Genomic DNA, 115,343 nt, shown 5'->3' with positions numbered 1-115,343 from the left:
CGCCTTCACATATGTTCTGGGCGCACATGACTACGGTGTTGACTTGTTGGAGCGCGCTCTTGTGCTCAATCCCAATTGGGCCTCGGCGTGGCTGTTCAGCGGTTGGGCCAGGATTTGGCTTGGCGAACCGGAGGTGGCAATGGATCATCTCGCGCGTGCCATGCGCCTGAACCCACAGGACCCCCAGATGTCCAATGCGCATGCGGCAATGGCCGCCGCATACTTCTTTGCTGGCCGATACGAGGATGCATCCTCATGGGCCCATGCGGCCATTCGCGAGCAGCCGGTCCACTTCATCGCAACCTGTGTCGCTGCCGCAAGCCATGGGCTAGCCGGACAAGCTCCGGAGGCTACGGAGGCGATGGCGCGTTTGCGCCAGCTTTACCCCGACCTCCGCCTGTCGGGTCTCAACGATTGCTTCCCGATCCGGCGGCCGGAAGATGCCGCGCGATGGGCCAGTGGTCTGGAAAAGGCGGGGCTGCCACAGTGATGGTGCTTTTCGGTATGCCGCAGGGATTTTTGCGTTATATCCCCGCATACCATTCATAGCCGCGGTCTTCCCAGAAGCCGCCCTTGCCGCCAGCAAGGTTCTTGAAGCTGTCGACCAGCTCGATGCGCATGACATATTTGGCATGCTTGTAACCAAGCTGGCGTTCGACACGCAGGCGCAGCGGCGCACCGTGCGCAACTTCCAGATCCTTGCCGTTCATGCTGTAGGAAAGGATCGTTTGCGGATGCCATGCATCGACAAGATCAATGCTCTCATAATACCGGCCGCTGCCGTCGAGCGATGGCTCGTAATCGTCGGCACAATGGAAAACCGCATAACGAGCGCCAGGCGCAAGACCGGCTTTCTGCAGCACGAGACCGAGGGGCACGCCGGTCCACTTGCCGATGGCGCTCCAGCCTTCGACGCAATCATGCCGGGTGATCTGGGTGCGTGACAGCATGGCCTTCAGATCGGCCAGCGAAAGCTCCAGCGGCGTTTGCACCATGCCATTCACCACCAGCTTCCAGTCGGCGAAATTGCTTTCCATCAGCCGGGCATAGTCTTCGCTATCTGGCTGGGAGGTGCCATTCGCCTTGAAAACCGGCGACAGATCCGCCTCGGTATATTCGCGTGCCAGCGGCTGGTGCGACATGAGCAGGCGCTGGGCGCCCATGCTCAGGGATTCCGCTTTTTGCAGGACATCGTTGATGCTGGCGTTTTCCACCAGCGCATCGCAGCCGGTCAGCAGCCCGGTTGCCGCGACACCGGAGCCGATAAGGAATCGGCGGCGGGTGAGATCGAAGCTCATTTTGACGTCTCCTTTTCCGGTTGGATCTTCAGCGCGTAATAGCCAGTGATCATCGAGCGCAGATTGTTCCAGACGCCGGAAACCAGCACCATCACGATGTGGATGATAACGAAGGCAACGAGCAGCGACGCGGCGATGAAGTGGATCGTGCGTGCCGACTGCCGCCCGCCGAAGACATCCAGCAGCCACGGAAAGATCGAATTGAAGCCCGGCGACATGGTGAGCCCGGTCAGCACCATCAGCGGCAGGATGATGAAAATGACGCCCACATAGGCAAGCTTTTGCAGGGAATTGTAGTGCCTTGCCTCTTCGCCCTTGGGAAAGCGCAGCCGCGCATGTTCGGAAATCTCATGCGCCAGATGGGTGGGCGTCAGCTGGTCCTTGCTCGGAACGAGATCGCGCCGGAAATGGCCGGCGATCAAGCCGTAGAGCAAATAGACAAATCCATTGATGACGAAGAACCAGGCGAAGAAGAAGTGCCAGCGCCGACCGGTAGCAAGGTCCTGATAGCTCGGGATGGTGATCCATGAAGGAAAAGCGCGCGGGCTGAGTTGCCCGTCCTCTTTCGACGCGCCCAGGACGCCGGTGGTGTTGAGGGACAGGGAGCCGATGCGGGTGACGCCCTTGATCGTGTCGCCATCCTTGAAGGCGCCGATGGAAATGAAGGAGGGATCAGGAAGGGCATCCGCGCCATACTGGCCCCAGTAGAGATGGGGATGCGCATTGAAGATTTGCAAGCCGCTCATCAGGAGGAAGCTCAGGCACAGCACGTTCAGCCAATGGGTAATGCGCACCGCAGCCGAATGCCGGTAGAACAGCACCTTCTTGGGTTTTGTCGTCCCTGATCGAACAACGCTTGTCATTTGAGCCTCCATAACGCTGCCGCCTCTTGCCCTCCCCCTTGTGGGGAGGGACGGACCGCAGGTCCGGGAGGGGTCTATTTGAGACGGAAAACCAGCTCCGCCGGCGCGAAATTGATCATTGCAAGCCCCACCCCGTCGCTTCGCTCCGCCCTCCCCACAAGGGGGAGGGTAAAAAGGGGTAGCTCTTCTATTACTTCTTCTTGGGAGCCATTGCGTCAGGCGCCATGGCGTCCTTCTTCATCGGCTGCATTGTATCCTTTTTCATTGCCATCGTGTCGCATTCCTTCATCATGGAATCCTTCTTCATGGCGTCTTTTTCCATCCCGGCCTTCTTCACGCAGTCGGCCTTGCTCATCGGATCGGCCTTCATGGCATCTTCGGCGAGGGCGATGCTTGCACCGGCAAGCCCGGTAGCGAGAACGAAGGCCGACAGGGCGATGCGGCGTGTGAAAATGTTCATGGTTGTCTCCTCGGTTTGAACAAGACACGATGAAACGTGCCAATAAGTTTCAGATGCTTCTGATCAGGTCGCATCAGGCAATTCGCGAGGCAGCGCGATCCGGTTACACGCATCACGCATTGGTGATCATTCTTCGGTGGATTCATGTTTGAAGCATTGACCTGCCGCTGACTTCCATCTCATCTGTAACCTTTCGCCGCTCCGCACGAATAAGGAATGAATCGGCGTGCATTCGATCGAAACACGATTGAAGGAACTGATGCTCGCAAGCCTGGCGGGTGATGCGCGGAGCTATGGCGTTCTCTTGAGCGATGTGGCCAAACACCTGCGATATTATTTCCTGCGCCGGCTGGCCGATGCGCATAAGGGCGACGCCGACGATCTCGTGCAGGAGACGCTGATGGCATTGCACACAAGGCGCGCAACCTATGAGGTCGACAGGCCTTTCACCGCCTGGCTGCATGCGATTGCGCGCTACAAGCTGATCGACCATTTCAGGCGCAACCGCATCCGGGCGACGGTTCCGCTGGACGACGTGGAGGACCTGTTCGCGCAGGATCAATCCGATGCGGCGGCGGACCGCATGGATGTGCAGCGGCTCCTGCAATCGGCGCCGGAAAAAACCCGCGACCTGATCTACCGCACCAGGATCGAGGGCCAGTCCATCGCCGAAGTCGCGCAAAGTACCGGCCTTTCGGAGACGTCCGTAAAGGTCAGCATACACAGGGGAATAAGGGCAATAACCGCGAGGTTAAAGGGTGCAGCCAATGATGACAAATGACCTGATTGCACGTCTCACCGGCGAATTGAAGCCCGTGCCAAGAACTGCTGTCATCATGCGGGTCGCAACAGGGCTCGGCATCAGCCTCGCCGCATCGGCGATCCTGATGTTGCTGTGGCTCGGAATGCGGCCAGACCTTGCTGAAGCCAGCACAACGATGATGTTCTGGACCAAGTTCACCTATACGCTGATCCTCGCCGTCGCCGGTGTCTGGGCGGTCAAGCGCATCGCCCATCCGCTCGGTTCGATCCGCGTCAATCTCGGTCTGATGGCCGCGACCATCGTGGTGATGAGCGTTCTCGCCTTTGCCCAATTGGCGATGACACCGCCTGATGAATATATGGCCATGCTCAAGGGCCGGACGATTGCCGTCTGCACCTTCAACATCGTCATGCTGTCACTGCCGCTGCTGATCGGCGCCTTCTGGGTGCTGCGCGGGCTGGCTCCGACGCGTCTGACCGTCGCGGGCGCAGCGGCGGGCCTTGCCGCCGGCGCCATCGCCGCTTTTGTCTATTCGTTCCATTGCAATGAAAGCGCCATGCCATTCATCGCGGTCTGGTACACGCTCGGCGTGCTCGTTGCCGGCCTCATTGGCGCAATCACGGGACGGTTTATCCTGCGGTGGTAGCTCTATCTCCCCCTAGCGGGGGAGAAAGCAATTTCAGCATCTTAGCACTTGCTAAGTGCTAGAAATTGCCAGAGAGGGGATTTTGAACCCGCGACGATACCCCCTCTCTTGGATTTTCTAAGGATTTAGCAATGAGGCTAAATCCAAGAAAATACTTCTCTCCCACAAGGGGAGAGATAATCGGCATTCGGACTCGCACTCATCGACCCATCAGCCACTCATGCTCGAGGGTCCATGAGCACCGGAAGCGCAGAAAACCGCATCAGATGGCCATCAGGGTGGATCGATTAAAAGGTCTCAACCCATCAGCCACTCGTGCTCCACGGCATTGTGGAATTTCCAGGTGCGCTTCGGCCCGGCCATGACATTGAGATAATAGAGATCGTAGCCGTGGCAGGCGGCGCAGGGGTGGTAGCCCTTGGGCACCATGACCACATCGCCATCCTCGATCGCCATGGCCTCGTCCAGCGACCGGTCATCCGTATAGACCCGCTGGAAACCGAAGCCCTGCGGCGGGTTGAAACGGTGGTAATAGGTTTCTTCCAGATAGGATTCGGCAGGCAGGTTGTCCTGGTCATGCTTGTGCGGCGGATAACTCGATGTGTGACCACCGGGTGTGATCACTTCCACCACAAGCAATGAATTCGCGGGCTCGTTCTCCGGCAGGATATTGGTGACGTAGCGGGTATTGGTGCCCTTGCCGCGCGTCTCCTGGCCGAGATCGTCGGGCGAAATCACGCGCACCGGCAGGCCGCCGCCAAGTCCGGGCGCCGAGCACACGGCAAGCTCCAGCGGCGTATCCGCCGTCACCGACCAATCACAACCTTCGGGCACATAGACCGACCAAGGCTTGCCCTCGAACGGCGACATGCGTTCGCCGAGCAGTCCGAGATCGCGTCCATTGACTGTCGCCACGCCCTTGCCGGTGACAAAAACCAGGCAGACTTCGTTGTCTTCGCTTCGGCCCGCGACTGTCTGTCCCGCCACCGCACGGTGCAGGTCGAAACCGACATAGGTCCATCCAGCACTTTCCGGAGTGACATGCGCCACATGCCCGGGCCCCGGCTTGGCTTTCAGCAACAGTTTCGACATGGTTTCACTCCTTTTCGACTTCGGTATCCGCCGGTTTGGCTGGCTCCGAGGCGTCATAGGCAATGAAGAATTGCCAGATGCCATACCCGGCAAAGCCCAGAGCTATCACGCCCCAGAAGGGCGTCCCGGTTGCAAACTCTACGATGGCCCATGCAAAGCATACGGCCACCACCGCAACACGGCGCCACAGCGGACGAAAAAATGGATGATTCGAGTCTTTTATCAAGCGAGTCCTGCTTCCCTGATGAAGCGGCTGAGATTGGCGTGCCCGAGCTTCGAATATGTGGCCGGATCGGCCTTCTTCGGATCCTGCTCGGCTTCGACCACGACCCAGCCGCTATAGCCCTGAAGTTCCTTCAGCACGCGAACATAGTCGATCATGCCGTCACCGGGAACAGTATAGACGCCAGCCAGCACGGAATCGAGGAAAGACCAGTCTTCGCGGTTCGACTGCCACATGACGTCCTCGCGGATATCCTTGCAATGCACGTGGCTGATGCGCGCCCTGTAGTGCCGCGCCAGCCGTGCCGGGTCGGCGCCGCCCCATGTCGCATGGCCGGTGTCGAGCAAAAGGTGAACCGCGCTGCCGGTCACTTCCATGAAGCGGTCGATCTCGGACTCGCTCTGCACGACCGTCCCCATGTGGTGGTGATAGACCAGCTGCAGGCCATAGGTTTGCTTCACGGCTTCCGCAAAGCGCGTGTAACGCTCGCCGAACACCGTCCACGCCGCCTTCTGCAGGACCGGCCGTGCCGAAAGCGGCAGCTCCTTGTTGGAATGAATGGCGTTGGAGGTTTCAGCGGCGATCAGCACAGAGCAGCCCATATCCCTGAGCAGCGTCGCATGGCCTTTCGCTGATTCGAGCTCGGCATCGACATCGCGCGTAAGAAGCTCGGTCGAATACCAGCCGCTGACCAGGCTATGGCCATGGGATTCGAGGATCGGGCGCAGCTTGTCGGCGGTGCGCGGAAACTTGTTGCCAAGCTCCATGCCGGTGAACCCGGCAGCCTGAGCTTGGCTCAGGCAGGTTTCCAGCGGAATATCGCCGCCGATTTCCAGCATGTCATCATTGGACCAGCCGATTGGGTTCGCCCCGATACGGATCATTCTTGTCTTCCTTCAGTTATTGTGATGCCGGTTATCTCCCCCCTCGTGGGGGAGAAAGCGATTTCAGCATCTTGAGCCTTCGCTCAAGTGCTAGAAATCGCAAGAGAGGGGATTTGCCTAGCTGAGCTACCCCTCACTTGGATTTCTCTCCCGCAAGGGGAGATAATCGGCATCAACGCTATTCACCAATATTCCTCGTCGTGATCCTGTTGAACCACGCAGCACCTACGTACAAATCAGCTCAATCACCAACCCGCTGCAGCTTCTGTTGCTCTTCATAGTTCTTGCGCGCCTCATTCACTTGGCGCCGCTGGCTTACTTCCGGAACGGCGACGTCCCACCAGGTACCGCCCTCCTCCGTGGAAATCAGCGGGTCGGTATCGATGACGATCACCGTCGTGCGGTCATTCCGCTTGGCGCGTTCAAGCGCGCTTTCCATTTCGGCAATCGACGCCACCTTCTCGGCAATCGCCCCGAGGCTCCGTGCATGCGCCGCGAAATCGATGTCCGGCAGAACTTCGTGTTTCGAGTCCTTCAGGAGGTTGTTGAAGTTCGCGCCGCCGGTGCCCGTCTGCAGCCGGTTGATACAGCCATAGCCGCGATTGTCGAGCAGCACGATATTGATCTTGTGGCCGAGCATCACCGATGTGGCGATTTCCGAATTCAGCATCAGATAGGACCCATCGCCGATCATGACGACAACTTCCGTGTCAGGCTTTGCCATTTTCGCACCAAGCCCGCCGGCGATCTCATAGCCCATGCAGGAGAAGCCATATTCGGCATGATAGGAGCCGGGCGCCCCCGCCTGCCAGAGCTTGTGCATTTCGCCCGGCAGACCGCCAGCCGCATGCAGGACGGTCGCTTCACTGCCCATCACACGCTGCACGGCGCCGATGACCTGCGCATCGGAAGGCAGTGCCACATTCGTGGGGCCGGTAACCTTGGCGGCAGCACGCTGCCATTCGGCCTTGCCGCTCGCCGCATTGTCCGTCCAGCTTGCCGGCGCCTTGTAGCCTTTGAGCCCGGCTGTGAGTTCAATCAGGCCTTCCTTCGCATCGGCCACGAGCGGCAGGGCACGGTGCTTCACCGCATCGAAAGGCTGGACGTTGAGTCCGATGAAGGTCTTGGCCGAATTCTGGAACAGCGCCCAGGACCCGGTGGTGAAATCCTGCAGCCGGGTTCCGACGGCGACAATAACGTCGGCTTCCTGCGCCAGCCGGTTGGCCGCGGAGGTGCCGGTGACGCCGACGGCCGCCATGTTGAGCGGATGCGTGTCGGGTAGCGATGACTTGCCGCCCTGCGTTTCGCAGACAGGAATGCCCGCCGCCTCGACGAACTCCGCCAGGACCGATGATGCCTGCGAATAGATGACGCCGCCGCCGGCGATGACCAGCGGCTTCTTCGCCGATTTCAATGCCTCGATTGCTGCAGCCAGTTCGTTGCGGTCTGGCCTTGGCCGCCGCTGCGTCCAGACGCGTTCCTCGAAGAAGCTTTCCGGATAATCATAGGCTTCGGCCTGCACATCCTGGCACAGTGCCAGTGTCACCGGTCCGCATTCAGCCGGATCGGTCAGCACCGTCATTGCCCGCGCCAGCGCCGGAATAATCTGTTCCGGCCGGGTGATGCGGTCAAAATAGCGCGATACCGGACGGAAACAATCATTGGCTGAGACCGTGCCGTCGCTGAAGGATTCCACCTGCTGCAAGACGGGATCGGGAACGCGATTGGCAAAGACATCGCCGGGTAACAGCAAGAGCGGCAGCCGGTTGACATGGGCCAGCGCCGCGGCGGTCACCATATTGGTCGCACCGGGACCGACAGAGCTCGTTACCGCCATCATGCGGCGGCGGAAGCTTGCCTTGGCAAAAGCGATGGCGGCATGGGCCATCGCCTGCTCATTGTGGGCGCGATAGGTCGGCAGCTCTTCGCGGATCTGATAGAGCGCCTCACCAATACCGGCGACGTTGCCATGGCCGAAAATGGCCCAGACACCGGCGAAGACCGGCACCTTGTCACCGTCGATCACAGTCATCTGGTTGGCTAGGAAGCGCGTCAGTGCCTGCGCCATGGTCAGGCGTATCGTCTTGGTCATGTCAGTCTCCTCCCGGCCCGTATGCTATGCCGCTTGTTTGTTGCGGCTGGCAAGCCAGGCCTTGGTCAATTTTTCGAAACGATCCGCCATGTCGTCAATCGCCGCCTCATCCGAGATGCGGCCCGACAGCCAGTTTTCCGCCGCATCCATGAACAATGTTCGGCCGACGGCAAAGCCTTTGACCACCGGCGCATTCGCGGTCGCGGCAAAGGCGGCTTCCAGTTCATCCTGCGGCGCTTCCAGCCCCAGCAGCACGACGCCGCGGCACCAGGGATCGTTCTTCTCGATCACCGCCTCGATTTGTCTCCAGGCAGCGGCCGAGGCCTGCGGCTCAAGTTTCCACCAATCCGGCTTGATGCCAAGCGCATAGAGCTCTTCGAGCGCGGTGGGGATCGTATTGTCGTCGAGCTTGCCATGCTTGCCGGCGATGATCTCGATCAGCAATTCACGTCCCACCTTGCGCGCCGCCTCGAACAGCGTGCGCAGCTTTGCCTGCTGCTCTTCCTTCAGTTCTGCCGGATCGTCCGGGCGATAGAAGCACAGGCACTTGATGCAATGGTCGACTGGCCATTCCGCCAGTTGCGATCCGATATCCTGCGAAAACTCAAAGCGCAGCGGACGCGAACCCGGCAATTCCACCGGGCGACCCAGCCAATCGAAATTATGGCGGGCGAATTCGAACATGGCCTCGCGGCCGAATTTTTCATCCAGCAGCATGCCATAGCCACTGCGGCCATCCGCAACCTTTGCCGCGGCCTTTACCGCCAGTTCCTTGAAGGCGTGTACCCTGTCGACATCGGCGCCAAGCTTCGCGGCGAGGTCTTCCAGCTGGACGCGATGGTCGATGGCAAAGGCCATCATCGAAGGGATCTCGTGCCGGCGTGTCGTTGCCCAGTGCACGTGATTGATCGCCTCGTCCTTGCGCAGGGCATGGTACGGGCTGCCGTGCTTGAGGAAATATTGCAGCTCCTCAAAGGTCGGGATTTCCGGCGCACAGAGCAAACGCGAAACCGCGAAGGCGCCGCAGGCATTGGCCCAGGTCGCGGCAGTCGCCAGCGACTCGCCGCCAAGCCAGCCGCGCAGCAGCCCGGACATGAAGGCATCACCGGCGCCGAGAACATTGAACACCTCGATCGGGAAGCCCTTGCCGACAATGCCGTCTTCGAGATTGTCGGAAATAGCCCCTTCATAGACGATGCAGCCCATCGGACCGCGCTTGAGAACGATCGTGCCGCCCGACAGGGCGCGGATGGTCTTCAGGGCGCTCAAAAGATCGGCTTCACCGGAGGCGATCAGCACTTCCTCTTCCGTGCCGACAATCAGGTCGCAATCGGCAAGGACCGTCTTCAAATGGTTCGACACCGCATCGGAGGCGATATAGCGGCTGTCGCCGGCCGCGTGTCCGGCAAGTCCCCAGAGATTGGGCCGGTAATCGATGTCGAACACCACCTTGCCGCCCGCCTCTTTCATCAGGCGGATCGCCTTGCGCTGCGCCGCATCGGTGTTCGGCTTGGAGAAATGCGTCCCGGTCACCACCACTGCGCGCGCCGACTGGATGAAAGCTGGATCGATATCGCCTTCGTCCAGCGCCATATCGGCACAGTTCTCGCGATAGAAGATCAGTGGAAAGCTCTTGTCATTCTCGACCGACAGGATGACCAGCGCCGAAAGACGTTCCGGGTCGGTGATCACACCATCGGTGGCAACGCCTTCGCGCACCATCTGCTCGCGGATGAACCGGCCCATCTGCTCGTCGCCGACGCGTGACAACAGCGCCGAGCGCAAACCGAGCCGCGCTGTTCCGACGGCGATATTGGCCGGACACCCGCCGACCGACTTGGCAAACGAGGTGATATCCTCCAGGCGCGAGCCGATCTGCTGGCCATAGAGATCCACGGACGACCGGCCGATGGTGATGACATCAAGCGGCGTGCTTCCAGCTTTGTCCATGATAGTCCTCCCGATAGGCTGATAAGCCCGGCGTCAACGGCCGGGGAATTTTCCTATATGAAATAATAATTCTACCAAATCGTCAATATGGAATGTCTGTTCTTTTTCATATTCTACTATTTGATAAGATCGGACGGCATTGTAGATGCTAACGTGGATGTGTATATTTTGGTATAATCATACACATTGGAGGTTGGAATGCGCACAAATATCGAATTGGACGATAAACTGATGGCTGAGGCCATGAGGGTAACTGGCCTTGCCACCAAGAAAGCAACAGTCGAAGAAGCGCTCAAAAGGCTCGTGCGCCACTATGATCTAAAGAAAGTGCTGGACGAAATGGCCGGGGTTGGTTGGGATGGCGACCTTGATGCCATGCGGGAAGGTCGCTTTTGGGATGAACCGGAATGATCGTTGTCGACAGTTCAGTTCTTATTGCTCACCAACGTAACATCCCCATTCAGTCTGTTCAAAAGCTTAGATCTCTTAAAGATCTTAACTCGGTCATCGTTGGCGACCTCGTCATGCTTGAGATTTTGCAGGGCGCGCGAAGTGAAGCCGAGGCGAAGGCGACGGAGCAGCGCTTACGCAAGTTCGAGATACGCAACATGCTTTCGACGCACATTGCGGTGAGCGCTGCCCGAAACTACCGGTATTTACGTCTACAAGGGATCACAATTCGCAAATCCATCGACATGATCATTGGCACCTTTTGCATAGAAGGTGGACACCAGCTGCTCCACCATGATCGTGACTTTGGTCCAATGGTTAAACATCTCGGACTTCAAGTCCTTTAGTGATTACAGGCTCCGCCGCTTCTCCGCCACGCTGACCGTCAGCGCCATGGCAAGCGCCATCGTCCCGGACAATGAACGGAACCCGGAAAAGTCGCCTTCCGCCGCCTCGAACCACACCTTGGCCGATTGGGCGAGTGGTGAGAAGGCGCTGTCGGTGATGGCGACGACGGGCACATCCCGCGCCGCGAGTGCAGCCGCATGCTCGATCGTCGCCGATGCATAGGGCGAGAAGCTGATGGCGATGGCGGCATCGCTCGGGTTCGCAAAGGACAGGATTTCCGGATCGATGCCGGCGGTCGATTCGATCAATTGGTTGCGGATTTTCAACTTGCCGAAGGCATAGGCCATATAGGCCGTAATCGGATAGGAGCGGCGGCGCGCCAGCAGGTAGATCGTCTCGGCCCCCGCCAGGATATCAACCGCACGCTCAAGCACATCCTCTTCGACATTGTGTGAGATCGTCTCGATAGAGTGGCTGGCTGCGGTCAGGAATCCATTGAGAATGACGCGATTCTTGGAAAGACCGTGCGTGTCGCCGCGCAGCGCCGACAGCCGCTCCTCATAGGAGATTTGCCGCTCGCGCAGCCGCTCGCGGAAGACCGACTGCAGGCTGGTAAAACCGTCGAAACCCAGATGTTGGGCAAAACGGATCAGCGTCGAGGGCTGCACCCCCGCCGTCTGGGCGATGCTTGCCGCCGTACCGAAAGCGATTTCATCGGGATTGCTCAGCGCATAGGCGGCAATTTGCGCCAGGCGCTTCGGCAATACCTCGCGGCGATCGAGAATAAGGGTGCGAAGGGCCTCAAAGTCCCGCGGTAACGACGCTCCATCATCCATGCTTCCCACCCGAATCGTTCCCTGTGATATTCCGATGATACAAACAAAATAATTATATCAAAGCGGATCAGTTATTCCATTTTCCCCTGTTATAGATTATTTCAATCGACAACTGCAAGCGATGGGAGAAAGCAATGCTGGGTGTTGGACTGATCGGAACGGGCTTCATGGGCAAATGCCACGCGCTGGCATGGAATTCGGTTCGCGCTGTCTTCGGTGACGTGCCGCCGGTGCGCCTTGTCCATCTTGGTGAAGCCAATGCCGAGCTTGCCGTGCGCCGCGCCAATGAGTTCGGTTTTCAGAAAGGTTCCGGCGACTGGCGGGCCGTGATCGATGACCCCGAGGTCAATGTCGTCTCGGTGACGACGCCGAACCAGTTCCACCCGGAAATGGCAATTGCGGCGCTCAAAGCCGGCAAGCATGTCTGGTGCGAGAAGCCGATGGCGCCCGCCTTCAACGATGCCGAAGCCATGCTTGCGGCAGCGAAACAGTCCGGCAAGGTCGCAGCCCTCGGCTACAACTACATCCAGGGTCCCGCCATCCGCCATATCCGCAAGCTCCTCGCCGAGAAGATCATCGGCGACGTCAATCATCTGCGCATCGAGATGGACGAGGACTTCATGGCCGATCCCGATGCGCTGTTCTACTGGAAGCACGAAGCCACATCCGGCTATGGCGCACTCGACGATTTCGCCGTGCACCCGCTGTCGCTGCTGTTCACGCTGTTCGGTCGCGTTTCCCGTGTCATGTGCGACATGTCGAAACCCTACCCGACCCGCAAAACGCACGATGGCAGTGATCGTCCGGTCGAAACCTATGACAGCGCCAGCGTTCTGATGCATATGGAAAACGGCGTGGCGGGAACGCTGCAGGTCAACCGTTCCGCCTGGGGCCGCAAGGGCCGCATCGCATTGCAGATCTTCGGCTCAAAGGGCTCGATCCTGTTCGATCAGGAACGCGCCAACGAGTTCCAGCTCTATGTCACCGCCGACCGCCCCACAGAACAGGGCTACCGCACCATCCTGACGGCGCCGCAGCATGAGCCCTACGGCCAGTTTATCCCGGCTCCTGGCCATGGCCTCGGCTTCAATGATCTCAAGATCATCGAATGCCATGAGCTGGTCAAGCGCATCAACGGTCAGCCCGCCCACCTGATCGAATTTGCCGACGGGCTCGAGATCGAGCGGACCGTGCACGCCATGGCGCGCTCGTTCAACGAACAACGCTGGGTTGATGTGCGGTAGCGTCTTTGGGCATGGGAGCGCCGACAGACGATGCCGATTATCTCCCCCCTTGTGGGGGGCCGAAGGCGGGCGAGACCCGTGGCTCGCCCCGGTAGCGATTTCAGCATCTTAGCTCTTGCTAAGTGCTAGAAATCGCAAGAGAGGGGGTGTTTCTGGCGCTAACAAATCCCCTCTCTTGGATTTTCTAAGGGCTTAGCTGCGCTAGACTCAAGAAAATCCTTTCTCTCCCACAAGGGGAGAGATAACGGAGAACTCAAACCGTGATCGTCTTGCCTTCCTTGACCGAGCGCAGCGCCGCGTCGGCAAGCGCCAGCGCGATCAGGCCATCCTCGCCGCTTGGGCTTGCCTTCACGCCCGTCGCGATCGAATTGATGAAAGCGGCGATTTCGTTGGCATAGGCTTCCGTATAGCGCGTCATGAAGAAATCATGTAGCGGCGGGCGGGTATAACCGCTGCCATTGGCAATCTCGATCGAGACCGGCCGCTGGTTCTCCGCGGCCGCCAGGCCCTTTGAGCCATGCACTTCGATACGCTGGTCATAGCCGTAGGTCGCGCGGCGGGAATTGGAGATCACACACTGTTTGCCCGAAGCGGTCGAGAGGATGACGCTGACGCTGTCGTAATCGCCAAGCTCACCGATCTTCTTGTCGACCAGCACCGAGGCATGGGCGGTCACGGCAACAGGCTCCTCGCCCAGCAGGAAGCGGGCCATGTCGAAATCATGGATCGTCATGTCACGGAAGATACCACCGGAACGGCTGATATATTCAGCCGGTGGCGCGCCGGGATCGCGCGAGGTGATCGTGACCATTTCGACATCGCCGATGGCGCCATCGTCGATTGCCTTGCGTACGGCGGCAAAGTGCGGATCGAAGCGGCGATTGAAGCCGACCATCAGCGTGGCACCGGTTTCCTTGACCACCGCGAGGCATTGCCGGACGCGCTCCACGTCGAGATCGATCGGCTTCTCGCAGAAGATCGCCTTGCCGGCCCGGGAAAAGCGCTCGATCAGATCAGCATGCGTATCCGTCGGCGTGCAGATGATGACTGCGTCGATATCCGAAGCCTTCTCGATCTCGTCGATGGTGCGGATTTCACAGCCATGGGCGGCGGAGAGATCCTTGGCGGCCTGTTCGAAAGCATCGGCGACGGCGACGAGTTTCGCTCCCGCATTGGATGTCACTGCTTTCGCATGCACCTTGCCGATACGGCCTGCGCCGAGCAGGCCAAAACGTACAGTCATTTCATACCCTCTTAAAAGAAGCCCGGAAGGACCCGGGCGTTACAGATTGATTCTTGCCGTCAGTGCCGCGTTTATCTCCCCCCTTCAAGGGGAGAGATAGCCGGCGTCTCACTAGACTTTGCGCTTCTTCTGGCGATACACGTCCACGATCACGGCTGCAACGATGATCACGCCCTTGATGATCTCCTGGTAGTAGGCGTCCACCCGCAGGAAGGTGAAGCCGGAGATCATGACGCCGAGAATGATGGCGCCGATGACCGTGCCGGTGATGCGGCCGATACCGCCCGTCAGCGATGTTCCGCCAATGACGGCAGCGGCAATGGCATCAAGTTCGTAGGTGACGCCCATGCCGGCCTGTGCCGTTTGCGCACGGGCAGCCGTGACGATACCGGCAAGCCCTGCCAGCAGGCCGGCAATGGCATAGACCTTGATCAGGTGCTTCTCGATATTGATGCCGGAGACGCGAGCCGCCTGTACATTGGCACCGATGGCATAGGTGAACTTGCCGTAGCGCGTGTAGCGCAGTGCAATATGGAAGATCAGCGCCACGACCAGGAACACCACGACCGGCCAGATGCTGGTGCCGATGAAATTGAACTGATCGGTCAGACCCGAAACCGGCGAGCCCTTGGTGTACCATTTTGCCACGCCGCGCGCGGAGACCATCATGCCGAGCGTGGCAATGAAGGGCGGTATCTTGGTGTAAGCGATCAGCCAGCCATTGACGATACCGGCCAAAAGGCCAATGCCGAGACCGATACCGATAGGGATGAAAAACGGTAGGTCCGTCAATGCGGGATAGACCGGCCGGGCCCAGGTGGAGGACTGGGCGAAACTTGCGGCGATCATCGCCGTCATGCCGACGACGGAGCCGGAGGAAAGATCGATGCCGCCGGTAATGATCACCTGCGTCACGCCGACAGCGATGATGCCGATGACGGAGACCTGCAGGATGATGATCCGCAGGCGCTGCACATTCATCAGGAAGCTCTGTCCGGCAAAAATCCAGCCCAGTATCTCGAAGACCACTGCAATACCGATCAGCACCAGCAGGATGTTGACCTCTGGCGGCATGCGCCGGCGGTGCTTGCGCCCGAGTGCCGGTGTTGTTGCCTTGGCGGTTATCTGTTCACTCGTCATTGTTGTTTCCTCCCCGGGGCGCTCATTTTGAAGCGAGCTCCATTACCTTTACCTGGGTTGCTTCTTCTCGATCGAGAAAACCGGTCACGCGGCCCTCATGCATCACCATGATACGGTCGCTCATACCGAGCACTTCCGGCATCTCCGACGAGATCATGATCACCGCGACGCCCTGCTTGGCGAGCTGGGACACGAGGCGGTGAATCTCCGCCTTGGCGCCGACATCGATGCCGCGCGTCGGCTCGTCGAGAATGAGAATCTTCGGGTTGGTCAAGAGCCAGCGACCGATCAGCACCTTCTGCTGGTTACCGCCGGAAAGGTTTTCGACCGTTTCCTGCATGTTCGGCGTCTTCACGCGCAGCGCGTCGCTCATGGTCTTGCAGGCGGCGGTTACGCCCTTTTCCTGGACAAAGCCATATTTGACGAAACGGTCCTGCAGCACGGCGATCTGCATGTTTTCGAGCACATCTAGAATGAGCAGGCAGCCGGTTTCCTTGCGATCCTCAGTGATGAAAGCCATTCCATGGCTGATCGCCTGGTTTGGTGAATTCATCTTTATCGGCTTGCCGTTGATTTCGATGGTCCCTGCCGTTGCCGGCGTCACACCAAAAATCGTCTCGGCCACATTCGACCGGCCGGAACCGACCAGGCCGGCAACACCGAGAATCTCTCCTGCCCGCACTTCGAACGAAACGTCGTGGAACACGTTCTTCAGCGAAAGGTCCTTCACCGAAAGCACCACATCGCCGATCGGCACGGTCTCCTTCGGGAACATCTGGGTGATCTCGCGCCCGACCATCATCTTGATGATGTCGTCGCGTGTTACATCGGTCGAAAGATGCGTGCCGATATAGCGGCCGTCGCGGAATACCGAAAACTCGTCGGCAATCTCGAACAGCTCGCTCATCTTATGGGTAATGTAGACGATGCCGATGCCTTGTGCGCGCAGGTCGCGGATAATTGCGAAAAGATGTTCCACTTCGCGCTCGGTCAGGGCCGAGGTCGGCTCATCCATGATCAGCACATCGGATTCGTAGGAAACCGCCTTGGCGATCTCCACCATCTGCCGGTTGGCAACGCTCAGGTCGCGCACCTGGCTTTCCGGATCGAGCGCAATGTTGAGCCGCTGGAACAGTTCGGCCGTCATGTCGTACATCTTGCCATGATCGACAAAGCCGAAACTGTTCTTCGGCTCGCGGCGGATCCAGATATTTTCCGCCACCGTCATGAACGGCATCAGGTTCAGCTCCTGATGGATCATGGCGATGCCATTCTCCAGAGCATCCAAGGGTGACTTGAGGCGGATCGGCAGGCCCTTGAGATAAACCTCGCCCTGATCTGGAATATATATTCCAGCGAGAATCTTCATCAGAGTGGATTTACCGGCGCCGTTCTCGCCCATCAACGCGTGCACTGTGCCGCGCTTCAGCCGGAATTGCACGTTGTCCAGCGCCAGCACGCCGGGGAATTCCTTGCGGATGTTCTCAACGTTCAGAAGATATTCCGCCTGCGGTATGGCGCCACTGGCGCGCACCGCGGCCATGGTCGAGGGACTGACTGACATGATCATCTCCTCCCAGAGAGGCTTTATTATATACCGGAACGCACCGGATTGGTGCGTCCCGGATTACCGGCCCGGGAGACCGTTTGAGAATTCAGCCTGACGAGGCAGGTGGTGCGCTTTTCGAGAACCGGAGCGCAGTGGACTTTTTGGTCCATGAGCACCGGAAGCGCAGAAAATCGCATCAGATGCCCGTCAGGGTGGATTGGCAAAGGTCTCCTAATTGGACTTCTGGTACTTCGACAGGTTCTCCGGCGTCACCAGCTCGAAAGGCACATAGACCTTGGTCTCGACCTTCTCGCCCTTGGCAAGCTTGAGCGCTGCATCGACTGCACCCTGGCCCTGACCGGCGGCGTTCTGGAACACCGTCACGTCGAGGTCGCCGGCAGCCATGGCCGCAAGCGCGTCCTGCGTGGCATCGACACCGCCGATGACAACCGTGTCCATCGCGCGCCCGGCAGCCTTGAGTGCCTGGATCGCGCCAATGGCCATTTCGTCATTGTTGGAAACCACTGCATCGAACTTCAGACCGGCGGAGAGCCAGTTCGTCATCAGGTCGGCGCCCTGCGTACGGGACCAGTTGGCGGTCTGTTCTTCAACGATCTTGAGACCTTTGCACTCATCCGTGGCGATCACGTCATGAATGTCCTTGGTGCGCTGGCGCGCTGCCTGGTTGGACAATTCGCCCATCATGACAACGATATCGCCCTTGCCCTTGAGCAGGCGGCAGACTTCCTTGGTCTCGAGCGTACCGGATTCGACTTCGTTCGAAGCCACGAACGCCTGCTTCTCGGGAAGTTCGTTGACGTTCACCGGCTCCCGGTTGACGTAGACCAGCGGAATACCCGCTTCGGACGCAATCTTCGACATGGCAGCGGTAGCGTCCGTATCGACCGGGTTGACGATGATGGCGTCGACCTTGGATGCAATGAAGTTCTGGATCTGGCTCTGCTGCTTGGCGACATCGTTCTGCGCGTCCTCGACCTGCAAGGTCACGCCGTCGAGCGTCTTGGCATAGTCCTGCATACCGTTGCGCAGGACCGTGAGGAAGTTGTCATCGAACAGCGCCATGGAGACACCGATATTGGCGGCAAAGGCCGAACTGCTCATCAACGCAGAGACGGCCACAGTCATCAAAAATTTCTTCATTTCTTCTCCTCCACAAATGGTGCCCGGCCACACCGGCTTTAATCCGGAAGCTCCCCGCGCCTTCATAGTTCGCAGCCAACCTACCCTTGGCTTGCGAATATCCGGACGTGAAGAGTGCGCGAAGTTTCGCGCAAACTTGATTCTGAGCATCAATTACGGAACATACAGACCGTTGTACTCAGTTTCTGAAATATTTATTCCATTTTCTGTTCGCAGCGTCAAGCGGGATTCAGGAAAACCGGGCAATAATTGAGGGGTAATTTTTTGCACAGCTGCGCAATAAGACTTCTCGACCTCCAGGTGGAAGCCCTCATTAATTCAGTATCGAACAGCAAGACCGCCTATGGGGATAGAGGAGAAAAACACGGCAGGCGCCCCTGCACTTTCCTCGTTCCCGTTCAATTTGAAGTTTTGGCGTCCGACCGATAAAGTTTCGGCGACCAGGCTATCGAGGTTGTAGCGATGAGGCGTCGTTTCGTTTTCGGTTTGGTTGCCTGTACCGCCCTGCTTGCGGGTGCGGCATTTCTTGTCGTGGGGCAGACCAGGGTTTCGCCGGAGGCAATTCAAACCTCGGTCATCCGCACACCCGAATTGATAAATCGCGCATGGCAACTGCCAGTGGCTGCGACCTTCAAGCCAGAACTGGACTGGCAATCCAACGGCTCCCGATGCGGCCCGGCAAGCGTTGCAAATGCCTTCCGTTCCATCGGCGAGGAGGAGACGACCGAAGCAGCGGTTCTCGAAGGGACCGGAAAGTGCTGGACCGGCTTCTGCATCATGGGGCTCACACTTGATGAGCTTGCCGAGGTCGCACTAAAGCACACCGAACGGAAAGTCACCGTCCTGCGCAATCTCACGGCCGAAGAGTTTCGCGACCATCTGAGACGCGCCAACGACCCCAATCGCCGTTACATCGTCAATTTCACCAGAGAGCTGGTGTTTGGCGCGGGCAGTGGTCATCATTCGCCGATCGGCGGATACCTTGAAGCCGAAGATATGGTCTTTGTCCTCGATGTGAATGAGAATTACAGGCCGTGGCTCGTCGAGCGTGAACGATTGTTCCAGGCCATGGACACGTTCGACGGAGACAAGAAGCGCGGCTTGCTTCTGATCGAGTAGACCTGTTTGATTGCTGCAGATCGAACCGGAGGGATGGAACATGAAAGTTGATGGCGCATGCCATTGCGGCAGGATAACATTCACTGGCGATGTCGATCCCGGCGAAGTGAGCATTTGCCATTGTACCGACTGCCAGACTCTGACAGGGACGGCCTTTCGCGTATCGGTTCCCGTCGCAGCAAGTGACTTTCACATTCTGTCAGGCAACCCGAAAGTCTACATCAAGACCGCGGCAAGCGGCGCGCGCCGGGCGCAAGCCTTTTGCGCCGAATGCGGTACACCGCTCTATGCGACGTCAGATAGCCACAATCCCTCGGTCTACGGTGTTCGGGTTGGCACGCTCGCGCAACGTGCGGAACTGCGGCCGACCCATGCAGTCTGGCAGCGCTCAGCGCTTCCCTGGATACCCGCCATTGCAGATATCGTTGTTTATGACGAGGAAGATGATTAGCTGATCGAGTTCCCGGGGCTTCGCCGCGTTTTTAAACTATCGGCGTTTGAAAAAACTCGTTCTCTAGACGTTCGCAACGCCTAAAGACAAAGCGGCCCGACGGGAAAAACCTATCGGGCCGTTTCGTTCTGAAAAGTAAAAAAGTCTTGCTTTGAGCAAGAACGTCATACCACGCAAAGCGTCCACTCGCCTATCGTCGCATCGTTCGCAGCAGACTTGGCTCGATCTTCTGCTCGTAAAGATGCTCGATTCGCCGCACCGTCGTATAGAGCGGCTCGCGCGCCTCGCCAACGGCCAGCCGCCACACGGTCTCCCGCGGTCAACCGGCAGCTCTGGGGGATTTGCGATTGCGTCATTCCTGGGCCTGAAGGCCCGTTATCAATGCGGCAAATTGTTCGGCGCCGCTCGGCATGTTTTTTGAAATACACCCGAAGGCGTAGGCGGCAAGTTTGAGCGACGAGGGCTGTTTGATAAAGCTTACTTAGCTCGCAAGCTGAAAGAGTTTTCGGGTGCAGTAGAGCATCCATCCAATCCAGTGACCCAAGAGGTATATGGTCACGATAACGTAGCCGCAAATCAGCAACATGATCGTGCGGGTGGGTTCAAATCCCTGGATTGGCACAATCTGATGAAGAAGGTTCGCCAACCAGCCGAATTGCACGCTCCATTGGCAGCCGATCTCAGAGCAGTTTGACTGAAAGCCTGACAACGTAATTGCGAGCCACGCGAAGGAGAGCAAGCCAAAGTTTCTCCACGAATAGTCGCGGGCGACGATTTCCTTTTGGACTTTAATACCCGTGCGCATCATCAAGAACACGCCGACCAGAAGTATTAGGAGCCAAATGAACATAAACACCTCGTTCTGAGAACCAAGGGCCATGTTCTATCACTTGAGCTATTGAGCTAGCGTTCATTCGGTTGGTAAACTTTTATCGGTTGATGGCGTCACTGTTGCTCGGATCATGCGGCTTGAGCATGGTGAACTGAAAGGGCTGTGGGAGTATAATTTTCAGTTGGGCCACAGCGGCTTCCGATGCGGCGCTGACCAAGGACACGCCGATACACGCAATGCCGCTATATCAACTATCAGGACACGTTTTTTGCGTTTATTGCGACGCCATCTGCGGATGGTGGCGGGCTTGATTTGCCACCGCCGGATTGTCTGCCGGGCAGTTATGCGCGGCGGTAAAGTTTTAACATCGATATGATCAAATACGCATATGGATGAAGACAAAGACAAAGATAGTAAAGACAAGGAGTTTGAGGCGGTGTGGAGTGACTCCCACTCGACCAACATCAACACTCACCCCTTACGCCCTGTCGTGGGTGTGCTGTTTATAATTCTGCTGTTCGCTTGGTTCAGCATTGCAACGCGCTGCGATCCGATTTTGTCAAAGCCTTCGCCATTTGAGAAATCGAAGTCAAATATCTGAGCACAGCTGAAGCCATCAGGATATCTTCGAGCGCTATCAGCAGCTTCGTCGTCATCGAACGGCCCTCAACATCGTGATCGCGTCGGCAACCTTGACCATGTGTTCCGGCGACAACACTTCCCGCAGAAGATTGTTTTCCTGCTGCATGGCGGCGAGCGGGTTCGACAAATCGCTCGGTATATCCGAAGCACTCGATGAACTTCGCAAAAATCCACCTTAATTCGTGCGGTCTGGCCGGAGTGGTAGACCGCCTACCTATCTCTACAAACCTTCGGCCGGAATGAAGCGGCCGGGAACTGCCGTCCACTATTCAAACCAGTCCGGCTTTGATCGTGTCCATGCTGGCCGAAAGCGCCGCGGATGGATTTTCCAGCTCCTGTACCTCGCGCGCAAAAGGTTCGAACGAGAACAGGCCATCATAACCCTGATCGAGCAGGGCGCGCATCTGTCCGATATTACCGAGGCGGTCATCCGCATCGACAAGCACGCGGTGCGGGTCGCGCATGTCGCTGACAGTGACGTCGGGATCGGTCACGCCGGAAATATGGACGAGGCCCGTCATCGCCGGGAAGAGTTCGGGTTCACCGGCGAGGTGATGGTGGAACGTGTCATGCACGAGTTTGAAGCGGTCCTGGCCGCCAATCGCCTCGATGGCCTCGGCGGCCTCGCGCTTGGAGCGCAGCGAACAGATCTCGAATCCCAGCGGCTCGACGAAGCCGATGAGACCGCGGTCCTCGAGGATCGGCTTCAGCGCCTTCAGCGCGGTGCGCAGGTTGGCCTGCCGCTCGCCGTCCTGTTGGCCGGAACCGTCATTGACCGGGACGAGGACCAGCGCCCTCGCGCCGACATCCCGGGCATAATCGGCAAGCTCGATTGCTTCCTTCTCGCGCTCTGGCGTCCACTCGTTGAAGCGCTGCAGCGCATTGATCGTGGCGATGCGCACGCCGGCCTCCTCGGCCAATGCCCGGACTTCCGCCGCGGGGGTGCCGTTGACGATGGCGTTGCCGTCGAGGTCGTTGCGGATCTCGACATCGCTGAGGCCGAGAGACTTCGCCAGCTGGAAGAAGTCGCGCGGCGACAGGCCCGGGGCGACCATATGGTTGATTGCAAAAACAGGGTGAGAAATTGTGTCGGTCATCCGAATGCCTCCCGGTGGTGCTTGAAAAGGTCTGCTGCCGGTGGTTGCAACGGCCCGCAAATGTCGGGCGCAACCATCTGTCGGGACCGCCATTGCGTCAATCCGCATCCGGTCGGAAAAACTATCATTTCTGATAGATTCTGCTCTGGCCGAAAAGCCGGATGCGATTTCCGGTATCCTGAACGTTCTTTGAGAGAAGTTGATCATTCTCACACGAAACCTGTCGATTCTCGCACATGAATCCGCGATTCTGGTACAAGAAATTCTACTGGCGCGAGCAATTTGGTTGTGGCCGCGTGCAAATGCGATTTCAGATATTTTCCGGCAGGTAGATGTCGAAGGGCAGGAACGTCTGGCCGGGGGCATTAGCAGCGCCGCGCTCGATGGCATGGCCCATCAGTTCGGTGAGTTCCCGGCAGAGGCGTGGCAGCGGCGTCGCGATGGCCATGGTGACGATATTATCAGCCAGCGCCGCCCGCGATTCCGGCGTGATTTCATTGACGATCATCACTGGTGGCTGTTCCATTTGCGCCTCGCGCGTTGCGGCGATCGCGCCCTCCATGCCGCCGCCCGCCACATAGCAGCCGGCAAGATCCGGGTGGCGGCGAAGCAGCTCTGACATGGCTTCGTTTGTAATCTGGCGCGTTTCCAGATTGACCATCGTGTCGAGCACGGTGAATTCCGGCGCTTCTTCGCGGAAGAAGGCGCGAAACCCGATTTCGCGCAGTTCATGGCCATGAAAGCGGTGGCTTCCGACAAAAATCGCGACTTTTCCGGGTTTTCGTGCGGCTTTTGCGATCATCCAGGCGGCTGTGCGCCCGGCCTTGCGATTATTCACGCCGACATAACCTTCGCGAACGCCCGCCGCAAAATCCGAAAGCAGCGAGAAAACCGGGATGTCTTTCCCTTTGAGTTCATCCACCGCCGCCGTGATCGACGGGTGGTCGGGAGCAACAAGACCGATGGAACGGCAGCGTCCGGCCAGCGATTTCAGCTTGGTCACGATCTCGTCCGGCGACTGCGACGCGCAGAATTCTATCGCAGGAACGCCACGAAAATGCGGTGCCTGGGCAACGGCGTTTTCGATCTCCCGCGCAAATTCCTGATAGAAATGATGGCCGGGCTTCTGCAGCAGAAAGCCCAGCCTGTACTCCGGCAGCTCCTGCCGCATGCGCTGGCGGATCAGCCCGGCCGCATGATAGCCAATGCTGTTGGCGGCTTCGTAAACCCGTCGCGCCGTCTCCTCGCGCACCGGCAACCGGTTGTTCAAAACCCGGTCCACCGTCGCGACACTCACCCCTGACTCGCGCGCCAGATCGGCAATTGTCGGCCTGTTCGCCACCTTATGCACTCCATGATAGAATCTATCATTCAATTCTACCAATCCTTGATTGAAAATGATAGAATTTTGTCATCCTAGATTGAGGAGGGTTGTGCGCAAGCGTAGTATCCCCGCCATTCAGCCGGAAGGAAAGAACCCCTCTCCGCTGCATGACTGGGAGGTCTCGCATGAATACAGCCGCACTCACCGCACCAACCAAGCGCGATTACAGCCTTATCGGCCGTGACTCCCGGTTGGCCGTTGAGTCAGGCCTTGCCGCCGCGGAATGGTATCACACCGATATTCCGCGCAAGCAGATGAAAGAGCTGATGAAGCGTTCCGATGGCCCGGCAATCCGCGACACGGCGATCTGGCTCGGCAGCATGGTCGTCTTCGCTGGCCTCGGCGTTTATTTCTGGGGCACATGGCTCTGCGTGCCGTTCTTCCTTGCCTATGGCGTCCTTTATGGCTCTGCATCCGACAGCCGCTGGCACGAATGCGGCCACGGCACGGCATTCAAGACCCGCTGGATGAATGATGCGGTCTACGAGATCGCCTGCTTCATGATCATGCGCAATCCCGTCACCTGGCGCTGGAGCCATACGCGCCATCACACGGATACGGTCATCGTTGGCCGTGATCCGGAAATCGCGGTGATGCGTCCGCCTGACCTTTTGCGTGTCCTGTTGAATTTCTTCGGTATTCTCGACGTCTGGCATGCCGTGAGCGACCTCGTCCGCAATACGCTGGGCATCGTCAGCGCGGAAGAAAAGACCTTCATTCCCGAGCAGGAACAGCCCCGCGTGGTGCAAATTGCCCGTATCTGGGCCGCTATCTATGCGGTTACCATTGCCCTGTCGATCTATATGGGATCGATCCTGCCACTGGTGCTGGTCGGGCTGCCGCGGCTCTATGGAGCCTGGCATCATGTGCTTACCGGCCTGCTGCAGCATGGCGGGCTGGCCGACAACGTCACCGATCACCGGCTCAACAGCCGTACTGTTCTCATGAACCCCGTCAGCCGGTTCATCTACTGGAACATGAATTACCATGTGGAGCATCATATGTTTCCGATGGTGCCTTACCACGCGCTCCCACAGCTGCATGCGATGATCAAGCACGACCTGCCTGCGGCAAACCCATCCATCCTGCACGGTTACCGCGAAATGCTGCCCGCATTCCTGCGCCAGCTGCGCAACGAGGATTATTTCCTCAAGCGTAAACTGCCGCCAACGGCAAAGCCCTATCGCGAGGAATTCCACAGCGAACCGGTGTCAGCAGCGGCCGAATAATAACCACACCAGGGAGGAATGAGTATGAGCAACTGGATAGAGGCATGCACCTCCGAAGACATCGATGAAGAAGACGTCATGCGCTTTGACCATGCCGGGCGCACCTTTGCGATCTATCGCAGTCCCGACGACGAGTTCTTTGCCACGGACGGCCTATGCACCCACGAGCATATCCACCTGGCCGATGGCCTGGTGATGGACGAGATCATCGAATGCCCCAAGCACAACGGCCGGTTCAATTACAAGACTGGCGAAGCCAAGGGCGCGCCGGTCTGCGTTAACCTCAAGACTTATCCGGTCAAGGTCGAGGCCGGTAAAGTCCTCATCCAGCTCGGTTGACCGCCATGACAAGCGCAAGTCTGGGCGGAATGGTCATCGTCGGCGCCGGCGAATGCGGAGCACGCGCTGCCTTCGCCTTGAGGGAGAGTGGCTATGAGGGACCGGTTACACTGGTAGGGACCGAAAAGCACCTGCCCTATGAGCGCCCGCCGCTTTCAAAGGAAGCCATGGTTTCCGACGACCACCCGCTGCCGAGAACGATCGCTGGCGGAGACCAGTTTAAAGATAAGCGCATCGACTTCGTCGGCAAATCCACAGTGTCGGCGATAAGCCGTTCAGAAAAAAAGGTCGTTCTCGATGACAGCCGCCAGATCCCTTACGACCGGCTGTTGCTCGCGACCGGAGCGGTTCCCCGTGCCCTGCCCCTTGCCAAAGACAGCAAACATTGCGTCACGCTGCGCAGTTTCGACGACGCACTTGCCATCCGTACGCGGTTTCAGCCGGGCGCGCGGATCGTCATTGTCGGTGGTGGCTTCATCGGGCTCGAACTTGCGGCAAGCGCCCGCAAGCGCGGCGCCAACGTGACGGTGATTGAGGCGCAAGCCCGTATCATGATGCGCGGCGTTCCGGAGGAAATCGCTCGCGTTATCGATACACGTCACCGGGATGAAGGTGTCACCATCCGCTGCAATACCGGAATTGTCTCCATTGCTGACACCGCGAATTATGCCTCCATCACACTTTCAAACGGCGATGTCATCGCGGCTGACCTGGCCGTGATAGGCATTGGTGCCACGCCGGTCACGGCGCTGGCGGAAGCATCCGGTCTCGAAACCGGCAACGGCATTGTCGTCAATGAATGGCTGCAGACCAGCGACCCCGATATTTTCGCGGCTGGCGATTGCTGCGCCTTCCCGCTTGCCATCTATGGCGGACGCCGTGTGCGGCTCGAAGCCTGGCGCAATGCCCAGGAACAGGGTGCATTGGCGGCCCGCAACATGCTCGGCGCGCTTGAACCGCACCAGGCCGTTCCCTGGTTCTGGTCGGATCAATATGAGCTTGGCCTTCAGGTCGCGGGCCTTTCCGACGAGGGCACGCAGACCATCCGCCGTGACCTCGGTGACGGCGCCTTCATTCTGTTTCATCTCGCCAGCGACGGCCGGCTCGTGGCAGCCAGCGGCATCGGCCCCGGCAACACGGTCGCAAAGGACATAAGGCTTGCCGAGATGCTCATTGCTCGCAGCGCCAAGCCCGACCCCATCCAGCTTGCGGCATCGGACGTAAAGCTCAAAACATTGCTCGCAGCATAGACAGGACAGGAAATGGCCAGCAAACGACCTACGGTGGCGGACATCCTCGCGTTGAAGGGCCGCCGTCAATTGACGATGCTGCGCGTGGAAACGCTGGAAGAAGCGGAAGCGGCCGAACGCGCCCGTGTCGACATGCTGTCGGTGCCGCCGGCACTGCTCACGCCGGAGTTTCGCGACGCCGCACCCTCGGCTTTTACATTCCCTGGCCTCGAATATGGGGATTTCATCACAGCCGAAGACTATCTGCGCGCCGCATTCAATTCGCTGCGCGCGGGTGGCGACGCGGTCTATTGCGCTGCGAGCCTCGCAACCGTGCGCCGGATGCGCGATGAGGGCATTCCGGTTTGCGGCCATGTTGGGCTGATCCCGTCAAAGGCAACCTGGACCGGTGGCTTCAAGGCTGTCGGCAAGACGGCGCAAAGCGCGCTGGAAATCTGGCGACAGACAAAGGCACTGGAAGAGGCCGGCGCCTTTGCCGCAGAAATCGAGGTCGTTCCCGTCGACGTCGCGAGTGCCATTTCCGAACGGACGTCGATGTTCATGATCTCGATGGGTGCGGGTACAGGCTGCGATGCGCAATATCTGTTTGCGCAGGATGTCCTCGGCTCAAATCGCGGCCATTATCCGCGTCATGCCAAGGTCTATCGCAACTTTACCTCCGAATATGACCGCCTGCAGCAGGAGAGAGTCGCAGCCTTCTCCGAGTTTGTCGCAGATGTGCACGCGCAAAACTATCCGGGGCCCGAACATGTGGTTGGAATTCCCCGTGACGAACTGGACCGTTTTCTGAAAGAGCTTCCTGGAGTTTAGCCTATGGATCACCAGCCCCTGAACCATTCAACCGCAGCCAAGGCAGCAGAACATGCACATCGCTTCGTGCTCACCCTGTCCTGCGAAGACAGGCCCGGCATTGTCGCCTCGGTGACGACCGAGCTCGCCGGTACTGGCGCCAATATTGCCGAGAGCAACCAGTTCTGGGACCGGCAGACAAACCGTTTCTTCATGCGCATTGCTTTCACCACGCCGGAAGCGATCGTCAAAGACGATATCGAACGCAGCCTGAAACCGTCGATTGATCGCTTCGACATGAAGACCACCCTGGTCGACCAGTCGAAGAAGCCGAAGATCATCATCATGGTGTCGAAGTTCGACCATGCCCTGTTGCACCTGATCTACCAGATCAAGGTGGGCTGGCTCGATGCCGATGTCGCGGCCATCGTCTCCAACCACGAGGACAGCCGCCGCTTTGCCGAGCACGAGGGCATCCCCTACCATGTGCTCCCCGTTTCCAGGGACACCAAGAAGGAGCAGGAAGAGGCGCTGCTGCAGATCGTCAAGGACACCGGCGCCGACCTCGTCATCCTCGCCCGCTACATGCAGGTGCTGTCCGACAACCTGTCGAAACGGCTGTTCGGCAAGGTGATCAACATCCACCACTCCTTCCTGCCCAGCTTCAAGGGGGCCAAGCCCTATCACCAGGCCTTCGAGCGCGGGGTCAAGCTGATCGGCGCGACGGCGCACTACGTCACCCCGGATCTCGATGAAGGTCCGATCATCGAGCAGGAGACCGAACGGGTCAGCCATGCGATGAGCGCCGAGGATTTCGTTGCCACCGGCCGCGACATCGAAAGCCGGGTGCTGGCACGGGCGGTGAAGAAGCACCTCGAATCCCGTGTCATGCTCAACGGTCATAAGACCGTGGTGTTCTGACGTTATCGGGGCGTTTTGAGCAGCCGCTGAATGATGCCGGCAACGTGCTGCACTGCGGGATCCTGATCCCGCCGCACGTGCCAGGCCAGATGCAATGCGAAGCCGTCGACGGGAATCGGCGGCTCGAACAATGCGAAGTTCTTTGCTCCATCCTTTGGCACGCAGAGGCTCGGGATCATCGCGATCAGGTCGGATTGGGCGAGAAGCAGCGGCACCATCAGGAAGCTCGGCACCACAATACCGACGCGGCGTTCTTTGCCGTAGACAGTAAGCGCCTCGTCCAGAGCACCACTCGTGTGACCGCGGCCCGAGACCAGCACATGCGGAAACGCCAGCCACTTTTCAAGATTGAATCCGGCGGCGGCAGGATGCTCCTTGCGCATCATCACCACATAATGCTCCTGCAGCAGTTCATGCCGCCGGAATGAAACATCAATCTTGGGAAAGACCGAAGCGGCGAGGTCGATCGTTCCCTTGGCCAGACCATCAAGAGCATCGGAAGGGCCACCATGCCAGGGCCGGATCACCAGATCGATGCCGGGAGCCGACTTCGCCAGCTCCTGATGCAACGGACCGACGATGACCACCGCCGGATAATCAGCCATGACGACGCGCACCGTTTGACGCAAGGTCGCCAGATCAATGGCTGGTGGATCGAGCACGGCCTCCACCTCGGCCAGCAAATTCTTGATCGGCACGCGCAACGATTCGGCCTTTGGCGTCAGCCGCATCATGCCCTTGCCGCGTTCCAGCAGCGGATCGTTGAAGAGATGGCGGCAGCGCTCGAGTGCGCTTGATGCTGCCGGTTGTGACAGGCCAAGTCGGTCCGCAGCGCGCGAGACGTGCGCCTCGTCGAGCAGCGCGTCCAGCACGACGAGGAGATTCAGATCGACGGAACGCAAATTCATGTGCTGGATATTAGCACAGACGTACGATCGGATTAAATGATATCTGGCTCAGGCCTCGATTTCGACATTGCCGAGCGGCTTGGAGCAGCAGGCGAGGACATAGCCCTCGTCGATCTCCTCGTCGAGAATGCCGCCATTGTGATCCATGTCGACTTCACCGGAAATCTTCATCACCTTGCACGTGCCGCAAAGGCCGGATTCGCAGGCTGCGGCAATGCGGATCCCTGCGCCGCGCGCAGCCTTCAAAATCGTATCTCCTGCAACGCACGGCACATCCATGCCAGACATGGAGAATGTGACGGTCGACGCCGCCTCGACAACCTCTGTCGAGATGTCGTCCATCATCGGCAAGACCGGCTCGGCGGCGGGACCGAAGCTTTCCTGATGATAATGCGCCATATCGAAGCCCGATGCTTCCAGCATGGTGCGGACATCGCGCATGAAGCCTTCCGGACCGCAGCAGAAAATCGTCCGGTCCTTGAAGTCCGGCGAGAGCAGCGGCAGCTTTGGCGCTTCGAGCCGGCCGCGAATGCCGGTCCAGACCTGCCCCATCTCGTGCTCCTTGATGAGGAAGGCGAGCTTCAGGTTGGGCATGCAGCTCATGAGATATTCGAGTTCCTTGCGGAAGATGATATCGCTGGGGCGGCGCGCGCAGGTGACGAAACTGATGTCGCTTTGCGGTGCGCAATCATGCATCCAGCGGGTCATCGACATCATCGGCGTGATACCGGACCCCGCCGAGATGAACAAATACTTCCCGCCGGGATGCTTGCGCATGGAGAAATCGCCAAGCGGGCCGAATGCCTTGAGCCGCACGCCGGGTGTCAGATGATCCAGCATCCAGCGTGTGCCGATGCTTTCCTCCTGCGCCTTGACTGTCACGGCGATGGTGAAGGGCCGCGACGGGCTGGAGGAGAGCGTATAGGTGCGTAGCACCGCTTCCGGCTGCACCGGCAGTTCGAAAGTCATGAACTGGCCCGGCTCATAGCGGAACCAGTTCTGATTGTCCGACCTGAAGGTGAAGGTCTTCACATTGGGCGCTTCCTCGACAATCGACAGGCACTCGAGCAGGTGCAGCCGGTCATTCCACGGCTGCATCTGGTCGAGGTGCGGGTAATTCTGAGAAAGCGACATGTTCATTTACGCTACCTTGCTGAGTTTCTTGTCGCCGGAGAGACGCGTCTCCATCGCATTGCCATACCATTCGAGGAACTGCAGTACGCCGCCTTCATGCTCGACCGAATACGGGCCGGGCTCATAGGCGGGGGAGCGGATGCCGAAGGCGTTTTCTTCGACGATGCGGCGATCCTGATCATTGGTCTCGAGCCAGACATGCGTCAGCTCTTCGATATTATAGTCGACGCCTTCCACCGCATCCTTGTGCACCAGCCACTTGGTGGTGACCTGCGTTTCATTGGGGCCGAGCGGTAGCACGCGGAACGAGATGGCGTGATCGCCGAGGATGTGATTCCATGTGGTCGGGTAATGGTAGAGCAGCAGCGAACCGATGTGCTTGGCGTTGACGTCATCGCTGAGCTGCCTGCCGACCGCACGCTTGCCACTCAACGTGTAGCTCTCGGCATCGCGCAACAGCGGCACGCGCGTCGCACGGTACTGTCCGTCCTCGGCGATGCGGAAGACGCTCGGCAGGCCGGCCGCCTCGCACTTGTCCCAATGCGCGACGATCTCCGGATCGTCCTTTGATCCCTGGATGCCCGTGACACTCGGCGCCTCCGGGAAGGTCTTGCACAGTTCCGGGTGGTTGGCGACACAGTGATAGCACTCGCGATTGTTTTCCCAGACGAGCTTCCAGTTGCCCTTTTCAACGATCGAGCTCTGGAACGCGACCTTCGTCTCGGTCAGGCGATGCGGCGCGAGGTATGGTTCGAGCAGGGCGCGCGTCGGGCCGAAATCCGGTGCGACTGGTGCGAGGCAGATGAAGATATAACCGCCGACGCTTTCGCAGTGCACGGTCTTCAGGCTGTGCTGGCTGGCGTCGAAATCATCGCCCATCTGGCGGGCGAACAGCAGGCGGCCGTCAAGCTCATAGGTCCACTGGTGATAGGGGCAGACGAGTTTCGCCGACGTACCCTTTTCGGCCGAGCAGATGCGCGACCCGCGATGGCGGCAGGAATTGTGGAAAGCCCTGATCTGTCCCTGGCGGTCGCGGACGATGACGACCGGATAGTCGCCAACCTGTAGGGTGAAATAATTGCCCGGCTTCGCCACTTCGCAGTCATGGCCGATGAACAGCCAGTCGCGATAAAAGATGTTCTCCATATCGAGGCGGTAATAGTCCGGATCGGAATAGAAGGCCTGTTCAAGTCCGTAGCCCGGTTTCCGGTTTTTGAGATTCCGGATCAGTTCGTTACGAATATCCATGTCGTGTCCTCGCCCTAACAGCTGCAAAGAACTGACTGGTGGTGACGGAGAAGAACGCCCGCACAGTCAACAAGTGTTGCCTGCACAAAATCATGCTCCTTGATCGCCCACCGCGATCAGTCGGTGTTGTTACTCGGGGCTGGTTTCCGGGCTCTGGAGTTGCCTTGCCGGGCTTCACGGCGCCTTCCCGGGGTGCACTCCCAGTGGCTATTTTGCCGCGTTTTACTCCACTACCGTTGCGGGGGCAGCGCCGGGTTGAAGAGCGAACTCTCGACCGGCTTCCCAATTCTCCGCTTCCCCTAGAAAGCGGCACCTCAAGTGTCCTGATAAAAGCATCCGGCACGAAAAAAGAATAGGTGCGGAAACGACATCGCATTTACGCAAGGCGACAAAAATCTTGAAACGAAAACGGCGGCATCTCTGCCGCCGTTTCTTCATGGATCCATGATGACTCAGGCCGTGGTACGATGCAGATACTGCTTGATCGATTCCGGCTTCATTTCGATCGAGAAGCCCGGCAGCGATGGCGGCATATAGGCGGCATCCTGGATATTGCAGGGATCGACAAAATGCTCATGCAGATGATCGACATATTCGATGACCCTGCCCTCCTTAGTGCCGGAGACGGCGATGTAGTCGATCATCGACAAATGCTGCACATATTCGCACAGGCCGACGCCGCCCGCATGCGGCCAGACCGGCAGGTTGTACTTCGCCGCCATCAGCAGCACGGCCAGCACTTCGTTCAGCCCGCCCATGCGGCAGGAATCGATCTGCACCACGTCGATGGCGCCTTCGGCGATGAACTGCTTGAACATGATACGGTTCTGGCACATCTCGCCGGTCGCCACCTTCACAGGGCTGATCGCCTGGCGAATCTTGCGGTGGCCCGCGACATCGTCCGGACTTGTCGGCTCCTCGATGAAGAACGGCTTGACGAAGGCAAGCTTTTTCACCCAGTCGATCGCCTCGTTGACCTCCCAGACCTGGTTGGCATCGATCATGAGGATGCGGTCCGGGCCGATCACCTCGCGGGCGATCGTCAGACGGCGGATATCATCATCAAGATCGCGGCCGACCTTCATCTTGATGTGGTTGAAGCCCGAATCCACCGCCTCCTGGCAAAGGCGGCGCAGCTTTTCATCCGAATAGCCGAGCCAGCCGGCAGATGTCGTATAGCAGGGATAGCCTTCCGCCTTCAGCGTCGCTATCCGCTCCTGCTTGCCGCTTTCAGCCTTCCGCAAGATCGCCAGCGCTTCGTCGCGCGTCAAAACGTCGGTCAGGTAGCGGAAATCGACGATATTGACGATCTCCTCCGGCGTCATCTCACCCACCAGTTGCCAGACCGGTTTCTTCGCTTCCTTGGCGAGCAGGTCCCATACGGCATTGACCACGGCGCCCGTCGCCAGATGCATCGCGCCCTTGTCCGGACCGATCCAGCGCAACTGGCTGTCGCCGGTAACGAAGTGCCAGAAACGGCCTGGATTTTCCTTCACCCAGTCGAGTTCGAGGCCAATGACGAGATGCTTCATCGCCTCGATGGCAAGGCAGCAGATTTCATTGCCTCGGCCGATGGTGAAGGTGAGACCGTGACCGGAAAGGCCGTCCGTATTCGTGTCAAGCACGACATAGGCAGCCGAATAATCCGGATCCGGATTCATCGCATCCGACCCGTCGAGGCTTTGCGAGGTGGGAAAGCGGATATCAAAAACGCGAAGATCGGTGATGCGGGTCACAATATGCCTCATGTATCTGTTGCTAGGACGCAGGCGCCTAAATGTCGGCGCGCGCCACCTGTTTCTGGGTACCCAGGCCTTCGATGCCGAGTTCCACGACATCGCCGGCCTTGAGATAACGCGGCGGTTTCATGCCCATGCCGACGCCGGGAGGCGTGCCGGTCGAGATGATGTCGCCAGGCTGCAGGCTCATGAACTGGCTGAGATAGGAGACGAGGAAGGCAACGCCATAGACCATCGTCTTGGTCGAGCCATTCTGCATGGTCTCGCCATTCACCTTCAGCCACATGGGAAGGCTCTGCGGGTCTGCGACCTCATCCTTGGTCACGAGCCACGGACCGGTCGGCCCGAACGTGTCGCAGCTCTTGCCCTTGGTCCATTGACCGGAACGCTCCGTCTGGAAAGCTCGCTCGCTGACGTCATGCACCGTGCAATAGCCGGCGACATAGTCCAGCGCTTCGGCCTCGGTCACATATTTTGCGGTACGGCCAATCACGACGCCGAGTTCGACTTCCCAGTCGGTCTTTTCCGAACCGCGTGGAATGACCAGATCGTCATTTGGACCGACGATTGCCGATGTCGCCTTCATGAAGATCACCGGTTCGGGCGGCACGGCCATGCCAGATTCCGCGGCATGATCAGCATAGTTGAGACCTATGCAGATGAACTTGCCGGTCCCGGCGACGCAGGGTCCGAGACGCGGATTGCCGCCAACTGCCGGAAGGCTCTCGACGTCCAGCGCTCCAAGCTTGGCCAGCGCATCCGGGTCAAGCACCGCCCCGGAAATATCGCTCACCTTGCCAGACAGATCGCGGATTTGCCCTTTGGCATCGAGAACGCCAGGCTTTTCCTGCCCCGGCTCGCCATAACGTAGAAATTTCATTGTCTGTTCCTTTTTCTTATTGGAGACGCTTGAGAATTCATCCTGATGAGGCAGCTGGTGTGGTTTTTGAGAACCGGAGCGCAGTGGACTTCCAAGAGCACCGGAAACGCAGAAAATCGCATCAGATGGCCATCAGGGTGGATTCCCAAAGTCTCCTAGACGGTCCAGCCGCCATCAATGTTGTATGCCTGACCGGTCGTATAGGTCGCACCGGCGAGATAGACGGCGAGGTCGGCGATTTCTTCCGGCAGCCCGAGACGGCCCATAGGCTGGCGCGCAATGAATGCCGCGCGCGTTGCCTCATAGTCACCGCCCGCACGCATGCGCTGTTCCAGCGACGGGCTCTCCACGGTGCCCGGGCAGATCGCATTGCAGCGGATACCCTGCGTGATGTAGTCGGCGGCTACAGCCTTGGTGAGACCCAGAACGGCTGCCTTGGTCACGCCATAGGCAAAACGGTTCGGCACGCCCTTCACGCTGCTGGCAACGGACGACATGTTGATGATCGCTCCATCCTTGCGCTCGATCATTCCCGGCAGCACTGCCCTGATGGTGCGGATCATGGCGCGGACATTGAGGTCGAGCGCGAACTCCAGATCCGCATCGGGCATGTCCAGAATCGAGCCGCCATGGACAAAGCCGGCGCAATTGAACAGCACATCGACTGCGCCGATCTCGCTGATCACCTGATTGACTTCATCCGTCTTCAGGACATCGAGTTTGCAGTATTTGATACCCGCTTCCTTCGGCAATGCCTCGAGCAGCTCCTGATTGATATCGGTCGCATGCACAATCGCACCTTCGCGCGCAAAAGCCAGCACCGAGGCCCGGCCGATGCCCTGTCCTGCTGCTGTGATGAGAACGTGTTTGCCTTCAAGCTTACCTGTCATTTCAAATCTCCATTCGGCACTTCATCGCGCCTGTCATGCACCCTTGGACTTGCGCTCGGCAATCAAAATATGGTCGGCAGCCAATACCACTTCGTCGCGTTGATTGATCACCTCACAGCGCTCGACCACCCGGCCGCTCTCGGGACGTTTTGGATCGTCTTCCTTGGTGCTGATCGTAACCCGCGTGCGGATCGTATCGCCGATGAAAACCGGGCGCACGAAACGCAACCGGTCATAGCCATAGGAGAACGCCACAGGATTGATCAGGCTTGCCGTCAGTCCGACACCGATCGAAAAAATCATCGTGCCATGAGCGACGCGCTGACCAAACGGAGTCGTCTTGGCAAATTCCGCATCCATGTGGTGCGGAAAGAAATCGCCAGTATGGCCAGCGTGGACCACGAAATCCGTTTCGGTGATCGTTCGTCCGGTCGTGACGCGCACATGGCCGAGTTCATAGTCCTCGAAATAGATCGCTTTCTCAGACATTCAGGCCTCCGGCTTCTGCGCGAGTGGCGTTGCCGGCGCCGCGCTGGATTGATAGGCCGCCTCGACCAGCGCCATGGTGTGCCAGCCATCCTCGACCGAACTCACCAGGTCCTTGTCTTCGCCGCTGGCGAAGCGCTGCAGATTGGCCATGCGCCCGACAAAGGCATCGGGGAACCACGCGCCCTTCAGCGGGACATTGACCCAGTTGGAGCCACCCTTCGGATAGATCATCAATTCGTCCGGCTCGCCGCGCGGATAGTCCAGATTGACGCCGAGCTTCACATAGGCCGCGCCTTCCGTGCCGCTGACGCGGAACTCACAGGCCTGGAACCTGCGGCCGAACTTGTGATCGTGATTGATCGACAGCGAACAGCGTACCCTATTCCCATAATCGAGGATCGCGCTGGTCCTCGTCTGCGCCACCTCATGATTGGGATGACCCAGTGTCTTGGCGTGCACGCCCAGCGGGTTGCCGAGCATCTGCCGTATCAGGTCAATATAATGGATCGAGTGCATGGCAATCTCGACACGCGGCAGGCCGTTCAAGAACGGCCAGAGCGACCATGGCGTATCCAGCGCCAGCCAGGTATCGAAATCGACAACCTCGCCGAGCCAGCCTTGCGCTATCGCATCCTTCAGCGCCAGCATCAGCGGTGCGAAGCGCAACTGGAAATTGACCGCCGCAGTGATATTGCGCTCCCGGCAAATGCGCAGGATTTCCGACGCTTGTCCAAGATCGCTGCCCATCGGCTTCTGGATCAGTGCAAACGAACCTTCGGGCAGGACCTTCAGGATATCGGCATGACGTGCAGGCGGCGTGGCAAGATCAAAAATCGCATTCTCTACCGCCGCGGCCTCGGCAACTGAAGCATAGGCTGTAACGCCCCACGCTTCAGTCAGTTTCCGCGCCTTGGCCTCATCCGGATCGAACAGTCCGGCAATCGGAAAGCCGCCCTTCTTGTAGGCTGGATAATGTGCATCGCCGACAATGCTGCCCGCGCCGAAGGTCACGATCGGTCGTGGTTTCGCCGGCAAGGGCCAGCTCTGTTGCAGGGATGCGGGATCAAAACTCATCGAATGTTCCTCATCAGTCGAGATGGAAGACTTCTTCCATCATCGCCCACCACTCACCTGCCGCGCGCGTTTCCAGCGGCACCTGGCAGGGCATGCAAACGGCCCACCATTCCTTGTTCTTCGGATTGGCGGCCATCTTCGCCATATCGGCCTCGAAGTCCGTCCCGTGATATTCCCATGTACCGAACAGGATGTTTTCCGGCTCACGCAGGAAGATCGTGTAGTTGCGGATATTGCAGCTCGATATCAGTTCGAGAATTTCCGGCCAGACGGCGGCATGCAGGCGCTTGTATTCCGCAACCTTCTCGCCGTTCAGCCCGATCATCATGCCCATGCGTTGCATCGCGTCAGCTCCTGATCTCGGTCGTAAATTCGCCCACACTTCGCGCCTTCACGGCATCCCAGTCCCAGTCAATACCGATACCCGGCTCACTCGGAGCAATCGCATAGCCATTCTCGATGCGCATCTGCGTGTGGGTCAGGTCATCGAGCTGCGGAATATATTCGACATATTTGCCGTTCTGCACCGCGCAGGCGAGACTCACATGCAGTTCCATCAGGAAATGCGGGCAGACGGGAATGTCGAAGGTCTCGGCCGTGTGCGCAACCTTCAGCCATGGCGTGATGCCGCCGATGCGGCCGACATCCACCTGCACGATAGAACAGGCACGCTTTTGCATATATTCGCGGAAATGCCGGATCGAATAGAGCGACTCGCCAATGGCCACCGGTGTTTGCGTTGCCGCCGACAGACGCACATGCCCATCGATATCGTCTGCAGGCAGCGGCTCTTCCAGCCAGGCGAGATCGACATCGCGAAGCACCTGCGAGCGGCGGATGGCCTCGTCCAGCGTAAAGCCCTGATTGGCATCGGTCATGATCTCGAATCCCGAGCCGACCGCCGCGCGCACCGCCGACAAGCGGTCCAGATCCTCGGAACCGTGCGGCCGACCGATCTTGACCTTGGCACCTTTGAAGCCCTTGGCCTGCGCTTGCAGGGCATCATCGACCAGCGCCTGCTTTTCAATGTGCAGCCAACCGCCTTCGGTCGTGTAGAGAGGGCAGCGATCCTTCGCCCCACCCGCCAGTTTCCATAGTGGCAGGCTCTGCTTCCTGGCACGCAAATCCCACAGCGCCGTATCGACTGCGGCGAGCGCAATCGCGGTGATCGCGCCAATCGTCGTCGCGTGGGTGGCAAATTCAAGGTCGCGCCAGATCGCCTCGATCTGGTCAGCATCCTTGCCGAGCAGGCGGGGAGCGAGGTGGTCGGAGAGCAGGCGCATCACCGAGGAACCGCCGGTACCGATCGTATAGCTGTACCCGGTTCCGACCGCACCATCGCTGTCAGTGATGGTAACGATCGGCGTCTCCTGGCTGACAAAGCTCTGGATCGCATCGGTCCGCAGCACTTTCGGTGGCAGATCCACCATGCGCAACTCAACTCGTTCGATTTTGGCCATGATCAGCTCCGCAAGGTTTTGCCGGTTTCCGGCGAGAACAGATGCGCCTGGGACAGGTCGAAACTGAATTTTACCATCTCTCCGGCACTCAAGGGACGCGGATTGAGCATGCGTGACACCCATTCGCGCTGCGCCATGGTTATAAAGAGCAAAGTCTCGTTGCCCAGTGGCTCGGTGATCGAGACCGGCAATTCCATCTCATGCACGTCGGTGGCTTCGCCGGAATTCAGGCCGTGACCCGTCGGGTAGATATCGTCGGGACGCAGACCAAAGATCACCTTGTCACCCGCTGCAACCTTGCTGCGGAATTCAATCGGCAGCGGCAGGCCCTGGCCACCAGCGAAGACCAGCCTGCCATCGGCAACCGTCGCCTCGTTGAGGTTCATCGGCGGCGAGCCGATGAACCCGGCGACGAAGCGCGTGGCCGGACGCTTGAACACTTCCTCCGGCGTACCGACCTGCTCGATATAACCATCGCGCATGATGACGATGCGGTCGGACAGCGTCATCGCCTCCACCTGATCGTGCGTCACATAGATCATCGTCGACTGCACCTTGGCGTGCAGGCGCTTGATCTCCGTGCGGACCTGCGTGCGCAATTTGGCGTCGAGGTTGGAGAGCGGTTCGTCGAACAAGAACACGTCCGGCTTGCGCACGATCGCACGGCCCATTGCTACGCGCTGGCGCTGGCCGCCGGAGAGCTGGGAGGGGCGCCGGTCCATATATTTGTCCAGATCGAGGATTGCTGCGGCTTCGTTCACCCGCGTGTCGATTTCGCTCTGAGCGACTTTGCCGATCTTCAGCGAAAAGCCCATGTTCTCACGCACGGTCATGTGCGGGTAGAGCGCGTAGGACTGGAACACCATCGAGATATTGCGGGCGCGTGGCGGCAGGTCATTGACTGGTTTGCCACCTATTTCCACCACACCGCCACTGATGTCCTCAAGGCCGGCAATCATGCGCAGCGTCGTCGATTTTCCGCAGCCGGACGGGCCGACCAGCGCGATAAATTCGCGATCCTTGACCTCCAGGTCGATGCCGTGGACGACATCGACATTGCCATAACTCTTGACCAGCTTTTTCAATGTAACAGGGGCCATGACGAGCTTAACCTTTCACCGCGCCGAACGTCAGTCCGGACACGAGATGCTTCTGGATGATGAAAGTGAGTGTGAGCGCCGGAATGATCATGACCACTGCGAGCGCACACATGCCGCGCCAGTCGATGGTGAATTCCGACGTGTAGTCGAGAAGGCCAACCGGCAGCGTCTTCGAATTCACCGAACGCGTGATCTGCGATGCCAGCGCATATTCGTTCCACGAGGTGAGGAACGCGAAGATGCCCGCCGACGCGATGCCCGGTCCGGCCAGCGGAAACTCCACCTGCCAGAACGCCTGCCAGCGCGTGCAGCCATCGATCTGCGCCGCTTCCGCCAGATCCTTCGGCACTTGGCGGAAGAAGCCGTCGATCAGCCAGATCGTGAATGGCACGTTCAGCGCTACATAAATCAGGATCATCGCGAAATGCGTGTCTATGATGCCGACGCGGGCGAAGATCATGAACAGCGGCAGCGACAATGCGATGCCGGGAACAGCGCGTGTCAGCATGAAGCCGAGGAAGATGCCCGACTTGCCCTTGAACTTGTAGCGCGCGAACGCATAGCCTCCGGCCATGCCGATGATGAGGGCGATGGCCGTCGAGGTGACAGAGATGATCAGGGAATTGCGGAAATATTCCCAGACCGGGATGCCGCCCTGCCCGGCGCCGCCAAACATGGCACGGTAGGCATCGAGCGAGACGTCTTGCGGTATCCATACCGGTGGCTTCGCCATGATCTCGACTGTCGGCCGGAGTGAGCTCAGGACAATCCACAAGCCCGGCAGGCAGATGATCAGCATCGCCAGGAATAGGCCGACAAGATGCAGGACTTTCAGGCCGCGGCGTTTGAGGCGGTGAGAGCTGTTCTGGTCCATCTACCACTCCGCTCCGATTTGCTGGCGGGCGGCCGCAAGCTTTCTGAAGAAATATACGGTGAACAGGATCGACAGCAGGATCGAGATATAGGCCATCGCGTTGGCAAGACCCATTCGCGCGTCGCTATAGGCCGTGCGTCCGACCAGCGTCCACAGCAGTTCGGTACGCTTGGCCGGCCCGCCATCGGTCATGATCTTCACAATGTCATAGGCGCGCGCCACGTCGAGCGAGCGGATCGTCATGGCGATGAAGGCGAATGGCATCAGATAGGGCCATGTGACGTAGCGGAATGTCTGCCACGGTGTGCAGCCATCGACGCGCGCTGCTTCCACCGGCTCCTGCGGCATGGCAAGCAGCCCGGCAAGGATGAGAATGGCGAAGACCGCGGTCGACGACCAGACCTCGGCGACGATGATCGAGAACAGCGCCAGATTCCCGTCAATCAGCCAGGGTATGGCATTCGTCGTCAGCCCCAGCGACTGCAGCGCATTGTTGACGAAGCCGATATTGTCGTTGAACAGGAACTTGAACTGGAAGCCGACGAGCACCGGCGAGAACATCATCGGGAACATCATCAGCGTGCGCAGAATGCGCTGGCCGCGCGTCGCCTTGTTGACCAGCATGGCGAGCCCGAGACCGAGGAACATTTCGGCATTGAGTGCGATGGTCAAGAGCAATAGGGTCCGGCCGAAGGCGGTCCAGAATTCCAGATTGGTCAGCACGCTTACATAGTTGCGAAAACCGATGAAGATCCAGATCGACTCAGGCTTGGTCAACCGGAACGGCGTGAAGCTCGAATAGAGCGAGAACAGCAGCGGTAGCACGATGACCGCGGCAAGAACGATAATGGCAGGCAGCAGCAGGAGCGTCGGCGCTGATAGTTTGGGAAATTTCATCTGAAATATTGGCCTTCTGGTTGGCGGTGAATGGTTTCCAGCCACCCCCCCTGTCCTGCCGGACATCTCCCCAAGGGGGTGATCAAATTGACAATTCACACGCTGCAACCATTCGAACAATTGCGATTGGTACTAACAGCCCTGCAGACTGATCTCCCCCTTGTGGGGGAGATGTGCGGCAGGACAGAGGGGGGGTGAAGTCGATCACCTCCCCAAGCGCAATCAGAGCTTGCCTGCATCCTGAAGGATCTCGGTCGCCTTTTTGGCGGCGGTGTCGAGCGCTTCCTTCGACGTCTTGTCGCCAAGGATAGCAGCCTGAAGTTCCGGATAGACCGCGTTGGAAATTTCGATCCACTCGGCAAGCGGCGGAACCGGGAATGCGTTCTTGGCTTCTTCCTGGAAGGCATTCAGGACTTCGGTCTTGTACGGATCACCCTTCGCCTGCTCGATGTCCCAGGCCCATACTGCGGTGCGAGTCGGCAATGGCCCTGCCTTGGCTTCAAGCTTCTGGCTGTCTTCATTGGTCAGCCACCAGACGAGCGAGGCCGCCGCTTCCTTGTTGGCGCAGGATTCGGTCACCGAGAACCCATGATGGCCGGACCAGCCCGTACGCTTGCCGGAGGAACCGGCGGGCGCAACCTTGACGCCGACATTGCCGGCAACCTTGGACGACTTCGGATCATTGAAGAAGCTCGCCCAGCCCGGCCAGTCGAGATTGATGGCGATGGAGCCTGACGCAAAGCCCTGGCCAAGATCATCCCAGAGGTAATTGGTCGTGCCAGCCGGAACGGCTTTCGCCTTGTAGAGGTTGACGAACCAGTCGAGCGCCTTGATACCGGCTTCCGAATTGAACGCAGGCTTGCCCTCGGCGTCGATATACTCGCCGCCTTCTGCAATCACCATTTCATAGAATCGGCCGTTGATCGCCTCTTCCTTGCCAGCAAACTGCGTGCCGTAGAAATCAGGAGCCTTGGTGAAGAACAGCGCCTGGTCGGCGACCTGCTGCCAGGTGTCCGGCGGGGTCAGGTCGTAGCCGTACTTCTCCTTGAAAGCTTTCTTGTTGCCTTCATCCTCATAAAGGCTCTTCTGGTAATAAAGCGCCGAAACGTCGAACTGCGCGCGCGGCAGCATCACCAGCTTGCCGTCCAGCGTCGATGACTTGATGTTCGAAGGCACGAACGCAGCAATTTCTTCGGCCGGTATAAGTTTGTTCAGGTCGGTGTAGATGCCCGGATATTGCGGCGCGAACGACGAGTGATTCGAACCGACACACCAGTTCAGGCTGCCCGAGGCGATGTCCGACTTGATCTCCTTGTCGAGCTCAAAGTGATTCTTCTTCGACAGGATGTTGACCTTGGCGCCGGTCAGCTTTTCCCATTCGCCGATACGCTCATACAGCGGCTCGTACTGCTGGCCGCCGATGAGCTTGGCGTCAATCGTCACGCCCTCGAATTTTCCCGGCAGATCTGCAGCAAAGACAGCTTGCGCGCTGAAAATTGCAATAACGCCAGCTGAAACACTGGCCAACAGGTTGTTCATCGGTTCCCTCCCAAAAAACGAGCGGCCGCTCCCCGGCTCTCGCAACTTTCTAACACCCACATATGAGCGCTTCATTCATATACAAACATTAATGCGCTTGACCGTCAAGCAAGGAAACTGCTTTCCTACGAATATGGTCTTCGTATATGCATACGACGTAAGGGGAGACTTCATATGTCAGAAGAAGACGATAGCGACCGGTATCGCGCGCCGGCGCTCGACAAAGGGCTTGATATTCTGGAACTTCTTTCAGGTATCGATGGCGGTCTGACCCAGGCTGAAATCGCCAAGTTTCTCGGACGCAGTCCCAATGAATTCTACCGCATGCTCGACCGTCTGGTACGCCGCGGTTATGTCACACGGCTTGAAGGCGACCGCTATTCGTTGACACTGAAACTGTTCGGGCTCGCCCAACTGCATGCGCCGGTCCGGCGCCTCGCCTCCTATGCCACGCCGCTGATGCGCGAACTCGCGGTTACATCCAAACAGGCCAATCAGCTCACCGTCTTTGATCGCGGCGCGGCAGTTGTCATCGCGCAGCAGGAAGCGCCCGATTACTGGGGCATTTCAATCCGGGTGGGATCTCATATCAGCCTTTTCAACACCGGTTCCGGCCATGTCCTGCTGGCTTTCCGTTCCGATGAGGAGCGGGCCCTGATGATTGCAGAATCCGAAAAACGTGCCGAAGACATGGCGGAGCCACCGGATTTCAGCGAACGGCTCAACCAGATTAGGGCGCGCGGCTACGAGATCATGCCCAGCGCGCAAACGGCAGGCGTGTTCAACGTTTCCGCGCCGGTGCTTGGTCCTGATGGACGCGCGATCGCCGCACTGACCTGTCCCTATATCCAGTTGCTCAACTTTCCCGATGCACCGGGCGTCGACGATGCACGAAAAATGCTGGTCGCAACGGCGCAGAAGCTTTCGGAACTCGCCGGCGCCGACGTGATCCATTCTTCCGTGCAACGCCAGGCCTGAGAGGATCGAACCATGCCCGCTTTCGAGTTGATCGACACGCATCTTCACCTGATCGACCAGTCGGCCCTGTCCTATCCCTGGCTGTCAGGTGTCGAGGCATTGAACCGCGATTTTCGCTACGAGGAATATGCGCTTCAGGCCCATCGCGTCGGGATCACCCAGGCCCTTCATATGGAAGTTGATGTCGCGCCTTCCGATATCGAATCGGAATCGGCCTACATTGGCAGCCTTGCCAAACGCGAAGGCAGCCTGATTGCCGGTGCGATCTCTTCCAGCAGGCCGGAAGAGGACGGCTTTGCGGCATTCCTCGAGCGACAGAAAACCAATCCGCTGGTGAAGGGATTTCGACGCGTGCTCCATGTCATGCCCGACGATCTGTCGGAAGGCACCCTGTTCCGCCAGAACATCAAGCGGCTTGCCGGTACAGGCCTCACCTTCGATCTTTGCGTGCTGCCACGGCAGATCGACAAGGCCACCGCGCTTGTCGATCTTGCGCCCGGTGTCCAGTTCATCCTTGATCATTGCGGCGTTCCGGACATCAAGGGCGACGGCCTGAACGAGTGGCGCGGCAAGATCACCGATATTGCCAAACGCCCCAACGTCACCGCCAAGATCTCCGGCGTCGTCGCCTACGCGGATGCGGACACGTGGCGGATCGAAACACTTAAACCTTATGTCCATCATGTCATCGACAGTTTCGGCTGGGACCGCCTCGTCTGGGGCAGCGACTGGCCGGTTTGCACGCTCGGTGGCGGCCTCGCCACCTGGGTTGCCGCAACCCATGCGTTGTTGTCCGGCTGCAGCGACAGCGAGAAGTCCAGGCTATTTTCAGGCAATGCCCGACGGATCTGGCATCTGGCGTAATCGCAGCAAACGCCTGCCGCAGGTCTGAATAGGCTTGCCTGCTGCACCCTCTCGCTTTACCTCTGACATTCAACGTCGAGCGAATGCAGAGGAGTGACAATGGCAGCGGAAATGCACGGACCTGATCTTTTAAGCGTTGTCGTGCTTCTTGGTGCCGGTGTTGTCGCCGTGCCTCTCTTCAAACGACTGGGGCTGGGATCCGTTCTTGGCTATCTTGCCGCCGGTCTCGTCATCGGCCCGTTCGGCCTCAAATTCTTCTCTGACCCCCAGACCATCCTGCATGTGGCGGAGCTTGGTGTGGTCATGTTCCTGTTCCTCATAGGCCTAGAGATGCAGCCGTCCCGGCTCTGGAGCCTGCGTAAGGACATTTTCGGCCTTGGTGCCCTCCAGGTCGGTCTGTGTGCGGTGCTTCTGACCGGCGTCGGCATCGCAACTGGTTTTCCCATTTCCCAGTCCTTCGTCGCCGGAGCCGGCTTCGTGCTCACCTCGACCGCGATCGTCATGCAATTGCTGGAGGAGCGAGGCGAAATCGCCACGCCGCAAGGCCAGCGCATGGTGTCGATCCTGCTGTTCGAAGATCTCGCCATCGTGCCACTGCTGGCGCTCGTTGCCTTCCTCGCACCAATGAGCACGACTGCAACCGGCGGCCTGCTCTGGTTGGATATGGGAATCGGCATCGGCGCCATTGTCGGTCTCGTCCTGGCAGGAAAGTACCTCCTCAATCCGCTGTTCGGATTTCTCGCCCAGTCCCGCGCCCGCGAAGTCATGACTGCCGCCGCCCTCCTCGTCGTGCTGGGTGCTGCGCTTATCATGCAGGTCAGCGGCCTCTCCATGGCCATGGGCGCATTCCTCGCCGGCGTACTGCTGTCGGAATCGACCTTTCGCCACCAGCTCGAAGCGGACGTCGAACCATTCCGCGGCATCCTGCTTGGCCTGTTCTTTCTTGCCGTCGGCATGTCGCTGGACCTCAGCGTTGTCGCCGCTAACTGGCAGACCGTGCTCTTCTATGTCCTGGCCTTCAAACTCGTCAAAGGCGCCGGGATCTATATCGTTGCGCGGCTGCTCAAATCGTCCAATCGCGAAGCCCTGGAGCGCGCGGTCATCATGGCGCAAGGCGGTGAATTTGCCTTCGTGCTCTATTCGACCGCTACGGCGGTCGGCATTCTCGACGGTCAGGCCAATGCGATCCTGACCGCTATCATCATCTTCTCCATGGTGCTGACGCCACTTTTCATCGTCGCCCTGCGCATTCTTCTGCCGAAGGAGAAACAGGTACTGGACGATGTCGATGTAGCCGAGGGACTGTCCGGAAATGTCCTGATCATCGGTTTCGGCCGCTTTGGTCAGATCTCCAGCCAGCCACTGCTGCTGCGCGGCGTGGATATCTCCATCATCGACAATGATATCGAGATGATTCAGGCGGCGGCGCAATTCGGCTTCAAGGTCTATTATGGCGACGGCACCCGGCTCGACATTCTCCATGCGGCGGGCGCGGGCCGCGCGCAGGCTGTGCTCATCTGCGTCGACAAGTCCGAAACCATTCTTGCCATTGCCAATCTGGTCAAGGCCGAATTTCCGCTCGTGCAGATCTATGCGCGCGCCTACGATCGCGGCACGACCATCGAACTGATCAAGATCGGTGTCGAATACCAGATGCGCGAGACATTCGAATCGGCAGTGATCTTCGGCCAAAACACCTTGATCGGCCTCGGCGTAGACCCGCAGGAAGCGGCCGATATTGCCGCAGATGTGCGCCGTCGCGACGCCGAACGCCTTGACCTGCAACTTGCCAGTGATATTTACGCAGGCGGCGACCTGATGAAGGGCAATGCGCCGGTTCCAGGCCCGTTGATCAAACCGCGCCAGACTGGCCGCGCCCTCAACGAGGAAACCGCCAGCGTTTTGCCTTCGGCGCAAGGTGCAGATGCAAACTGACCGAACGGGGAGCGCAGCATATGGCTGACAACGACACATCGACCATTGCCGGGATTGTCGATTTCTGGCGCGAAGCCGGTGAAGACAAATGGTTCGTGAAAGATGAAACGTTCGACGAGATATGCCGCCAGCGCTTTCTCGACGATCATTTTGCTGCCGCGCGCCGCGAATATGAACACTGGCTGGAAACGCCTGAAGGTACGCTGGCGCTGATGATCCTGCTCGACCAGTTTCCGCGCAATTTCTTTCGCGGCACCGGTCACATGTACGCAACGGACTCACTTGCACGGCTTTACGCCAGCCGGGCACTGGAAAAGGGCCATGATCTGTCGTTCGAGCCGCAACTGCGCGCTTTCTTCTATATGCCGTTCATGCATTCGGAAGATGTGGATGACCAGCGGCGCTCCGTCGAACTTTGCCGCGAGGGGGCACCGGCCAACCTCGAATACGCCGACGATCACTATGACATCGTCCGCCGTTTTGGCCGTTTTCCCCATCGCAACACCATTCTCGGACGCTCGACAACCGAGGAAGAACAAGCCTTTCTCGATGCCGGTGGTTTTGCCGGATAAGGCAGCATTGATTGTCGCGCCGCCTTTCTTGCGCGTGCCTCTTGAACAGCATCCCTCAGACTGCCATTATAAGCCCATCTGGCAGCACGAAATTTCACAATGACAGCCAGTCAAACAGGGACTGACCGCGCATCGATGCCGGACGATCAATCTGAAGAGCCTCCAAGTCCGGACTTGCGAAGCATGCTGACCCTGCATACGCAGCGTCAGCAACCAATCCCCCTATTTCCCGTTTCACCATTTGCCTGCGCCACGGGCGGATTTGCGCTGCATATTGCAAGCGCTGCCGACTGCGAAGCCGTACGCTGATCATTTTCATTATAAGGACCTGACTTCCCAATGGACTGGACACTGGACTGGATTGCCGACCCCAATGCCTGGATTGGTCTCGCCACGCTTGTCGTGCTTGAGATCGTGCTTGGCATCGACAATCTCGTTTTCATCGCGATCCTCGCCGACAAGCTGCCGCCGCACCAGCGTAACCGCGCGCGTCTCGTCGGCCTCTCGCTGGCGTTGGTCATGCGCCTCCTGCTGCTTGCCTCGATTTCGTGGGTGGTGAGGCTCACGACGCCGCTCTTCAACGTCGCCGGTCTCGATTTCGCCGGGCGCGACATTATCCTCATTCTCGGCGGCGTCTTTCTCCTGTTCAAGGGCACGATGGAACTGCACGAGCGGCTCGAAGGCCATCTTTCCGCCAAGGAAAGCAATGTCGCACATGCCGTGTTCTGGCAGGTCATCGCCCAGATCGTCGTGCTTGACGCCGTCTTCTCGCTCGACAGCGTCATCACCGCCGTCGGCATGGTGAAATATCTCGAGGTCATGATGATCGCCGTGGTGATTGCCGTCGGTGTCATGATGCTGGCGTCTAAACCCTTGATGACCTTCGTCAACAAGCACCCGACGGTTGTCATTCTCTGCCTTGGCTTCCTGATGATGATCGGTTTCAGCCTGATCGTCGAAGGTTTCGGTTTCCACATTCCGAAGGGCTACCTCTACGCAGCCATCGGTTTCTCGGTGCTCGTCGAAGCGGCCAATCAGGTCGGGCGGCATAATCGCGAGAAGCGCATCACCACGATGGACCTGCGCGATCGCACGGCAGGTGCGGTTCTGCGGCTTCTCGGTGGCGGGCGCGGCGATCCACCCCATTCCGACACGTTCGATGTGATCGCCGAACAGAGTGCGGCGGGGGAGGTTTTCCATCCGGAGGAAAAGGAAATGATTCGCGGTGTACTCGATCTGGTGGAACGCCCCGTGCGCTCGATCATGTCACCGCGCAACGAGGTGGAATGGCTCGATCTGGACGAGACCAATGAGGAGCTGCTCGCCGAGATTCGCACGCTCAACCACAGTCGCGTCGTGCTGGCGCGCGGACGCGTCGATGAATTCGTCGGTGTCGCGCTCACCAAGGACCTGCTGTTCGCTATCCTCGATGGCGGCAAGATCGACTGGGACAAGGTCACCCGCCAGCCGCTGATCCTGCATGAGAACGCCAATGTCCTGCGTGTGATGGAGCAGCTGCGTGGCTCCTCGGTGCAGATGGGCGTTGTCCTCGACGAGCACGGCTCGTTCGAAGGCGTCGTCACGCCGACGGACGTTCTTGAAGCAATTGCCGGCGACTTCCCCGAGGAGGGCGAGGAAAGCCCCATTCTCGAACGCTCGGAAGACGGGAGCATGGTGGTCGACGCCTATATCGACATCCGCCGCCTTGGCGGCCTGATCGAACGCGATCTTGTCGATGAGGGCGACCGCTATACGACGCTCGCCGGCTATATCCTGTGGAACCTCGGCCATATCCCGGCCGAAGGTGAAAAGCTGACCGTCGACGATCTCGAATACGAGATTGTCGAGATGGATGGCCGCAATATCGGCAAGGTGCGCATCTCGCCGACACAAACGGCTGCGTTTATTTGAGCGGCAGCTTATCTCCCCCCTTGTGGGGGAGAAAGCGATTTCAGCATCTTAGCGTCAGCTAAGTGCTAGAAATCGCAAGAGAGGGGATATGCAACTCGTTCCAAATCCCCTCTCTTGGATTTTCTAAGGATTTGGCAAGGAGGCCAAATCCAAGAAAATCTGTTCTCTCCCACAAGGGGAGAGAACGTCGACTTCTGCGTCAGCCCATTATGGAATTGCCCCCTCAAGCCGCCTGCCGCGCCCAGCTCGGGAATGGATCCAGCAGTGCCTCCCATTTGTGCGGCGTGAATTCCTTGGCATCCACCAGACACGCATCAAGTTCAGCCCTGAGTTCAGCTTCGTTCATCGGATCGACACCAATGAAGACAAGCTCCTGTCGCCGGTCGCCCCAGACCGGATCGAGATAGGGCTGCATCGCTTCGCGCCATTCCGCATGGTCGGGCCAGCGGCTTTTCGAAATTGACGCCCACCAGAGGCCGCGCTTTTCGGTCCTGACCAAAGCTCCGGCCTGGCTGAGCTCGCCCACATGGTCCGGCCGCGTCGCCAGCCAGAAAAACCCCTTGGCGCGCACTACACCAGTCCAGTTGCTATTGATAAAGTCCTGGAACTTCCGCGGGTCGAATGGCCGCCGCTCGCGATAGACGAAGGAACGCACCCCGTATTCTTCGGTCTCCGGCACATGATCGGCAAAGCCGTTCAGCTCCTTGTACCAAAGGGGATGTTCCTGCGCCTTGTCGAAATCGAACAGGCCGGTATCCAGAACCTCCTCCAGTGCAACCTTGGCGAAGTCTGTTTCGATCACCTTCGCATCGGGATTGAGCGCGCGGATGATCTTGCGCGCCAGATCCCGATCATAAAGCGATGCTGCGGATATCTTGTTGAGGACGATCACATTCGCGAACTCAATCTGATCGACCAGAAGATCGACGAGCGTGCGATCATCCGCATCACCCAGCGACTCGCCTCGATCCTTGAGGAAATCGCTCGACGCGTAATCGTTCAGGAGGTTGGCCGCATCGACGACTGTCACCATCGTGTCGAGCCGCGATACATCGGATAGGCTGCGGCCATTCTCGTCACGAAAATCGAAGGTGGAAGCGACCGGCAAGGGCTCGGAAATGCCTGTCGATTCAATCAGCAGATGATCGAACCTTCCCTGCTCCGCCAGCGAACGAACCTCTTTCAGGAGATCGTCGCGCAATGTGCAGCAAATACAGCCATTGGTCATTTCCACGAGCTGTTCGTCGGTGCGCGAGAGATTGGCGCCGCCGTCCCGGATGAGCGCCGCGTCGATATTGACCTCGCTCATGTCGTTGACGATGACAGCAACGCGGCGGCCTTCGCGATTATTGAGAATATGATTGAGAAGCGTGGTCTTGCCCGCTCCCAGAAAGCCAGAAAGAACGGTGACCGGCAGGCGACTGGCTATGGCTTTGTTTTGCATGATGAGTAGCTTTCATATGTAATAACATTACACTTTGGCGGGTGAAAAAAGCGGAGTCATCGCTCCGCTTTTCTGAAATCCTATGCGATCAGCCGCCGAGAATGGCTTTTTTGAACGTATCGATATTGTGATGCATCATGTCGATATAGGTGCTGGCGCCCTCTTCCGGCGTTGAAAGAGCATCGGAGAACAGCGTGCCGCCAACATTCAGCTTCGTCTCGCTGGCAATCTGTTCGATCAGGCGCGGGTTGGTGATGTTTTCGACAAAGATCGCCGAAGCCTTGTCTTCCTTGATCTGCTTGATCAGAGCAACGATATCGGCGGCCGACGCTTCGGAATCGGTCGAGATACCTTCGGGGGCAAGAAACTTCAGGCCGTATTCATGCTGGAAATAGCCGAAGGCATCATGCGACGTAATGATCAGGCGCTTTGATTCGGGGATCGAAGCGATAGCTGCCTTCACCTCGGCCTCCGTCGCATCAAGCTTCGCTGTGTAGGCAGCTCCGTTCGTCTTGTAGGTATCGCAATTTGCCACATCCGCCGTGCAGAACGCATCGACGATATTCCTGACGTAGATTTTCGCATTGTGGATCGACTGGAAGGCGTGCGGATCATAGGCGCCATGTTCTTCCTTTTCCGCCCCTGCGGCTCCATGGTCATGATCCTCTTCGGCACTCTTGATCGGCTCGACACCCTTGGACAGCTCGACGATGGGAGCCTTGGTGGCGCTAGCCTCGACAAGCCTTGGCAGGAAGCCCTCGAAGTGCAGCCCATTGACCAGGACCACATCGGCTACAGCAACCGCCGCGGCATCGGCAGGTTTCGGCTCATAAACGTGCGCATCTCCATTCGGACCAACCAGCGTTGTCAGCGAAATCTTGTCGCCGCCGACGTTTTTGGCAAAGTCCGAAATGACGGTGAAGCTCGATACGACTTTCAGACCTTCCGCCGAGGCCGCAGAAAATCCGGCACCAAGTAATAGTATAACATTCAATGCCGTGGCGAGTTTAAGAGCCTTGATCATGGTCTTTTCCTTTAGTTTAGAGGATATGTCCGGATTTAAATCAGGACGAGCCGAAAATGGTGCTTTTCGAGACCCGGAGCGCCGTGGACTTTTGGGTCCATGAGCACCGGAAGCGGAGAAAAGTGCCATTTGCAGGCCGTCATGGTTTAAATCCTAAGCTGTTCTGTGGCGATGCGGGCGCAAGCGGGTATTGAGAATACCGCGTGAGCCGACGAGGATTGAACCGAGGTAAATTGCGCCCGCGGAGAGGATGATCGCAGGCCCGGATGGTACGGCGAAATGATAGGAGACCAGCAAGCCCACCGTGCAGGAGACGCAACCGATGATAATGGCCAGCGCGCACATGGGGCCCACCCGCGATGTCCAGAAACGCGCGGCAGCTGCCGGCAGCATCATCAACCCGACCGCAAGCAGGGTGCCCAGCGCCTGAAAACCGCCAACGAGATTGATGACCACCAGCGCCAGAAAGATGAAATGGACGGGCGTCCCGATCCGGCTCACCGAGCGCAGGAACAGCGGGTCAAGACATTCCGCAACGAGCCCGCGCCAGAAGATCGCCAGCGTCACGACACTGATTGCGGAGATCATGCCGATCAGGCTCAGCGCTTCATTGTTAAGCGCAAGAACCGTCCCGAAAAGCACATGCATCAGATCGACATTCGACCCGCGCAGCGACACGATAAGGACGCCGAGCGCCAGTGATATCAGATAGAACGCCGCCATTGAGGCGTCTTCCTTCTGGATGGTGAAGCGCGATACCGCACCCGCGCCGAGCGCCACGATGACACCCGCGACCAGACCGCCAATGGTCATCGGCACGATCTGCAGACCATAGAGCAGGAACCCAACGGCAGCACCTGGCAGGATCGCATGGGCCATGGCGTCCCCGGCCAGGCTCATGCGCCGCAGCATCAGGAAAACGCCAACCGGGCAGGAGCCAAGCGCAAGCGCCAGCGAACCGATAAGCGCGCGCTGCATGAAACTATAGTCGACAAAAGGCGCGATCAGATAATCATACATGGATCAGGCCGCCCCCTGCTTCAAGCCGTTTTGGGGACCGGTGTGATCATGATCGTCGCCGTGATGGTGATCATGATCGTGATGCTGGTGGCCATGGGAATGCGCATGATCGTGGCCGTGATCGTGCAGTGCCGCATGCGCCGCATCGTCCTCGCACCACGGCGCACCTTCTTCCCACGCTTCATGGAATTGCCGGGCATGCAGCAGATTTTCCGGCGCCAGGGTTTCGCGCGAAGCACCCCAGGCAATCGGCTTGCGCGCCAGGAGCAGCGTTTCGGGAAAATGTTCGCGTACAAGATCAAGATCGTGCACGACCACCATGATCGTGCGCTTTTCGCCGTGCCAGCGCTTGATCAACTCGATCAGGTCGCTGACCGTCTTGGCATCGATCGCGTTGAATGGTTCGTCGAGCAGAATGAGATCGGCATCTTGCACCAGCACCCTCGCAAACAGGGCGCGCTGCAATTGCCCGCCGGACAAAGTGTCGATCGGGCGCTTTTCGAAGCCGGCGAGACCGACGCTCATCAGCGCTTTCGATACTTTTTCCCGGTCATCGGATGTGAAGCGGCCAAGCAATCCGCGCTTCGGCCAAAGGCCAAGCGAGACGAGATCGACGACGCGCGCCGGAAACGACCGGTCAAGCTCCGACTGCTGCGGCAGATAGGCGATGCGCACGTCTTTCTCGACGATGCAGGAGCCCGACATCGGCTTCAGAACGCCAACGATACCCTTCATCAAGGTCGACTTGCCCGAACCGTTGGAGCCAACGACGGCTGTCAGCGATCCGCGCCGGATGCTCCCGCTCAAATGATGAACGGCCGGGTGGCGATGATAGCCCAGCGTCAGATCGCGAAAAGTCAGGCATGGTTCGGTCATTCAAATATCCGCATTCTGCGATACTTCAGGGCAGGCGACACGCCGTTGGCCTGTGGCGCAGCTTGCCATTTCGATATGTGATGTTATTACATTAGTCAACAATGGCAAATTTGAGAACGGCGAAAATTAATCTATCCACTGGCGGGAAAGACAAATCTTTCCTATCTCTTGTCCATCACCAAGGAGCGCATACGGCAATGACATCGACGCAGGAGCTGACAAAAAACCAATCGCTGGTTTTCAACGCATTGGCCCGCGCCGATGGGCCGCTCAGCGCCTATACGATCCTCGACCAGCTACGCGGCGATGGCTTTCGTGCCCCGCTGCAGGTGTACCGCGCCCTCGACAAATTGCTCGACTACGGCATGATTCACCGGCTCGAAAGCATCAATGCTTTCGTCGCCTGCTCTCATCCGCACAGCCATAGCCACAGCCATGGCATGATTGCCTTTGCCATTTGTGAAAAATGCGGTCAGGTCTCGGAATTCTCGGACGATGTCATCACCGGGCGTGTCCGCGAATGGACCACCAGCAACGGGTTCAAGCAATCGAAGACAACCATCGAGATTCGCGGCGTTTGCGCCAACTGCGGAACAGCCTGAGTCGCTCGTAGACAGCTCGGGCGACCATCAAGGTGAATCAAGGTCGTCGATATGCCTTCAGGAAAAGATCAACACCGGACGTCACCGTCTTACGGATCAGTTCTTGCGAGGGGGCACGGTCCATGCATCCGAACAAGCGCTTCTTGAACATGCCGGACATGAAAAGGTCGGCCAACTGATAGGTGGCAAGCTCCGTGTCAGCGATATCCAGCCTGCCTGCAGCGACATGCTTCTCCAGAAGCGCCCGCATCAAGGCCTGCCCGCGCTTTGGGCCTCTTTCATAGAAATCGCGGCTCATCGACGGCATGCGCTCCGCAACGCCGATCACCACGCGCTGCGCGCGAATGACAACGTCGGATGTAACCACAGTCGCCAGGGCGGTGCCAAACTCGATCAGCGCGTCGCGGATATCGCCATCGCTTTCGAGTGAGTGGTAGATATCGGCGAACAATATCTCGCGGTAATGGTTGCAGAGCTCCATGAAGAGCTCTTCCTTGCTATCGAAGTAAACGTAGATCGTGCCTTTGGATACGCCCGCTTCACGCGTTATGTCGTTCATGCTCGCAGCATCGAATCCCATCTGCGAAAAAACGCGATTGGCACCCTCGAGTATCTGCTGACGCTTGGCCGGATCCTGACCCGCTCCCAGGCGGCTCGGGCGTTCAGCCTCCATGAAATCCGCATCTGATGCTGTCGTCGATGACACAACGGATGACTTAGTAGATGACATTTTAACGCAGTTTCCTCATTTTTCGATTCTTTTTCGAACCAATCGGTTCGATCCCCTTGATATGCGCCCCCGATTGCGCTAAGTCAACGATCGAACCGATTGGTTCAATCACTTTTCCCTTACTGCGCCGTGCGTCGTTTGGGACGCACGAGGACGTGTAACAAGTTGAGTGGCGCATAATCCTTGCCAAAAATCGAAGGGATTTTTGGGGTTATGCGCTGAATGTCACTAGAAAGAGCCATCAAATGTCCGTGTCGAAAGCAACGAATGAAGCTGAGATTCGTCAGTTTCCAGCCCCGGCTCCTGCTTCAAAAGCTGAAGCACCAACAAAGATCGAAGCTCCGCAACCCGATGTTACAATCAAGACACCCGCTCCGCCCAAGCGCTCGGCAAAGCGCTTCGTGCTGCCTGTTTTGATTATAGCAGCGGTTGGCGCAGGCGCCTGGTACGGCCACGAATGGTGGACAACCGGCCGCTTCATGGTTTCGACCGACGACGCCTATATCCAGGGCGATATCACGGCGATTGCACCGAAAGTCACCGGTTATATTGACAAGATCAATGTCGTCGCCAATCAGCAAGTGAAAGCCGGTGATCCCCTGATCACGCTCGACAATGGCGACTACACGATCGCAGAAGAACAGGCCGAGGCGCAGATCGCCACCCAGAAGCTGTCGCTCGACCGCATCAATGCCCAGACCGAAGCTGCCAAGGCTTCGCTGCAGCAGGCGCAGGCCGGCAAGCTCGCCGCGCAGGCCGTTCTGACCAATGCACAGGCTGCATCCGTGCGCGCCAACCAGCTGCATGCCACGCGTTTTGCCTCGCAATCACAGCTTGACGATGCGACTTCGGCCCTAGACCAGGCAAAGGCCAATATCGCATCCGCAGATGCACAGATTGCCACTGCGGTTGCCAATGTCGGCGTGCTCGAAGCGCAGTACAAGGAAGCCGAAGGCACCGTCAGGTCGCTGCAGCTTGCCAAGGACAAGGCCGCCCGAGATCTCGGTTTCACTGTGATCCGCGCTCCAGTCGATGGCGTAATCGGCAATCTTGCGGCGAAGACGGGCGATCTCGTCAGCCCAGGCCAGCGCCTCGCCGCCCTTGTTCCTGTCAACGCGCTCTATATCGACGCGAATTACAAGGAAACCCAGCTGCGTGACATCGTTGTCGGCCAGAAGGTTGGGGTTCGCGTTGATGCGCTGTCCGGCGATACGTTTGAAGGCACGGTTGCATCGGTAGCCCCCGCTTCCGGTGCGGTCTTCTCGCTCCTTCCGCCGGAAAACGCCACGGGCAACTTCACCAAGGTCGTTCAGCGCGTGCCGGTTCGTATTGCCCTGCCTGCCGACGTTCTGGCAAGCGGCAAACTGCAGGCTGGCCTGAGCGTTGTTGTCGACGTCGACACACGCACGACACCGGCCAAGTAGCACCAACCTCCAGACAGGCCGAAGATCATGTCGAACGCCACCACTATTGGAAATCCGGCAGCACCCGCTGTTCCGGACGACCGGATCGATCCGAAGAAAGCCATCGCCTTCCTGGCGATGGTGTTCGGCATGTTCATGGCCATTCTCGATATCCAGATCGTCTCGGCGTCGCTCGCCGAGATCCAGGCGGGCCTGAGCGCAAGTTCCGATGAGATTTCCTGGGTTCAGACCTCCTATCTGATCGCCGAAGTTATTATGATCCCGCTGTCGGGGTTCCTCGGCCGGCTCGTATCGACACGCATTCTCTTCTCGGTCTCCGCCGCGGGCTTCACTGCCGCCAGTGTCCTTTGTGCCACGGCAACGAACATCGACCAGATGATCGTTTACCGCGCCATCCAGGGTTTTATCGGCGGCGGCATGATCCCGAGCGTCTTCGCGGCAGCCTTCACGATCTTTCCGCCGTCAAAGCGCTCCATCGTCTCGCCGATGATTGGCCTGGTCGCAACGCTTGCGCCGACGATCGGACCAACCGTCGGCGGATACCTCAGTCATGCGTTCTCATGGCATTGGCTCTTCCTCGTCAATGTCATTCCCGGCATTGCCGTAGCGATCGCCGCCTGGAACCTGATCGATTTCGACAAGGGCGACCGCTCGCTGCTCAACAAGTTCGACTGGTGGGGCCTTGCCGCCATGGCAGCCTTTCTCGGCTCGCTTGAATATGTTCTGGAAGAAGGCCCGCGCAATGACTGGTTGCAGGACCATGCCGTTTATTATTGCAGCATCGTCATGGTCATCGGCGCCGTCACATTCTTCTACCGTGCCTTCACGGCGGAACAGCCTATTGTCGATCTGTTTGCATTCAAGAACCTGAACTTTGCCTTCGGCTCGGCCTTTTCCTTTGTTCTCGGCATCGGCCTCTATGGCCTGACCTATATCTATCCGGTCTATCTCGGGCAGATCAGAGGCTACGACGCGCTGATGATCGGCGAAGCGCTCTTCGTTAGCGGCCTTGCCATGTTCATGACAGCACCGGTAGCCGGCTTCCTCTCCGGCCGCATGGACCCGCGCATCATGATCATGCTCGGTTTCCTCGGCTTTGCCGCCGGCACCTGGACCATGACGCATCTGACCGCCGACTGGGATTTCCATGAATTGCTGATCCCGCAGATACTGCGCGGCTGCTCGCTGATGCTGTGCATGGTGCCGATCAACAATCTGGCTCTTGGCACGCTTCCACCCTCGCGGCTCAAGAACGCCTCCGGCCTGTTCAACCTGATGCGCAACCTCGGCGGCGCGGTTGGGCTGGCAGTGATCAACCAGATCCTGACCGATCGCGGCGCCATCCACTATGCCCAGCTTTCCGAGAACGTCCACTGGGGCAATCCGGAAGCGGAGGACATGATGGCCACCATGGCGCAGAATTTCGCGTCGAAGGGCCTTGACGGACCGGCGACCGCGCTCAGCAAGATCTCGGGCATGGTCCACCAGCAGGCGCTCCTGTTGTCGTTCATGGATGTTTTCTACATCCTGACCATGCTGTTTGCCTCGCTTGCAATCTTTGCCATCATGATGCGCAAGCCCGGTGCGCCAGCTCCCGGTGGCGGTGGCGGACACTGAGAATTCAAAGCGTCCAGCAACAGAATCTTAAGCGAAATTCCAGGGAAAACCCTTAGCCCCCTAATTTAAATTCTCGGGGCTAAGGGCCATCCTGTTGAAGACATTGTCGCAATCAGATAAATGCGACATTCATTATTCGGCTAACTGCCGCACCCACCAATATTTTTGTCGCTATTAAAGCAATACAAAGAGGGGTTAACTCCCCAGAAGATTTACCCTTTGGCTGAATTGCTAAGCCGCGAAAAAAGTGGTTCACTCCCCTCCACTGCTCAGGAAAACGACGTTCACGGCCTCGTCATCGGTCTGTCATCCAACTGACACGAGACACCTATATCGGGATGCTGACGTCGAAACAGAGCCAATGACGTATCGCTTAAAAAGGGGTGTTAAAATGGTTGGATACACAAAACGCGCGCTCGCACTGTCGACAGCTCTGCTGTTCGCGGGCACAACAATTTCATTCGCTGACGCACCGGCAGAACTGGTCGAAGCCGCGAAGAAGGAAGGCTCACTCACAACGATCGCCTTGCCACATGACTGGTGCGGTTACGGCGACGTCATCGCCGGCTTCAAGGCCAAGTACGGCCTGGAAGTCAATGAGCTGAACCCGGACGCCGGTTCGAAGGACGAAGTCGAAGCGATTAAGGCGAACAAGGATAACAAAGGTCCGCAGGCACCTGATGTTATCGATGTCGGCCTTTCTTTCGGCCCTGACGCCAAGAAAGACGGTCTGACACTGCCTTACAAGGTTTCCACCTGGGATTCGATTCCGGAGAATATCAAGGACGCAGAAGGCCATTGGTATGGTGACTATTATGGCGTCATGGCACTTGAGGTGAACACCGATATCGTCAAGAACGTCCCGAAGGACTGGGCTGACCTGCTCAAGCCGGAATATGCCAACACTGTTGCGCTTGCCGGTGATCCGCGCGCGTCGAACCAGGCGATCCTTGCCGTACAGGCTGCTGGCGCTTCGACCGGTGCAAAGCCTGGTGCCGAAGCTGCCGAAGCTGGTCTGAAGTACTTCGCCGATCTGAACAAGGCTGGCAATTTCGTTCCGGTTATCGGCAAGTCCGGCACGCTCGCCCAGGGTGCAACGCCCATCATCATCACTTGGGACTACAATGCCTTGTCCGGTCGCGACACACTCAAGGGCAATCCGCCCGTTGAAGTTGTTGTACCCGCTTCCGGCGTTCTCGCCGGCGTCTACGTTCAGGCCATCAGCGCCTATGCACCGCATCCGAACGCCGCCAAGCTCTGGATGGAGTACCTCTATTCCGATGAGGGCCAGATTGGTTATCTGAAGGGCTATTGCCACCCGGCACGTTTCCAGGACCTGGTGAAGAGCAACAAGGTACCGAAAGAAGTTCTCGACAAGCTTCCGCCGGCGGCAGCCTACGAGAAGGCATTCTTCCCGACGCTTGATGAACAGGCAGCCGCTAAGGACGTCATCACCAAGGGCTGGGACAAGGTCGTTGGCGCCAACGTCAAATAAAGTCTGACTGTTGTATCCCCGCGGAGCTATCCGCGGGGATTCCTGTTTTGCCGGGGTGCACCGTGCTAATTTGTGCACGAAACGGCGGTCTGGACGAATTGATGGTCGGGTTGGCTTGCCGCGCAACTGCGCAGGAAGCAACCTTGTGAAACCTCGAAAGCGGTCTCTAATACACCCATGAGTGTGATTTCAGAAACTACTCCCGCAAGTCCGGCTGTCTCGCCTGCACCGGAGCGCAAACGTCTGTCGCTCGACTGGTTGGGCGTAATGCCGTTCATGATTTTTGCCATGATGTTCCTGGTACTGCCAACGATTTATCTCGTGGCAGGCGCCTTCCAGGATGCGGCAGGCAACCTTACCCTTGCCAATCTCATCAACCTTTTCCAGCCATCAATCCGGGATGCCTATTGGATTTCGATCAAGATATCACTGGCTTCGGCATTGTTGGGCGCATTCATCGGCTTTTGTATCGCTGCTGCGGTCGTTCTGGGCGGCCTGCCAAGCTGGATCCGCTCGCCGCTGATGACCTTTTCGGGTGTGGCATCGAATTTCGCGGGTGTTCCCCTCGCCTACGCCTTCCTGTTCACACTTGGACGCACTGGCCTCGTCACCTACCTGCTGGTCAATATTTTCGGCTTCAACCTTTATGCTCACGGCTTCAATCTGCTGAGCTTCTGGGGCCTGACGATCACCTATCTCTACTTCCAGATTCCATTGATGGTTCTCATCATAACCCCTGCCCTTGATGGCTTGAAGCGGGAGTGGAAGGAAGCGGCGCTCATTCTTGGCGCGACCGGCCCGCAATACTGGCGCATGGTTGCATTTCCTATTCTGTGGCCTGCCCTGCTTGGTACCATTCTATTGCTGTTCGCCAATTCCTTCGGCGCCATCGCCACGGCATATGCTCTCACAGGATCATCCCTCAGCATCGTGCCGATCGTTCTTTACGCGCAGATCCGGGGCGACGTCTTGCAGGATCCGCAACTTGGTTATGCCCTGGCCTTCGGCATGATCGTCATCACCGGCGTTTCCAACGGCATCTACATCTGGATGCGCGCCCGCAGCGAGCGGTGGCTCAAATGAAGACAAATCGCTTCTGGTCCTGGATCGCGCTCGCCTTCGGCATTCTCTATTTTGTGCTGCCGCTTCTTGGCCTGCTGGAATTCTCGTTGCGCATGCGGCGCGGCACCTATTCGCTCGACGCCTATTGGGTGGTCCTGACCGACCCGGGATTTCAGGCGACATTCGCCTATTCCGTCGTGATGGCAATCGCGACCATCATTGTTGGCGTCGTTCTCGTTGTCCCGACTGCCTATTGGGTGCGTCTGCGGCTGCCAGGTTGGCGGCCCTTCATCGAGTTCATCACGCTTCTGCCACTGGTTATTCCGGCAATCGTCATCGTGTTTGGCTACATCCGGCTCTACAACACCTCTTCGATCCTGCCTCTGACCGGGTCGGCGATGGGCACGAACATCCTGCTGTGCCTCGGATATACGACGCTGGCCTTGCCCTATATGTACCGTGCCGTGGATACGGGACTTGGTGCCATCGACATCCGCACGATGACCGAAGCCGCTGAAAGCCTCGGAGCAAGCCGGATTACCATCATGTCGCGCATCATTCTTCCCAATGTGCTTGTCGCGGTTCTGTCCGGCGCCTTCCTGACCTTTGCAATCGTCATTGGCGAATTCACCATGGCGGCGCTGCTGAATCGGCCGGCATTTGGCCCATTCCTGCAGTTGCTGGGCGCAAATAGGGCCTACGAACCTGCAGCGCTCTCCGTCATCGCCTTTGCCATCACCTGGGTCTGCATGGGCCTGATTCAGATCGTCACCCGCTTCAACAAATCCCTCGCTGCGACCAAGCGTTAAGCCGGAATCCCACTCATGTCATTTCTCAGCATCAGCCATTTGAAAAAGAGTTTCGGAGCCACCACCGTCGTTCACGATTTCAATCTGGACATCGAGAAGGGTGAATTCATTTCCTTCCTCGGACCGAGCGGCTGCGGCAAGACAACTGTCTTGCGGATGGTGGCTGGATTTGAAACACCGACTTCCGGCCAGATCAGCATTGGCGGCAAGGATGTCGTCAACCTGAAGCCGAACCAGCGCAATATTGGCATGGTGTTCCAGGCCTATGCGCTCTTCCCCAATATGACGGTGGCACAGAATGTTGCCTTCGGCCTGAAGGTTGCCAAGAAGCCGCAAGCGGAGATCAATGCGACCGTGCACGAAATGCTGTCGCTGATCAAGCTGGACCATCTCGCCGAACGCTTCCCCTACCAGTTGTCAGGCGGCCAGCAGCAGCGCGTGGCGCTTGCCCGCGCACTTGCCACCAAGCCGCAGGTGTTGCTCCTCGACGAACCACTCTCAGCTCTCGACGCAAAGATCCGCGTTTCGCTGCGTGAGGAAATCCGGGCGATCCAGCGCAAGCTTGGCATCACCACCATTTTCGTGACCCACGACCAGGAAGAAGCGCTGTCGATCTCCGACCGCATCGTCGTGATGTATGAAGGCAATGCCGAGCAGGTCGGTGCCCCATTCGAGATCTACAACCAGCCGTCCTCGCGTTTCGTCGCTTCCTTTGTAGGAACGCTCAATACGCTGGATGCCACCGTACGCGATGCCGCAGCTGGGCTCATCAGCATCGATGGCAAGGATATCGCCATCGACCGGACGCGCCTCAATGGCCACAAGACCGGCGACAAGATTTCACTCGCCGTCCGTCCGGAAGCCGTCAGCCTCGGCGAAGCCACCGACAAACGCGAGACGACGCTCGACGGCAAGATCAACAGCGTGCATTTCCTGGGGTCGGTCATCCGGATCCGCGCATCGCTCGGTGAGAATACCGTCTCCTTCGACACCTTCAACAACCCGAGCGCCCCGCCGCCGGAACCCGGTGAGAACGTCAAGGTCAGCCTTTGCGCAAAGGACCTGCTGGTCTTGGGGCATTAGCAGATCAAACTTGTACTGTTCTCATAAAGCATGCTATTAGCTAGACTATATTAGCTAATGGGAAAATGAGCATGCTCACCATCAATATGCACGATGCAAAAACCAGATTGTCGAGCTTGGTCGAGGGTCTGGAGGCTGGCCGTGAGAATGAGATTGTCCTGGCGCGCAATGGAAAGCCCGTTGCTAAACTTGTTCCATATACCGCCCCCAAGCGCTTTGGGGCGGCAAGGCATATTCTTGCCGGCCTGAACCTGCCGATGACTGTGGAGGAATTCAACGCAGGCGATGCGGAAATCGCCGCAGATTTTGAAGCAAGCGCGAAGCAAGACATCTTTCCATGAAGGTCTTGCTCGACACACACATTGCGATCTGGATTGCGGGAGGCGCCTCAAATGCTTCCGAAAAAATCAGGAATATCGCTGACGATGCGGAAAACACCCTATATATTAGTGCTGCAGTCCTCTGGGAAATTGCCATCAAACATGGCAAGGGGCAGCTGGCTCTTCATCCACTTGAAGCAAGATCGTCATTTCATCAAACAGGAATGATTGAACTTCCAATAACTGCCGACCATACATTAGCACTCACATCCTTGCCCCAATATCCTGATCACGCAGATCCATTTGACCGGATAATGATCGCCCAGGCGCTCTACGAAGCCATGCCGTTACTGACCGCTGACGAGAAACTCTGGCGCTATCATGCAACACTCGTCATACCCGCATAACAGCCTATCCAGAGCATTTCCAGGAAAAGTGTGAAGCGGTTTTCCGTCCGGAAATGCGTAAAAACAAAGAGATAGAGCGCCTCCGCGACTCTTTTTTAAGCGGAAGCGCTCTGGGGCATCAAAAAAGGCGCTGTTTCCAGCGCCTCATTCGATAGGCAAGCCTCGCAGCTACCCCGCAATCGCCTCATCCAGCAGCTTCAGTGCTGCCTTCTTCGTCAACTTGACCGGATTGCCACCGGCCGTCGGATCGACAATGGCCATGTCGGCAATCAGCTCTTTCTGCTTCTTCGTCATGTTGAGGTCCTTGATCAGACCCGGCAGCGTGTGCGGCACCTTTAGCTCCTTGCGCAGCTTGATCACCGACTTGGCAAAGCCGTCGAACCCGCCCTTGATGCCAATATAGCTGGCAAGGCGCGCAATGCGCTCTTCCACTGCATCGCGGTTGAACGCCAGCACATAGGGCATGAACACCGCATTGGTCATGCCGTGATGCGTGTCGTAGAGCGCACCGATCGGATGCGACAGTGAATGTATGGCGCCTAGCCCCTTCTGGAAGGCCGCGGCGCCCATCGCAGCGGCGCTCATCATATGCGCCCGGGCCGTCAGATCCTTGCCATTCGCGTATGCCTTCGGCAGGTTTTCGAACACCAGCCGGATACCTTCAACAGCAATACCATCGGCCATTGGATGATAGCCCGGCGCACAATAAGCTTCGAGGCAATGCGCCAGCGCATCCATGCCGGTACCGGCGGTGATGAATGCCGGCATGCCAACCGAAAGCTCCGGATCGGCGATAACCACCGCCGGCAGGAGTTTCGGATGGAAGATCACCTTCTTCGTATGGGTCTCCTCATTGGTGATCACACCGGCGCGCCCAACTTCCGAACCCGTCCCGGCCGTCGTCGGTACGGCAATGATCGGCGCGATCGCGTCGCTGTTGGCGCGTGTCCACCAGTCGCCGACATCCTCGAAGTCCCACACTGGCCGCGTCTGTCCCGCCTGGAAGGCGATCAGCTTGCCAAGATCGAGCGCCGAGCCGCCGCCGAAGGCGATGACCCCGTCATGCTTACCCTTCTTGAACACCGCGATACCGGCCGTCAGGTTGGATTCGACCGGATTGGGCTTCACATCCGAAAACACGCCGTAGGGCACCTTGGCGTCGTCGAGGATTTTCAGCGTGCTTGCCACGACAGGCAGCTTGGCAAGACCCGGATCGGTTACGAACAGCGGCTTCTTGATCCCCGTCGCTTCCAGAACCTCCGGCAGTTCCTTGATGCGCCCTGCGCCAAAGCGGACGGTGGTCGGATAGTTCCATTTGGAAATGAGTTTGCTCATGTCATGTCTCTTTCAGGAAATTAGATCTGTTCGCGCAGGTGATAAGACTTGGGTCTCGTCAGATTGCCGTAGCCGATGGCCGACATGGCGGCACCTTTGCCCGTCTCCTTGACGCCGGTCCACACCAGCGCCGGGTCGATATAGTCGCAGCGGTTCATGAACACCGTGCCAGTCTCTATCCGGTCGCCGATATCCGCCGCATGGTCAGTATCGGTGGTCCATAGCGACGCCGTCAGGCCATACTGGCTGTCATTCATCAGCGCCACGGCTTCCTCGTCGTTGCGCACCTTCATGATGCCGACAATCGGGCCGAAACTCTCCTCGCGCATGACGCTCATCTGGTGATCGACGCCCGTCAGCACTTCCGGCGCGAGATAGGGAGAACCAGCCTTGTCATTGGCAACGCTCATATTGACATGCGCCTTGGCGCCCTTGCGCAGGGCTTCCGCCTTCTGTTCACGCACGAGATCGGCAAAACGTGTTTGCGCCATCGGCCCCATCGTCGTTGACGCATCGAGCGGGTTGCCGACGACATATTGCTTGGTGAGGTCAATGAAGCCATCGACGAAGCGGTCATAGACCTTTTCGTGCACATAGATACGCTCGATGCCGCAGCAGCACTGGCCGGAATTGAAGAAGGCGCCATCGACGAGATTGGCCACGGCATGGTCGAGATTGACGTCCGGCAGCACATAGGCCGGGTCCTTGCCGCCAAGCTCGAGCCCAAGCGTCATGAAGGTTCCGGCAGCGGCCTTCTCGATGGCGCGGCCACCGCCTACTGAGCCGGTGAAATTGACGTGGTCGATACGCCCCGAACCCAGCAGCTTTTCTGTCTGGCCGTGGCTCAGCACGATGTTCTGGAAGACGCCCTTTGGCAGTCCGGCCTTCTCGAAGGCCTGGGCAAAGCGCTCGCCAACGATAAGCGTCTGCGCCGCATGTTTCAGGATCACGCTGTTTCCGGCCATCAGCGCCGGGATGATCGTGTTGACCGCGGTCAGGTATGGATAATTCCACGGCGCGATGACCATGACGACGCCGAGCGGCGCATGCTTGATATAACGGCGGAAGCCTGGCCTGTCATTCTCGGCCACGGGAGCCAGCGCCTGTTCGGCGATCCTGACCATATAGCGTGTACGCTCTTCAACACCGCCTTTTTCGCCGCCATAACGCACCGGCCGCCCCATCTGCCAGGCGATCTCGGGAACGATCTCGTCATTCATGGCGAGCAGCGCGTCGAGCGCCGCAAGGCAAAACCGGCCTCGCTCCGCAATGGTCGTCTGTGCCCAGTCCGCTTGCGCCTGTTTCGCCGATTCAACAGCGGCGTCAATGGCCTTGTCGGTTGCGATGGGACGTTCCGCATAGACGGAACCGTCGATCGGGGTAATCAGTTTGACCGTCTCGGTCATGGCAAAACCTCTAGGCTATTTATGTGAGTTTCGTTCTTCAATACCGTTCGAAGCCGCGATGCAACTCCCAGTCGGTCACCCGGCGGTCATATTCGAACTGTTCCCATTTGGCCGTATGCACATAGTGCTCGACCACGTCTTCGCCCAGCGCCTCTTTGAGCATCCTCGAGCGAGCGAGCGTATCCGTCGCATCCCGCAAGGTCTTGGGGATTTCCTTCAAACGTGTCCCGCCATAGGCATCGCCCTGGAATGGCGCACCAAGTTCCAGCTTCTCGTCGATCCCGGCAAGGCCGGAGGCGATAAGTCCGGCGAAGGCGAGATAGGGGTTGAGGTCGGCACCGCCGATGCGGCACTCGATGCGTATACCCTTGGTTCCCTCGCCGCACAGGCGGAAGCCTGCGGTGCGGTTATCGAGGCTCCAGACGTTCTTTGTCGGCGCAAAGGTGCCTGCTTGAAAGCGCTTGTAGGAGTTGATGTAGGGCGCGAGGAAGTAAGTGAAATCATCGGCATATTTCAGCTGCCCCGCCACCCACTGCCGCATCAGCGGCGACATGGTGTGTTCGGCCTTCTTGTCGAAGAACAGCGGCGTCTTGCCGTCCGCGCTCCACAGGGAGTTGTGGACATGGCTGGAACTTCCGGCGAGCGAATAGTCGTACTTCGCCATGAAGGTGATCGCCTTGCCCATCTGGGTGGCGATTTCCTTGCAGCCATTCTTCATGACCACATGCCGGTCCGCCATTTCCAGAGCTTCAGCATAGCGCACATTGATCTCCTCCTGGCCGGGGCCCCACTCGCCCTTGGAATTCTCGACGGGGATACCCGCATCGAACAGGCCATTGCGGATGGCGCGCATGACCGCGTCTTCCTTGGTCGTCATCTGGATCACATAGTCCTGGATATAGGGCGATGCGGTCGCCATGCCTTTCCAGTGCTTGGCACGGGCGGTCTCGTAGGTTTCGTCGAAGAGATAGAATTCCAGCTCCGAGGCGAAATAGGCGAGATAGCCGCGCTCCTTCAGCCGGGCGAGCTGCCGCTTCAGGATAGCACGGGGAGAGTGAGCAAGATCTTCATGGTGGTGGTGGTCAAGAATGTCGCAAAGAACCAGCGCGCATTTCTCAAGCCATGGAATATGGCGGATGGTGGACAGGTCGGGCTTGATGACGAAATCGCCATAGCCCTGTTTCCAGCTCGCCGCCTTGTAGCCCGGTACAGGCTCCATATCGATATCGTTGGCCAGCAGATAATTGCAGCCATGCGTTTCGTCATGCGCGGATTCAACGAAGAAATTCGCGTGGAACCGTTTGCCGATCAGGCGGCCTTGCATGTCGACGAAACAGGCCAGAACCGTATCAATCTCGCCATTGGTCACGTGGCGCTTTAGTTCGTCGAAACTCCAATGTCCGGGCATATTTTTTCCTCAGGTAAAATGTCGATCCAGGGCAAAATAAAAGGGGCGACCCGCCGAAGCCGGTCGCCCCTGTTTCTGAAATCAGGATGTTTCGCCGACTGCCTTTTCCGCAGCCGCAATGACGGCCTGTCGCTTGGCAATGATGTCACCGAGCGGCGGGCCCTGGAAGCGGCGCTTCTCGAAGCCAAACCAGACGATCGCTGTCAGGATGAAGAATCCGACGGTGATGTAGAGCGCCCAGTCATTTGGCGGCTGGATACCGATGATGAAGATCAGGATCATCGACAGGATCGACAGGATGGCAAAGAGCGTAAAGACACCGCGCCCCATGTTCCACGGGCCCATCTTGTCCCATTTCGGCGTTCCCCATGCCAGAAGACCAAGTACGATCGGCACGGTGAAGGAGAGGAACAGGAAGATGACCGTGCAGGACACGACGATCGTATAGGCCGAAGTGCCTGCAACGGAAACCAAAGACGAACCCCAGACGAAGAGCACCGACAGGACAGCCGATGTCCAGATGGCCGCCACTGGCGTGCGGTAGGTCGGGCTGACTTTCGAAAGTACACCGGACGCGGGCAGGCCGCCATCACGCGAGAAGGCGAAGATCATGCGCGATGCCGATGTCACGGTGGCAAGGCCGCAAAGCAACTGTGCCAGGAAGACGACGAGATAGACGAATTCCTTGAGGCCAGTGCCGACCCGCTGGTCAAAGGCCCAGAAGAACACGTTCCAGCCCTGCTTGGCGGCCTCGTCCATGTTCGGGATCATGAGCACGAATGAGGCCAGGAACAGGTAGCCGAAGATCGCCGACCAAACTACCGACATGACCATGGCGCGCGGCACGGAGGTCGCTGCTTTCAGGGTTTCCTCCGAAGTATGAGCCGAGGCATCGTAGCCGGTGATCGTATAGATCGGCAGCAACAGCCCGAGCGCGAACACCCACCAGTTCGAAACCGCTGGCCAGACATTGCCGCCCGCCTCGCCGGAATAGTTCTGGAAAGTGAAGAGCCTGCCAAAATCCCATGTTTCGGCGGAGAGCAGACAGACGACCGCAATGAGGATCGATCCGAAGAAGATCAGGTAACCGGAAAAATCGGTAAGCTTCGCCGTCAGCTTGATCCCGAGATGGTTGATCAACGCCTGTGCACCGGTGATGATGATCAAGAAGATCGTCTGCGTCGTAATGTTGTTCTCGATGCCGAGCGTTGCGCCGAATGCACCGACGAAGAACGTCCACGTGCCGACATTGATGGCACCAAGCACGGTGATAAGGCCGAGCAGGTTGAGCCAGGCCGTCACCCAGCCGGTACCGCGATTGCCGAGGATCGAACCCCAGTGATAGAGGCCGCCCGCGGTCGGATAGGCCGAACTGATCTGTGACATGGCAACCGCGAAGGTCAGCGAGACGAAGCAGCCAACCAGCCAGCCAATGCCGATGCCGATGCCGCCAGCGCCCGATGTCGCCTGCGCCAACGAATTGATACCGCCGGACAGGATGCAGATGATCGAGAATGAAACTGCAAAGTTCGAAAAGCGGCTGAGGCGCCGCTCCAGTTCCTGGGCATAGCCCATGCCGTGGAGGACCTTCATGTCCTCCGATTTGTCCGTTTCCGAATAATCCTGGTGTGTCATCACGTTCCCCTGTTATTCTTGATAGAGTTACAACGTCGATAGCAGCCGCCCGTCAGAGCAAAAGAAATGCTCTAGTTCCTGTTTGCCGTTTCCCTTTTTGATATCCCCGCTTTTCCCGCAAGCGGCTTTGGTATGATGTTTTTGAGAAGGCTTGAGAGTGTATCAGCCCACGTCTTCTCCTCTTGTGGCGTGATGATGAGATCATTGCGGATCTCGATCATCACAGCCGGCAATCCAAAGGCAGAAGCGTGCCGCTCCAGCGTATAGTAAACACGGTCTGCCGGTGAATAGGGTTCGTTGATGCCGACGTTGAATTGATTCAACGCCTGCAGCCCCGCGATCAAGGGGGCTGCAATCCGGTCATCCTCGTCATGAATGATACCGATATGCCACGGGCGTTCCATGCCGCGATAGATTGGCGTGTAGGAATGCACCGCCACATAAATCGGCTCCGGCAGGCCCTTGCTTGCCCGTTCCCGTGCCAGTTTTTCGATGGCCGCGTGATACGGCCTGTGCGAAAGCGCAATCCGCTGCTGCTTCGCAGCCTCGTCGAGATTGACATTGGCGGGAATGATCGTGACTTCGCTCAGCGACGGAACGAGGTCCGGCGCATTGAGCGGGCGGTTGCAATCGACGATGAGACGGGACACGCGGGATTCGACCAGTGGCGCATCAAGCCGCTGGCTCATGACTTCGCTGACGCCAAGCGCTCCTGGATCCCACGCGATGTGTTTCTTGAGGTCGTCCGGCTGAAGCCCCAGCGTGTCAAAGCCTTCGGGAATGTAATTGGAGGCATGATCACACAGAATGACGAATGGTCCGCGCCCGTCGGGGTTCGACACCCGGACAGGACTCCAGTCATGCTCCACTGCCTGCGACAATCCCATATTGCCCTCTTTGGCAATTGTACTTTACGTTACATTTTGTATTTTTATTTCCACTCTCGTATGATTTGATACACAACAAATAAAATTGTCAAATCCGAAAATGCGTTTTGCCGGATTCGGTCATGGCTTGGATGGGGAAACACCGATGAACACCAGCATTTCCGAGCTGATCGCCGAGAAAATCGACGCCATGTCGGCATCGGAGCGCAAGGCCGCTCAGACGCTCATTGCCAATTACCCATTGATCGGTTTGCGAACCGTTGCTGAATTTTCGACTCAGGCCGGTGTGAGTTCACCCACCATATTGCGCTTTGTCTCCCGGCTCGGCTTTCAGAGCTATCCGGAATTCCAGAGTGCCTTGCAGGAAGAGCTCGCCGCGCAGGTACAATCGCCATGGAACCGGGCTGCAACGATCCAGCCATCCAGGAATGGGCCCACATTCCCGCTCATGGAAGCTGCGATCGAAAACATCCGCGAAACCTTCCAGCACCTCTCGGTGCAGCAAATTGACGACGTTACAGATGCAATCAGCCGCAACCGCGCGCGTATCTATCTCCTTGGCGGGCGATTTACCGATCCGATCGCCCGATACATGGCTGCCCACCTCAAGATCACCCGCCCCGGCGTGACGCATCTGGTCGGACAGGAAAGTCACTGGCGTGACCAGTTGATCGACATGGGAAAGAAGGACGTGCTGATCATATTCGATATCCGCCGCTACCAGGACAGTCTTATCCGCTTCGCCGAAAAGGCGCAGGCACGCGGCGTCGAGATCATCCTTTTCACCGATCAATGGCTTTCACCCATCGCCCGTTTCGCCCGCCATGTCATTGCGGGACGCACCGCCGTTCCCTCGCCATGGGACTCCTCCGCAACGCTTTTCCTTGTGGCCGAAACCCTGATCGCCGAGGTGACACGAAAGCTGGAGAAGAGCAGCGCCAACCGCATCCGCGATATGGAACAGCTGCGTGATAATTAGACTATATGCGCATCTAACCATTGCCGCTGGTGCCCATTGATATACAAATGCTCTTCCGGACTCAGAGGTCGCTCACGACCGAGGCCCGTATCGAAATTATCAAGGACCCAAATCATGCAGCAAGCTGACATCGGATTGATCGGCCTTGGCGTCATGGGCGCCAATCTGGCGCTCAATATCGCTGAAAACGGTTATCGCATCGCGGTTTTCAACAGGACAGTGGTAAAGACCCACGAGTTCTACGAAGAAGCAGGTTCCCTGCAAGACAAGATCATTCCGTGCGAAACGCTGGAAGAGTTGGCCAAGAACATCCGCGCGCCACGCCCGATCATCCTGATGGTCAAGGCTGGTGAAGCGGTCGACGAACAGATCGCCGCATTGAAGCCGTTCCTCGCCAAGGACGACATCATCATCGACGCGGGCAATGCCAATTTCCATGACACGATTCGCCGGCTCGCCGAACTCGGACCCAATGATCCGACATTTGTCGGCATGGGCGTTTCCGGCGGTGAGGAAGGCGCACGTCATGGCCCGTCGATCATGGTCGGCGGTACGCCCGAATCCTATGCCCGCATCGAGCCGGTCCTGACGGCAATTTCGGCGAAGTATGAAGGCGAATCCTGTGCCGCCCTGCTCGGTCCCGATGGCGCCGGCCATTTCGTCAAGACCATCCACAACGGTATCGAATATGCCGACATGCAGATGATCGCCGAAGTTTATGGTGTGCTGCGGGATGGGCTTGGTCTTTCTCCCCAGGCCATCGGCAAGATTTTCGAGGAGTGGAACGCAGGGCCGCTAAATTCCTATCTGATCGAGATCACCGCCAAGGTGCTGCTGGCGACCGACAAGAAGGCCGGCAAGCCTGCCGTCGACATCATCCTCGATAGCGCTGGCCAGAAGGGCACAGGGCGCTGGGCCGCCATCGAGGCGCAGATGCTCGGCGTTCCGGCGACCGCCATTGAGGCTGCCGTCGCCGCCCGCTCGATCTCATCGCTCGTCAAGGAGCGCAGCGAGGCTTCGAAAGCCTATGGCGATCTCGATGCCGCCAGGCTTGCGAATAGCGATGCCGCATTCATCGACACGCTGGAACAGGGTCTTCTCGCTGGCAAGATTGCCGCCTATGCGCAGGGTTTCGACGTCATGGCTGGCGCGTCTAAGGAACATGGCTGGAATATTCCGCTCGCCACAACGGCGCGCATCTGGCGTGCGGGTTGCATCATCCGCTCGCAGTTCCTTGACCAGATCGCTGCGGCTTTCGAGGGTAGCGAAGGCAAGAACCTCCTGCTGGTCCCCGCCTTTGTCGAACGTATGAAGGCCGGTTCGAAGTCACTGCGCCAGGTCGTTGCCCAGGCATCCCATGCGGGTCTGCCGACCCCGGCACTCTCAGCGGCGCTGAATTATTTCGACGGTTACCGCCAGGCACGCGGCACGGCCAATCTGATCCAGGCACAGCGCGATTTCTTCGGTGCGCATGGTTTCAAGCGTCTCGACGCGGAAGGCGACTTCCACGGTCCTTGGTCGGACGTTGGTTGAACTCGTCAATAATTCGTCTATCTTCTGCCGCGATTGTCTACGGGGCAGCGACAATGCATCAAGCGGGAGGCGGGTTTAACAACGCCATCTCCCGCCGCATATGTGGGGCATGCAAAACGAAACCAATGAGAGTACGGACGCACGAGGCGCTCCGTACCGGAGAGGTTAGACATGTCGGACAATAATTATCAGTATCGCGTTCATAGGGCGGAACAGCCGGGCAGCCCGCTCCTGTTCGTTTTTCATGGCACGGGCGGCGACGAAAACCAGTTCTTCGATTTCGGCCGGCAGCTGTTGCCGCACGCCGGAATCGTGTCGCCGCGCGGCGATGTCTCGGAGCATGGCGCGTCGCGCTTTTTCCGCCGCACAGGTGAAGGCGTCTACGATATGGACGACCTCGCAACCCGCACCAGAGCCATGGCGGACTTCATTCGAGCCCACAAGGAGAGCGCGAAAGCCTCCAATGTGCTCGGTCTCGGCTATTCCAATGGCGCGAACATCCTGGCATCCGTGTTGTTGTCGCAGCCGGATCTGTTTGACGAAGCGGTCTTGATGCACCCGCTGGTTCCATGGACACCGGCACCGCAACTCGGCCTTGCCGGCAAGCGTGTCCTGATCACAGCGGGCCGGCTCGACACCATCTGCCCGCCCGCGCTAACACAATCCTTTGCGGATTATCTGATCTCGCAAGGGGTCGAGACCGATCTTTTCTGGCATTCCGGCGGTCACGAAATCCAGCAGGGCGAAGTGAAAGCGATCGAAAATTTCGTTCGCGAAAATGTCCGTTAAACAAAAACCGGCCCGAATGGGCCGGTCCTTACTCTAGAGATCAAAGGTCTCTTACATTGAGAAACGCAGCGACACAGGCAGTACCCTCATCGCCCGCGATGAGCGCCGGCCCCGTGGCGTGAGCAATCCGTGCGCACCATCAAGATGGCCTTGCTTCAACTCCAGCGCCAGGAAACGGCGGCGCTCGACCGGACCAGGCATGGCAAGGCCGGACGTGTTCGCACCGCTGAAACCGAAACGCTCGTAATATTCCGGATCGCCCACCAGGATGATCGCGCCGTGGCCGAGGCGTGCAGCCTCGGCTGTCGCATGATGCATCAGTGCCGCGCCGATGCCCTGCCCCTTGACCGAAGGATCGACAGCCAAAGGCCCAAGCAGGAGCGCACGTACCGGCTTGCCTGCCGCGTCGTGTCCGGTCTGGATGTCCCAAAGGCGCACCGTGCCCAGCAATGTGCCGTCTTCGCCGCGCGCGACAAAGGCAAGGCCAGCGGAAGGCAGCCGGCCGCGCCGCAGCTTTTCCGAAGACTTGCGGCGGCGGCTTGTCCCCATGGCGCGGTCCAGCAAAGCTTCGCGCGCCCGTTCGTCCTGCGCGGTTTCGTTGAGGATGATGCAAGCCTGCGATCCATCCGGATGCAGGTTCTGTTCGATGAAGTCTACTGCGCTCATTGTCTTGACCAATCAATCATAAGGTGCGTCAACGCCGCCCGACACGAGAGGCCGGGACAGCTTTTGCGACAGGGCAAAAGTCCCTTAAATTACGTATGATCGGAGTGGTTCAAACCCGTTGAAGGCAACTGCCGAATAGGTTGTGGTGTAGGCGCCAGTTCCCTCGATCAGCACCTCATCGCCAATGGTCAGCGATATGGGGAGCGGATAGGGGTTCTTTTCGTACATCACGTCGGCCGAGTCACAGGTCGGGCCCGCAAGGACGCAAGGCTCGCTGCGGTCGCCATCGCGCGGCGTGGTGATCTGATAGCGAATCGCCTCGTCCATCGTTTCGGCGAGGCCGCCGAACTTGCCGATGTCGAGATAGACCCAGCGCACATTGTCGTTGTCGGCCTTCTTCGACACGAGAACGACTTCTGCCTTGATCACACCGGCATTGCCGACCATACCGCGGCCCGGCTCGATGATGGTCTCAGGCAGGCGATTGCCGAAATGCTTGCTCAGCGCCTGGAAGATCGCCTGGCCATAGGCCTGGGCGGTCGGCACGTCCTTGAGGTAACGGGTCGGGAAACCGCCGCCCATATTGACCATCTTCAGCGTGATGCCTTCCTTGGCGAGCGTATCGAAGACCTGCTTCGCATCGCCGAGTGCACGGTCCCAGGCGGCCAGATCCGTCTGCTGCGAACCGACATGGAACGAAACGCCATAGCTGTCGAGGCCGAGCGTCTGCGCGGCACGCAACACGTCGACGGCCATTGCAGGAACGCAGCCGAACTTGCGTGACAGCGGCCATTCGGCACCGGCACCGTCGGTCAGGACGCGGCAGAACACGCGCGAGCCGGGAGCTGCGCGGGCGACCTTCTCGACTTCCTCGACGCAATCCACGGCAAAAAGACGAATGCCGAGCTCGAAGGCGCGGGCAATGTCGCGCTCTTTCTTGATCGTGTTGCCGAAGGAAATGCGGTCAGCCGTCGCGCCGGCATCGAGTGCCATTTCGACTTCGGCAACCGATGCCGTGTCGAAGCTCGAACCGAGAGAAGCGAGCAGACGCAGGATTTCCGGCGCAGGATTGGCCTTCACCGCATAGAAGATCTTCGATTCCGGCAGGGCCATCTCGAAATTATGAAAATTCTCCCGGACCACCTCGAGATCCAGCACCATGCAGGGGCCGTTCGGGCGTCGGGTATTGATGAAGTCGAGGATGCGCTGTGTAGCCATCTTGGGTCTCCAATCCGTAGCGGCACTTCCGGCCGCCTTAAGCAAGTCGCGGTTTCACGGGGTGCGCCCGATGGACCGCAGGGACAAAGTGCGTGAGTCGGTCCAGCGCGAGGCCAGCCTTTGGAGATGCTGGAACCACGGGAAAGATTCATGCGGCGGTGGATCGACGCTAAAGCCAGCGTAAATCCGCTTTGTCTGCCTTGGTTTGGATGAACCCATCCGCACTACCGGCAATGAAGGTGTGCCTCTTCAGTAATCCCGGCTTATGGACAGCCGGAAGACACCAGAAAGGCCCGCACCGTCGTTGCTTCAGATGTCCTCAGCTTGGCAGTAGGCCGACAAACTGACTGGAGGGGTTAGTTCCAGGTACCATACCGTTTCCTCACCATAATGAAGATCGGCGGACACCCATGGGCACGTGCGACTTTGGGCAAGGGCCATATAAGAGGAAAGATGTGTCCAATCAATGAAAATAATGGGGCAACGCGAATTTTTTTATTCATTGAACAACGAGGGGGAAATGGCCTAGAATCATTGAACGATGAGCACAATTCCGCCCCTGAATGCCCTTTTGGATTTACCGACGGTTAACCTTCCTTCGGGCAAGGGCCCGCTGACCGGCGAGACTTTGGCGGTAAAGGACATATTTGACATCGCCGGCCTCGTCACAGGTGGCGGCAATCCGCAAAAAAGTAGCGAATCACCTGCAGCGACAAGGACCGCGCCCGCGGTGCAAGGCCTGCTCGATGCCGGGGCGCGCTTCATCGGCAAGAGCCAAACGGACGAGCTCGCCTTCTCCATGATGGGCCAGAACGCGCATTTTCCGCACCCGGTCAATCCAGCGGCGCCGGACCGCGTCAGCGGCGGCTCGTCCTCGGGTTCTGCGTCGGCCGTCGCGGGTGGTCTTGCCACCATCGCGACAGGCTCGGACACGGGAGGCTCGATCCGCGCACCTGCGAGCTTCTGCGGCCTCGTCGGGCTCCGCACAACCCACGGGCGCATCTCGCTCGAAGGGACATTGCCGCTCGCCCCTTCCCTCGACACTTTCGGCTGGTTCGCCAAGGACATTGCGCTCTATGAACAGGTTGGAGCGATTCTGCTTGGCGCGGACGCTTACGATTTCAAGCTCGATCGTCCGCTGTTCATTCCCCTGCTCGAACATCTGCTCATCGGCGAAGCGGAAGATGCGGCCTACAGAAAAATGTACGCGACCGTCTGCGCTCATCTCGGGCAGGCGCGTTCGGCCCGCCAGCCTACGGCATCCATGGACGATCTTCATCTCTGTTTGCGGCAGATCCAGGGTTTCGAAGCCTGGGCGGCCCATGGCGCATGGATTTCGGCAAAAGAGCGAAACCTCGGCCGCGCCGTCAAGGAGCGGTTCGAATATGGTTCGACCATTGATCTCGCAACCTATAAGGCACAAAAGAAGCGGCGCGATCTGTTCCGCAACGAGCTGGCGGACCTTCTGAAGGATGACGGCGTCATGGTCATGCCAACAGTCCCGAGCGCCGCTCCGCTCGTCTCCACCTCCTTTGACGATTCGCAGGCCTATCGCGAACGCTGCGTCCGCCTGTTCTGCCTTTCCGGCCTCTCCGGCTTCCCCCAGATCACGTTGCCGCTCGGACAGGTGCATGGCGCGCCGTTCGGCATTTCCCTGCTTGGACCAAAAGGCAGTGACCGTGCTCTGATCCGGCTTGGGCGCGATATATTGAAAAGGGCGACTTGAGATGGACACGCTCACCCGCATGCGCGCCTTTATCGACGTGGTCGAGGCGGAAGGGTTCTCGGCCGCGGCGCGCAAGATCGGCCGGTCAAAGGCGCTTCTGTCCAAATATGTGCGCGAGCTTGAAGACGAGCTCGGCGCGCTGCTCCTCAATCGCACCACACGGCAATTTTCGCTGACGGAAGCGGGTCATACCTACTACCAGCGCGCCAGCGAGATCCTGCGCGAGGTGGAGAGCCTGCAGGAAGCCGTGCGGGAATCGAGCACCGACATCAAGGGCCGCATCAAGATATCTGCACCCCGCACCTTCGCCGACGCGGATATTGGCCAGTGCCTCGTCGATTTCTGTGCCGAACAGCCGGATATCATTCTCGATGTGCGGCTGGATGATCGCTTTGTCGACCTTGTCGAGGAAGGATTCGATCTCGCCATCCGCATCACCCGCATGCAGGATTCGTCCCTCATCGCCAAGCGCATTGCGCCCTTTCACGTCATCGTCTGCGCTTCACCGGAACTGATCGAGCGCGTGGGCAAGCCGGCGCGGCCGGAACAGCTTGCTGCCTTGCCCTGTATCGTCGACACCAATAACCGTTCGCGCAATGCATGGCAGTTTCACAATGATGATGGAGCGCCGCTTTCGGTGCAGGTGTCAGGACCCATCGAAATCAACAGCCCGCTTTCAACGCGGCGGGCGGCGCTTGCCGGTCTCGGCTTTGCCATACTTCCCGATTTCATCGCGGAACGGGACATTGAAAGCGGCGAGCTGGTCGGCGTTCTTGAGGGATTCACGCCGCGCAATGCGGGGATCTATGCCGTCTATCCACACCGCCGCTACCTGCCGGCCAAAGTGCGGGTTCTGGTCGATTATCTGGCCAAATGGTTCAAGGACAATCGCAAGGTCTGAATATGTTATATCGTCCCAATTTCGCCAAGTTCGGGATGTCCTGTGCGACAACTCACTAAAGGGTCGTTCATGCACCAAAGATTCGTGGTTTTCATCGGCGCACTTGCGGCGGGATTGACCTTCGCCACACCGGCTTATGTGCATCCGCACGTCTTTGCCGAAGCCCGCCTTGACATCACCATCAAGCCCGATGGAACCGTCGAGAAACTCGGCCATGTCTGGCGCTTTGACGATCTTTTCTCCTCAACGGTGCTGGTCGAGTTCGACAAGAACGCCGACATGAAGCTCGATGAAAAAGAACTGGCGGATCTTGCCAGCACCATCAACGAGTCCATCTCCGAGTACGATTATTTCCAGACAGTCATGCTCGATGGCAAGAACATCGTCATGGCGGCGCCGGCGCATCTGATGGCCGATTTCCAGAACAACCAATTGCTGATCATCTTCGAGAGCACGCCAAAACAGCCGCTCAAACTCGGCAAGAAAACCAGTTTCGGCGTATACGACCCGACCTTCTATACGGCCATCGACTATGTGAACGACACCGACATCCACGTAGCCGGTTTGCCGGGCGGCTGCACGCAGACGGTTGTGCGCCCCGACCCCGATCAAGCCATCGCCGCCAATCAGGCGACCCTGACCGAAAGCTTCTTCAACGATCCGACCGGCACCAACATGTCGAAGATATTCGCGACGCGGCTGGAAATCGAATGCGCCAAGAAAGGGTGATCTGATGCGGAAACGGACCTTGTTTGGCGCCCTCGCGGTCCTCGCGCTTTTCAGTGCCCATGCGCTGGCGCAGACCTCGTCGCTCGGCGTCGGCTCGAACGAGGTTGCCATGCAGCCCACGGGCCCCTTCGCCGAAATCATTCTCTGGATCAACCTCCAGCAACGCGAATTCTATCTCGCGATGACGCATGCGCTCAAGGGCATGCGCGAGGACCCGTGGCAGGCCTCGATCCTCGTCGGCCTTTCATTCCTGTATGGCATTCTGCATGCGGTTGGGCCCGGCCATGGCAAGGCGGTGATTTCCTCCTACATGCTCGCCAACGAGACGACGCTGAAGCGCGGCGTTCTCCTCTCCTTCGCATCGTCGATGCTGCAGGCACTCACTGCGCTTTTCATCATCGGGCTCACCTTTCTGGTGCTGCGCGGAACGACGGTCTCGATGGACGACGCTGCGCATTACATGGAAATGGCAAGCTTCGTGCTGATCATCGCCTTCGGCCTGTCATTGCTATGGCGCAAGGTGCCGCTGCTGTTCCGCCCGCGCGTCGCGCATCTCATGCCTGAAAAGCACGGTTCGGTGCTGACGAATCACGATCACCACCACCATTCCCATGGCACCCATAGCCACGACCACCATCACCATGACCACGTCCACCACGATCATGATCATGCCGAGGGGGAAGTCTGTGCCACCTGCGGCCATTCGCATGCGCCGGACCCGGCGATGCTTGCCGGTGAATTCAACTGGAAGACCGCTTGGGCGGCGATCATCGCGGTGGGCCTGCGTCCGTGTTCAGGCGCACTGATCGTCCTGACCTTCTCGCTGCTCAACGGCCTCATCCTTGGCGGCGTGCTCTCCGTCTTCGCCATGGCGCTCGGCACCTTCATCACCGTTGCGACATTGGCAATGCTGGCAGTCACCGCAAAGAACGTCGCGCTGAAGGTTTCCGGCGCCTCGGCGCTTTCAGGCCGTGTTCAAAATATCATCGAGATTGGCGGCGCACTATTCATCGTCCTGTTCGGCGCATTGCTGCTGGCCGCTTCGATGCGATTCTAGAGCAAGTTTTGTCTAGGACCGATCATCCTCATGCTGTTTTTTGGCGCGCAGCCAGAAGACGAAGAAAAAGCCGATAACAAACACAATCGCAAATATGCCTGCCGCAAGCGTCGAGCGTTCGCCGAGCGCCAGCATCAGGGTCGGCATCCAATAGGCCACGAAGCCGAAGCCGAACATGATGCAGGCAGCCGCAATGGCCGCATTACGGGTTTTCGGATCCATCGCGCTTGTTGCCTTTTGTTCAAATCTAGAAATGCTTGTAACGGCGTTGCGGTTGAATGCAAGTTTGCCTTGACGAGAGAAACGCAAACGGTGCGGCTTCTTACCCTCCCCCTTGTGGGGAGGGAGGCTGCGTAGCAGCAGGGAGGGGTCTTTTGAAAGACACATCTTGCATTGTTATCGCACGCTCAGATGTCCCTTTAACAAGACACCCCTCCCCGTCGCTTCGCTCCGACCCTCCCCACGAGGGGGAGGGCAATCGGCGCTATTACTTGCAAGCCAATCAAACGGCAGCCCGAAACTCCTCCAGCCTTTTGATCTGCATCCCATTCGCATCGAAATTGTCCGGTGACAGCCATGCCTGGTAGGCAGCCTTCAGCGCCGGCCACTCGCCGTCGATGACCGAATACCAGGCCGTGTCGCGGTTCTTGCCCTTCTGCACCATGTGCTGGCGAAAGATGCCTTCGAACTTGAAACCAAATCGCTCTGCCGCCCGCTTTGACGGCTCGTTGGCGTTGTTGCATTTCCATTCATAACGCCGGTAGCCGAGGCCATCGAAGGCGTACTGCATGAACAGGAATTGCGCTTCCGTCGCCGCAGGCTTGCGCGAAATCAGCGGACCCCAGTAGATATTGCCGATCTCGATGACGCCGAAGGTTGGATCGATGCGCATCAGCGTCTGGCGTCCGGCGACCTTTCCGCTGGCCTTGTCGATGACCGCGAAGAACAATGGGTCCTTGCTGGACTCGACCTTTTCCAGCCACGCCTCAAAGGCTTCGCGGTCCTCGGCCGGATTTTCGAAGAGGAAGCGGAAACGGTCACCAGCGTCGGCAACCGATGAGGCTTCATAGAGCCCGTCGCCGTGCTTTGCGGCATCGAGCGGTTCCAGACGGGCATAGCGGCCCTCGAGCGGTTCACGGGCAGGTAGCGGGCGCGGTGTCCAGTCTTTCAGATCGGTCATGATATTAAGGCCCTATCTCGCACAAGAATGTTTGACTCCTTACGACGCTACAAGCACAAAGCAGAAGTTGAAAATTGTATGTGAGACAAGAAAATGCTGCGTACTATTTCCGGGTTCGACCGTATCGGCGAAGAAAATGCCTTTGCCGTCCTCGCCCGCGCTACCGCCCTCGCCGCCGAGGGCAAGGACATCATAAATCTCGGCATCGGCCAGCCCGACTTCAAGACACCCGTCCATATCGTAGAGGCTGCCATCAAGGCGCTGAAGGATGGCCATCACGGCTATACGCCGGCGACAGGCCTGCTCGCCGCTCGCGAGGCGGTAGCGCGCCGCACGCTCACCACGACGGGTGTCGAGGTCTCGCCGGAAAACGTCATGATCGTCCCGGGCGGCAAGGTGACGATGTTCGCCGCAATCCTCATCTTCGGCGAGCCGGGCGCCGAAATCCTCTATCCGGACCCTGGGTTCCCCATCTATCGCTCGATGATCGAATTTACCGGCGCCAAGCCAATCCCGGTACCCATCCGCGAAGAGAACGGTTTTGCCTTCTCCGCCGAGGAGACGCTGGGCCTGATCACGCCGAAGACGCGGCTCCTGATCCTCAACTCACCCGCCAACCCGACCGGCGGCGTGACACCGAAATCTGAGATTGAGAAGCTGGTGAAGGGCCTCGAAGCCCACCCGCACGTGGCCATCATGTCCGACGAGATCTACGACGTCATGAACTATGACGGCGAGGAGCATTGTTCGCTCCTGACCTTTCCCGAGATCCGTGACCGGCTGATCGTGCTCAATGGCTGGTCGAAGACCTGGGCGATGACCGGCTGGCGCATGGGCTGGTCGATCTGGCCAAATTCGCACGAGAGTGGTCAACTTTACGACAAGGTGCGCAAGCTCGCGGTCAATTGCTGGTCCTGCGTCAACGCGCCGAGCCAGTTTGCTGGTATCGCCGCCATTGACGGTCCGCAGGACGATGTTGTGAAAATGTGCAAGGCATTCGACAACCGCCGCAAGATCGTCGTCGACGGCCTCAACAGCCTGCCCGGCATCAGCTGTACCACGCCGAAGGGCGCCTTTTATGCCTTCCCCAATGTCAAGGAAACCGGCTGGCCGGCGAAGCAGCTGGCGACGGCGCTGCTCGATGAAGCCGGCGTCGCGCTGATCGGCGGACCGGATTTCGGCATTCTCGGCGAGGGCTATATCCGCCTCTCCTATGCCAATTCGGAAGAAAATATCCTGCGCGCCATAGAGCGTATCGAGAAGTTCCTGGCGAAGTAGCGCCATCGCTACCCTCCCCTTTGTGGGGAGGGTTAAGGCCACCACCAGCCGTCAAGACGGGGAACTGATCTTTGCGTCGGCCACCGTTGCTTCGATATGATCGATCAGATTGTCCGGAAGTTTCAACCGTCCCGCCAGCAGGTCGAGATAGCCGCGTTCGGCGCGCGTCTTGGGATCGATGGCGAGGCGCGAGGCGGTGTAAAGCTCGACCTTCTGTGCATCGGTAACAGCCGCGGCAACCAGCGCGTCGATATCGACCGGCGCATTCAGCTCGTTGGCCAGGAACGCCTGCGTATCGCTGTTGATGCCGGACAGCGAGAGTTTTTCGATGATGCGCGCCTTTTCGGCATCGTCCACCATGCCATCAGCGCGGGCCGCGGCGATCATCGCACGCACGAGCACCAGCGCAAACTCATGCTCGCCCTGCGGTGCGGTTGCCGGATGAAAGCTTGAATCGTCCGGTGGCGAAAGCAGCTCAGGCTCACTTGCCTGGGGCGTTTCTGCCGGGGTCTTGCCCGACTGGTAGTTCTGATAAGCCTTGTAAGCCAGGCCCGCTACGGCGGCGAGCCCGCCAAGTTTCAGCGCGCCACCTGCCACTTCGCGCCCGGTACCGGTGCCAAGCAGGATTGCAGCCAGCGCGCCGGCGGCGAGCGGATTGTCCTTGGCCATTTGCGTTGCCTTGCCCGCCGTATCGCGAACCGAGGTTCCGACCCCGGGGATGTTGCTTCCCAGGAAATCATCGAGAATCTTCTTCGGATCAAGCATGCAAATCTCCTCTTGGCTGCATGAATTCGCTCCGCATAACTAAGAACGGGTTCATGGCATTGCAATGACAGGAGAGGAATTTGTAGGTCGGCAAAAACGTTGTGCGTGGTTCGACGGGGCTCACCATGAGGGGAATTGTTGATTGCCGGGGGCAGGGATTGCAGCGTCTGCGATTATCGCTGCACGACACCAGCCTCCCTCATGGTGAGCCCCGTCGAACCACGCAAAACGAGTCTGCAACTGCGCCCATTCAACGACGAGCGGAGTATTTTAGGTTGCCTAAGACCCGATGTGCTGCTTCTCGCCGCGTTCTCTGGCTAACCGCACCTGCTTCTGCCGCTCGGCAAAACGGGCACGGTCTTCATCCGTCCGCTCGTGGTAGCAGTTCGGACAGGAGACACCATCCTCGAACAGGGGCGAAAGCTTGTCTTCCGGAGCTATCGGATTGCGGCAGGCGTGGCATAGTTCGGCCTCACCCTCGATCAGCCCATGGCCGACTGAAACCCGCTCGTCGAAGACGAAGCATTCGCCTTCCCAGCGGCTCTCCTCGGCAGGCACATCCTCGAGATATTTGAGGATGCCGCCCTTCAGATGAAACACATCGTCGAAGCCAAGACCCTTGACGAAGGCGGTCGCCTTCTCGCAGCGAATACCGCCGGTGCAGAACATGGCAATCTTCTTGCCTTCCAGTTCGTCACGGTGATTTTCGACCCACTGCGGAAACTCACGGAAGGTTTTCGTCTGCGGATCGACCGCACCGGCAAAAGTACCGATCGCCGTTTCGTAGTCATTGCGCGTATCGATCAGGATCGTATCAGGATCGGAGATCAGCGCATTCCAGTCCTTGGCCGGCACATAGGTGCCGACGCTCTGCAGCGGATCGATATCCTCGACACCCATGGTGACGATTTCCTTCTTCAGCCGCACCTTCATGCGCTTGAAGGGCATCTCGCTCGCAAAGGAATATTTGAGCTCCATTCCGGCAATGGCAGGCTCCGCTTCAAGAAAATCGACAAGTTTCTTGATCGCCGCCGCCGACCCTGCGACAGTGCCGTTGATACCTTCGGCGGCAAGAAGCAGCGTGCCCTTGATCCCCTGTCCGCAGCACAGCTTCGCCAGCGGCTCCTGCAGCGACTGGTAGTGATCCAGCCGGGCAAAGCGGTAGAGCGCGGCCACTGTAAAGGGCAGGTTTGAAGAATGATCCGTCATGATCGCATCCAACTACTGTGCCGGAGCTTCAATTTCAAGGGTTTTGCAGGGAACGGCAGAGAGGCTCGCGCTCTTGCCTTACTTCCCACCCAGTATTTTCGTGTTTCAGTAGACAAATCTACCAAGCCCTACTAAATCGATTGAAGTTCAAGACAGCGGAGAAATGAGATGACCCAGAAGACCGATTTGCTCCTACCCGTCCTCAAGGGCCAGCCGGTTATTCCGGTGCTTCTCATTCAAAATGTGGCCGATGCCGTGCCTCTGGCGCGTGCACTCGCCGCCGGCGGCCTGCCCGCCATCGAGATCACACTGCGCACGGCCGCAGCTCTCGGCGCCATTCGCGCCGTCGCCAATGAAGTGCCGGAAGCCATTGTCGGCGCCGGAACCATTCTCAATGCCCGCCAGTATGAGGAAGCGAGCGAAGCCGGTTCGCGCTTTATCGTCAGTCCCGGTGCAACCCCGCAGCTCATCGAAGCAGCCCGCCACAGCAAGGTGCCGCTGCTCCCCGGCGCCATCACGCCCGGCGAGATCATGGCGCTGCGCGAAGAAGGCTATACGATGCTGAAGTTCTTCCCTGCCGAACAGGCAGGCGGTGCGACATTCCTGAAATCGCTGGCCTCGCCGCTGGCCGGCACGCTGTTCTGTCCAACCGGCGGTATCGGCGTCGCCAATGCCAAGACCTATCTGAACTTGCCGAATGTCGTCTGCGTCGGCGGCTCATGGGTTGCACCAGAGGAACTGGTCAAGGCTGGCAAGTGGGATGAGATCACCAGACTCGCCGCTGAAGCGGTCAAACTGGCAAGTTGAATTATGCAGTTGACGCTGGAAAAAGGTACTCTTTCAGCGCCACCTCAATCTCGCGGTACACAGCTTCCCCGGAAAAAATCACGTCATTATTGTCGAACCTAAGAACACGAAAACCCTGGCGTAGCAAAAAGGCATCGCGGTTGTGGTCATGCTGCACCCCCATTGCTGTGGCATGTGTATCACCATCCACCTCGATGATGATGTGTGCGGATAACCAGGCAAAGTCCGCGATATAGGGCCCGATCGGTGTCTCGCGACGAAACCGGGCACCACGACTGCGAAAACCACGCAGCATGTCCCACATTCGCCATTCAGCCTTGGTCAATTCGCGGCGAAGTATTTTGGCCCGAATTCTGGTTCGTGGCTGAATGTTACTATGCGGCATGAAGAAATACCCCTCCCCTTCGCTTCGCTCCGTCCCTCCCCACAAGGGGGAGGGTAAGGCACTTAATACTGCAACGTCTTCAAACGCCGGCATATAAGTACTAAGAGTGACGACAAATACGACAGTTCATACCCTCCCCCTTGTGGGGAGGGACGGAGCGAAGCGACGGGGAGGGGTTACTTTTAAGATCCGTTGGTCGGATTGAACTTGGCGATCTGCAGGAACGTGACGGCCTTGCCGGTAAACTTGTTGGCATCCGCCACCGGCAGGCTCTGCTGGAAGCCCGCCGTATAGACTGTTGTCGGAGCCATGCGCAGTGTTTCATTGCGCAGAACTGCTGGCTCCACGTCCGGCGAGATCTCGGCTACCTGCTGGTTCGAGAGTGCGCGGTCCGGCAGGTCGGAAGAAACCTGGATGGCTTTTGCGCTGTGGTTCTGCGCTGTCTGGCGGCGCGGTTTCGAGCCCTTCGCCGTTGTGACGACACCGCTGTCGAGCATGGCAACCGGGTCGCCCTTGGCCTCAAGCATGGTCCGGCGCAGCGATGGCTGCGGTTCAGCCGATGCCATTTGCGTATTTGCACCTGGCTGTGCATGCAGGACACGTCCGCCCGTCGTTCCAGGCAATGTCGGCATTTCCGCCGCTGGCTGCGAAGCCGCAACATCGCTTCCCTGCACCGTGTCAGACTGCTTGATGATTGCTTCCGGTGTCAGATCATCTTCATCCGCCACCTGAATGATATCCTGCACGGCGGCAGCTGCGGTCTCGGCGGCTGGGGCCACAGGACGCTGGTTGGGCACAACCGACGCAACCATCATATCATTCGACTTTTGTGCATTGCGCGGCTTGTCGAAGGGAACGGGCACAAGCGCATTGGCCATTTCGGGCTGTGCCTGAGCCGTATCGGAACTATCGACGTTGGCTGCGATCATGTCGCGGATGGCACTGGCGCTGTCTTGTGGCCGGGGCGTCGGCAAGGCCGCAATAACAGTCGACTTATCCTCTGCAAGCGCATTGAGCGTTGAAGGTTCCGGCGCCGGCGTCGGCGTGTAATCCGGGCGGCGAAGAGGGATGGGCACCGCGAAGGCCAAAGCCTGATTATCTTCGGGCGCGCCAGCAAGCGGAGCATCAGGCCGAGGCGCAGTCAAAGGCGCAGGCGCATCCCGCGTCGGCAGGCCCGGAGCGATGGCCGCCGGTTGCGCGGTGGCCTGGGCTGGCGCTGGAGCCTGTGCCGCACCTTCCTCTGAATCGTCCGCTGCCGGTGGCGCCTTAACAACACTGCGGCTCGGGGCAGAAGCTACAGCAACTGAACTTTCGCCGGTATCTTCTTCTTCGTCGGCGCCGCCACCGAAAAGAACGCCAAAGAGGGTCTTGCCACGACGGCCCGTGCTCGATGAAGCGCTGGCAATCTGGATCGAACTGCCGCTACGCTTGCGCGATTCATAGGCAGCGAGCGCTTGCTCATAACCGGGCAACGGCTTGCCATCGGAAGGAACATGGAGTGTCTTGCCGTCCGGGAATACTGCTAGCAGTTCCCTGCGGCTCATGCGCGGCCAATGACGGACGCTACCGACGTCGGTATGCACGAAGGGTGAGCCGGAGGTCGGATAATAGCCAACGCCGCCGGCCTGGAACTTCAATGCTGCCACGCGAAGCGTCGAGAGCTTCACGCCGGGCAGATACCAGTCCATTGCTCTGCCGAGCATGTGCTGGCTCTTTTGCGCGACGCCGCGCGAACGGGAACGCAGCATGGAATTTGTTGCAGGGGAACGGTATGCGGAAACGACGTTGATGTAGTCACGGCCGCCGACGTTCTGGTAAATCTGCCAGACGAGATCGAACAAGCGGGGGTCCATCTTCGTCGGTTCATTACGGCGCCAGTCGCGCAGGAATTTATTGAGCTTGTTCAAGCCGTCCTGCTGGTATCGGCCGTTCTTTTTGAACGTAATTTCGGCACGTTCTTTTGTATGGATAAAGTAAAGTCTGAGAGTCCTCGTCTCGGCAGAAGCCTGTGCGGATGCAAACAGCATCGGCGCAAAGACCATGAGGAAGGCAAACCAGCTGGCGCGCATGAAAGAACCCGCCTTAGACCCGCCATCCTGTGCATGAATCATGTTTGACAATTTCGTCCCAACCTTGACCGTTTTTCCAACCCCCGAATAGCTGGATTATCCGATTTAATGGTTAATGGTCACTTATTGAAGAATAAATGCGTTGAGAGCATGGCAAAAAATCGAATGAAATCCACCGCTTTGTGACATGGTCAACGGGTTGTTAACAGCACAATTAAGGCGTTTTCACGAATGAATCCACCCCTCTAAAGTCTAAAAATTGCACGTTTTGTAAATCAGAGAGATGAAGCTGGATGAATCGCCAATCGACTCTTAAGGTTTAGTGCTCCCGGCAGAGGCCTTTTGATTCGGTCTTTGAACGTCGTGCCCGATACAGATACATGGTGCCAAAATGAGTTTTCAAATGACTGGATACACATACGATCATGCAGTTTCGGCTGCTTCAAAATCTGGTGGCGCCGCCGCGGCAAAGGATGATCAGACCGCCCTTGGTAGCCTCCCCGAATGGAACCTCGCTGATCTTTATCCGTCAGCGGAAAGCAGCGAACTGAAGGCCGATCTGGAACGGGCCAATGAACTGGCCATTGCATTCGAGCAGCGCTGGAAGGCCAATCTCGCCGACGAAGCGGGCAAACCGGCCGGCGGCGATTTCGCCACCTCCATCCGGGAATTCGAAGCACTGGAGGAACTGATCGGCAAGATCGTCTCCTTTGCCGGCCTTGTCTATGCCGGCGACACATCCGATCCGAAGCGCGCCAAACTCTATGGCGACATCCAGCAGAAGATGACCGATGCCAGCACGCATCTGATCTTTTACAGTCTCGAACTCAACCGTATCGACGATGCCGTGATCGAAAAGGCGATGGAGGACAATCCTGCAATCGCCCACTACCGGCCGTGGCTGGTCGATCTGCGCAAGGATCGGCCTTATCAGCTCGAAGACAAGCTCGAGCAATTGTTCCACGAGAAGTCGATCACCGGGCGCGGCGCCTGGAACCGCCTGTTCGACGAGACCATGACCGCCTTGCGTTTCAAGGTGAACGGCGAGGAGCTGCCGCTCGAGCCGACGCTGAACCTGCTTCAGGATGCGGACGGCGATCTGCGCAAGGCGGCTTCCGAAGCACTGGCAAAGACCTTCAAGGAAAACCTGCGCACCTTTACCCTAATCACCAATACGTTGGCAAAGGACAAGGAAATCTCCGACCGCTGGCGCGGCTTCGAGGATATCGCCGATAGCCGCCATCTCGCCAACCGCGTCGAGCGCGAGGTGGTCGACGCGCTCGCCGAGGCGGTGCAGGCCGCCTATCCGAGACTGTCGCATCGCTATTATGCGCTGAAGGCGAAATGGCTCGGTCTCGAATATCTCAACAACTGGGACCGCAACGCGCCGCTTCCCGAAACGCCGCAGGCAGTCATCTCCTGGACCGATGCGCGCGAGACCGTGCTGTCCGCCTATAATGGCTTCGCTCCGGAAATGGCCGATATTGCGCGTGCTTTCTTCGACAGGAACTGGATCGATGCACCGACCCGCCCGGGCAAATCGCCCGGTGCCTTCGCCCATCCCACCGTTCCCTCGGTGCACCCCTATGTGCTTCTCAACTATATGGGCAAGCCGCGCGATGTGATGACCCTGGCGCACGAGCTTGGTCACGGGGTGCATCAAGTCCTCGCCGCCGCCCAGGGCGCGCTGATGGCTTCAACGCCGCTGACGCTCGCCGAAACGGCGTCGGTATTCGGCGAAATGCTGACCTTCCGGTCGCTTCTGGAGAAAACCAGGGACAAGCGCGAGCGCAAGGCGATGCTGGCGCAGAAGGCCGAGGACATGATCAACACGGTCGTGCGCCAGATCGCCTTCTACCAGTTCGAGCGCCGCGTCCACACGGAACGGGCGGCCGGGGAATTGACGTCCGATCGCATCGGCGAAATCTGGCTGGATGTGCAGAAGGAGAGCCTCGGACCGGCGGTCCGCTTCGGCTCAGGCTACGAAACCTTCTGGACCTATATTCCGCATTTCATTCACTCACCGTTCTATGTCTACGCCTATGCTTTCGGCGACTGCCTGGTGAACTCGCTTTACGCGGTCTACCAGAATGCCGATGCGGGCTTTCAGCAGAAATATTTCGACATGCTGAAGGCCGGCGGTACCAAGCACCACTCCGAATTGCTGGCGCCCTTCGGGCTTGACGCAACCGACCCTGCCTTCTGGCAAAAGGGCCTTTCAGTCATCGAGGGCATTATCGACGAGCTGGAGGCCATGGGCGTCGCATAATGACCACCACTGCCCCCGCGCACACGCCTTATGATGGTTCGGCGCAACCCTTCACCATAGGGTTGCAACAACTCGACCCGAAGGACTGGATCGAGATCGACGACAATCTCCTCGCCTATCTTGCCGAAAAACAGCGCCTCTTCGCGCTGCATGGCGAAAGGATATTCGTCGAGGAGCCGGGTACGGCGGTGGCCCAGAAGGAAGTCCTGGACCTGCTAAGCACCCATCTGGCCGAGCATTACCCATCAATCTACAGCCGTGAGGGCGACACCATTGCCATTGCCGGGCGGGATGAACCGGTGCCGCTTGGCGAAACGGAGACTCCTTTCCTGCACCGCGCCGCCAGTCTCGTTCAGGAAGACCTAGTCCTGATGCGCAAGGACGAGCAGCGCGGCTGGCATCTCGCCGCCGCCTCGCTGTCCTTTCCTTCATCCTGGACGCTGCTGGAGAAATTCGGCCGCTCGATGGACGATATCCACGCCCCGGTCCCCGATTTTGGTGCCGGCACCCGCAATGCCGGGCTGATCACCCGCATGTTCGACAATCTGCGCCTCGATCGTCCGGTCTGGCGCATGAACTGGTCGCTGCAGCCAGATGGCAATCTCTATCACCCGCTCGCCAGCCACCAGAAGGGAGCGCTCTACACCGACGGTGACATCGCCGAACAGAGTTTCGTTCGGGTCGAGCGCCAGACATTGCGCAAACTGCCTCAATCCGGCGATATTCTTTTCACCATCCGCATTCATCTTGATCCTATAAAGGCGCTGAAGAAACATCCTGAATGTCGCGCCGTTGCCGAAGCTTTTGCCCGCCAGCTCGAAGCGCTTAATCCTGCGCAGACGCACTACAAAGGTATTATGACAATCCGCGAACGGCTGATCGACGCTCTCAAACGCCTATAAACGCCGTTTAGTTAACAGTAGATTCATTTTTCACCATAAACGAGCGAAGGGTTGTTTGCTCTTTGTCATGTCTATGCTCTATGGTTTCTTTGAAGCGGAGCTTTGGCCGCTGTCCTCATTGATGGAGATCAAAATTAGGAGCAACAAAAAAATGGCGAAGGCTGATTGGCCTGTACATGGAGAAATTACCGGTCCGATCGTGATGATCGGTTTCGGGTCCATCGGACGGGGTACCCTGCCCCTCATCGAACGCCACTTCAAATACGATAAATCCCGCCTGGTCGTTATCGATCCTAGCGATGCCAACAAGAAACTGCTCGACGAGCGCGGCATCCGCTTCATTCAGCAAGCCGTTACCAGGGAAAATTACAAGGAATTGCTCAAGCCGCTTTTGACCGAAGGCGGCGGACAGGGTTTCTGCGTCAATCTTTCCGTCGATACCTCGTCCGTCGATATCATGCGCCTTTGCCGCAAGCTCGGCGCGCTTTATATCGATACGGTGATCGAGCCCTGGTCCGGCTTCTACTATGCCAGTAACATCGACAACGCCGATCGCACCAATTACGCCCTGCGCCAGACCCTGCTTGCTGAAAAGAAGAAGCATCCCGGCGGCCCGACCGCGGTTTCCTGTTGCGGGGCAAATCCCGGCATGGTCTCGTGGTTCGTCAAGCAGGCCGTGCTCGAGCTCGCGCGGGACCTCCGCGTTGACCACACCGAACCGGCGCGAAGCGATCGTGATGGCTGGGCGCGCCTGATGAACAAGATCGGCGTGAAGGGTATCCATATTGCCGAGCGCGACACGCAGCGCGCCGCCGAGCCCAAGCCTTTCGGTGCCTTCTGGAACACCTGGTCGGTCGACGGTTTCATTTCCGAAGGTCTGCAACCGGCCGAACTCGGCTGGGGAACCCACGAAAAGTGGATGCCGAAGAATGCCCGCAAGCAGAAGAAGGGCAACAAGGCAGCGATCTTCCTTGAGCAGCCTGGCGCTGATACCCGTATCCGTACCTGGTGCCCGACCGAAGGCGCCCAATTCGGGCTCTTGGTCACGCACAACGAGGCGATCTCGATCGCCGATTTCTTCACCGTGTACGACAAGAAGGGCAAGGCCGCCTATCGGCCGACATGCCACTATGCCTATCATCCGTCCAACGTCGCGACGCTGTCGCTCGACGAGATGTTCGGCGCAGCCGGCCAGCCGCAGGCAATCCAGCATGTGCTCGACGAGTCGGAAATCGTCGACGGTGCCGATGAACTCGGCGTCCTGCTCTATGGCCACGACAAGAATGCCTACTGGTACGGTTCGCAGCTGACGATCGAGGAAGCCCGCAAGCTTGCTCCCTATCAGAATGCGACCGGTCTGCAGGTCACATCGGCCGTCATGGCCGGCATGGTCTGGGCGCTTGAAAACCCGGATGCCGGCATCGTCGAGACTGACGAGATCGACTTCCGCCGCTGCCTTGAAGTGCAAAAGCCCTATCTCGGACCACTCAAGGGCCACTACACCGATTGGACCCCGCTGGAGAACCGTCCTGGCTTGTTCAAGGAAAATCTCGATCTTGACGATCCCTGGCAGTTCCGCAACATCCTGGTGCGCTGATAACGGCGGTCAAATCAAAACGGCAGCCCTCTGGCTGCCGTTTTCGCTTCTGCCATTCTTTGCCGGCTACTCCTCCACCGCAGGCTTGGCATCGTAACAAACGAAAGCCAGCTTGTTGCCGTCAAGATCGCGAACATAGGCAGCGTAAAAGCCCTCGCCATACTGGGGCCGAAATCCCGGCTCGCCCTCGTCGCCTCCGCCATTCTTGATTGCAAGTGCATAGAGCCGGTCAACCAGCGCTGCGTTGTCGTCGAAGCGGAACGCCGTCATGACGCCATTGCCGACGGTCGCAGGCCCGCCGTCGAATGGGTGACCGACAAAAAACAGCGGGAAAGTATCATCGCCCTTCCGGCCCCAGGAGCTCGAAAGGTGATCCCTGTAGCATTGGTCGAGGCCCATTTCCGCCATGAGCGGATCATAGAATTTAACCGCCCGCTGCAGATCGTTGGTTCCCACCATCGTATAGCCGATCATTCCAACCCTCGCTTGCTAGAGCCATTTGACCATTGGCTGGGCGCTCATCCCGGCCCATAGTTCTGGTTGCCCCGCATCCTCATAACCAACGGCCTTGTAGAATCGATGAGCGGTCCGGGTGCTCGAAAGAAAGCTTTTCTTGTTTCCCTGCGCAAGCATGTAGGTTTCAAGGTCTTGCAGTATTGCCTTGCTGACACCGCTAAACCGCGCACCGGGCGAAACATAATTCAGCAGGATTTCGCCTGCAGCCGATGCGGCTCCGACCCCAAGAATCTCGCCAGCCCTCTCAACGATCACCACTCTTTGGCTGGTGGCCTCGATCCATGTCTTGACGTTTTCAGGAGTCTTGTTGGCGAGCCATCGTTCTAGCGCTGATCGATCATTGCCGTGGTCGGCAACACATAGTTCGGCAATCGATTGGCGCAACACGGCACAGGCCTTTGCGGCATCTGCGCCTTTTGCAGTTCGAGTAAGCGGGCCGAGGCTCATCGACGGTTTTTGGTTACTCTGCTGGCATGGCTCGACGCTTGCGAGCAATTTCTATGATTTCTATAAATTTGGCATGCCGCCGCTGAGCCTTCCTGGTGTCCCGTTCGATATAAATCCAGGCGCTGACACCGAGTACGGAGCAGAAAACAAAAGAGAAAATCGCATATGCAAACACTACACGAGCTCCTTTCGCAAAATATATCTGCCCCTATTGTGCAAGGCGAACGATAGCACAAACCAGTTTAATGTCGCAATTGACACCAACAAGGCTCGCCCCGAATTCAGGTCCATCATCTGGCCCGGATTGAGGACGATCGCTGAGGCAGGCGCGAAAAACCCGATGGTAATCGCGGCCGTGGACATGCGATCAGCGGCCGCCGCTTTGTATTTCGCCAACTCGTTGGCATGTGTTTTTTCTCGTGCGATCACATCGTTGAACTCATTCTCGGATATTTTCTCCAGCTTCTTGACCAATTCGTCGTCATCAAAACCGTCAGCCATGTTGGTCCTCGGCAAGCATTCAATGGCATAAAATAACCACTCCTTCGAATTTGCAATTAAACTTAGGTCTTGTTTTTGCTTGATTTTCACGGCATCTAAGAAGCCATATCCATTGGGAGACAGTCTGGATGAAACGTTTTTGGTTTGCGGTTTCCGCAGCTACGCTCGCCCTTTCCCTTGCCGGCTGCATGAGTGGTGGTGTCCAGGAGGGCGGTCCAGGCCAGGTTGCCCGCCCGGGTGATGCGGTACAGGGCCAATGGTTCGACACCTCCGGCGTCGCCTTCTCGAATTTCAACAACGGGGTATTCGAGACCAGGGCCAACGACACCAAGGAAAAACTGGCCGAGGGCAATTATCGCTTCGCTTCAGCCAACCTCATCGAAATCGATCTGCGCTCGCTCGCCCGTGGCACCCAGTCCAAGGTCAATTGCGCCCTGGTCAGCGCCGGCCAGCTGAATTGCACCTCGTCGTCCGGCCAGCAGTTCTCACTGACACGCCGCTCACCGCAGGTAGGCTAGGTCGTTCTCTTTCATGTCGATGACTGGGCTTTGGTGTAATTGAACACCGGGCTGTGCGACGCTATCTTTCGGGCATCTTCGCCAAATTGCTCATGTCGTGAAATCTGGCAAATTCAGGATCCTTGCAAAACCCTCGTCTCCGATGCAGTCCTGTCATATTTCTCTCCTACAGTTTCTTGACGCGAGCGACATAGGGTGAAGATACTGGATGCCCGCCCCTTCTGACCGAATGCATATGTGGAGCAAATCATGTCCAAAATCCTTGCCAGACTTATTCTGACAACTTCGGCTCTCGGCATGACCGCCGGCGCAGCAATGGCCGACTACACGCTCAATATTCTGCATATCAACGACGAGCATTCGCGCATCGAAGCGATCAACAAGTTTGATTCGACCTGCTCCGCCGAGGAAGAGAGCAAGAATGAGTGTTTCGGCGGCATCGCCCGCGTCAAAACCAAGATCGATGAGCGCCGGGCCGCGCTTTCGAAAGACGGCGGCAACGTTATTGTTCTCGATGCCGGTGACGAGTTTCAGGGATCCCTGTTCTATACAACCTACAAGGGCGACGACACCGCCGAGTTCATGAACCAGATGGGCTTCGACGCGATGGCCCTCGGCAACCACGAATTCGACGACACGCCCGTCACGCTGGGCAAATTCCTCGACAAGGTGAAGTTCCCGGTCATCTCCAGCAACATTGAAGTCGCGCCGAATTCGCCCATCGCAGGCAAATTCAAACCCTATCTCATCAAGGAAATAGGCGGCCAGGGGATCGGCATCATTTCCGCCCTGACCACGGACACGGTGGAAATTTCGAGCCCCGGCCCCGATGTCAAATTCGCCGATGAAGTCGAGACGCTGAAGAAGCTGGTCGACACACTGAAGGCCGAAGGCGTCAACAAGATCATCGCGGTCAACCATTACGGCTATCTCAGGGACAAGGAGCTTGCGGCAAAGGTTGACGGCATCGATGTGATTGTCGGCGGCCACAGCCACACGCTCCTGTCGAACACCGATCCGGAAGCGCTTGGCCCCTATCCGACATTGGTCAAGAACCCTTCCGGCCGGGATGTGCCGGTCGTTCAGGCCAAATCCTATTCGAAATATCTCGGTGAACTCAAAGTCACCTTTGACGATGACGGCAATGTCACGAAGAGCGAGGGCGCGCCGATCCTGCTCGATTCCTCTGTCACCCCGGATCCAGCCTTTGTTGCCCGCATCAAGGAATTGGGCAAGCCGATCGAAGAGCTGAAGTCGAAGAAGGTCGGTGAATCGAGCGGCGTGATCGAAGCTGCCCGCGAAGTCTGCCGCGTCAAGGAATGCAGCATGGGCGATCTCGTAGCCGATGCCATGCTGGACCGCGTCAAGGGCCAGGGCGTAACATTGGCGATCATCAATGGTGGCGGTTTGCGCGCATCGATCGATGCGGGCGACGTCACCATGGGGGAAGTCCTGACGGTCCTGCCCTTCCAGAACACGCTGGCCACTTTCCAGCTGCGCGGCTCGGATGTTGTCACAGCACTTGAGAATGGCGTCAGCCAGATCGATCAGGGCGCCGGCCGCTTCCCGCAGGTTGCGGGCCTCAAATATGCATTCGACGTGTCGAAGCCGGCTGGCGGCCGCATATCTGACGTTCAGGTGATGCAGGGCGACAGCTGGAAGCCGATCGATACCGGCGCGACCTATGGCGTCGTCTCGAACAACTACATGCGTGCCGGCGGCGACGGCTACAAGATCTTCTCGACCAATGCGGTGAACGCCTATGACTACGGTCCGGGGCTTGAACTGGTCCTTGCCGACTACTTGGGCAAGAACACGCCGTACAAGCCGTACACCGACGGCCGTATCACCGTGCTCGCCGCCGGAGCTTCTGCAGAAACCAAACCGGCAGAACCGGCGGCAGCCGAAGCGCCAAAGGCTCCAGACGCCGCCGCAAAGCCCGCAACCGAATCGGCAGCAGCAGCGCCAGCGGCGAACCATCATCCTGACACCTACACGATCAAGCGCGGCGACAATTTCTGGGATATTGCCGAGCAGGTCTACGGCAAGGGCATCGAGTGGAAGAAACTCGCCGAAGCCAATCCCGACATGAAGGTGATGAAGCTGCCCATCGGCGCCGCGATGAAGGTTCCGGCGCTGTAGATTTTATCGCCTTTTGGAAAGTTGTATAACCACCCCACCCGGGACCTCCGGTCCGACCCTCCCCATCGAGGGGAGAGTAATGAAGCGCCTGGCTCCCCACCTCCCCCTCGATGGGGGAGGTCGCAGCAAAGCTGTGGATGGGGTGACACCCTTTCCCGCCCTGCTTGCTGGTTCGCACCTTGCCCCTGCCACCAGGCGGAGGTGCCCCACCCCCAAAACATGCGGCCATTCGCACTCTTGCAATAATACCCGCCCCCACTAGGTTCCACGCGCAGAAGTGGAGTAATGGACATGGCAATTTCTGGCGGGGGTCTGGCAGCGGTAAGAAAGCCGGAAGACCACCCACGCATCGAAACCTCAAAGATCGGCGTGCTTCTCGTCAATCTCGGGACACCGGACGGCACCGACAAGACGTCGATGCGGCGTTATCTCAAGGAATTCCTGTCCGACAAGCGCGTGATCGAATGGCCCCGCGCCATCTGGCTGCCGGTGCTCTATGGCATCGTGCTCAATACCCGGCCGAAGAAATCCGGCGCGCTCTATGACAAGATCTGGAACCGCGAGCGCAACGAATCGCCCTTGCGCACCTACACCCGCTCGCAGGGAGAGAAGCTCGGCGCGGCGTTGGCCTCCTATCCGGAAATCATCGTCGATTGGGGTATGCGCTACGGCCAGCCATCGATCGAACAGGCGCTGGAGCGCCTGGACAGCGCCGGCTGCAAGCGCGTCCTCATGTTCCCGCTCTACCCGCAATATTCGGCAACCACCACGGCGACGGTGAACGACAAGTTCTTCGAGGCGCTGATCAAGATGCGCTACATGCCGGCAACCCGCACGGTTCCGTCCTATCAGGACGAAGCCGTCTATATCGACGCGCTCGCCACCTCCATCGAGAAGCACTATGCGGCGCTCGATTTCGAGCCTGAAGTCCTCATCGCCTCCTATCACGGCATTCCGCAGAGCTATTTCAACCGCGGCGATCCCTATCCCTGCCATTGCTGGAAAACCACGCGTCTCCTGCGTGAACGGCTTGGCTGGAGCGAAGACAAGCTGATCACCTGTTTCCAATCCCGTTTCGGCCCGGAAGAATGGATGCAGCCCTATACGGACAAGACGCTGGAGAAACTTGCGAAAGATGGCGTGAAGTCGGTCGCCGTCTTCAATCCGGGTTTCGTTTCCGATTGTCTTGAAACGCTGGAGGAAATCGCCGGCGAGGGCGCGGAAATCTTCCGGCACAATGGCGGCGTCAACTTCACCCACGTCCCCTGCCTCAACGATTCCGGCGAGGGCATGAAGGTCATCGAGGAGTTGGTCCGGCGTGAATTGCAGGGCTGGATTTGAGCTCTCCCCGGGCTCGCTAGAGCAAGTTTTGTCGATACGGAGCCAGTTCTGTTTCTCGGATGGCGAGACAGTCTACGCGGAAGGTGGCGAGGCCGATGTTTACCCATCGGACGACGCCGCCTGACAAAGTGGGTGGCCGCCAGCCGGAAACCCGAAGGGCCGGGTGAATTCGAGCCAAATCCAGCGGGTTTCGTCTGCGGCCGATGCACCACATCGACCTTGTCGAACCCCTTGACCTTGTGCACGAATTCCCTCCGGCAGAACGGCTCCATATCGACAAAATTTGCTCTCGAATCATAACTATGGTCTATCTTGGCCTCGCCCATCCAAGGGGCGATGATCGTATTTGACACCGCCCAAGCGGTTGTCGGCCAAGGGAGACCACAATGCCGTTCAGCGGTTTCGACTTCACCATTCCAGTTCTCGTCATCCTGGTGCTGGTGGTTCTGTTTGCGGGTGTCAAGACCGTGCCGCAGGGCTACAATTACACGATCGAACGCTTCGGCAAATACACGCGCACCCTGGCGCCGGGCCTTAACCTCATCGTGCCGTTCTTCGACCGGATCGGCGCCAAGCTGAACATGATGGAACAGGTGCTGAACGTTCCGACCCAGGAAGTCATCACCAAGGATAATGCCAATATTGCCGTCGACGGCATCGCCTTCTACCAGATCCTCAATGCGCCGCAGGCTGCCTATCAGGTCAGCGGATTACAAAACGCCATCCTCAACCTGACCATGACCAATATCCGTACCGTCATGGGCTCCATGGTCCTCGACGAACTCCTGTCGAACCGCGATACGATCAATGACCGCCTGCTGCGGGTCGTTGACGAGGCCGCGCATTCCTGGGGCATCAAGATGACCCGCGTCGAGATCAAGGACATCAACCCGCCACAGGACCTGCTCGATAGCATGGGCCGCCAGATGAAGGCGGAGCGCGATAAACGCGCCGTCGTCCTTGAGGCCGAGGGCACCAGGGCGGCACAGATCCTGCGCGCCGAAGGTTTGAAACAGGCACAGATCCTCGAAGCCGAAGGCAAGCGCGAGGCGTCGTACCGCGAGGCCGAGGGCCGCGAACGTCTTGCGCAAGCCGAGGCCAAGGCCACGGAACTGGTCTCTGCCGCCATCACAGCCGGTAACGTGCAGGCGCTCAACTATTTCGTGGCGCAGAAATACACGGAAGCCTTCGGCAAGTTCGCAACGAGCCCCAACCAGAAGGTCATCCTGATGCCGATGGAAGCCTCCTCGCTCATCGGCTCGCTCGGCGGCATCGGCGCGATTGCCCGCGAAGTGTTCGGCGACAGCGCGCAGACCAGCGCACCTGCTCCGGCAAGCCCACCCGCTCGCGGCCGCACTGTTCCTGGCACCAGCGGCTCGAATTCATAATCCGCAAGCGGAGGAGTGGCACCTATGCTGGAACGTCTCTTCGCTGAACTCGGCCCCTGGAACTGGATAGTCCTCGGCCTGGTGCTGATGATTTTCGAGGTTGCCGCACCCGGCATTTTCCTCCTCTGGTTCGGCATCGCCGCACTGATCGTCGGCGCGGTGGCGATCCTTTTTGGCGAAGCGCTCGGCCTTGGCTGGCAGTTGCAGGTCATCCTGTTCCTGATCCTGTCTGTCATTTCCGTCCTTATCGGCCGCCGGTTGATCGGCGCGACGGATGTCGTGTCGGACGAGCCGCTGCTCAACATGCGCGGCGAGCAGCTGATCGGTCAGGTGGTGACGCTGGAAGAGGCGACGGTCAATGGCCGCGGCCGCGCCCGTATCGGCGACAGCCTGTGGCGCGTGACAGGGCCGGACCTCGATGCCGGCACGCCCGTGCGCATCACCGGCATCGATCATGGAACGCTGGTGGTGGAGCCGGTTTAGGGCGCTAAGCCGCACCAATCCGTAGCAGATCGTGGAAATGCACGATGCCGATCGGGAAATTCTCCTCGGTGACGATCAGCGCGCCGATATTGTGCTCGTTGAGCAGCGCCAGCGCCGCACTTGCCAGCATTGTCGGCGGCACCGTCTTCGGGCTGCGCGTCATGATCTCCTCGACCTTCATCGTCACCAGATTGCGGTGAAGGTTGCGCGAAAGATCGCCGTCCGTGATGATTCCAGCCAGCGTCTCGTCGTCATTCTGCACGGCAATGCAGCCGAAGCGTTTCTCCGACAGCACTTTCATCGCATCGGGAATGGGCGTGCCGAGTGGAACCAGCGGAATCCTTTCGCCCCGATGCATGATCTCGCGCACATGCGTCAGGCTGGCACCCAGCGATCCGCCGGGGTGGAATGTCTTGAAATCGCCCGCCGTGAACCCGCGTGCCTCGAGCAGCGCCACGGCGATCGCATCGCCCATCGCCAGCTGCATCAGCGTCGAGGTTGTTGGCGCCAGGCCATGCGGACAGGCCTCCGTCACGCGCGGCATCAGCAGCACCACATCGGCGGCCGTTGCCAGCGCCGAGTTCTCGCCTGCCGTCACCGCGATCAACGGAATGCGGAAGCGGCGCGAATAGCTGACGATCCCCTTGAGCTCCGCCGTATCGCCGGACCAGGAGATGGCGAGGATCGCGTCGTCTGCCGCGATCATGCCAAGATCGCCATGATTGGCTTCGGAGGGGTGCACGAAAAAGGCCGGCGTGCCGGTCGAGGCAAATGTCGCGGCGATTTTCGAACCGATATGGCCGCTCTTGCCGACGCCCGTGACGATGATGCGTCCACGTACAGCGGCGATACTTTCAATCGCCTTGCAGAAGGCTTGGGCCAATGGTCCCTCGAGCGCGCTGCTCAGCGCAGCCAGCCCGTCTTTCTCGGTTGAAATCGTCCGCTTGGCGGAATCAACCGCCGCGGTTTTGTCCAGTTCGGTGTCATTTATAGCCTGCATGGCCGCAACCGTTAGCGCTTTGCTCGTCCTCTGTCCAATTTTTGTTCAACGCATCGCGGGCAGAGACGTCGCAGCAGCTTGCAATTAGCCAGTCATTAACCATGGCCGTTTACGCTCCATAAACGATAAAGGCCGTTTGAGAACATATCGAACGGCCTCTCGGAGACCGGCGGCAAACCTGTTGATGCATCTTTGGCAACCACGTTTCGAAGCACCGCCTGGCGGCAGCTTCAGGACTGCGATCAATGTCTGTCTGGCGACAGCATTGCTCAGCAGCACTGTGTTTGCATTCCAGGCTTTCGGCCAGGAAACGCCACCCCTGCGTGGTGCTGTGCAGGAAAATGTGCTGCAGGCGCAAAACAACCCTTCTGCCCAGGCCGACAATCCCACAAATCCGCCTGTCGCGCAGACCGGCAATGGCATTCCTTCGCGGCCCTATGAGCCCGTCAGTCCGGGCGCGCTGCCGCCGGACGATGACAGCGGCAATCTCGGATTGTTCGGGGTGCCCAGCGATAATGGCTCCGCGCCATCCGGACCCGCCGACAATAGCGGCGGCCTCAATCCGGACTCGGCCGCTACTCCCGGTGAAACAGTGCCGGTCCCCGCCGAACGGCCGGCTGCCGGCACTCGTCCGGGTGAGCGCCCTGCCCGTGGCACGGAAGAGGCAACCGGCGAAGAGCAGACTGATTCGCTCGCCACCGGCGCAATCGAACAGGACAGGGAAGCCAACCCGCCTGCCGCACGAACCGATCGGGACAATCTTCCGGAGCCAGCCATCGAGCGGCGCACCCTGCGTCCCGACCCCGAACCGTTTGCGCCGCTCGGCATCAGAGCCGGCACTGTGACCTTGCGTCCGTCGATCAGCACGGGCCTGCGCGCCACGACCAACGCCGACAACAGTTCGGATGGCAAGGGCGCGCTGCTTTCGGAAACACGCCTGCGTGCCCGCGCCACCACTGACTGGGCGCGCCATTCTGCGTTTCTCGATTTCGACGGCCTCTACGACAAGACGATTTCCGGCGAGGAATATTCCGCGCCCAATGTCGGGCTGCGCGGCGGATTTCAGCTCGATCTGGGCGAACGCACCACAATGACCGGCGAAGCGGGCTATCGTTACCGGCAGGAGGACCCGAGCGATCCGACCACAATCGTCGGAACCTCAAACCGGCCTGCCGTCCAGGAGCTCGATGGCAGCCTCGGTGTGCGGCACGAGTTCGGCAAGTTCTTTGCCGATGTGAAGGGCAATGTCGACCGGACCATCTATGGCGACGCGGAATTTTCCGATGGCTCCGTTGTCAGCCAGAAGGACCGCAACAATACTTTTGCCAGCGTCGCTCTTCGTGGCGGCTTCGAAATGTCTCCGGCCATCAAGCCCTTTGTCGAAGTGGAGATCGGCAAGTTGATGTATGACGAAGCGGTCGATTCCAACGGCTTCCGCCGTTCGGGCCCACGCACGGGACTCCGGGGCGGTGTCGAGATGGATTTCGGCGAAAAACTCTCCGGTGAATTCGCCCTCGGCTATCTGCGCCAGGATATCGACGACGAACGGCTTGCCGCCGTCGATGGCCTCAGTGTCGATGGCTTGATCAAATGGTCGCCGCAGCGCGGGACCGATGTCAATCTCGGTCTTTTGACGCGCATCGAAGGTGCTACGGCACCCGGCGATAGCGGCTCGGTCTTCTATGAGGGCACGCTCGGCATCAAGCGGCAGGTCCGTTCGAATCTCGATGTCAACGCGCGGCTGATCGCATCGCTGCGCGACAACAAGGATGGTTCAGGCTGGGATAAGGGATTTGGCGCGGAAGTCGGCGCAACCTACTGGTTCAACCGTTTCGTCGGACTTGATGTCAGCGCCCGCCATCAATTCACCCACAGCGAAGTCGACACGCGCCAGACGGAAGAAACCAGTGTCTATATGGGCGTGACGCTGCAGAGGTAGGTTCCCTCCCCACGAGGGGGAGGGTTCGGTGTCGGTTCACCCCTTCTTGGGCTGGATCGTCTTCAGCATATTACCGATATTGTCGATAACACCATTGCGGATGTCATTGCGCCACAGGGCAAAGGCCACATTGGCTTCGACAAAGCCTTCCTTGGAGCCGGTATCATAGGTCCGGCCCTTGAAGTGGTAGCCAAAGAAATCCTGCTCTTTCGTCAGCTTCAGCATCGCATCGGTCAGCTGGATTTCATTGCCGGCGCCGCGTTCCTGATGCTCGAGAATGTCGAAAATCTCCGGCTGCAGAATATAGCGGCCATTAATGTAGAGGTTGGAAGGCGCCGTGCCCTTGGCGGGCTTTTCGACCATTTCCGTCAGCTCGAAACCCTTGCCGACAGGTTTGCCCTGGCCGACAATGCCGTATTTGTGCGTCTCGGCCGGATCGCATTCCTGCACGGCGATCACATTGCCGCCCGACTGATTGTAGAGCTCGACCATGTCGGCAAGGCAGCCGTTCCCTTCCGGCTGCATGATCATGTCCGGCAACAGCAGCGCAAAGGGCTCGTCACCGACGATATCCCGGGCGCACCAGACCGCATGCCCCAGACCCATCGGCACCTGCTGACGGGTAAAACTGGTCGTTCCCGGGCCGGGCTGGATGCCCTGCAATTCTTCCAGAATCCCGGTTTTGCCACGCTCGGCAAGGGTGGCGTAAAGCTCGTACTGGGCGTCGAAATAATCCTCGATGACCGCCTTGTTGCGGCCCGTTACGAAAATGAAATGCTCGATACCGGCTTCACGCGCCTCGTCCACCACATATTGGATGACCGGTTTATCGACGACGGTCAGCATTTCCTTCGGAATGGACTTGGTGGCGGGAAGAACGCGGGTGCCAAAACCCGCAACTGGAAAGACGGCCTTACGGATTTTCTTGCTCGTGGTCATTATTACCTCATGGTGTTGCATGCAATTATTATTACTTATTACTGTGGCATAAGCTCTATTGGATGCACAAGCGCACAATAACACTTCAAATTTGCGTACAATCCTCTACAAAATTGGTTCGAAACTTTGGGTCAGAGCCCATGGCTGCGCGCTAGACAATTTCGTTTCAAAAACCCAAAATGCATGCGACTGTAAAATAAATATTCATTGCCACTGTTAATGTAGCCAAATGACTCTCGTTTGACCGTGCATGGTAAACCAATTCCTAACTTTGAGGTGTGTAATTTAGCGTTTGACCCAAAAATGTGGCAACACAGTTCGAGGAGAAAACAGAATGATGAGTTCATCGGCTTTCGCCAGGCGCATTTTGATGCTTGCGGCAGCAGCGGGCCTTAGCCTTGCCGGCACCATCAGCAATGCCGCTGCCGATGCGAAGTTCCAGGCCTGGATAGCAGATTTCCGCGGGACGGCTATGAACAGCGGTATCTCGGCCTCCACCTATAACCGGGCCTTTGCCGGCGTGACCGAGATCGATCCGGAAGTTCTGCAGAAAGCCCGGTTCCAGCCGGAATTCACGGAGCCTGTCTGGGGTTATCTTGACAACCGCGTCAACGAGCAATCGATTACCACGGGCCGGGAGATGGCGCGCAAATATAGCCGCTGGCTCGGTGCGATCGAAAAATCCTACGGCGTCGACCGCAATATCCTTCTGGCTATCTGGTCGATGGAAACCAATTTCGGCGAGATCATGAAGCGCGACGATGTCATGCGTGATGCGGTGCGCTCGCTCGCAACCCTCGCCTATGCCGATCAGCGCCGGGCGAAATATGCCCGCACCCAGCTGATTGCTGCCATGAAGATCCTGCAGACCGGCGATATCGACCGCAGCCACCTGACCGGGTCCTGGGCGGGTGCGCTTGGCCACACCCAGTTCATTCCTACCAGCTATCTGGCCTATGCCGTCGATATGGACGGCAATGGCAAGCGCGATATCTGGAACTCGGTACCCGATGCACTGGCAACCGCCGCCAATCTCCTGCGCAAGAACGGCTGGCAGTCTGGCCGAACCTGGGGTTATGAGGTGGTTCTGCCCGCCGGACGCAAGTTCCCTGGCGGTTCGCGGACAATTGCAGAGTGGCAAAGTCTTGGGGTCGTTCGTGCCAATGGCAAGGCCTTTCCGCATGGCAGCGAGAAGGCCACGTTGAAAGTTCCGGATGGCCGCAACGGCCCGACTTTCCTGATGACGCGGAATTTCTTCGTGCTGAAGAACTACAACAATGCCGACAAATACGCGCTTGGCGTTGGTCTTCTGGCCGATCAGATTGCAGGCTCCACAGGCCTGCGGCAGGACTGGAATCGCCCCTTCACGCCGATTACAATGAAAGAACGCGAAGAATTGCAGTCGCATTTGCGCGAACTCGGCTATTATGATGGGAAGGTAGACGGAAAAATCGGTACCAGCTCCAGGGATGCCATCCAGGCATTCCAGAAGCAGATGGGCCTCGATCCGGACGGTCATCCAAGCAAGGAAGTGCTGACCGTCATCCGGAAGAAGTAGTCAACGGCTGATGCCGATTATCTCTCCCCTTGCGGGAGAGAAAGCGATTTCAGCATCCTTGCTAAGTGCTAGAAATCGCAAGAGAGGGGATATTGATGATTTGTAAATCCCCTCTCTTGGATTTTCTAAGGATTTAGCAAAGAGGCTAAATCCAAGTAAATCCTTTCTCCCCCACAAGGGGGGAGATATGCTTCCGTTGTCGGCGCAAATCGGGGTCACAGGACAAACGCATGGATTGCAATCGATTCTATCGCGCGGAATATATGGGCAGACACTCCTCGCCTTTCTCGCCCCTACTCCTATCCTTGGCTCTTGGCCTTGCAGGCAGCATTGTCTTTGTCGAAACCGCCTCGGCACGAACGATCCTCGATATGCTGTTCGGGCCGCGCGAGGTCTATCGCGAACCGACGGACAGGCTCATTGACGATGGCAGACGACGAGTCCGCCCGCCCGCCAAGAACCGGTCCATAAAGCGGGCAAGCCGTCCCCGTCCTGCTGTTCCGAGCAGGACTTCGCCGGAATCCGCGGCAATTGCTCAACAACCCGCCATTCCGGTCAAATTGCCCGATGCAAAGACCGTCCTCGTTGTCGGCGACTTCATGGCTGGCAATCTGGCGGAAGGCCTCGATGCCGCGTTCATCGATTCGCCAGGTGTGCGTATCGTCGACAAGGCTGATGGTTCCTCTGGCTTTGTGCGCAATGATCACCACGACTGGCCGGCATCGATCGGCAGTATGATCGAGACGGAAAAACCGGAAATCGTCGTGATCATGATCGGCGCCAATGACCGCCAGCAGTTTTCCGGCGGCCAGACATTGCTGAGCGACGAATGGACCAAGGAATATCAGACGCGCATCAATGCCTTTCTGGAGGCGGTCAAAAAGACCGGCCATCCGGTGGTTTGGGTGGGTCAACCGGCCTTCAAGCCGAAAAGCATCACCAACGACGTGCTGGCCTTCAACGAGTTCTATCGCAACGCGGCGGAAAAGGCGGACGGCAAGTTTGTCGATGTCTGGGACGGCTTTGTCGACCAGAGCGGCAATTTCACCTTGTCGGGATTTGACATTTCCGGCCAGACGGCGCGACTGCGCAACAATGATGGCATAGGCCTGACCCTCGCCGGCAAGCGCAAGCTCGCCTTCTATGTCGAAAAGCCGCTGCGCCAGATGCTCGGCAATGCAACTTCGCCGGACATTGCTGCAATCAAGCCCGGTGCGCCCGTGCAGGCCCTGCCCGACACACCGCAGGCCCCGGTGAAGGTCGACCGGCTGGCGCCGATCAGCCTCAACGATCCTGAGCTGGACGGTGGTACCGACCTTCTCGGCGCCGCGCCCCGGCCTTCGCCCGTCGCGGACAAATCTGCACGGGACCGGCTCGTCATCGACGGGATTGCGCCGGACAGCCAGCCCGGCCGTGTCAACGATTACTCCTGGCCAAAGCAATCGCGGCCCTGAAAAGCCGCGTTTCACTCAACGATTTGAACCGGCTTCCCGCCGCTTTTTGCTGTGGCCTTCTGCAAGGGCGAACGTGCATCCATAAAAACCGATACTTCTTCAAATCGCAGATAGCCATCGCGATCCCTATCGATTTCGGCAAAATGATCGGCGAGGAAGCCCCAGCCGGCATCGACTGCCCCTTTTTCTGTGAGCATCTGGTTTGAATGTTTGGTGGCCTCATCAAACTTGGCTTTGAGTTCGGCATCCATTTCCGCCTGCACGGATTCACGCGTCAGAGGCGTGCTCACCGTTCCGGCAGGATCCGGTGGGGGAAAGCCCATACGATCTTTGGCTTTCACGATAATCTGCTGATGTAGAGTGGGAGAACGCGGCATGGCGTCTGCAAGGTCAAATGCCGCACCTGTCAAGGCGACCACGAAAGCGAACATGACCAGCAATTGGTGAGAATGTTTCATGGTTTATCCTAGTTCACAACCATAGGGGACGTCGCAGGCGGCGAATAGGGCGGCGCATCATAGAACTTTGACCAACTCGTCCCGCAGGGGAGCTCGTGCTGCATTTGAATAATAGATCATGTGCCCCGCCTCAAAGGATTTCACCTGAATGCGCTCTGACAGATCTATCCCTGCCAGATCAAGTTCGGTCTGATAAAATGGCGTGACAGTGTCGTAATATCCATGCACCGAAAGCACTTTGAGCTCTGGATTGTTGGTCAAGGCCCGGGTCAAATCATCCAGGGCGTGTGTTTGCACTTTCGAGGGGTTGCCGTCCCTGCCAGCGCCCCAATCCCAAGAGCCTACCCATCCCACACTGGTTACCGAGGCGGATGCCGTATAGTAGGAAGTGTTGGAATAATTGAGGAAATCGGGCCGGAAATCCTTGAACAGCTCCTTTATCCCATCATCTTCAATATAGCTGAAGTGATAGGGTGGCTCCCCTGTTGTAGGTGATATGAATGAACGGTTCGAAATGGTCATACGAGCATCGTAGACGTTATATGTATAACCGGGCTTCAACACACCCATGATGTCGTCGGGCTTCATATTGGGATTATTTGCCCATTTTGTTACGGGGACATCCGCATAGGTTTGAAGACTGCTCAAATATGCCAGCCCAGGCGCTGTGGCTTTGTAGGCCGTCCAGTCTTTCGATGATCTTAGATATGTATCGACATTCGGCTTGTGCGTATCCCTGACAAAGTTTCGCAAGCTCTGGGCATAGTCCGCAATAGGGAGTGTTTGGCGTTTGTTGACAGGACGAAAAAAATCCGCCGTCATCGCATAGGTTGGCAATAGTCCCGCACAATAACCGGCCGTGCTGGCACTACAATTTGTCCTGTAATCCAAAATTGGCGAATGCAGGACAAAACCCGTAAGCACAACGGTTTTCCTGCCGGACGTATCGGCCTCGTAAACACTCGTCCCGGCATCTGTCAGTAATTTAGCGACGATCGGTGCCCTGAAGCCGCCATAGGACTCGCCATAGAGATATTTCGGCGAACTCTGGCGATTGTTTACATTGGTATAGCGCACAATGAAATCGCGCAGGATTTTTGAATCCACGTCCGTCCCCCAAAAACTCTTGTTCGTATGAGGCTTTATGGCTTGCGAGTAGCCGGTGCCCACCGGATCAACGAAAACCAGATCCGACTTGTCCAGCAATGTCTCTTCATCGTCGAGCAACTTGTACCTTGGCGTTTTGGTCTCTGCACCAGCAGGCACGATGGGCTCATTTGTCTGTACATATTTGGGAGCAAAGCCGCCCATATGCAGCCAGATCGATGCTTCTCCCGGCCCGCCATTGAAGAAAAACGTTACCGGCCGGTTTTCCTTTGGCAAATCGTCCCGCGTATAGGCCGTGTAGAAAATGGAAGCCTTCGCGCCCTTCATGGTCAAATTGTTGTCATAGGCGGTGAGATGGCCGGCACTTGCCGTATACCAGAAGGGCGTCTTGCTCGAATCGGCAAATGTCATCTTGTGGCGCTTGACCGCCGGTGCTTCATCGACGGCCTTGGGAAGTTGCCCGATATCAGCCGCATTGTATTTCGTTTTGTCGTCAAGTTTGTAATCTTCAGGCGCAAAGAGCTTATAGGCGTCTTCGTCCAGCCCCGCAGACTTGAGCATGTCCGCCGCTTCCTGCTTGAGGCCAGCGGTTTTCAACAGCTCCGCCCCTTCCTTGGGCTTGCCTGCTTTGGCCAGCATATCCGCTGCTTCCTTGTGCAGGCCGGTATCCATGAGCAATTTGACGCCCTCTTGCAGCTTTCCATCCGCCGTAAGCATGACGGCCGCTTCCTTGAAGAGAGCGGCGTTCTTCAGCAGATCGATTGCTTCCTGGGTGAGCCCCGCATCCTTGAGCAGATTGGCGGCGTCTAGCGGCTTGCCGTCCACCACCAGTTTCGACGCCTTGCCGAGGGCGGCGATCTTCGCATTGATGTCTGCGAGCAGTTTCTGCGCTACTGCGATCTCGCCCGGATTGTCCTTGTCGGTACGGGTGAGATCATCCAGTATTTTCCGCGCCTCTGCGATCGAACCGGGCTTGTTTGCGTCCCCATTGAGAATGGCAAGATCGTCCTCGGCTTTTTTGAGTTTCGCCTCCGCCTCCTTGATCGAACCCGGATTGGCCGAATCCTTTCGCGTCAGATCGTCAAGCTTCTGCTGCGCCGTTAACAGATCCGCAGTCTTGATCTCAAGCTCGACAGCAAGATCCCCCAAAGCCTTTTGCGCGGCGGCGATTTCGCTTGCCCGTGCGGCCTTCAGATCGTCCAGCGCCTTTTGCGCGGCCACCCGTTCGGCCTCGAGCTGAACCCGCTTCTGCTCAGCGGCCGAAACCGCGGCGTTGACCTTGACAAGCTCGCCTTTTGCCGTGGCCAAATCGGCGAAAGTGCTGTCCGATGTATCCGCATCGGTCTGAGGTGATTTGCTATCCGAGCCGTTGCAGGCCGAGAGGCCCAAAAGGGCCACTAACAACAAAAGTCTGAAAATCATTAGTGCTCTCAAAATTCGCAAAGGACGTCCTATGCGCAATTGTGAGCGGCAAGGTCAATTAGCCGAAAGTAGCAAATTGCCTATTATTTTATCCCGAAAGACTGAAGATTGTTTTTTAGGCAAATTCCGCACCTCCGCACCCGCATTGGTTGCAGGGTGTGGAGGTGCAAGTCGATGATCTTCGCAAAGATGCCGCTGCGAAGCGACAATCATTTCGCAATATAAAATCCGAGTGTGTGAACGCTTTTTGGACGGAATCGTCAGATTCCAGAAAAAACACCCGAAAACCATACGAGAATCGGCGATTCTCGTATGAGATTCTCAACCGGCGCGGGCGTTTTGGGTGCGCCGGGTTGAAAACTTATCTTGGCAGAACGGAAGTTCCCATCAATGCCGCGTCGATCGAATGCGCCGCCTGCCGGCCCTCGCGGATCGCCCATACCACCAGGGACTGTCCGCGCCGGACGTCGCCTGCCGTATAGAACTTGTCGACACTGGTGCGGTAAGTCTTGTCATCGGCTGCAACCGAACGGTTGCCACGGCGGTCGGCCCGCATATCGAGCGAACCGGAAAGTTCCTTGACGATATTGTTCTCGAACGGCCCCGAGAAACCGATGGCAATGAAAGCGAGATCCGCCTTGATGAAGAATTCCGTGCCGGCGATCGGCCTGCGCGCCTCATCGACTTCGCAGCACTTCACGTGGGTGAGCGTGCCGTTTTCGCCAATGAATTCAAGCGTTGCCACCTGGAATTCTCGGTCGGCGCCTTCTGCCTGGGAGGAAGACGTGCGCATCTTCGTGGCCCAGTAAGGCCATACGCTCAGCTTGTCTTCCTTCTCCGGCGGCTGTGGGCGGATATCCAGCTGAGTGACCTTGACCGCGCCCTGGCGGAACGCCGTACCGACGCAGTCGGATGCAGTATCGCCACCGCCCACAACCACGATGTGCTTTCCAGAGGCGACGATCGGATCGCTCGGCCAAGCGACGGAGTCGATGTTCTCGCGACCGATACGGCGGTTCTGCTGCACCAGGTAATGCATCGCATCATGCACGCCCTCGAGTTCGGCGCCGGGGATGCCAGCCGGACGCGGCGTTTCCGCGCCGCCGCAATAGAGCACGGCGTCGTAGCTATCGATAAGCTCTTGAACTGGCTTGTCAATTCCGACATTGACCCCGCAGAAGAACGTTACGCCTTCGCCTTCCATCTGGGCAACGCGGCGGTCGATGAAGTGCTTCTCCATCTTGAAATCGGGGATACCATAGCGCAGCAATCCGCCGGGACGACTCTCGCGTTCGTATACGTGGACTTCGTGCCCTGCACGGCCCAGTTGCTGTGCTGCGGCGAGACCTGCGGGTCCGGAACCGATGACCGCAACATTCTTGCCGGTCTTGGATGCGGCAGGCTGCGGAATGATGAAACCCTTTTCATAGGCCTTGTCGGCGATCGCCTGTTCCACCGTCTTGATGGAAACCGGCACGTCTTCAAGATTCAGGGTGCAGGCTTCCTCGCAGGGTGCCGGGCAAATTCTCCCCGTAAACTCCGGGAAATTGTTGGTGGAATGCAGGTTGCGGATCGCCTCGTCCCAGTTGTCATTGTAAACGAGATCATTCCAGTCCGGAATCTGGTTGTGGATCGGGCATCCCGTCGGCCCGTGGCAGAACGGAATCCCGCAATCCATGCAGCGCGCCGCCTGCTTCTTTACCTCGCTATCGGACATGGGAATGGTGAATTCCCGGAAGTGCCGGATGCGATCCGAAGCCGGCTGATACTTGCCGACCTGCCGGTCGATTTCTAGAAAACCCGTAACCTTACCCATAAAACTGCTCCCCTCGCCTCTCGGAGGACCACCCATTCCCGCTCGGGGTTTTGGGCAGCATTGGACCCCATGCCGAGCATCATGACGACGCTCGAAGCATGGAGCACGTTGACCTTATTCGGCTGCGACACCCATCCGCATGCGCTCCATATCCTCGAGCGCGCGGCGATATTCGACCGGCATGACTTTCACGAATTTCGGCCGGAAGGTTTCCCAATTGTCGAGAATTTCCTTCGCCCGGCCTGAACCCGTGTAATGCATATGGTTCGAAATGAGCTGCACAAGCCGCTCTTCATCGTGACGGGTCATATTGGCCGAAACATCGACGCGTCCCTTGTGCATGAGGTCACCACCGTGATGGTGCAACTTCTCAAGGATATCGTCCTCTTCCGGAACGGGCTCAAGCTCGACCATGGCCATGTTGCAGCGCTGGGCGAAATCACCAGCCTCATCAAGCACATAGGCGACACCCCCGGACATGCCTGCCGCGAAGTTGCGGCCGGTCTGGCCGATAACGACGACAACGCCACCGGTCATGTATTCGCAGCCGTGATCGCCTGTACCTTCGACAACAGCAATGGCACCCGAGTTGCGTACGGCGAAACGTTCACCGGCCACGCCGCGGAAATAGGCTTCACCCTCGATCGCACCGTAAAGCACGGTGTTGCCGACAATGATGGATTCTTCCGGCACAATTTTGGTGTTCTCCGGAGGACGGATGACGATACGACCGCCACAAAGGCCCTTGCCGACATAGTCGTTGCCGTCGCCGATCAATTCGAACGAAATGCCCCGCGCCAGGAACGCCCCGAAGGATTGGCCCGCGGTTCCAGTGAACTTGACCGAGATCGTATCCTCCTTGAGGCCCTTGTGCCTGTAACGCTTGGCGATCTCGCCCGAAAGCATCGCACCAGCCGATCGGTCGACGTTCTTGATGTTCATCTCGATCTTGACCGGAATCTTGCTTTCGAGCGCAGCCTTCGCCTGCTCGATCAGCTTGCGGTCGAGAATATCGACGATCGGATGGTTCTGCCGTTCGGTCCAGCGGGTCTTTTCCTCCGGCGCCTCAGGCTTGTGGAAGATGCGGGTGAAATCGAGACCCTTGGCCTTCCAGTGGTCGATCATCTGACGCTTCTCGAGCAGTTCCGCCTTGCCGACGATCTCTTCGAGCTTCGTGTAACCCATTTCCGCCAGGAACTGCCGCACCTCTTCCGCCATATAGAAGAAGAAGTTGATGACATGCTCCGGCGTGCCCTTGAAACGCTTGCGCAGGACGGGATCCTGTGTCGCGACGCCGACCGGGCAGGTGTTGAGGTGGCACTTGCGCATCATGATGCAACCTGCGGCGATCAACGGCGCGGTGGAGAAGCCGAACTCGTCAGCCCCAAGCAACGCGCCTATGATGACATCGCGGCCTGTCCGCAGGCCGCCATCAACCTGCAGTGCAATGCGCGAGCGAAGGCCATTAAGCACCAACGTCTGCTGCGTTTCCGCCAGACCCATCTCCCACGGGCTGCCCGCATGCTTCAGCGACGTGAGCGGCGATGCGCCCGTTCCGCCATCATAGCCGGAAATGGTGATGTGATCGGCACGCGCCTTGGCAACGCCGGCGGCAACTGTGCCGACGCCAACTTCCGAGACCAGCTTGACCGAGACATCGGCTTCTGGATTGACGTTCTTCAGGTCGTAGATGAGCTGCGCCAGATCCTCGATGGAATAGATATCATGGTGCGGCGGTGGCGAGATGAGGCCGACACCGGGCGTCGAATGCCGGGTCTTGGCGACCGTCGCATCGACCTTGTGACCGGGCAACTGACCGCCTTCGCCGGGCTTGGCACCCTGCGCCACTTTGATCTGCATCATGTCCGAGTTGACGAGATATTCCGTCGTCACGCCGAAACGGCCGGACGCCACCTGCTTGATCGCCGACCGCTCGGGGTTCGGCTTGCCATCGGGCAGCGGATAGAAGCGATCAGGCTCCTCGCCACCTTCACCGGTGTTCGACTTGCCGCCAATCCGGTTCATAGCAATGGCCAGCGTCGTATGCGCCTCGCGGCTGATCGAGCCGAAAGACATGGCGCCCGTCGAGAACCGCTTGACGATATCCTTGGCAGGCTCGACCTGGTCGATCGGAACAGGCTTGCGACCGGTATCGGACGCAGTTCTGATCTTGAACAGGCCACGGATAGTCTGTGCCTGCGCCGACTGGCTGTTGACCATGTCGGAATATTCCTTGAACGTGCTCGGCGAGTCCGTCCGCACGGCATGCTGCAGCTTCGCAACCGCATCCGGCGACCAGAGATGCGCCTCGCCGCGCATGCGGTAGGCATATTCACCACCGACTTCCAGCGTGCTCAGCAGGACCGGATCGTTGCCGAAGGCATCGCGATGGCGGCGAACCGTTTCTTCAGCGACTTCATTGAGCCCAACACCTTCGATAGTCGTGGCCGTGCCGAAGAAGAACCGGTCAACGAATTCCGACTTGAGGCCCACAGCGTCGAAAATCTGCGCACCGCAATAGGACTGATAGGTGGAGATGCCCATCTTGGACATGACCTTCAGGATACCCTTGCCGATCGACTTGATGTAGCGCGACACGACTTCTTTCGAGTCGACCTCCGGTGGGAATTCGCCACGCTTGTGCATGTCGAGCAGCGTATCGAAGGCGAGATAGGGATTGATGGCTTCCGCACCGTAACCTGCGAGACAGCAGAAATGATGCACTTCGCGTGGCTCGCCCGATTCGACCACAAGTCCGACCGAGGTGCGCAGACCCTTGCGGATCAGATGATGATGAACTGCGGCAACCGCGAGAAGTGCGGGGATCGGAATCCGGTCCGGTCCAACCTGGCGGTCGGAAAGGATGATGATGTTATAGCCGCCATGCACCGCCGCTTCCGCACGGTCGCACAAGCGTTCGACCGCACCGGCCAGACCGGCAGCACCTTCGTCTACATTATAGGCTGTATCCAGCGTCTTGGTGTCGAACCGGTCTTCCGTGTGACCAATGGAGCGGATCTTTTCCAGATCGCCATTGGTCAGGATCGGCTGGCGCACTTCAAGCCGCTTGCGGCGAGATGATCCGACCAGATCGAAGATGTTCGGGCGCGGACCGATGAACGACACAAGGCTCATCACCAGCTCTTCGCGGATCGGATCAATCGGCGGGTTGGTGACCTGTGCGAAGTTCTGCTTGAAATAGGTGTAGAGCAGTTTCGACTTGTCCGACATGGCCGAAATCGGTGTATCGGTGCCCATCGAGCCGATGGCTTCCTGGCCCGTCGTTGCCATTGGCGACATCAGGAGGCGCGTGTCCTCCTGCGTGTAACCAAAGGCCTGCTGGCGGTCGAGAAGGCTCACATCCTTGCGCAGCGCACGAGGCTCCACCGGGTTCAACTCTTCCAGGATGAGCTGCGTGTTCTTCAGCCACTGCTTGTAGGGGTGACGGTTGGCAATCTCGGACTTGATCGTGTCATCCGAAACAATCTCGCCCTTTTCCATGTCGATCAACAGCATGCGGCCCGGCTGGAGCCGCCACTTCTTGACGATTTTCTCTTCGGGTACGGGCAGCACGCCGGCTTCCGATGCCATGATGACGAAATCATCGTCGGTGACGATATAACGCGCCGGGCGCAGGCCATTGCGGTCAAGCGTTGCACCGATCTGACGGCCATCGGTAAAGGCAACCGCAGCTGGCCCATCCCATGGCTCCATCAGTGCCGCATGGTATTCGTAGAACGCCTTGCAGTCATCGGCCATCAACTTGTTGCCCGACCATGCTTCGGGGATCAGCATCATCATCGAATGGGCAAGCGAGTACCCACCCTGGAACAGGAATTCGAGAGCGTTGTCGAAACAGGCCGTATCAGACTGGCCTTCATAGGAGATGGGCCAGAGCTTGGAGATGTCATTGCCGAAATATTCGCTGTCGACCGAAGCCTGGCGCGCCGCCATCCAGTTGACATTGCCGCGCAGCGTGTTGATTTCGCCGTTATGCGCGACCATGCGGTAGGGATGCGCCAGCTTCCACGACGGGAAAGTGTTGGTCGAGAACCGCTGATGCACGAGCGCGACCGCACTTTCGAAGCGCGGATCCTTCAGGTCCTTGTAATAGGCACCGACCTGATAGGCCAGGAACATACCCTTGTAGACGATCGTCCGCGAAGACATGGAAACGACGTAGAAATCGCTCTCCTTGCCGCCATTCTCCTGATAGATGCGGTTTGAAATCACCTTGCGCAGGACAAAGAGCCTGCCTTCGAAATCCTCATTGGTTTCGATGTTGGGGTTGCGCGCGATGAAGACTTGCCGGTGAACCGGCTCCGTCGCAGCGATATGGGGTGCCTTTGACAAGGATGAATTGTCGACTGGGACATCGCGGAAACCGATCAGCGACTGTCCTTCGGAAGCGATAACTTCCGAAATAACCGCTTCGATGTGAGCCCGCTCATCCGCATCCTGCGGCATGAACAGGTAGCCGACGGCATAATGGTTGATGGCTGGAAGTTCGACGCCCTTTTCGGCCCATTCGGCGCGAAAAAACGCATCGGGAATCTGCACGAGCATGCCCGCGCCATCGCCCATCAGCGGATCAGCGCCAACCGCACCGCGATGCGTCAGGTTCTCGAGCATGAACAGCCCGTCTTCGATGATCTTGTGCGACTTGACGCCCTTCATGTGCGCAACGAAACCGACACCACAGGCATCATGCTCATTGCGCGGGTCATACAGGCCTTGTCGGGTTGGAATGCCAGACGATTTATTGGTTTTGACCGCACGAGTCTGTACGGCCTGAGCGAGTTCAGTCGTTACAGATGGCGTCAAATCCGACATCGTCAATTCCTCCATTTGAGCCCTTCGCGGGCGGTCACTATTTCATGGGAC

Annotated in this window: 105 protein-coding genes, 1 pseudogene and 1 riboswitch (1 of these 107 running past the window's edge); of the genes and pseudogenes, 49 read left to right on the top strand and 57 right to left on the bottom strand. The window is 58.4% G+C overall.

Going from position 1 to position 115,343, the window contains the following annotated elements; all coding sequences use genetic code 11:
- Positions 1-490 carry the 3' portion of an adenylate/guanylate cyclase domain-containing protein gene (locus BLM14_RS03475; RefSeq protein WP_237143448.1) on the top strand. Its footprint begins 1,265 nt before the window's first position, so only the last 490 of its 1,755 coding nucleotides appear in the window; its start codon lies beyond the left edge, outside the window; the stop codon is at positions 488-490.
- Positions 491-524: 34 nt separating this feature from the next.
- Here BLM14_RS03475 and BLM14_RS03470 read toward each other — a convergent pair whose 3' ends face one another.
- The 3 genes and pseudogenes from BLM14_RS03470 to BLM14_RS03460 form a co-directional block, all read right to left on the bottom strand.
- Positions 525-1,298, bottom strand: coding sequence for a molybdopterin-binding protein (locus tag BLM14_RS03470; protein WP_099998106.1), 774 nt, complete (start codon positions 1,296-1,298; stop codon positions 525-527).
- The gene (locus BLM14_RS03465; protein ID WP_099998105.1) at positions 1,295-2,161 is read right to left on the bottom strand and encodes a cytochrome b/b6 domain-containing protein; all 867 of its coding nucleotides are present in this window, start codon (positions 2,159-2,161) and stop codon (positions 1,295-1,297) included. Before BLM14_RS03465 ends, BLM14_RS03470 begins: the two co-directional genes overlap by 4 nt.
- Before the next feature lie 268 nt (positions 2,162-2,429).
- Positions 2,430-2,621: pseudogene (locus BLM14_RS03460) on the bottom strand (pentapeptide MXKDX repeat protein); the annotation flags it as partial.
- A 259-nt stretch (positions 2,622-2,880) separates the two neighbouring features.
- Between BLM14_RS03460 and BLM14_RS03455 the strand changes: the two are divergent.
- Positions 2,881-3,402, top strand: a complete 522-nt coding sequence (locus BLM14_RS03455; protein WP_418314218.1) for a sigma-70 family RNA polymerase sigma factor — start codon at positions 2,881-2,883, stop codon at positions 3,400-3,402.
- Positions 3,389-4,030: an NrsF family protein gene (locus tag BLM14_RS03450; protein ID WP_099998102.1), complete on the top strand. Its 642-nt coding sequence runs from the start codon at positions 3,389-3,391 to the stop codon at positions 4,028-4,030. Before BLM14_RS03455 ends, BLM14_RS03450 begins: the two co-directional genes overlap by 14 nt.
- 297 nt (positions 4,031-4,327) lie before the next feature.
- On the opposite strand, the gene iolB is transcribed toward BLM14_RS03450, so the two are convergent.
- The 5 genes from iolB to BLM14_RS03425 all read right to left on the bottom strand — a co-directional run bounded on the left by iolB (position 4,328) and on the right by BLM14_RS03425 (position 10,271).
- Complete coding sequence (iolB, locus tag BLM14_RS03445) at positions 4,328-5,122, bottom strand: 5-deoxy-glucuronate isomerase (RefSeq protein ID WP_099998101.1); 795 nt, start codon at positions 5,120-5,122, stop codon at positions 4,328-4,330.
- Positions 5,123-5,126: 4 nt separating this feature from the next.
- On the bottom strand, positions 5,127-5,345 hold the full coding sequence (locus tag BLM14_RS03440; RefSeq protein ID WP_100001012.1) for a hypothetical protein: 219 nt from the start codon (positions 5,343-5,345) through the stop codon (positions 5,127-5,129).
- Complete coding sequence (gene iolE, locus BLM14_RS03435; protein ID WP_099998100.1) at positions 5,345-6,229, bottom strand: myo-inosose-2 dehydratase; 885 nt, start codon at positions 6,227-6,229, stop codon at positions 5,345-5,347. Before iolE ends, BLM14_RS03440 begins: the two co-directional genes overlap by 1 nt.
- 241 nt (positions 6,230-6,470) lie before the next feature.
- Entirely contained in the window at positions 6,471-8,321 is a 1,851-nt protein-coding gene (iolD, locus tag BLM14_RS03430; RefSeq protein ID WP_099998099.1) for a 3D-(3,5/4)-trihydroxycyclohexane-1,2-dione acylhydrolase (decyclizing), read from the bottom strand.
- A 24-nt stretch (positions 8,322-8,345) separates the two neighbouring features.
- The gene (locus BLM14_RS03425; RefSeq protein ID WP_099998098.1) at positions 8,346-10,271 is read right to left on the bottom strand and encodes a bifunctional 5-dehydro-2-deoxygluconokinase/5-dehydro-2-deoxyphosphogluconate aldolase; all 1,926 of its coding nucleotides are present in this window, start codon (positions 10,269-10,271) and stop codon (positions 8,346-8,348) included.
- 198 nt (positions 10,272-10,469) lie between these two features.
- Between BLM14_RS03425 and BLM14_RS03420 the strand changes: the two genes are divergently transcribed.
- Together BLM14_RS03420 and vapC are read left to right on the top strand one after the other, a co-directional pair.
- Entirely contained in the window at positions 10,470-10,682 is a 213-nt protein-coding gene (locus BLM14_RS03420) for a type II toxin-antitoxin system VapB family antitoxin (RefSeq protein WP_099998097.1), read from the top strand.
- Positions 10,679-11,068 carry a type II toxin-antitoxin system VapC family toxin gene (gene vapC, locus BLM14_RS03415; RefSeq protein ID WP_099998096.1) on the top strand — a complete coding sequence of 130 codons (390 nt, stop codon included), beginning with the start codon at positions 10,679-10,681 and terminating at the stop codon, positions 11,066-11,068. Before BLM14_RS03420 ends, vapC begins: the two co-directional genes overlap by 4 nt.
- Before the next feature lie 3 nt (positions 11,069-11,071).
- Here vapC and BLM14_RS03410 read toward each other — a convergent pair whose 3' ends face one another.
- Entirely contained in the window at positions 11,072-11,905 is an 834-nt protein-coding gene (locus BLM14_RS03410; RefSeq protein ID WP_099998095.1) for a MurR/RpiR family transcriptional regulator, read from the bottom strand.
- 134 nt (positions 11,906-12,039) lie between these two features.
- Between BLM14_RS03410 and BLM14_RS03405 the strand changes: the two genes are divergently transcribed.
- Positions 12,040-13,149, top strand: a complete 1,110-nt coding sequence (locus BLM14_RS03405) for a Gfo/Idh/MocA family protein (RefSeq protein ID WP_099998094.1) — start codon at positions 12,040-12,042, stop codon at positions 13,147-13,149.
- A gap of 253 nt (positions 13,150-13,402) precedes the next feature.
- On the opposite strand, the gene iolG is transcribed toward BLM14_RS03405, so the two are convergent.
- The 4 genes from iolG to BLM14_RS03385 form a co-directional block, all read right to left on the bottom strand.
- Positions 13,403-14,392, bottom strand: coding sequence for an inositol 2-dehydrogenase (gene iolG, locus BLM14_RS03400; protein ID WP_099998093.1), 990 nt, complete (start codon positions 14,390-14,392; stop codon positions 13,403-13,405).
- Between the two features lie 111 nt (positions 14,393-14,503).
- Positions 14,504-15,532 carry an ABC transporter permease gene (locus tag BLM14_RS03395; protein ID WP_099998092.1) on the bottom strand — a complete coding sequence of 343 codons (1,029 nt, stop codon included), beginning with the start codon at positions 15,530-15,532 and terminating at the stop codon, positions 14,504-14,506.
- 22 nt (positions 15,533-15,554) lie between these two features.
- The gene (locus BLM14_RS03390) at positions 15,555-17,096 is read right to left on the bottom strand and encodes a sugar ABC transporter ATP-binding protein (protein ID WP_100001011.1); all 1,542 of its coding nucleotides are present in this window, start codon (positions 17,094-17,096) and stop codon (positions 15,555-15,557) included.
- A gap of 216 nt (positions 17,097-17,312) precedes the next feature.
- A complete protein-coding gene (locus BLM14_RS03385) occupies positions 17,313-18,242 on the bottom strand; it encodes a sugar ABC transporter substrate-binding protein (RefSeq protein WP_099998091.1) in 930 nt (309 codons plus the stop codon).
- Positions 18,243-18,704: 462 nt separating this feature from the next.
- Between BLM14_RS03385 and BLM14_RS03380 the strand changes: the two genes are divergently transcribed.
- Complete coding sequence (locus BLM14_RS03380) at positions 18,705-19,361, top strand: phytochelatin synthase family protein (protein ID WP_099998090.1); 657 nt, start codon at positions 18,705-18,707, stop codon at positions 19,359-19,361.
- 40 nt (positions 19,362-19,401) lie between these two features.
- Positions 19,402-19,812: a GFA family protein gene (locus tag BLM14_RS03375; protein ID WP_099998089.1), complete on the top strand. Its 411-nt coding sequence runs from the start codon at positions 19,402-19,404 to the stop codon at positions 19,810-19,812.
- A gap of 481 nt (positions 19,813-20,293) precedes the next feature.
- Here the strand turns inward: BLM14_RS03375 and BLM14_RS03365 are convergent, their stop codons facing one another.
- Positions 20,294-20,692 (bottom strand): hypothetical protein, encoded by a 399-nt coding sequence (locus BLM14_RS03365; protein ID WP_099998087.1) that lies wholly within the window; start codon positions 20,690-20,692, stop codon positions 20,294-20,296.
- A gap of 340 nt (positions 20,693-21,032) precedes the next feature.
- Here BLM14_RS03365 and BLM14_RS30855 point away from each other — a divergent pair, with 340 nt between their 5' ends.
- On the top strand, positions 21,033-21,245 hold the full coding sequence (locus BLM14_RS30855) for a hypothetical protein (protein WP_133123914.1): 213 nt from the start codon (positions 21,033-21,035) through the stop codon (positions 21,243-21,245).
- A 310-nt stretch (positions 21,246-21,555) separates the two neighbouring features.
- On the opposite strand, the gene BLM14_RS03360 is transcribed toward BLM14_RS30855, so the two are convergent.
- Together BLM14_RS03360 and BLM14_RS03355 are read right to left on the bottom strand one after the other, a co-directional pair.
- Positions 21,556-22,383: a TIM barrel protein gene (locus BLM14_RS03360; RefSeq protein ID WP_099998086.1), complete on the bottom strand. Its 828-nt coding sequence runs from the start codon at positions 22,381-22,383 to the stop codon at positions 21,556-21,558.
- 310 nt (positions 22,384-22,693) lie between these two features.
- Positions 22,694-23,725, bottom strand: coding sequence for a LacI family DNA-binding transcriptional regulator (locus tag BLM14_RS03355; protein ID WP_099998085.1), 1,032 nt, complete (start codon positions 23,723-23,725; stop codon positions 22,694-22,696).
- Positions 23,726-23,892: 167 nt separating this feature from the next.
- On the opposite strand from BLM14_RS03355, the gene BLM14_RS03350 reads away from it, so the two are divergent.
- From BLM14_RS03350 to purU, 5 genes are read left to right on the top strand one after another with little or no spacing between them, the layout of a single operon-like run.
- The gene (locus BLM14_RS03350; RefSeq protein ID WP_099998084.1) at positions 23,893-24,996 is read left to right on the top strand and encodes a fatty acid desaturase family protein; all 1,104 of its coding nucleotides are present in this window, start codon (positions 23,893-23,895) and stop codon (positions 24,994-24,996) included.
- A 24-nt stretch (positions 24,997-25,020) separates the two neighbouring features.
- Complete coding sequence (locus BLM14_RS03345) at positions 25,021-25,335, top strand: MocE family 2Fe-2S type ferredoxin (RefSeq protein ID WP_099998083.1); 315 nt, start codon at positions 25,021-25,023, stop codon at positions 25,333-25,335.
- A 5-nt stretch (positions 25,336-25,340) separates the two neighbouring features.
- Positions 25,341-26,585 (top strand): NAD(P)/FAD-dependent oxidoreductase, encoded by a 1,245-nt coding sequence (locus BLM14_RS03340; RefSeq protein WP_237143447.1) that lies wholly within the window; start codon positions 25,341-25,343, stop codon positions 26,583-26,585.
- A 12-nt stretch (positions 26,586-26,597) separates the two neighbouring features.
- Positions 26,598-27,395 (top strand): 3-methyl-2-oxobutanoate hydroxymethyltransferase, encoded by a 798-nt coding sequence (locus BLM14_RS03335; RefSeq protein ID WP_099998081.1) that lies wholly within the window; start codon positions 26,598-26,600, stop codon positions 27,393-27,395.
- Between the two features lie 3 nt (positions 27,396-27,398).
- The gene (gene purU, locus BLM14_RS03330) at positions 27,399-28,295 is read left to right on the top strand and encodes a formyltetrahydrofolate deformylase (RefSeq protein WP_162293134.1); all 897 of its coding nucleotides are present in this window, start codon (positions 27,399-27,401) and stop codon (positions 28,293-28,295) included.
- A 2-nt stretch (positions 28,296-28,297) separates the two neighbouring features.
- Here purU and BLM14_RS03325 read toward each other — a convergent pair whose 3' ends face one another.
- The 5 genes from BLM14_RS03325 to BLM14_RS03305 all read right to left on the bottom strand — a co-directional run bounded on the left by BLM14_RS03325 (position 28,298) and on the right by BLM14_RS03305 (position 34,204).
- On the bottom strand, positions 28,298-29,203 hold the full coding sequence (locus BLM14_RS03325; RefSeq protein WP_099998080.1) for a LysR family transcriptional regulator: 906 nt from the start codon (positions 29,201-29,203) through the stop codon (positions 28,298-28,300).
- 48 nt (positions 29,204-29,251) lie between these two features.
- Positions 29,252-30,343, bottom strand: a complete 1,092-nt coding sequence (locus tag BLM14_RS03320) for an FAD-binding oxidoreductase (RefSeq protein WP_162293133.1) — start codon at positions 30,341-30,343, stop codon at positions 29,252-29,254.
- Entirely contained in the window at positions 30,344-31,585 is a 1,242-nt protein-coding gene (locus tag BLM14_RS03315) for an aromatic ring-hydroxylating oxygenase subunit alpha (protein WP_099998079.1), read from the bottom strand.
- A 120-nt stretch (positions 31,586-31,705) separates the two neighbouring features.
- Positions 31,706-31,917: riboswitch (cobalamin riboswitch) on the bottom strand.
- A gap of 120 nt (positions 31,918-32,037) precedes the next feature.
- Complete coding sequence (locus BLM14_RS03310) at positions 32,038-33,321, bottom strand: L-fuconate dehydratase (RefSeq protein ID WP_100001008.1); 1,284 nt, start codon at positions 33,319-33,321, stop codon at positions 32,038-32,040.
- Between the two features lie 37 nt (positions 33,322-33,358).
- Positions 33,359-34,204, bottom strand: a complete 846-nt coding sequence (locus BLM14_RS03305; RefSeq protein WP_099998078.1) for a fumarylacetoacetate hydrolase family protein — start codon at positions 34,202-34,204, stop codon at positions 33,359-33,361.
- Here BLM14_RS03305 and BLM14_RS32620 point away from each other — a divergent pair.
- On the top strand, positions 34,203-34,250 hold the full coding sequence (locus tag BLM14_RS32620; RefSeq protein ID WP_108724322.1) for a hypothetical protein: 48 nt from the start codon (positions 34,203-34,205) through the stop codon (positions 34,248-34,250). The two genes, BLM14_RS03305 and BLM14_RS32620, sit on opposite strands and share 2 nt — an antisense overlap.
- A 109-nt stretch (positions 34,251-34,359) precedes the next feature.
- Here the strand turns inward: BLM14_RS32620 and BLM14_RS03300 are convergent, their stop codons facing one another.
- From BLM14_RS03300 to BLM14_RS03260, 9 genes are all read right to left on the bottom strand, one after another.
- Positions 34,360-35,094, bottom strand: coding sequence for an SDR family oxidoreductase (locus BLM14_RS03300; protein ID WP_099998077.1), 735 nt, complete (start codon positions 35,092-35,094; stop codon positions 34,360-34,362).
- 33 nt (positions 35,095-35,127) lie between these two features.
- Positions 35,128-35,583, bottom strand: coding sequence for a MaoC/PaaZ C-terminal domain-containing protein (locus BLM14_RS03295; protein WP_099998076.1), 456 nt, complete (start codon positions 35,581-35,583; stop codon positions 35,128-35,130).
- Entirely contained in the window at positions 35,584-36,657 is a 1,074-nt protein-coding gene (locus BLM14_RS03290; protein WP_099998075.1) for a Gfo/Idh/MocA family protein, read from the bottom strand.
- Between the two features lie 13 nt (positions 36,658-36,670).
- On the bottom strand, positions 36,671-37,000 hold the full coding sequence (locus BLM14_RS03285; protein ID WP_099998074.1) for an L-rhamnose mutarotase: 330 nt from the start codon (positions 36,998-37,000) through the stop codon (positions 36,671-36,673).
- A gap of 4 nt (positions 37,001-37,004) precedes the next feature.
- Entirely contained in the window at positions 37,005-38,117 is a 1,113-nt protein-coding gene (locus BLM14_RS03280) for a mandelate racemase/muconate lactonizing enzyme family protein (RefSeq protein ID WP_099998073.1), read from the bottom strand.
- A gap of 2 nt (positions 38,118-38,119) precedes the next feature.
- Positions 38,120-39,217 (bottom strand): ABC transporter ATP-binding protein, encoded by a 1,098-nt coding sequence (locus BLM14_RS03275; RefSeq protein ID WP_099998072.1) that lies wholly within the window; start codon positions 39,215-39,217, stop codon positions 38,120-38,122.
- Between the two features lie 7 nt (positions 39,218-39,224).
- Positions 39,225-40,091: a carbohydrate ABC transporter permease gene (locus BLM14_RS03270; protein ID WP_099998071.1), complete on the bottom strand. Its 867-nt coding sequence runs from the start codon at positions 40,089-40,091 to the stop codon at positions 39,225-39,227.
- Entirely contained in the window at positions 40,092-40,988 is an 897-nt protein-coding gene (locus BLM14_RS03265; protein WP_099998070.1) for a carbohydrate ABC transporter permease, read from the bottom strand.
- Positions 40,989-41,210: 222 nt separating this feature from the next.
- A complete protein-coding gene (locus BLM14_RS03260; RefSeq protein ID WP_099998069.1) occupies positions 41,211-42,527 on the bottom strand; it encodes a type 2 periplasmic-binding domain-containing protein in 1,317 nt (438 codons plus the stop codon).
- A gap of 174 nt (positions 42,528-42,701) precedes the next feature.
- On the opposite strand from BLM14_RS03260, the gene BLM14_RS03255 reads away from it, so the two are divergent.
- The 5 genes from BLM14_RS03255 to BLM14_RS03235 all read left to right on the top strand — a co-directional run bounded on the left by BLM14_RS03255 (position 42,702) and on the right by BLM14_RS03235 (position 48,787).
- A complete protein-coding gene (locus BLM14_RS03255; RefSeq protein WP_099998068.1) occupies positions 42,702-43,505 on the top strand; it encodes an IclR family transcriptional regulator in 804 nt (267 codons plus the stop codon).
- A 12-nt stretch (positions 43,506-43,517) separates the two neighbouring features.
- The gene (locus BLM14_RS03250) at positions 43,518-44,369 is read left to right on the top strand and encodes an amidohydrolase family protein (protein WP_099998067.1); all 852 of its coding nucleotides are present in this window, start codon (positions 43,518-43,520) and stop codon (positions 44,367-44,369) included.
- Between the two features lie 99 nt (positions 44,370-44,468).
- Positions 44,469-46,304: a monovalent cation:proton antiporter-2 (CPA2) family protein gene (locus BLM14_RS03245; RefSeq protein WP_099998066.1), complete on the top strand. Its 1,836-nt coding sequence runs from the start codon at positions 44,469-44,471 to the stop codon at positions 46,302-46,304.
- 20 nt (positions 46,305-46,324) lie between these two features.
- Entirely contained in the window at positions 46,325-46,876 is a 552-nt protein-coding gene (locus BLM14_RS03240; RefSeq protein ID WP_099998065.1) for a DUF924 family protein, read from the top strand.
- A gap of 339 nt (positions 46,877-47,215) precedes the next feature.
- A complete protein-coding gene (locus BLM14_RS03235) occupies positions 47,216-48,787 on the top strand; it encodes a TerC family protein (RefSeq protein WP_099998064.1) in 1,572 nt (523 codons plus the stop codon).
- Positions 48,788-49,010: 223 nt separating this feature from the next.
- On the opposite strand, the gene zigA is transcribed toward BLM14_RS03235, so the two are convergent.
- From zigA to aztA, 4 genes are all read right to left on the bottom strand, one after another.
- On the bottom strand, positions 49,011-50,216 hold the full coding sequence (gene zigA / locus BLM14_RS03230) for a zinc metallochaperone GTPase ZigA (protein ID WP_100001007.1): 1,206 nt from the start codon (positions 50,214-50,216) through the stop codon (positions 49,011-49,013).
- Positions 50,217-50,319: 103 nt separating this feature from the next.
- Positions 50,320-51,255, bottom strand: a complete 936-nt coding sequence (locus BLM14_RS03225; RefSeq protein ID WP_099998063.1) for a metal ABC transporter solute-binding protein, Zn/Mn family — start codon at positions 51,253-51,255, stop codon at positions 50,320-50,322.
- Positions 51,256-51,408: 153 nt separating this feature from the next.
- Positions 51,409-52,275: a zinc ABC transporter permease AztB gene (aztB, locus tag BLM14_RS03220; RefSeq protein WP_099998062.1), complete on the bottom strand. Its 867-nt coding sequence runs from the start codon at positions 52,273-52,275 to the stop codon at positions 51,409-51,411.
- Between the two features lie 3 nt (positions 52,276-52,278).
- Positions 52,279-53,151 carry a zinc ABC transporter ATP-binding protein AztA gene (gene aztA / locus BLM14_RS03215; RefSeq protein ID WP_099998061.1) on the bottom strand — a complete coding sequence of 291 codons (873 nt, stop codon included), beginning with the start codon at positions 53,149-53,151 and terminating at the stop codon, positions 52,279-52,281.
- A gap of 197 nt (positions 53,152-53,348) precedes the next feature.
- Here aztA and BLM14_RS03210 point away from each other — a divergent pair, with 197 nt between their 5' ends.
- Positions 53,349-53,753, top strand: a complete 405-nt coding sequence (locus BLM14_RS03210; protein WP_099998060.1) for a Fur family transcriptional regulator — start codon at positions 53,349-53,351, stop codon at positions 53,751-53,753.
- A 37-nt stretch (positions 53,754-53,790) separates the two neighbouring features.
- Here BLM14_RS03210 and BLM14_RS03205 read toward each other — a convergent pair whose 3' ends face one another.
- Complete coding sequence (locus BLM14_RS03205; protein ID WP_099998059.1) at positions 53,791-54,483, bottom strand: TetR/AcrR family transcriptional regulator; 693 nt, start codon at positions 54,481-54,483, stop codon at positions 53,791-53,793.
- 245 nt (positions 54,484-54,728) lie between these two features.
- Here BLM14_RS03205 and BLM14_RS03200 point away from each other — a divergent pair, with 245 nt between their 5' ends.
- The 8 genes from BLM14_RS03200 (at position 54,729) to BLM14_RS03165 (ending at position 62,700) form a co-directional block, all read left to right on the top strand.
- Complete coding sequence (locus BLM14_RS03200; RefSeq protein ID WP_099998058.1) at positions 54,729-55,907, top strand: HlyD family secretion protein; 1,179 nt, start codon at positions 54,729-54,731, stop codon at positions 55,905-55,907.
- A 27-nt stretch (positions 55,908-55,934) separates the two neighbouring features.
- Complete coding sequence (locus BLM14_RS03195; protein ID WP_099998057.1) at positions 55,935-57,524, top strand: DHA2 family efflux MFS transporter permease subunit; 1,590 nt, start codon at positions 55,935-55,937, stop codon at positions 57,522-57,524.
- A 391-nt stretch (positions 57,525-57,915) separates the two neighbouring features.
- Positions 57,916-59,019 (top strand): ABC transporter substrate-binding protein, encoded by a 1,104-nt coding sequence (locus BLM14_RS03190; protein WP_099998056.1) that lies wholly within the window; start codon positions 57,916-57,918, stop codon positions 59,017-59,019.
- Between the two features lie 177 nt (positions 59,020-59,196).
- A complete protein-coding gene (locus tag BLM14_RS03185; protein WP_099998055.1) occupies positions 59,197-60,102 on the top strand; it encodes an ABC transporter permease in 906 nt (301 codons plus the stop codon).
- Positions 60,099-60,890 (top strand): ABC transporter permease, encoded by a 792-nt coding sequence (locus tag BLM14_RS03180; protein ID WP_099998054.1) that lies wholly within the window; start codon positions 60,099-60,101, stop codon positions 60,888-60,890. The genes BLM14_RS03185 and BLM14_RS03180 overlap by 4 nt, the downstream gene beginning before the upstream one ends.
- 15 nt (positions 60,891-60,905) lie before the next feature.
- Positions 60,906-61,973 (top strand): ABC transporter ATP-binding protein, encoded by a 1,068-nt coding sequence (locus BLM14_RS03175; RefSeq protein WP_099998053.1) that lies wholly within the window; start codon positions 60,906-60,908, stop codon positions 61,971-61,973.
- Between the two features lie 71 nt (positions 61,974-62,044).
- On the top strand, positions 62,045-62,314 hold the full coding sequence (locus tag BLM14_RS03170) for a type II toxin-antitoxin system Phd/YefM family antitoxin (RefSeq protein WP_099998052.1): 270 nt from the start codon (positions 62,045-62,047) through the stop codon (positions 62,312-62,314).
- A complete protein-coding gene (locus BLM14_RS03165; RefSeq protein ID WP_099998051.1) occupies positions 62,311-62,700 on the top strand; it encodes a type II toxin-antitoxin system VapC family toxin in 390 nt (129 codons plus the stop codon). The genes BLM14_RS03170 and BLM14_RS03165 overlap by 4 nt, the downstream gene beginning before the upstream one ends.
- A 168-nt stretch (positions 62,701-62,868) precedes the next feature.
- On the opposite strand, the gene BLM14_RS03160 is transcribed toward BLM14_RS03165, so the two are convergent.
- The 5 genes from BLM14_RS03160 to BLM14_RS03140 all read right to left on the bottom strand — a co-directional run bounded on the left by BLM14_RS03160 (position 62,869) and on the right by BLM14_RS03140 (position 69,371).
- The gene (locus BLM14_RS03160) at positions 62,869-64,035 is read right to left on the bottom strand and encodes an iron-containing alcohol dehydrogenase (RefSeq protein ID WP_099998050.1); all 1,167 of its coding nucleotides are present in this window, start codon (positions 64,033-64,035) and stop codon (positions 62,869-62,871) included.
- 20 nt (positions 64,036-64,055) lie between these two features.
- On the bottom strand, positions 64,056-65,441 hold the full coding sequence (locus BLM14_RS03155) for an aldehyde dehydrogenase family protein (protein ID WP_099998049.1): 1,386 nt from the start codon (positions 65,439-65,441) through the stop codon (positions 64,056-64,058).
- Between the two features lie 37 nt (positions 65,442-65,478).
- Positions 65,479-66,849 carry a glutamine synthetase family protein gene (locus tag BLM14_RS03150; protein WP_099998048.1) on the bottom strand — a complete coding sequence of 457 codons (1,371 nt, stop codon included), beginning with the start codon at positions 66,847-66,849 and terminating at the stop codon, positions 65,479-65,481.
- Positions 66,850-66,930: 81 nt separating this feature from the next.
- Positions 66,931-68,484: an amino acid permease gene (locus tag BLM14_RS03145; RefSeq protein ID WP_099998047.1), complete on the bottom strand. Its 1,554-nt coding sequence runs from the start codon at positions 68,482-68,484 to the stop codon at positions 66,931-66,933.
- A gap of 71 nt (positions 68,485-68,555) precedes the next feature.
- Positions 68,556-69,371, bottom strand: a complete 816-nt coding sequence (locus BLM14_RS03140) for an N-formylglutamate amidohydrolase (protein ID WP_099998046.1) — start codon at positions 69,369-69,371, stop codon at positions 68,556-68,558.
- A gap of 145 nt (positions 69,372-69,516) precedes the next feature.
- Here BLM14_RS03140 and BLM14_RS03135 point away from each other — a divergent pair, with 145 nt between their 5' ends.
- The 3 genes from BLM14_RS03135 to BLM14_RS03125 all read left to right on the top strand — a co-directional run bounded on the left by BLM14_RS03135 (position 69,517) and on the right by BLM14_RS03125 (position 72,672).
- Positions 69,517-70,350 (top strand): MurR/RpiR family transcriptional regulator, encoded by an 834-nt coding sequence (locus tag BLM14_RS03135; RefSeq protein ID WP_100001006.1) that lies wholly within the window; start codon positions 69,517-69,519, stop codon positions 70,348-70,350.
- Positions 70,351-70,464: 114 nt separating this feature from the next.
- The gene (gndA, locus tag BLM14_RS03130; RefSeq protein ID WP_099998045.1) at positions 70,465-71,883 is read left to right on the top strand and encodes an NADP-dependent phosphogluconate dehydrogenase; all 1,419 of its coding nucleotides are present in this window, start codon (positions 70,465-70,467) and stop codon (positions 71,881-71,883) included.
- A gap of 171 nt (positions 71,884-72,054) precedes the next feature.
- A complete protein-coding gene (locus BLM14_RS03125; protein ID WP_099998044.1) occupies positions 72,055-72,672 on the top strand; it encodes an alpha/beta hydrolase in 618 nt (205 codons plus the stop codon).
- A 51-nt stretch (positions 72,673-72,723) separates the two neighbouring features.
- On the opposite strand, the gene BLM14_RS03120 is transcribed toward BLM14_RS03125, so the two are convergent.
- Together BLM14_RS03120 and odc2 are read right to left on the bottom strand one after the other, a co-directional pair.
- The gene (locus BLM14_RS03120) at positions 72,724-73,338 is read right to left on the bottom strand and encodes a GNAT family N-acetyltransferase (RefSeq protein ID WP_099998043.1); all 615 of its coding nucleotides are present in this window, start codon (positions 73,336-73,338) and stop codon (positions 72,724-72,726) included.
- Between the two features lie 84 nt (positions 73,339-73,422).
- Positions 73,423-74,556 carry an ornithine/lysine decarboxylase gene (gene odc2, locus BLM14_RS03115; RefSeq protein WP_099998042.1) on the bottom strand — a complete coding sequence of 378 codons (1,134 nt, stop codon included), beginning with the start codon at positions 74,554-74,556 and terminating at the stop codon, positions 73,423-73,425.
- 541 nt (positions 74,557-75,097) lie between these two features.
- Here odc2 and BLM14_RS03110 point away from each other — a divergent pair.
- The 4 genes from BLM14_RS03110 to BLM14_RS03095 all read left to right on the top strand — a co-directional run bounded on the left by BLM14_RS03110 (position 75,098) and on the right by BLM14_RS03095 (position 78,969).
- The gene (locus BLM14_RS03110; RefSeq protein ID WP_099998041.1) at positions 75,098-76,282 is read left to right on the top strand and encodes an amidase; all 1,185 of its coding nucleotides are present in this window, start codon (positions 75,098-75,100) and stop codon (positions 76,280-76,282) included.
- Position 76,283: 1 nt separating this feature from the next.
- Positions 76,284-77,183 carry a LysR family transcriptional regulator gene (locus tag BLM14_RS03105; protein WP_099998040.1) on the top strand — a complete coding sequence of 300 codons (900 nt, stop codon included), beginning with the start codon at positions 76,284-76,286 and terminating at the stop codon, positions 77,181-77,183.
- Between the two features lie 69 nt (positions 77,184-77,252).
- Positions 77,253-77,912, top strand: a complete 660-nt coding sequence (locus tag BLM14_RS03100) for a DUF1007 family protein (protein WP_099998039.1) — start codon at positions 77,253-77,255, stop codon at positions 77,910-77,912.
- Between the two features lie 4 nt (positions 77,913-77,916).
- Positions 77,917-78,969, top strand: a complete 1,053-nt coding sequence (locus tag BLM14_RS03095; protein ID WP_099998038.1) for a nickel/cobalt transporter — start codon at positions 77,917-77,919, stop codon at positions 78,967-78,969.
- Between the two features lie 12 nt (positions 78,970-78,981).
- Here BLM14_RS03095 and BLM14_RS32615 read toward each other — a convergent pair whose 3' ends face one another.
- On the bottom strand, positions 78,982-79,356 hold the full coding sequence (locus BLM14_RS32615) for a hypothetical protein (RefSeq protein WP_418314200.1): 375 nt from the start codon (positions 79,354-79,356) through the stop codon (positions 78,982-78,984).
- 115 nt (positions 79,357-79,471) lie between these two features.
- Positions 79,472-80,149 (bottom strand): GNAT family N-acetyltransferase, encoded by a 678-nt coding sequence (locus BLM14_RS03085; RefSeq protein ID WP_204251983.1) that lies wholly within the window; start codon positions 80,147-80,149, stop codon positions 79,472-79,474.
- A 93-nt stretch (positions 80,150-80,242) separates the two neighbouring features.
- Here BLM14_RS03085 and BLM14_RS03080 point away from each other — a divergent pair, with 93 nt between their 5' ends.
- Positions 80,243-81,427: a pyridoxal phosphate-dependent aminotransferase gene (locus BLM14_RS03080; RefSeq protein ID WP_099998035.1), complete on the top strand. Its 1,185-nt coding sequence runs from the start codon at positions 80,243-80,245 to the stop codon at positions 81,425-81,427.
- 51 nt (positions 81,428-81,478) lie between these two features.
- Here BLM14_RS03080 and BLM14_RS03075 read toward each other — a convergent pair whose 3' ends face one another.
- Positions 81,479-82,192, bottom strand: coding sequence for a tellurite resistance TerB family protein (locus tag BLM14_RS03075; protein WP_099998034.1), 714 nt, complete (start codon positions 82,190-82,192; stop codon positions 81,479-81,481).
- A gap of 279 nt (positions 82,193-82,471) precedes the next feature.
- On the bottom strand, positions 82,472-83,401 hold the full coding sequence (gene trhO / locus BLM14_RS03070; protein ID WP_100001005.1) for an oxygen-dependent tRNA uridine(34) hydroxylase TrhO: 930 nt from the start codon (positions 83,399-83,401) through the stop codon (positions 82,472-82,474).
- Between the two features lie 168 nt (positions 83,402-83,569).
- Between trhO and BLM14_RS03065 the strand changes: the two genes are divergently transcribed.
- Positions 83,570-84,208: a 2-dehydro-3-deoxy-phosphogluconate aldolase gene (locus tag BLM14_RS03065; RefSeq protein ID WP_099998033.1), complete on the top strand. Its 639-nt coding sequence runs from the start codon at positions 83,570-83,572 to the stop codon at positions 84,206-84,208.
- A gap of 1 nt (position 84,209) precedes the next feature.
- Here the strand turns inward: BLM14_RS03065 and BLM14_RS03060 are convergent, their stop codons facing one another.
- Together BLM14_RS03060 and mepK are read right to left on the bottom strand one after the other, a co-directional pair.
- The gene (locus tag BLM14_RS03060) at positions 84,210-84,593 is read right to left on the bottom strand and encodes an endonuclease domain-containing protein (protein ID WP_100001004.1); all 384 of its coding nucleotides are present in this window, start codon (positions 84,591-84,593) and stop codon (positions 84,210-84,212) included.
- A gap of 182 nt (positions 84,594-84,775) precedes the next feature.
- A complete protein-coding gene (gene mepK / locus BLM14_RS03055) occupies positions 84,776-86,620 on the bottom strand; it encodes a peptidoglycan L,D-endopeptidase MepK (RefSeq protein WP_100001003.1) in 1,845 nt (614 codons plus the stop codon).
- A gap of 433 nt (positions 86,621-87,053) precedes the next feature.
- Between mepK and BLM14_RS03050 the strand changes: the two genes are divergently transcribed.
- From BLM14_RS03050 to BLM14_RS03040, 3 genes are all read left to right on the top strand, one after another.
- On the top strand, positions 87,054-88,931 hold the full coding sequence (locus tag BLM14_RS03050) for a M3 family oligoendopeptidase (RefSeq protein WP_418314199.1): 1,878 nt from the start codon (positions 87,054-87,056) through the stop codon (positions 88,929-88,931).
- The gene (locus BLM14_RS03045; protein WP_099998031.1) at positions 88,931-89,833 is read left to right on the top strand and encodes a heme-dependent oxidative N-demethylase family protein; all 903 of its coding nucleotides are present in this window, start codon (positions 88,931-88,933) and stop codon (positions 89,831-89,833) included. Before BLM14_RS03050 ends, BLM14_RS03045 begins: the two co-directional genes overlap by 1 nt.
- Positions 89,834-89,984: 151 nt before the next feature.
- Positions 89,985-91,430: a homospermidine synthase gene (locus tag BLM14_RS03040; protein ID WP_100001002.1), complete on the top strand. Its 1,446-nt coding sequence runs from the start codon at positions 89,985-89,987 to the stop codon at positions 91,428-91,430.
- Between the two features lie 66 nt (positions 91,431-91,496).
- Here BLM14_RS03040 and BLM14_RS03035 read toward each other — a convergent pair whose 3' ends face one another.
- The 3 genes from BLM14_RS03035 to BLM14_RS03025 form a co-directional block, all read right to left on the bottom strand.
- Positions 91,497-91,904: a VOC family protein gene (locus tag BLM14_RS03035; RefSeq protein WP_099998030.1), complete on the bottom strand. Its 408-nt coding sequence runs from the start codon at positions 91,902-91,904 to the stop codon at positions 91,497-91,499.
- Between the two features lie 15 nt (positions 91,905-91,919).
- Complete coding sequence (locus BLM14_RS03030) at positions 91,920-92,393, bottom strand: GNAT family N-acetyltransferase (RefSeq protein ID WP_099998029.1); 474 nt, start codon at positions 92,391-92,393, stop codon at positions 91,920-91,922.
- Positions 92,394-92,567: 174 nt separating this feature from the next.
- A complete protein-coding gene (locus tag BLM14_RS03025) occupies positions 92,568-92,894 on the bottom strand; it encodes a hypothetical protein (protein WP_099998028.1) in 327 nt (108 codons plus the stop codon).
- Positions 92,895-93,022: 128 nt separating this feature from the next.
- Here BLM14_RS03025 and omp10 point away from each other — a divergent pair, with 128 nt between their 5' ends.
- The 5 genes from omp10 to BLM14_RS03000 all read left to right on the top strand — a co-directional run bounded on the left by omp10 (position 93,023) and on the right by BLM14_RS03000 (position 98,766).
- Positions 93,023-93,412: an outer membrane lipoprotein Omp10 gene (gene omp10 / locus BLM14_RS03020; RefSeq protein ID WP_099998027.1), complete on the top strand. Its 390-nt coding sequence runs from the start codon at positions 93,023-93,025 to the stop codon at positions 93,410-93,412.
- 249 nt (positions 93,413-93,661) lie between these two features.
- Complete coding sequence (locus tag BLM14_RS03015; RefSeq protein WP_099998026.1) at positions 93,662-95,554, top strand: bifunctional metallophosphatase/5'-nucleotidase; 1,893 nt, start codon at positions 93,662-93,664, stop codon at positions 95,552-95,554.
- Between the two features lie 291 nt (positions 95,555-95,845).
- Entirely contained in the window at positions 95,846-96,895 is a 1,050-nt protein-coding gene (hemH, locus tag BLM14_RS03010) for a ferrochelatase (protein WP_099998025.1), read from the top strand.
- Positions 96,896-97,281: 386 nt separating this feature from the next.
- Positions 97,282-98,283, top strand: coding sequence for an SPFH domain-containing protein (locus tag BLM14_RS03005; RefSeq protein ID WP_099998024.1), 1,002 nt, complete (start codon positions 97,282-97,284; stop codon positions 98,281-98,283).
- 24 nt (positions 98,284-98,307) lie between these two features.
- The gene (locus BLM14_RS03000; protein ID WP_099998023.1) at positions 98,308-98,766 is read left to right on the top strand and encodes an NfeD family protein; all 459 of its coding nucleotides are present in this window, start codon (positions 98,308-98,310) and stop codon (positions 98,764-98,766) included.
- A 4-nt stretch (positions 98,767-98,770) separates the two neighbouring features.
- Here the strand turns inward: BLM14_RS03000 and BLM14_RS02995 are convergent, their stop codons facing one another.
- Complete coding sequence (locus BLM14_RS02995) at positions 98,771-99,766, bottom strand: KpsF/GutQ family sugar-phosphate isomerase (RefSeq protein ID WP_099998022.1); 996 nt, start codon at positions 99,764-99,766, stop codon at positions 98,771-98,773.
- Positions 99,767-99,950: 184 nt separating this feature from the next.
- Here BLM14_RS02995 and BLM14_RS02990 point away from each other — a divergent pair, with 184 nt between their 5' ends.
- The gene (locus BLM14_RS02990) at positions 99,951-101,705 is read left to right on the top strand and encodes an outer membrane beta-barrel protein (protein WP_099998021.1); all 1,755 of its coding nucleotides are present in this window, start codon (positions 99,951-99,953) and stop codon (positions 101,703-101,705) included.
- A gap of 36 nt (positions 101,706-101,741) precedes the next feature.
- On the opposite strand, the gene galU is transcribed toward BLM14_RS02990, so the two are convergent.
- The gene (gene galU / locus BLM14_RS02985; protein ID WP_099998020.1) at positions 101,742-102,644 is read right to left on the bottom strand and encodes a UTP--glucose-1-phosphate uridylyltransferase GalU; all 903 of its coding nucleotides are present in this window, start codon (positions 102,642-102,644) and stop codon (positions 101,742-101,744) included.
- A gap of 370 nt (positions 102,645-103,014) precedes the next feature.
- Here galU and BLM14_RS02980 point away from each other — a divergent pair, with 370 nt between their 5' ends.
- Positions 103,015-104,202 carry a lytic murein transglycosylase gene (locus BLM14_RS02980; protein WP_237143511.1) on the top strand — a complete coding sequence of 396 codons (1,188 nt, stop codon included), beginning with the start codon at positions 103,015-103,017 and terminating at the stop codon, positions 104,200-104,202.
- Between the two features lie 230 nt (positions 104,203-104,432).
- A complete protein-coding gene (locus tag BLM14_RS02975) occupies positions 104,433-105,656 on the top strand; it encodes an SGNH/GDSL hydrolase family protein (protein ID WP_237143445.1) in 1,224 nt (407 codons plus the stop codon).
- An 11-nt stretch (positions 105,657-105,667) separates the two neighbouring features.
- Here BLM14_RS02975 and BLM14_RS02970 read toward each other — a convergent pair whose 3' ends face one another.
- From BLM14_RS02970 to gltB, 4 genes are all read right to left on the bottom strand, one after another.
- A complete protein-coding gene (locus BLM14_RS02970) occupies positions 105,668-106,114 on the bottom strand; it encodes a hypothetical protein (RefSeq protein WP_099998018.1) in 447 nt (148 codons plus the stop codon).
- Positions 106,115-106,171: 57 nt separating this feature from the next.
- On the bottom strand, positions 106,172-108,643 hold the full coding sequence (locus BLM14_RS02965; protein ID WP_099998017.1) for a S10 family serine carboxypeptidase-like protein: 2,472 nt from the start codon (positions 108,641-108,643) through the stop codon (positions 106,172-106,174).
- Positions 108,644-109,004: 361 nt separating this feature from the next.
- Positions 109,005-110,459 carry a glutamate synthase subunit beta gene (locus BLM14_RS02960; protein WP_099998016.1) on the bottom strand — a complete coding sequence of 485 codons (1,455 nt, stop codon included), beginning with the start codon at positions 110,457-110,459 and terminating at the stop codon, positions 109,005-109,007.
- A 114-nt stretch (positions 110,460-110,573) separates the two neighbouring features.
- Positions 110,574-115,292: a glutamate synthase large subunit gene (gene gltB / locus BLM14_RS02955; protein WP_100001000.1), complete on the bottom strand. Its 4,719-nt coding sequence runs from the start codon at positions 115,290-115,292 to the stop codon at positions 110,574-110,576.
- Positions 115,293-115,343: the final 51 nt, after the last annotated feature.

Origin of the sequence: Phyllobacterium zundukense (assembly GCF_002764115.1) — a bacterium.
Taxonomy (GTDB): domain Bacteria; phylum Pseudomonadota; class Alphaproteobacteria; order Rhizobiales; family Rhizobiaceae; genus Phyllobacterium; species Phyllobacterium zundukense.
Note: the sequence above shows the minus strand (reverse complement) of the source record. Positions and strands in the feature narration are given on the sequence as shown.

Coding starts and splice junctions, on each gene's coding strand:
- BLM14_RS03470 (WP_099998106.1), bottom strand. CDS start 1,298: ATGAGCTTCGATCTCACCCGCCGCCGATTCCTTATCGGCTCCGGTGTC.
- BLM14_RS03265 (WP_099998070.1), bottom strand. CDS start 40,988: ATGAAATTTCCCAAACTATCAGCGCCGACGCTCCTGCTGCTGCCTGCC.
- aztB (WP_099998062.1), bottom strand. CDS start 52,275: ATGTATGATTATCTGATCGCGCCTTTTGTCGACTATAGTTTCATGCAG.
- aztA (WP_099998061.1), bottom strand. CDS start 53,151: ATGACCGAACCATGCCTGACTTTTCGCGATCTGACGCTGGGCTATCAT.
- BLM14_RS03210 (WP_099998060.1), top strand. CDS start 53,349: ATGACATCGACGCAGGAGCTGACAAAAAACCAATCGCTGGTTTTCAAC.
- BLM14_RS03165 (WP_099998051.1), top strand. CDS start 62,311: ATGAAGGTCTTGCTCGACACACACATTGCGATCTGGATTGCGGGAGGC.
- BLM14_RS03080 (WP_099998035.1), top strand. CDS start 80,243: ATGCTGCGTACTATTTCCGGGTTCGACCGTATCGGCGAAGAAAATGCC.
- BLM14_RS03375 (WP_099998089.1), top strand. CDS start 19,402: ATGAAAGTTGATGGCGCATGCCATTGCGGCAGGATAACATTCACTGGC.
- gltB (WP_100001000.1), bottom strand. CDS start 115,292: ATGTCGGATTTGACGCCATCTGTAACGACTGAACTCGCTCAGGCCGTA.
- BLM14_RS03425 (WP_099998098.1), bottom strand. CDS start 10,271: ATGGACAAAGCTGGAAGCACGCCGCTTGATGTCATCACCATCGGCCGG.
- BLM14_RS03390 (WP_100001011.1), bottom strand. CDS start 17,096: ATGTCAGTCAGTCCCTCGACCATGGCCGCGGTGCGCGCCAGTGGCGCC.
- BLM14_RS03085 (WP_204251983.1), bottom strand. CDS start 80,149: ATGACCGATCTGAAAGACTGGACACCGCGCCCGCTACCTGCCCGTGAA.
- BLM14_RS03350 (WP_099998084.1), top strand. CDS start 23,893: ATGAATACAGCCGCACTCACCGCACCAACCAAGCGCGATTACAGCCTT.
- BLM14_RS03035 (WP_099998030.1), bottom strand. CDS start 91,904: ATGATCGGCTATACGATGGTGGGAACCAACGATCTGCAGCGGGCGGTT.
- BLM14_RS03195 (WP_099998057.1), top strand. CDS start 55,935: ATGTCGAACGCCACCACTATTGGAAATCCGGCAGCACCCGCTGTTCCG.
- BLM14_RS02975 (WP_237143445.1), top strand. CDS start 104,433: ATGGATTGCAATCGATTCTATCGCGCGGAATATATGGGCAGACACTCC.
- BLM14_RS03275 (WP_099998072.1), bottom strand. CDS start 39,217: ATGGCCCCTGTTACATTGAAAAAGCTGGTCAAGAGTTATGGCAATGTC.
- BLM14_RS03100 (WP_099998039.1), top strand. CDS start 77,253: ATGCACCAAAGATTCGTGGTTTTCATCGGCGCACTTGCGGCGGGATTG.
- iolD (WP_099998099.1), bottom strand. CDS start 8,321: ATGACCAAGACGATACGCCTGACCATGGCGCAGGCACTGACGCGCTTC.
- BLM14_RS03075 (WP_099998034.1), bottom strand. CDS start 82,192: ATGCTTGATCCGAAGAAGATTCTCGATGATTTCCTGGGAAGCAACATC.
- BLM14_RS03005 (WP_099998024.1), top strand. CDS start 97,282: ATGCCGTTCAGCGGTTTCGACTTCACCATTCCAGTTCTCGTCATCCTG.
- BLM14_RS03095 (WP_099998038.1), top strand. CDS start 77,917: ATGCGGAAACGGACCTTGTTTGGCGCCCTCGCGGTCCTCGCGCTTTTC.
- BLM14_RS03015 (WP_099998026.1), top strand. CDS start 93,662: ATGTCCAAAATCCTTGCCAGACTTATTCTGACAACTTCGGCTCTCGGC.
- BLM14_RS03050 (WP_418314199.1), top strand. CDS start 87,054: ATGAGTTTTCAAATGACTGGATACACATACGATCATGCAGTTTCGGCT.
- BLM14_RS03180 (WP_099998054.1), top strand. CDS start 60,099: ATGAAGACAAATCGCTTCTGGTCCTGGATCGCGCTCGCCTTCGGCATT.
- BLM14_RS03380 (WP_099998090.1), top strand. CDS start 18,705: ATGAGGCGTCGTTTCGTTTTCGGTTTGGTTGCCTGTACCGCCCTGCTT.
- purU (WP_162293134.1), top strand. CDS start 27,399: ATGGATCACCAGCCCCTGAACCATTCAACCGCAGCCAAGGCAGCAGAA.
- BLM14_RS03290 (WP_099998075.1), bottom strand. CDS start 36,657: ATGAGTTTTGATCCCGCATCCCTGCAACAGAGCTGGCCCTTGCCGGCG.
- BLM14_RS03345 (WP_099998083.1), top strand. CDS start 25,021: ATGAGCAACTGGATAGAGGCATGCACCTCCGAAGACATCGATGAAGAA.
- mepK (WP_100001003.1), bottom strand. CDS start 86,620: ATGCTGTTTGCATCCGCACAGGCTTCTGCCGAGACGAGGACTCTCAGA.
- hemH (WP_099998025.1), top strand. CDS start 95,846: ATGGCAATTTCTGGCGGGGGTCTGGCAGCGGTAAGAAAGCCGGAAGAC.
- BLM14_RS02970 (WP_099998018.1), bottom strand. CDS start 106,114: ATGAAACATTCTCACCAATTGCTGGTCATGTTCGCTTTCGTGGTCGCC.
- BLM14_RS03465 (WP_099998105.1), bottom strand. CDS start 2,161: ATGACAAGCGTTGTTCGATCAGGGACGACAAAACCCAAGAAGGTGCTG.
- BLM14_RS03420 (WP_099998097.1), top strand. CDS start 10,470: ATGCGCACAAATATCGAATTGGACGATAAACTGATGGCTGAGGCCATG.
- BLM14_RS03140 (WP_099998046.1), bottom strand. CDS start 69,371: ATGGGATTGTCGCAGGCAGTGGAGCATGACTGGAGTCCTGTCCGGGTG.
- omp10 (WP_099998027.1), top strand. CDS start 93,023: ATGAAACGTTTTTGGTTTGCGGTTTCCGCAGCTACGCTCGCCCTTTCC.
- BLM14_RS03320 (WP_162293133.1), bottom strand. CDS start 30,343: ATGAACATGTCGCTTTCTCAGAATTACCCGCACCTCGACCAGATGCAG.
- BLM14_RS03125 (WP_099998044.1), top strand. CDS start 72,055: ATGTCGGACAATAATTATCAGTATCGCGTTCATAGGGCGGAACAGCCG.
- BLM14_RS03040 (WP_100001002.1), top strand. CDS start 89,985: ATGGCGAAGGCTGATTGGCCTGTACATGGAGAAATTACCGGTCCGATC.
- BLM14_RS03410 (WP_099998095.1), bottom strand. CDS start 11,905: ATGGATGATGGAGCGTCGTTACCGCGGGACTTTGAGGCCCTTCGCACC.
- BLM14_RS03110 (WP_099998041.1), top strand. CDS start 75,098: ATGAGCACAATTCCGCCCCTGAATGCCCTTTTGGATTTACCGACGGTT.
- BLM14_RS03205 (WP_099998059.1), bottom strand. CDS start 54,483: ATGTCATCTACTAAGTCATCCGTTGTGTCATCGACGACAGCATCAGAT.
- BLM14_RS03030 (WP_099998029.1), bottom strand. CDS start 92,393: ATGAGCCTCGGCCCGCTTACTCGAACTGCAAAAGGCGCAGATGCCGCA.
- odc2 (WP_099998042.1), bottom strand. CDS start 74,556: ATGGCTACACAGCGCATCCTCGACTTCATCAATACCCGACGCCCGAAC.
- BLM14_RS03455 (WP_418314218.1), top strand. CDS start 2,881: ATGCTCGCAAGCCTGGCGGGTGATGCGCGGAGCTATGGCGTTCTCTTG.
- BLM14_RS03270 (WP_099998071.1), bottom strand. CDS start 40,091: ATGGACCAGAACAGCTCTCACCGCCTCAAACGCCGCGGCCTGAAAGTC.
- BLM14_RS02980 (WP_237143511.1), top strand. CDS start 103,015: ATGCTTGCGGCAGCAGCGGGCCTTAGCCTTGCCGGCACCATCAGCAAT.
- BLM14_RS03260 (WP_099998069.1), bottom strand. CDS start 42,527: ATGAACAACCTGTTGGCCAGTGTTTCAGCTGGCGTTATTGCAATTTTC.
- BLM14_RS03385 (WP_099998091.1), bottom strand. CDS start 18,242: ATGAAGAAATTTTTGATGACTGTGGCCGTCTCTGCGTTGATGAGCAGT.
- BLM14_RS03175 (WP_099998053.1), top strand. CDS start 60,906: ATGTCATTTCTCAGCATCAGCCATTTGAAAAAGAGTTTCGGAGCCACC.
- vapC (WP_099998096.1), top strand. CDS start 10,679: ATGATCGTTGTCGACAGTTCAGTTCTTATTGCTCACCAACGTAACATC.
- BLM14_RS03300 (WP_099998077.1), bottom strand. CDS start 35,094: ATGACAGGTAAGCTTGAAGGCAAACACGTTCTCATCACAGCAGCAGGA.
- gndA (WP_099998045.1), top strand. CDS start 70,465: ATGCAGCAAGCTGACATCGGATTGATCGGCCTTGGCGTCATGGGCGCC.
- BLM14_RS03235 (WP_099998064.1), top strand. CDS start 47,216: ATGGACTGGACACTGGACTGGATTGCCGACCCCAATGCCTGGATTGGT.
- BLM14_RS03105 (WP_099998040.1), top strand. CDS start 76,284: ATGGACACGCTCACCCGCATGCGCGCCTTTATCGACGTGGTCGAGGCG.
- BLM14_RS03405 (WP_099998094.1), top strand. CDS start 12,040: ATGCTGGGTGTTGGACTGATCGGAACGGGCTTCATGGGCAAATGCCAC.
- iolG (WP_099998093.1), bottom strand. CDS start 14,392: ATGACTGTACGTTTTGGCCTGCTCGGCGCAGGCCGTATCGGCAAGGTG.
- BLM14_RS03145 (WP_099998047.1), bottom strand. CDS start 68,484: ATGACACACCAGGATTATTCGGAAACGGACAAATCGGAGGACATGAAG.
- BLM14_RS02990 (WP_099998021.1), top strand. CDS start 99,951: ATGCATCTTTGGCAACCACGTTTCGAAGCACCGCCTGGCGGCAGCTTC.
- BLM14_RS03000 (WP_099998023.1), top strand. CDS start 98,308: ATGCTGGAACGTCTCTTCGCTGAACTCGGCCCCTGGAACTGGATAGTC.
- BLM14_RS03200 (WP_099998058.1), top strand. CDS start 54,729: ATGTCCGTGTCGAAAGCAACGAATGAAGCTGAGATTCGTCAGTTTCCA.
- iolB (WP_099998101.1), bottom strand. CDS start 5,122: ATGTCGAAACTGTTGCTGAAAGCCAAGCCGGGGCCCGGGCATGTGGCG.
- BLM14_RS03025 (WP_099998028.1), bottom strand. CDS start 92,894: ATGGCTGACGGTTTTGATGACGACGAATTGGTCAAGAAGCTGGAGAAA.
- BLM14_RS03250 (WP_099998067.1), top strand. CDS start 43,518: ATGCCCGCTTTCGAGTTGATCGACACGCATCTTCACCTGATCGACCAG.
- BLM14_RS32615 (WP_418314200.1), bottom strand. CDS start 79,356: ATGTGTCTTTCAAAAGACCCCTCCCTGCTGCTACGCAGCCTCCCTCCC.
- BLM14_RS03305 (WP_099998078.1), bottom strand. CDS start 34,204: ATGAAATTTCTACGTTATGGCGAGCCGGGGCAGGAAAAGCCTGGCGTT.
- BLM14_RS03325 (WP_099998080.1), bottom strand. CDS start 29,203: ATGAATTTGCGTTCCGTCGATCTGAATCTCCTCGTCGTGCTGGACGCG.
- BLM14_RS03450 (WP_099998102.1), top strand. CDS start 3,389: ATGATGACAAATGACCTGATTGCACGTCTCACCGGCGAATTGAAGCCC.
- BLM14_RS03245 (WP_099998066.1), top strand. CDS start 44,469: ATGGCAGCGGAAATGCACGGACCTGATCTTTTAAGCGTTGTCGTGCTT.
- BLM14_RS02960 (WP_099998016.1), bottom strand. CDS start 110,459: ATGGGTAAGGTTACGGGTTTTCTAGAAATCGACCGGCAGGTCGGCAAG.
- BLM14_RS03315 (WP_099998079.1), bottom strand. CDS start 31,585: ATGGATATTCGTAACGAACTGATCCGGAATCTCAAAAACCGGAAACCG.
- BLM14_RS30855 (WP_133123914.1), top strand. CDS start 21,033: ATGGATGAAGACAAAGACAAAGATAGTAAAGACAAGGAGTTTGAGGCG.
- BLM14_RS03185 (WP_099998055.1), top strand. CDS start 59,197: ATGAGTGTGATTTCAGAAACTACTCCCGCAAGTCCGGCTGTCTCGCCT.
- BLM14_RS03190 (WP_099998056.1), top strand. CDS start 57,916: ATGGTTGGATACACAAAACGCGCGCTCGCACTGTCGACAGCTCTGCTG.
- BLM14_RS03335 (WP_099998081.1), top strand. CDS start 26,598: ATGGCCAGCAAACGACCTACGGTGGCGGACATCCTCGCGTTGAAGGGC.
- BLM14_RS03295 (WP_099998076.1), bottom strand. CDS start 35,583: ATGTCTGAGAAAGCGATCTATTTCGAGGACTATGAACTCGGCCATGTG.
- BLM14_RS03255 (WP_099998068.1), top strand. CDS start 42,702: ATGTCAGAAGAAGACGATAGCGACCGGTATCGCGCGCCGGCGCTCGAC.
- BLM14_RS03240 (WP_099998065.1), top strand. CDS start 46,325: ATGGCTGACAACGACACATCGACCATTGCCGGGATTGTCGATTTCTGG.
- BLM14_RS03340 (WP_237143447.1), top strand. CDS start 25,341: ATGACAAGCGCAAGTCTGGGCGGAATGGTCATCGTCGGCGCCGGCGAA.
- BLM14_RS03120 (WP_099998043.1), bottom strand. CDS start 73,338: ATGAGCGCAGTAGACTTCATCGAACAGAACCTGCATCCGGATGGATCG.
- BLM14_RS03150 (WP_099998048.1), bottom strand. CDS start 66,849: ATGCCCGGACATTGGAGTTTCGACGAACTAAAGCGCCACGTGACCAAT.
- BLM14_RS03365 (WP_099998087.1), bottom strand. CDS start 20,692: ATGGCCCTTGGTTCTCAGAACGAGGTGTTTATGTTCATTTGGCTCCTA.
- BLM14_RS03045 (WP_099998031.1), top strand. CDS start 88,931: ATGACCACCACTGCCCCCGCGCACACGCCTTATGATGGTTCGGCGCAA.
- iolE (WP_099998100.1), bottom strand. CDS start 6,229: ATGATCCGTATCGGGGCGAACCCAATCGGCTGGTCCAATGATGACATG.
- BLM14_RS03360 (WP_099998086.1), bottom strand. CDS start 22,383: ATGACCGACACAATTTCTCACCCTGTTTTTGCAATCAACCATATGGTC.
- galU (WP_099998020.1), bottom strand. CDS start 102,644: ATGACCACGAGCAAGAAAATCCGTAAGGCCGTCTTTCCAGTTGCGGGT.
- BLM14_RS03155 (WP_099998049.1), bottom strand. CDS start 65,441: ATGACCGAGACGGTCAAACTGATTACCCCGATCGACGGTTCCGTCTAT.
- BLM14_RS02965 (WP_099998017.1), bottom strand. CDS start 108,643: ATGATTTTCAGACTTTTGTTGTTAGTGGCCCTTTTGGGCCTCTCGGCC.
- BLM14_RS03065 (WP_099998033.1), top strand. CDS start 83,570: ATGACCCAGAAGACCGATTTGCTCCTACCCGTCCTCAAGGGCCAGCCG.
- trhO (WP_100001005.1), bottom strand. CDS start 83,401: ATGACGGATCATTCTTCAAACCTGCCCTTTACAGTGGCCGCGCTCTAC.
- BLM14_RS03060 (WP_100001004.1), bottom strand. CDS start 84,593: ATGCCGCATAGTAACATTCAGCCACGAACCAGAATTCGGGCCAAAATA.
- BLM14_RS03135 (WP_100001006.1), top strand. CDS start 69,517: ATGAACACCAGCATTTCCGAGCTGATCGCCGAGAAAATCGACGCCATG.
- BLM14_RS02995 (WP_099998022.1), bottom strand. CDS start 99,766: ATGCAGGCTATAAATGACACCGAACTGGACAAAACCGCGGCGGTTGAT.
- BLM14_RS03225 (WP_099998063.1), bottom strand. CDS start 51,255: ATGATCAAGGCTCTTAAACTCGCCACGGCATTGAATGTTATACTATTA.
- BLM14_RS03160 (WP_099998050.1), bottom strand. CDS start 64,035: ATGAGCAAACTCATTTCCAAATGGAACTATCCGACCACCGTCCGCTTT.
- BLM14_RS03170 (WP_099998052.1), top strand. CDS start 62,045: ATGCTCACCATCAATATGCACGATGCAAAAACCAGATTGTCGAGCTTG.
- BLM14_RS03395 (WP_099998092.1), bottom strand. CDS start 15,532: ATGACGAGTGAACAGATAACCGCCAAGGCAACAACACCGGCACTCGGG.
- BLM14_RS03285 (WP_099998074.1), bottom strand. CDS start 37,000: ATGCAACGCATGGGCATGATGATCGGGCTGAACGGCGAGAAGGTTGCG.
- BLM14_RS03280 (WP_099998073.1), bottom strand. CDS start 38,117: ATGGCCAAAATCGAACGAGTTGAGTTGCGCATGGTGGATCTGCCACCG.